This is a genomic window from Variovorax xiamenensis (genome assembly GCF_050916385.1).
GTDB lineage: Bacteria > Pseudomonadota > Gammaproteobacteria > Burkholderiales > Burkholderiaceae_C > Variovorax.
The window spans coordinates 734,167-847,520 of sequence record NZ_CP139038.1; the positions used below are offsets into that span (position 1 = coordinate 734,167).

General features: G+C 69.7%; 97 protein-coding genes (2 of these 97 only partly in view). 64 read left to right on the plus strand and 33 right to left on the minus strand.

Annotated features, from left to right (window positions below):
• Positions 1-1,575, minus strand: partial view of a malate synthase G gene (locus tag SFB74_RS03200; protein WP_432729216.1) — the 5' portion only. It extends 600 nt beyond the left edge of the window; 1,575 of the gene's 2,175 nt are visible here — the first part of the coding sequence; it begins with the start codon at positions 1,573-1,575; the stop codon falls past the left edge of the window.
• 218 nt (positions 1,576-1,793) lie between these two features.
• On the opposite strand from SFB74_RS03200, the gene hisC reads away from it, so the two are divergent.
• Complete coding sequence (hisC, locus tag SFB74_RS03205) at positions 1,794-2,771, plus strand: histidinol-phosphate transaminase (protein ID WP_432729217.1); 978 nt, start codon at positions 1,794-1,796, stop codon at positions 2,769-2,771.
• A gap of 70 nt (positions 2,772-2,841) precedes the next feature.
• Complete coding sequence (locus tag SFB74_RS03210; RefSeq protein WP_432729218.1) at positions 2,842-3,813, plus strand: Bug family tripartite tricarboxylate transporter substrate binding protein; 972 nt, start codon at positions 2,842-2,844, stop codon at positions 3,811-3,813.
• Between the two features lie 9 nt (positions 3,814-3,822).
• On the opposite strand, the gene SFB74_RS03215 is transcribed toward SFB74_RS03210, so the two are convergent.
• Positions 3,823-4,563 carry an IclR family transcriptional regulator gene (locus SFB74_RS03215; RefSeq protein WP_432729219.1) on the minus strand — a complete coding sequence of 247 codons (741 nt, stop codon included), beginning with the start codon at positions 4,561-4,563 and terminating at the stop codon, positions 3,823-3,825.
• A 126-nt stretch (positions 4,564-4,689) separates the two neighbouring features.
• Here SFB74_RS03215 and SFB74_RS03220 point away from each other — a divergent pair, with 126 nt between their 5' ends.
• The 6 genes from SFB74_RS03220 (at position 4,690) to SFB74_RS03245 (ending at position 11,325) form a co-directional block, all read left to right on the plus strand.
• Positions 4,690-5,625 (plus strand): hydroxymethylglutaryl-CoA lyase, encoded by a 936-nt coding sequence (locus tag SFB74_RS03220; RefSeq protein WP_432729220.1) that lies wholly within the window; start codon positions 4,690-4,692, stop codon positions 5,623-5,625.
• Positions 5,618-6,820 carry a CaiB/BaiF CoA transferase family protein gene (locus SFB74_RS03225; RefSeq protein ID WP_432729221.1) on the plus strand — a complete coding sequence of 401 codons (1,203 nt, stop codon included), beginning with the start codon at positions 5,618-5,620 and terminating at the stop codon, positions 6,818-6,820. The genes SFB74_RS03220 and SFB74_RS03225 overlap by 8 nt, the downstream gene beginning before the upstream one ends.
• A gap of 4 nt (positions 6,821-6,824) precedes the next feature.
• Positions 6,825-7,805 (plus strand): Bug family tripartite tricarboxylate transporter substrate binding protein, encoded by a 981-nt coding sequence (locus SFB74_RS03230; RefSeq protein WP_432729222.1) that lies wholly within the window; start codon positions 6,825-6,827, stop codon positions 7,803-7,805.
• Positions 7,806-7,846: 41 nt separating this feature from the next.
• Positions 7,847-8,773 (plus strand): LysR family transcriptional regulator, encoded by a 927-nt coding sequence (locus SFB74_RS03235; protein ID WP_432729223.1) that lies wholly within the window; start codon positions 7,847-7,849, stop codon positions 8,771-8,773.
• Positions 8,774-8,834: 61 nt separating this feature from the next.
• Positions 8,835-9,287, plus strand: a complete 453-nt coding sequence (locus SFB74_RS03240) for a DUF2214 family protein (protein WP_432729224.1) — start codon at positions 8,835-8,837, stop codon at positions 9,285-9,287.
• A 7-nt stretch (positions 9,288-9,294) separates the two neighbouring features.
• Positions 9,295-11,325 (plus strand): spermidine synthase, encoded by a 2,031-nt coding sequence (locus tag SFB74_RS03245; RefSeq protein ID WP_432729225.1) that lies wholly within the window; start codon positions 9,295-9,297, stop codon positions 11,323-11,325.
• Between the two features lie 88 nt (positions 11,326-11,413).
• Here SFB74_RS03245 and SFB74_RS03250 read toward each other — a convergent pair whose 3' ends face one another.
• Positions 11,414-11,761, minus strand: coding sequence for a hypothetical protein (locus tag SFB74_RS03250; RefSeq protein ID WP_432729226.1), 348 nt, complete (start codon positions 11,759-11,761; stop codon positions 11,414-11,416).
• Positions 11,762-11,892: 131 nt separating this feature from the next.
• Here SFB74_RS03250 and argS point away from each other — a divergent pair, with 131 nt between their 5' ends.
• The 7 genes from argS to SFB74_RS03285 all read left to right on the plus strand — a co-directional run bounded on the left by argS (position 11,893) and on the right by SFB74_RS03285 (position 20,069).
• Positions 11,893-13,578: an arginine--tRNA ligase gene (gene argS, locus SFB74_RS03255; RefSeq protein ID WP_432729227.1), complete on the plus strand. Its 1,686-nt coding sequence runs from the start codon at positions 11,893-11,895 to the stop codon at positions 13,576-13,578.
• Positions 13,579-13,589: 11 nt separating this feature from the next.
• Entirely contained in the window at positions 13,590-14,363 is a 774-nt protein-coding gene (locus SFB74_RS03260) for an SPOR domain-containing protein (RefSeq protein WP_432729228.1), read from the plus strand.
• 153 nt (positions 14,364-14,516) lie between these two features.
• On the plus strand, positions 14,517-15,164 hold the full coding sequence (locus SFB74_RS03265) for a thiol:disulfide interchange protein DsbA/DsbL (protein WP_432729229.1): 648 nt from the start codon (positions 14,517-14,519) through the stop codon (positions 15,162-15,164).
• Positions 15,165-15,317: 153 nt separating this feature from the next.
• Positions 15,318-16,034: a lipopolysaccharide transport periplasmic protein LptA gene (gene lptA / locus SFB74_RS03270; protein ID WP_432729230.1), complete on the plus strand. Its 717-nt coding sequence runs from the start codon at positions 15,318-15,320 to the stop codon at positions 16,032-16,034.
• The gene (lptB, locus tag SFB74_RS03275) at positions 16,031-16,825 is read left to right on the plus strand and encodes an LPS export ABC transporter ATP-binding protein (protein WP_432729231.1); all 795 of its coding nucleotides are present in this window, start codon (positions 16,031-16,033) and stop codon (positions 16,823-16,825) included. The genes lptA and lptB overlap by 4 nt, the downstream gene beginning before the upstream one ends.
• A gap of 21 nt (positions 16,826-16,846) precedes the next feature.
• Complete coding sequence (rpoN, locus tag SFB74_RS03280) at positions 16,847-18,454, plus strand: RNA polymerase factor sigma-54 (protein ID WP_432729232.1); 1,608 nt, start codon at positions 16,847-16,849, stop codon at positions 18,452-18,454.
• A gap of 13 nt (positions 18,455-18,467) precedes the next feature.
• Positions 18,468-20,069, plus strand: a complete 1,602-nt coding sequence (locus SFB74_RS03285) for a phospholipase D family protein (protein WP_432729233.1) — start codon at positions 18,468-18,470, stop codon at positions 20,067-20,069.
• Between the two features lie 262 nt (positions 20,070-20,331).
• On the opposite strand, the gene SFB74_RS03290 is transcribed toward SFB74_RS03285, so the two are convergent.
• The 5 genes from SFB74_RS03290 to SFB74_RS03310 all read right to left on the minus strand — a co-directional run bounded on the left by SFB74_RS03290 (position 20,332) and on the right by SFB74_RS03310 (position 24,821).
• On the minus strand, positions 20,332-20,979 hold the full coding sequence (locus SFB74_RS03290; protein WP_432729234.1) for a LysE family translocator: 648 nt from the start codon (positions 20,977-20,979) through the stop codon (positions 20,332-20,334).
• 33 nt (positions 20,980-21,012) lie between these two features.
• On the minus strand, positions 21,013-21,657 hold the full coding sequence (locus SFB74_RS03295; protein ID WP_432729235.1) for a YceI family protein: 645 nt from the start codon (positions 21,655-21,657) through the stop codon (positions 21,013-21,015).
• 76 nt (positions 21,658-21,733) lie between these two features.
• The gene (locus SFB74_RS03300; RefSeq protein WP_432729236.1) at positions 21,734-22,327 is read right to left on the minus strand and encodes a YceI family protein; all 594 of its coding nucleotides are present in this window, start codon (positions 22,325-22,327) and stop codon (positions 21,734-21,736) included.
• Between the two features lie 14 nt (positions 22,328-22,341).
• Positions 22,342-22,920, minus strand: a complete 579-nt coding sequence (locus SFB74_RS03305; RefSeq protein ID WP_432729237.1) for a cytochrome b — start codon at positions 22,918-22,920, stop codon at positions 22,342-22,344.
• 83 nt (positions 22,921-23,003) lie between these two features.
• The gene (locus SFB74_RS03310; RefSeq protein ID WP_432729238.1) at positions 23,004-24,821 is read right to left on the minus strand and encodes an ATP-binding protein; all 1,818 of its coding nucleotides are present in this window, start codon (positions 24,819-24,821) and stop codon (positions 23,004-23,006) included.
• A gap of 83 nt (positions 24,822-24,904) precedes the next feature.
• On the opposite strand from SFB74_RS03310, the gene SFB74_RS03315 reads away from it, so the two are divergent.
• Positions 24,905-26,137: a THUMP domain-containing class I SAM-dependent RNA methyltransferase gene (locus SFB74_RS03315; protein ID WP_432729239.1), complete on the plus strand. Its 1,233-nt coding sequence runs from the start codon at positions 24,905-24,907 to the stop codon at positions 26,135-26,137.
• Here the strand turns inward: SFB74_RS03315 and SFB74_RS03320 are convergent.
• Positions 26,123-26,626, minus strand: a complete 504-nt coding sequence (locus SFB74_RS03320) for a surface-adhesin E family protein (RefSeq protein WP_432729240.1) — start codon at positions 26,624-26,626, stop codon at positions 26,123-26,125. The two genes, SFB74_RS03315 and SFB74_RS03320, sit on opposite strands and share 15 nt — an antisense overlap.
• Before the next feature lie 116 nt (positions 26,627-26,742).
• On the opposite strand from SFB74_RS03320, the gene SFB74_RS03325 reads away from it, so the two are divergent.
• The 3 genes from SFB74_RS03325 (at position 26,743) to SFB74_RS03335 (ending at position 27,815) form a co-directional block, all read left to right on the plus strand.
• Positions 26,743-27,177, plus strand: coding sequence for a putative toxin-antitoxin system toxin component, PIN family (locus SFB74_RS03325; protein WP_432729241.1), 435 nt, complete (start codon positions 26,743-26,745; stop codon positions 27,175-27,177).
• Positions 27,178-27,294: 117 nt separating this feature from the next.
• Positions 27,295-27,555, plus strand: coding sequence for a hypothetical protein (locus SFB74_RS03330; protein ID WP_432729242.1), 261 nt, complete (start codon positions 27,295-27,297; stop codon positions 27,553-27,555).
• Positions 27,552-27,815, plus strand: coding sequence for a hypothetical protein (locus tag SFB74_RS03335; protein ID WP_432729243.1), 264 nt, complete (start codon positions 27,552-27,554; stop codon positions 27,813-27,815). The genes SFB74_RS03330 and SFB74_RS03335 overlap by 4 nt, the downstream gene beginning before the upstream one ends.
• On the opposite strand, the gene SFB74_RS03340 is transcribed toward SFB74_RS03335, so the two are convergent.
• Positions 27,812-28,732 (minus strand): hypothetical protein, encoded by a 921-nt coding sequence (locus SFB74_RS03340; protein WP_432729244.1) that lies wholly within the window; start codon positions 28,730-28,732, stop codon positions 27,812-27,814. The genes SFB74_RS03335 and SFB74_RS03340 overlap by 4 nt on opposite strands.
• Entirely contained in the window at positions 28,729-30,426 is a 1,698-nt protein-coding gene (locus tag SFB74_RS03345) for an FMN-binding glutamate synthase family protein (RefSeq protein WP_432729246.1), read from the minus strand. The genes SFB74_RS03340 and SFB74_RS03345 overlap by 4 nt, the downstream gene beginning before the upstream one ends.
• A gap of 55 nt (positions 30,427-30,481) precedes the next feature.
• On the opposite strand from SFB74_RS03345, the gene SFB74_RS03350 reads away from it, so the two are divergent.
• Both SFB74_RS03350 and SFB74_RS03355 read left to right on the plus strand, forming a co-directional pair.
• On the plus strand, positions 30,482-31,273 hold the full coding sequence (locus SFB74_RS03350) for a UPF0149 family protein (RefSeq protein ID WP_432729247.1): 792 nt from the start codon (positions 30,482-30,484) through the stop codon (positions 31,271-31,273).
• A 166-nt stretch (positions 31,274-31,439) separates the two neighbouring features.
• A complete protein-coding gene (locus SFB74_RS03355) occupies positions 31,440-32,627 on the plus strand; it encodes an MFS transporter (protein WP_432731867.1) in 1,188 nt (395 codons plus the stop codon).
• Here the strand turns inward: SFB74_RS03355 and SFB74_RS03360 are convergent.
• Genes SFB74_RS03360 through SFB74_RS03370 form a run of 3 tightly spaced genes read right to left on the minus strand, consistent with a single transcriptional unit; the run spans position 32,617 to position 34,365 of the window.
• Positions 32,617-32,943 carry a GNAT family N-acetyltransferase gene (locus tag SFB74_RS03360; RefSeq protein WP_432729248.1) on the minus strand — a complete coding sequence of 109 codons (327 nt, stop codon included), beginning with the start codon at positions 32,941-32,943 and terminating at the stop codon, positions 32,617-32,619. The two genes, SFB74_RS03355 and SFB74_RS03360, sit on opposite strands and share 11 nt — an antisense overlap.
• Positions 32,940-33,434: a nuclear transport factor 2 family protein gene (locus tag SFB74_RS03365; RefSeq protein ID WP_432729249.1), complete on the minus strand. Its 495-nt coding sequence runs from the start codon at positions 33,432-33,434 to the stop codon at positions 32,940-32,942. The genes SFB74_RS03360 and SFB74_RS03365 overlap by 4 nt, the downstream gene beginning before the upstream one ends.
• Positions 33,435-33,468: 34 nt before the next feature.
• Positions 33,469-34,365, minus strand: a complete 897-nt coding sequence (locus tag SFB74_RS03370) for a LysR family transcriptional regulator (protein ID WP_432729250.1) — start codon at positions 34,363-34,365, stop codon at positions 33,469-33,471.
• 78 nt (positions 34,366-34,443) lie between these two features.
• Here SFB74_RS03370 and SFB74_RS03375 point away from each other — a divergent pair, with 78 nt between their 5' ends.
• On the plus strand, positions 34,444-35,628 hold the full coding sequence (locus SFB74_RS03375) for an Acg family FMN-binding oxidoreductase (RefSeq protein ID WP_432729251.1): 1,185 nt from the start codon (positions 34,444-34,446) through the stop codon (positions 35,626-35,628).
• 21 nt (positions 35,629-35,649) lie between these two features.
• Here the strand turns inward: SFB74_RS03375 and SFB74_RS03380 are convergent, their stop codons facing one another.
• Positions 35,650-36,162 carry a CinA family protein gene (locus SFB74_RS03380; RefSeq protein ID WP_432729252.1) on the minus strand — a complete coding sequence of 171 codons (513 nt, stop codon included), beginning with the start codon at positions 36,160-36,162 and terminating at the stop codon, positions 35,650-35,652.
• Positions 36,163-36,199: 37 nt separating this feature from the next.
• A complete protein-coding gene (locus SFB74_RS03385; protein WP_432731868.1) occupies positions 36,200-36,727 on the minus strand; it encodes a phosphatidylglycerophosphatase A family protein in 528 nt (175 codons plus the stop codon).
• A gap of 212 nt (positions 36,728-36,939) precedes the next feature.
• Here SFB74_RS03385 and SFB74_RS03390 point away from each other — a divergent pair, with 212 nt between their 5' ends.
• Positions 36,940-38,403, plus strand: coding sequence for an MFS transporter (locus SFB74_RS03390; protein ID WP_432729253.1), 1,464 nt, complete (start codon positions 36,940-36,942; stop codon positions 38,401-38,403).
• Between the two features lie 6 nt (positions 38,404-38,409).
• On the opposite strand, the gene SFB74_RS03395 is transcribed toward SFB74_RS03390, so the two are convergent.
• The gene (locus tag SFB74_RS03395) at positions 38,410-40,125 is read right to left on the minus strand and encodes an FAD-dependent oxidoreductase (RefSeq protein WP_432729254.1); all 1,716 of its coding nucleotides are present in this window, start codon (positions 40,123-40,125) and stop codon (positions 38,410-38,412) included.
• Positions 40,126-40,145: 20 nt separating this feature from the next.
• Positions 40,146-41,177 carry a Bug family tripartite tricarboxylate transporter substrate binding protein gene (locus tag SFB74_RS03400; RefSeq protein ID WP_432729255.1) on the minus strand — a complete coding sequence of 344 codons (1,032 nt, stop codon included), beginning with the start codon at positions 41,175-41,177 and terminating at the stop codon, positions 40,146-40,148.
• Positions 41,178-41,274: 97 nt separating this feature from the next.
• Here SFB74_RS03400 and SFB74_RS03405 point away from each other — a divergent pair, with 97 nt between their 5' ends.
• Together SFB74_RS03405 and SFB74_RS03410 are read left to right on the plus strand one after the other, a co-directional pair.
• Positions 41,275-42,171, plus strand: coding sequence for a LysR family transcriptional regulator (locus SFB74_RS03405; RefSeq protein ID WP_093204009.1), 897 nt, complete (start codon positions 41,275-41,277; stop codon positions 42,169-42,171).
• A gap of 33 nt (positions 42,172-42,204) precedes the next feature.
• Positions 42,205-42,915, plus strand: coding sequence for a DUF3053 domain-containing protein (locus SFB74_RS03410; RefSeq protein WP_432729256.1), 711 nt, complete (start codon positions 42,205-42,207; stop codon positions 42,913-42,915).
• Between the two features lie 121 nt (positions 42,916-43,036).
• Here the strand turns inward: SFB74_RS03410 and thiL are convergent, their stop codons facing one another.
• Genes thiL through phnF form a run of 4 tightly spaced genes read right to left on the minus strand, consistent with a single transcriptional unit; the run spans position 43,037 to position 46,040 of the window.
• Entirely contained in the window at positions 43,037-43,993 is a 957-nt protein-coding gene (thiL, locus tag SFB74_RS03415) for a thiamine-phosphate kinase (protein WP_432729257.1), read from the minus strand.
• Between the two features lie 19 nt (positions 43,994-44,012).
• Positions 44,013-44,585 (minus strand): phosphonate metabolism protein/1,5-bisphosphokinase (PRPP-forming) PhnN, encoded by a 573-nt coding sequence (gene phnN, locus SFB74_RS03420; RefSeq protein ID WP_432729258.1) that lies wholly within the window; start codon positions 44,583-44,585, stop codon positions 44,013-44,015.
• The gene (locus tag SFB74_RS03425; RefSeq protein WP_432729259.1) at positions 44,582-45,292 is read right to left on the minus strand and encodes a DUF1045 domain-containing protein; all 711 of its coding nucleotides are present in this window, start codon (positions 45,290-45,292) and stop codon (positions 44,582-44,584) included. The genes phnN and SFB74_RS03425 overlap by 4 nt, the downstream gene beginning before the upstream one ends.
• The gene (gene phnF, locus SFB74_RS03430) at positions 45,285-46,040 is read right to left on the minus strand and encodes a phosphonate metabolism transcriptional regulator PhnF (protein WP_093204022.1); all 756 of its coding nucleotides are present in this window, start codon (positions 46,038-46,040) and stop codon (positions 45,285-45,287) included. The genes SFB74_RS03425 and phnF overlap by 8 nt, the downstream gene beginning before the upstream one ends.
• Positions 46,041-46,115: 75 nt before the next feature.
• Here phnF and phnG point away from each other — a divergent pair, with 75 nt between their 5' ends.
• The 11 genes from phnG (at position 46,116) to SFB74_RS03485 (ending at position 55,334) form a co-directional block, all read left to right on the plus strand.
• Complete coding sequence (phnG, locus tag SFB74_RS03435; protein WP_432729260.1) at positions 46,116-46,619, plus strand: phosphonate C-P lyase system protein PhnG; 504 nt, start codon at positions 46,116-46,118, stop codon at positions 46,617-46,619.
• Positions 46,616-47,242, plus strand: a complete 627-nt coding sequence (gene phnH, locus SFB74_RS03440; RefSeq protein ID WP_432729261.1) for a phosphonate C-P lyase system protein PhnH — start codon at positions 46,616-46,618, stop codon at positions 47,240-47,242. Before phnG ends, phnH begins: the two co-directional genes overlap by 4 nt.
• Position 47,243: 1 nt before the next feature.
• Entirely contained in the window at positions 47,244-48,335 is a 1,092-nt protein-coding gene (locus SFB74_RS03445) for a carbon-phosphorus lyase complex subunit PhnI (RefSeq protein ID WP_432729262.1), read from the plus strand.
• Positions 48,332-49,231 carry an alpha-D-ribose 1-methylphosphonate 5-phosphate C-P-lyase PhnJ gene (locus tag SFB74_RS03450; protein WP_432729263.1) on the plus strand — a complete coding sequence of 300 codons (900 nt, stop codon included), beginning with the start codon at positions 48,332-48,334 and terminating at the stop codon, positions 49,229-49,231. The genes SFB74_RS03445 and SFB74_RS03450 overlap by 4 nt, the downstream gene beginning before the upstream one ends.
• Positions 49,228-50,016 carry a phosphonate C-P lyase system protein PhnK gene (phnK, locus tag SFB74_RS03455; RefSeq protein ID WP_432729264.1) on the plus strand — a complete coding sequence of 263 codons (789 nt, stop codon included), beginning with the start codon at positions 49,228-49,230 and terminating at the stop codon, positions 50,014-50,016. Before SFB74_RS03450 ends, phnK begins: the two co-directional genes overlap by 4 nt.
• Positions 50,016-50,732, plus strand: coding sequence for a phosphonate C-P lyase system protein PhnL (gene phnL, locus SFB74_RS03460; RefSeq protein ID WP_432731869.1), 717 nt, complete (start codon positions 50,016-50,018; stop codon positions 50,730-50,732). The genes phnK and phnL overlap by 1 nt, the downstream gene beginning before the upstream one ends.
• Positions 50,729-51,883: an alpha-D-ribose 1-methylphosphonate 5-triphosphate diphosphatase gene (locus tag SFB74_RS03465; protein ID WP_432729265.1), complete on the plus strand. Its 1,155-nt coding sequence runs from the start codon at positions 50,729-50,731 to the stop codon at positions 51,881-51,883. The genes phnL and SFB74_RS03465 overlap by 4 nt, the downstream gene beginning before the upstream one ends.
• A 92-nt stretch (positions 51,884-51,975) precedes the next feature.
• Positions 51,976-52,821, plus strand: a complete 846-nt coding sequence (phnC, locus tag SFB74_RS03470; protein ID WP_432729266.1) for a phosphonate ABC transporter ATP-binding protein — start codon at positions 51,976-51,978, stop codon at positions 52,819-52,821.
• A gap of 95 nt (positions 52,822-52,916) precedes the next feature.
• Positions 52,917-53,864 (plus strand): phosphonate ABC transporter substrate-binding protein, encoded by a 948-nt coding sequence (phnD, locus tag SFB74_RS03475; RefSeq protein ID WP_432729267.1) that lies wholly within the window; start codon positions 52,917-52,919, stop codon positions 53,862-53,864.
• 43 nt (positions 53,865-53,907) lie between these two features.
• Positions 53,908-54,711 (plus strand): phosphonate ABC transporter, permease protein PhnE, encoded by an 804-nt coding sequence (gene phnE / locus SFB74_RS03480; RefSeq protein WP_432729268.1) that lies wholly within the window; start codon positions 53,908-53,910, stop codon positions 54,709-54,711.
• A 29-nt stretch (positions 54,712-54,740) separates the two neighbouring features.
• A complete protein-coding gene (locus SFB74_RS03485; protein ID WP_432729269.1) occupies positions 54,741-55,334 on the plus strand; it encodes an HD domain-containing protein in 594 nt (197 codons plus the stop codon).
• Between the two features lie 6 nt (positions 55,335-55,340).
• Here SFB74_RS03485 and SFB74_RS03490 read toward each other — a convergent pair whose 3' ends face one another.
• From SFB74_RS03490 to apaG, 4 genes are all read right to left on the minus strand, one after another.
• The gene (locus SFB74_RS03490) at positions 55,341-56,462 is read right to left on the minus strand and encodes a YbdK family carboxylate-amine ligase (RefSeq protein ID WP_432731871.1); all 1,122 of its coding nucleotides are present in this window, start codon (positions 56,460-56,462) and stop codon (positions 55,341-55,343) included.
• 83 nt (positions 56,463-56,545) lie between these two features.
• Positions 56,546-57,817 carry a cation:proton antiporter gene (locus SFB74_RS03495; RefSeq protein WP_432729270.1) on the minus strand — a complete coding sequence of 424 codons (1,272 nt, stop codon included), beginning with the start codon at positions 57,815-57,817 and terminating at the stop codon, positions 56,546-56,548.
• Complete coding sequence (locus SFB74_RS03500; protein ID WP_432729271.1) at positions 57,814-59,799, minus strand: site-specific recombinase; 1,986 nt, start codon at positions 59,797-59,799, stop codon at positions 57,814-57,816. Before SFB74_RS03500 ends, SFB74_RS03495 begins: the two co-directional genes overlap by 4 nt.
• A gap of 60 nt (positions 59,800-59,859) precedes the next feature.
• Positions 59,860-60,255, minus strand: coding sequence for a Co2+/Mg2+ efflux protein ApaG (gene apaG, locus SFB74_RS03505; RefSeq protein WP_432729272.1), 396 nt, complete (start codon positions 60,253-60,255; stop codon positions 59,860-59,862).
• Positions 60,256-60,314: 59 nt separating this feature from the next.
• Between apaG and rpe the strand changes: the two genes are divergently transcribed.
• Positions 60,315-61,010, plus strand: coding sequence for a ribulose-phosphate 3-epimerase (gene rpe, locus SFB74_RS03510; RefSeq protein WP_432729273.1), 696 nt, complete (start codon positions 60,315-60,317; stop codon positions 61,008-61,010).
• Here rpe and SFB74_RS03515 read toward each other — a convergent pair.
• A complete protein-coding gene (locus tag SFB74_RS03515; RefSeq protein WP_432729274.1) occupies positions 61,000-61,272 on the minus strand; it encodes a hypothetical protein in 273 nt (90 codons plus the stop codon). The genes rpe and SFB74_RS03515 overlap by 11 nt on opposite strands.
• Before the next feature lie 160 nt (positions 61,273-61,432).
• On the opposite strand from SFB74_RS03515, the gene SFB74_RS03520 reads away from it, so the two are divergent.
• The 3 genes from SFB74_RS03520 to ligD all read left to right on the plus strand — a co-directional run bounded on the left by SFB74_RS03520 (position 61,433) and on the right by ligD (position 66,108).
• A complete protein-coding gene (locus SFB74_RS03520; RefSeq protein WP_432729275.1) occupies positions 61,433-62,452 on the plus strand; it encodes a succinylglutamate desuccinylase/aspartoacylase family protein in 1,020 nt (339 codons plus the stop codon).
• Positions 62,453-62,526: 74 nt separating this feature from the next.
• On the plus strand, positions 62,527-63,510 hold the full coding sequence (locus SFB74_RS03525) for a Ku protein (protein ID WP_432729276.1): 984 nt from the start codon (positions 62,527-62,529) through the stop codon (positions 63,508-63,510).
• A 21-nt stretch (positions 63,511-63,531) separates the two neighbouring features.
• Positions 63,532-66,108: a DNA ligase D gene (ligD, locus tag SFB74_RS03530; RefSeq protein WP_432729277.1), complete on the plus strand. Its 2,577-nt coding sequence runs from the start codon at positions 63,532-63,534 to the stop codon at positions 66,106-66,108.
• A 133-nt stretch (positions 66,109-66,241) separates the two neighbouring features.
• Here ligD and SFB74_RS03535 read toward each other — a convergent pair whose 3' ends face one another.
• Both SFB74_RS03535 and SFB74_RS03540 read right to left on the minus strand, forming a co-directional pair.
• On the minus strand, positions 66,242-67,252 hold the full coding sequence (locus tag SFB74_RS03535) for an intradiol ring-cleavage dioxygenase (RefSeq protein WP_432729278.1): 1,011 nt from the start codon (positions 67,250-67,252) through the stop codon (positions 66,242-66,244).
• 112 nt (positions 67,253-67,364) lie between these two features.
• Positions 67,365-68,183, minus strand: a complete 819-nt coding sequence (locus SFB74_RS03540; RefSeq protein WP_432729279.1) for a transglutaminase-like domain-containing protein — start codon at positions 68,181-68,183, stop codon at positions 67,365-67,367.
• A 224-nt stretch (positions 68,184-68,407) separates the two neighbouring features.
• On the opposite strand from SFB74_RS03540, the gene SFB74_RS03545 reads away from it, so the two are divergent.
• The 5 genes from SFB74_RS03545 (at position 68,408) to SFB74_RS03565 (ending at position 80,256) form a co-directional block, all read left to right on the plus strand.
• Positions 68,408-68,557, plus strand: coding sequence for a hypothetical protein (locus tag SFB74_RS03545; RefSeq protein WP_432729280.1), 150 nt, complete (start codon positions 68,408-68,410; stop codon positions 68,555-68,557).
• Between the two features lie 56 nt (positions 68,558-68,613).
• Positions 68,614-70,815: a catalase HPII gene (gene katE, locus SFB74_RS03550; protein WP_432729281.1), complete on the plus strand. Its 2,202-nt coding sequence runs from the start codon at positions 68,614-68,616 to the stop codon at positions 70,813-70,815.
• A 255-nt stretch (positions 70,816-71,070) separates the two neighbouring features.
• Complete coding sequence (locus tag SFB74_RS03555; RefSeq protein WP_432729282.1) at positions 71,071-73,122, plus strand: CHAT domain-containing protein; 2,052 nt, start codon at positions 71,071-71,073, stop codon at positions 73,120-73,122.
• Between the two features lies 1 nt (position 73,123).
• Entirely contained in the window at positions 73,124-74,854 is a 1,731-nt protein-coding gene (locus SFB74_RS03560; RefSeq protein WP_432729283.1) for a ShlB/FhaC/HecB family hemolysin secretion/activation protein, read from the plus strand.
• Between the two features lie 2 nt (positions 74,855-74,856).
• The gene (locus SFB74_RS03565) at positions 74,857-80,256 is read left to right on the plus strand and encodes a filamentous hemagglutinin N-terminal domain-containing protein (protein ID WP_432729284.1); all 5,400 of its coding nucleotides are present in this window, start codon (positions 74,857-74,859) and stop codon (positions 80,254-80,256) included.
• A 12-nt stretch (positions 80,257-80,268) separates the two neighbouring features.
• Here the strand turns inward: SFB74_RS03565 and SFB74_RS03570 are convergent, their stop codons facing one another.
• Positions 80,269-80,907, minus strand: a complete 639-nt coding sequence (locus SFB74_RS03570; protein ID WP_432729286.1) for a cysteine hydrolase family protein — start codon at positions 80,905-80,907, stop codon at positions 80,269-80,271.
• A gap of 100 nt (positions 80,908-81,007) precedes the next feature.
• Between SFB74_RS03570 and SFB74_RS03575 the strand changes: the two genes are divergently transcribed.
• Positions 81,008-81,982, plus strand: a complete 975-nt coding sequence (locus SFB74_RS03575) for a GlxA family transcriptional regulator (protein WP_432729288.1) — start codon at positions 81,008-81,010, stop codon at positions 81,980-81,982.
• An 18-nt stretch (positions 81,983-82,000) separates the two neighbouring features.
• Here SFB74_RS03575 and SFB74_RS03580 read toward each other — a convergent pair whose 3' ends face one another.
• The 3 genes from SFB74_RS03580 to SFB74_RS03590 all read right to left on the minus strand — a co-directional run bounded on the left by SFB74_RS03580 (position 82,001) and on the right by SFB74_RS03590 (position 87,131).
• Positions 82,001-83,998, minus strand: coding sequence for a hybrid sensor histidine kinase/response regulator (locus tag SFB74_RS03580; RefSeq protein WP_432729290.1), 1,998 nt, complete (start codon positions 83,996-83,998; stop codon positions 82,001-82,003).
• Complete coding sequence (locus SFB74_RS03585) at positions 83,995-85,059, minus strand: ABC transporter substrate binding protein (protein WP_432729292.1); 1,065 nt, start codon at positions 85,057-85,059, stop codon at positions 83,995-83,997. The genes SFB74_RS03580 and SFB74_RS03585 overlap by 4 nt, the downstream gene beginning before the upstream one ends.
• Positions 85,060-85,244: 185 nt before the next feature.
• Positions 85,245-87,131, minus strand: coding sequence for an ATP-binding protein (locus SFB74_RS03590; protein ID WP_432729294.1), 1,887 nt, complete (start codon positions 87,129-87,131; stop codon positions 85,245-85,247).
• Positions 87,132-87,293: 162 nt separating this feature from the next.
• Between SFB74_RS03590 and phnD (SFB74_RS03595) the strand changes: the two genes are divergently transcribed.
• The 18 genes from phnD (SFB74_RS03595) to SFB74_RS03680 form a co-directional block, all read left to right on the plus strand.
• Positions 87,294-88,331, plus strand: a complete 1,038-nt coding sequence (phnD, locus tag SFB74_RS03595; RefSeq protein WP_432729296.1) for a phosphate/phosphite/phosphonate ABC transporter substrate-binding protein — start codon at positions 87,294-87,296, stop codon at positions 88,329-88,331.
• Positions 88,328-89,392 (plus strand): phosphate/phosphite/phosphonate ABC transporter substrate-binding protein, encoded by a 1,065-nt coding sequence (locus SFB74_RS03600; protein WP_432729297.1) that lies wholly within the window; start codon positions 88,328-88,330, stop codon positions 89,390-89,392. The genes phnD (SFB74_RS03595) and SFB74_RS03600 overlap by 4 nt, the downstream gene beginning before the upstream one ends.
• A gap of 167 nt (positions 89,393-89,559) precedes the next feature.
• Positions 89,560-90,891, plus strand: coding sequence for a type VI secretion system baseplate subunit TssK (gene tssK / locus SFB74_RS03605; protein ID WP_432729299.1), 1,332 nt, complete (start codon positions 89,560-89,562; stop codon positions 90,889-90,891).
• A gap of 121 nt (positions 90,892-91,012) precedes the next feature.
• Complete coding sequence (locus SFB74_RS03610) at positions 91,013-92,386, plus strand: DotU family type VI secretion system protein (RefSeq protein WP_432729300.1); 1,374 nt, start codon at positions 91,013-91,015, stop codon at positions 92,384-92,386.
• Complete coding sequence (gene tssM, locus SFB74_RS03615; protein WP_432729302.1) at positions 92,383-95,985, plus strand: type VI secretion system membrane subunit TssM; 3,603 nt, start codon at positions 92,383-92,385, stop codon at positions 95,983-95,985. Before SFB74_RS03610 ends, tssM begins: the two co-directional genes overlap by 4 nt.
• Positions 95,982-96,632: a type VI secretion system-associated protein TagF gene (gene tagF / locus SFB74_RS03620; RefSeq protein ID WP_432729304.1), complete on the plus strand. Its 651-nt coding sequence runs from the start codon at positions 95,982-95,984 to the stop codon at positions 96,630-96,632. The genes tssM and tagF overlap by 4 nt, the downstream gene beginning before the upstream one ends.
• Positions 96,633-97,316: 684 nt before the next feature.
• Positions 97,317-99,251 (plus strand): protein kinase domain-containing protein, encoded by a 1,935-nt coding sequence (locus tag SFB74_RS03625; RefSeq protein WP_432729305.1) that lies wholly within the window; start codon positions 97,317-97,319, stop codon positions 99,249-99,251.
• Between the two features lie 57 nt (positions 99,252-99,308).
• Positions 99,309-100,940: a murein transglycosylase A gene (gene mltA, locus SFB74_RS03630; protein ID WP_432729306.1), complete on the plus strand. Its 1,632-nt coding sequence runs from the start codon at positions 99,309-99,311 to the stop codon at positions 100,938-100,940.
• 166 nt (positions 100,941-101,106) lie between these two features.
• The gene (locus SFB74_RS03635; protein WP_432729307.1) at positions 101,107-101,856 is read left to right on the plus strand and encodes a hypothetical protein; all 750 of its coding nucleotides are present in this window, start codon (positions 101,107-101,109) and stop codon (positions 101,854-101,856) included.
• A gap of 27 nt (positions 101,857-101,883) precedes the next feature.
• Complete coding sequence (locus tag SFB74_RS03640) at positions 101,884-103,056, plus strand: hypothetical protein (RefSeq protein ID WP_432729308.1); 1,173 nt, start codon at positions 101,884-101,886, stop codon at positions 103,054-103,056.
• Entirely contained in the window at positions 103,053-105,137 is a 2,085-nt protein-coding gene (locus SFB74_RS03645; protein WP_432729310.1) for a caspase family protein, read from the plus strand. The genes SFB74_RS03640 and SFB74_RS03645 overlap by 4 nt, the downstream gene beginning before the upstream one ends.
• A gap of 54 nt (positions 105,138-105,191) precedes the next feature.
• Complete coding sequence (locus tag SFB74_RS03650) at positions 105,192-105,749, plus strand: type VI secretion system tube protein Hcp (RefSeq protein WP_432729311.1); 558 nt, start codon at positions 105,192-105,194, stop codon at positions 105,747-105,749.
• 37 nt (positions 105,750-105,786) lie between these two features.
• Positions 105,787-106,626, plus strand: a complete 840-nt coding sequence (locus tag SFB74_RS03655) for a type VI secretion system accessory protein TagJ (protein WP_432729312.1) — start codon at positions 105,787-105,789, stop codon at positions 106,624-106,626.
• Complete coding sequence (tssE, locus tag SFB74_RS03660; protein WP_126025725.1) at positions 106,619-107,134, plus strand: type VI secretion system baseplate subunit TssE; 516 nt, start codon at positions 106,619-106,621, stop codon at positions 107,132-107,134. Before SFB74_RS03655 ends, tssE begins: the two co-directional genes overlap by 8 nt.
• Before the next feature lie 7 nt (positions 107,135-107,141).
• Positions 107,142-109,034, plus strand: coding sequence for a type VI secretion system baseplate subunit TssF (gene tssF / locus SFB74_RS03665; RefSeq protein WP_432729315.1), 1,893 nt, complete (start codon positions 107,142-107,144; stop codon positions 109,032-109,034).
• Positions 109,010-110,137, plus strand: a complete 1,128-nt coding sequence (tssG, locus tag SFB74_RS03670) for a type VI secretion system baseplate subunit TssG (RefSeq protein ID WP_432729316.1) — start codon at positions 109,010-109,012, stop codon at positions 110,135-110,137. Before tssF ends, tssG begins: the two co-directional genes overlap by 25 nt.
• The gene (gene tssH / locus SFB74_RS03675; RefSeq protein WP_432729317.1) at positions 110,134-112,854 is read left to right on the plus strand and encodes a type VI secretion system ATPase TssH; all 2,721 of its coding nucleotides are present in this window, start codon (positions 110,134-110,136) and stop codon (positions 112,852-112,854) included. The genes tssG and tssH overlap by 4 nt, the downstream gene beginning before the upstream one ends.
• Positions 112,855-112,879: 25 nt before the next feature.
• On the plus strand, positions 112,880-113,354 hold the beginning of the coding sequence (locus SFB74_RS03680) for a type VI secretion system Vgr family protein (RefSeq protein ID WP_432729318.1). Its footprint extends 2,561 nt past the window's final position; 475 of the gene's 3,036 nt are visible here — the first part of the coding sequence; it begins with the start codon at positions 112,880-112,882; the stop codon falls past the right edge of the window.

Here is a 113,354-nt window from a genome sequence, read left to right on the forward strand (position 1 = left end):
GCCGATCTTCTGCTCGAGCATCGCGGCCATCAGGTCGGGCATGGCCCACATGCCCTTGCCGATCTGCGCCTTGCCGCGCAGGCCACTCGACAGGCCGACCAGCACGTTGTTCTTCTCGTAGGCGCCGATCCACGCGCTGGACTTCATGTCGCCCTTGCGGATCATCGGACCGCCCTGCATGGCGGTGTGCATCTCGTCGCCGGTGCGGTCGAGGAAGCCGGTGTTGATGAAGGCCACGCGCGCGGCGGCCTCGGCGATGCAGGCCTTCAGGTTCACGCTGGTGCGGCGCTCCTCGTCCATGATGCCCAGCTTCACGGTGTTGGCCGGCAGGCCCAGCAGCTGCTCGACGCGGCCGAACAGCTCGCTGGCGAAGGCCACTTCGGCCGGGCCGTGCATCTTCGGCTTGACGATGTAGATGCTGCCGGTGCGCGAGTTGCCCTTGCGCTTGAGGTCGATGGTGGCGATGGTGGTGGTCACCACGGCATCGAGGATGCCTTCGGGAATCTCCTTGCCGCCGGCATACAGGATGGCCGGGTTGGTCATCAGGTGGCCCACGTTGCGCAGGAACATGAGCGAGCGGCCGTGCAGCTTCACGGGCTTGCCGTCGGCGCCGGTGTATTCGCGGTCGGCGTTCAGGCCGCGCGTGAAGGTCTTGCCGCCCTTGGCGACTTCTTCCGTCAGCGTGCCTTGCACGATGCCCAGCCAGTTCGAGTACGCGACCACCTTGTCGGCCGCGTCGACAACGGCCACCGAGTCTTCCAGGTCGAGAATCGTCGAGAGCGCGGCTTCGAGCACCAGGTCGCTCACGCCGGCGGCGTCGCTCTTGCCGATGGGCGTGGAGCGGTCGATGCGGATGTCGAGATGGATGCCGTTGTGCTTGAGCAGCACCGACGACGGCGCGGCGGCGTCGCCCTGGTAGCCGATGAACTGCGAGGCGTCGGCCAGGCCGGTGCTGCTGCTTTGCAGCGCGACGACCAGCTTGCCGTCCTTCACGCTGTAGCCGGTGGCGTTCTTGTGCGAGCCGTTCTGCAGCGGCGCGGCCTGGTCGAGCACGTTGCGCGCGAACTCGATGACCTTGGCGCCGCGCACCGGGTTGTAGCCCTTGCCCTTCTCGGCGCCGCCGGTCTCGGGAATCGCGTCGGTGCCGTACAGCGCGTCGTACAGCGAACCCCAGCGCGCGTTGGCAGCGTTCAGCGCGTAGCGCGCGTTCAGGATCGGCACCACCAGCTGCGGGCCGGCCTGCAGCGCGAGTTCGGAGTCGACGTTCGCGGTCGTGGCCTTCACACCCTTGGGCTGGGGCAGCAGGTAGCCGATCTTCTCGAGGAAGGCGCGGTACGCCGGCATGTCGGCGATGGGGCCGGGGTTCTTCTTGTGCCAGGCGTCGAGTTCGCTCTGCAGGCGGTCGCGCTCGGCGAGCAGGGCGATGTTCTTCGGCGCGAGGTCGCTGACGATGGCGTCGAAGCCCTTCCAGAAGACGTCGCTGGCCACGCCGCTGGCGGGGAGGACCTTGTCCTCGATGAAGCGGTGGAGCTCGGTCGCGACCTGGAGTCCGTGGGCGGTGGTGCGGGCGGTCATGTGGGGTTTCTCCTTGAGAAAAATGCAATCCTGGGACGAACTTTATTCGATACTTTGCTGGCGAGTAAGGGCCGGAAGCGGGATTTATCCGTGACAAAAATGAAGGTAATCGATGGCAAGAGGCCCGTAGTGCAGAGGGTAGGCACTGATAAGAAGGCTGCAAGCGCCGGATATATTTAACTTCTTAAATAAATCGGCTCTTCCAGCACGCCCGTTCCATGATCCTCCTGGCCTCCAACGAAAACCCCCTCGGCATGCCCGAATCGGCCCGCCGCGCGGCCGCCGAAGCGCTCGCGGGCGCCGGTAACTACCCCGACAGCAACGGCACGGCGCTGAAGAACGCGCTGGCCGCCCGGCTCGACGTGCCGGCCGACTGGCTCACGCTGGGCAGCGGATCGAGCGAGATCCTCGAACTGGCGGCGCAGGTGAGCCTGAAGCCGGGCGAGGGTGTCGTCTATTCGCAGTACGGTTTTATCGTCTACGCGCAGGCCACGGCGCATGCCCATGCGCACGCAACCGTCGTGCCATCGCGCGACTTCGGCCACGACCTCGACGCGATGCGCGCCGCCATCGGCGACGACACGAAGCTGGTGTTCGTCGCCAACCCGAACAACCCGACCGGCACTTTCATCGACGCAGCGCCGCTGCTGGCCTTCCTGCAGTCGGTGCCCGCGCACGTGACGGTGCTGCTGGACGAGGCCTATACCGAATACCTGTCGCCAGCGCAGCGCTACGACAGCATCGAATGGGTGCGGCGCCTGCCCAACCTGATCGTCGCGCGCACTTTCTCCAAGGCCTTCGGGCTGGCGGGGCTGCGCATCGGCTACGGCGTGTCGCAACCGGCGCTCACTGCGCGCATGAACGCGCAGCGTCCGCGCTTCAACGTGACGACGCCGGCGCAGGCAGCGGCGGTGGCCGCGCTGGGCGACGCGGAATTTCTCGCGCGCACCTACGAGCTCAACACCGCGGGCCGCGACCAGCTCGCCGCCGGCTTCAAGGAGCTGGGCCTCGAATACGTTCCTTCTTCCGGCAACTTCCTGATGGTGCGGGTCGGCGATGCGCAGGCGGTGCATGCGCGCCTGCTGGCTGCCGGCATCGAGGTTTCGCTGCTCGGCCCCTATGGCCTGCCGGAGTGGCTGCGCGTCAGCATCGGCCTGCCCGAGCAGAACCGCGCGGTCCTGGCCGCCTTGCGCTGAGCCGAGCGAACAAGGCCGGGATGAACCCGGCGGGTCCGACATTTCCACAACGCCACGAGGAGACAAGACCATGAAACGCCGTCAGTTCGCAGCGCAGGCCGCTGCCGCCCTTGCCGTCACGGCCGCCGCGCCGCTGGCCTTCGCGCAGCAGGACCGCACGGTACGGATACTGGTCGGCTTTCCCCCGGGCGGTTCGGTGGACGTGGTGGCGCGCCTGCTGGCCGACAAGATGCGCGTGTCGCTCGGGCAGAACGTCATCATCGACAACAAGCCCGGCGCGGCGGGCCGGCTCGCGATGGGCGAACTCAAGCGTTCGGCGCCCGACGGCCACACGCTGGCCTTCTCGCCCAGCGGCGCGATGGTGATCCACCCGTGGCTGTACCCGAACCTCGGCTACGACCCGGCGAAGGACTTCACGCCGATCGCGCTCGGCAGCACCTTCGACTTCGCAGTCACCGCCGGCCCGGGCGCGCCGCCCGGCGACCTGAAGGCGGTGCTCGCGTGGATGAAGGCCACCCCCGCCAAGGCGAACTACGCCACCTCGGGGGCGGGCACGGTGCCGCATTTCGCGGGACAGCTGATCGCGCAGGCCTCCGGCGTGCCGATGACGCACGTGGCCTATCGCGGCGGCGCGCCGGCGGCGCAGGACCTGATCGGCGGGCAGGTGCCGCTGATGGTCGACACCGCCTCGGAGACCATCGAGCACCATCGCGCCGGCAAGGTCCGCATCCTCGCGGTGACGGGCGAGCAGCGCAGCCGCGCGCTGCCCGAGGTGCCCACGCTGAAGGAGGCGGGCATCAACGTGACGGCCGATGCCTTCTTCGGGCTGTACGGGCCGCCGGGGATGTCGCCGGAACTCGTCGCGCGCATCGACAAGGCCGTGGCCGAGGCGCTGCGCATGCCCGACGTGCAGGAAAAGATCTACGCGCTGGGGCTTTTGCCCGCGCATGCCGGGCCGGCCGAACTGGCGGCCATTCAAGCCGCGCACCTGAAGCGCTGGGAAATGCCGATCAAGAACTCGGGCTTCAAGGCCGAGTCCTGACCCGCTGCCTCAGACCTGCCCGCTGAGTTCCTTCGCCGCGGCGCGCACGGGCTCGATGTAGCGCTCGTCGTAGCGGTGCGTGGGCATCGTCAGCGTGACGGCCGCCGCCAGGCTGCCGTCGGCATGGAACACCGGCGCCGAGATGCCGGCCAGCTCGGCCGTACGGTCGCCCACCAGCGCGCACCAGCCCTGCGTGCGGATGGTGTCGTAGAGCTTGCGTTCCTTCGCGCCGCGCGGCAGTTCGGCTTCAGGGCCGAAGGCGATCAGCACGCGCGCGCCCGCGCCGCGATCGTTGGGCAGCAGGTCGCCGGCGCGGACGTGGTCGCGCACCACGTGCGACGAGTCGACGCGGAACTGGCACAGCCGCACCCAGCTGTCGCCCTGCGCCTGCCGCACGTGGTACGCCGCGCTCTCGCCGGTGGTCGCGACCAGCGCGCGCAGCACCGGCAGCACGATGCGGTCGAGCGACTGCGATGCCGTGTAGAGCCCGTGCAGCCGCGCGATCTCCATGCCCAGCGCGTAGCGGCCGTCGTCCTGGCGGCGGATCAGTCGCGCGTGCTCCAGCGACGCCAGCAGCCGCAGCACGGTGCTCTTGTAGAGCTGCGTGCGTTCGGCGAATTGCGCGAGCGACAGCGCCTCGTCGCCCGGCTGGAAGGCCGAGAGCAGGCTCAGCGCGCGGTCGACCGCGGCCGCGCCGCCGGGGGCGGCATTGAGGTCGGAGACGGATTCGGTCTGGGCTTTGCGGGGCATGAAGGGAAGGAGTTGGGAATGGCTCGGCTTGACAGTCGGGGCGGATCGACGGTCTAATTCTGTTTAACGGAATATAGTTCTGTAAGACAGAACAGTCAAGCAATTCCAGAACAGGAGACGGATTCGATGACACCCCCCGACGTCCTTATCAGCGAGGTCGGTCCGCGCGACGGCCTGCAGTCGGTCAAGGCCACCATGCCCACCGCCGACAAGCTGCGCTGGATCGACGCGCTCTACGCCGCCGGCGTGCGCGAGATCGAGGTCGCTTCCTTCGTGCCCGCGAAGCTGCTGCCGCAGATGGCCGATGCCGCCGAGGTGGTGCGCCATGCCGTCACGCTGCCCGGCCTGGTGGTGATGGCGCTGGTGCCCAACCGCAAGGGCGCGCAGGCCGCGCTCGAGGCCGGTGCGCACAAGCTCACGATGCCGGTGTCGGCCAGCGTGGCGCATTCGCTGGCCAACGTGCGCAAGACGCCCACCGAAATGGTCGAGGAGGTGCGCGCCATTTCCGAGCTGCGCCGCGAGATCGCGCCGCAGGTGAGGCTCGAGGCCGGCATCTCCACCGCCTTCGGCTGCACGCTGCAGGGCCTGGTGCCCGAGGACGACGTGATCCGCCTGGCCGCGCAATGCATCGGTGCCGGTGCCGACGAATCGGGCCTGTCCGACACCGTGGGCTACGCCAACCCCGCGCAGGTGCGCCGCCTCTTCAAGCGGCTGCGCGCCGAGATCGGCAGGCACGCCGGCGCGGCCCACATGCACAACACGCGCGGCCTCGGCATAGCCAACTGCCTCGCGGCCTGGGACGAGGGCGTGCGCACCTTCGACGCATCGCTCGGCGGACTCGGCGGCTGCCCGTATGCGCCGGGTGCCTCGGGCAACGCAGTCACCGAAGATCTGGTCTTCATGTTCGAAGCCATGGGCGTGCGCACCGGCATCGACATCCAGAAACTCATCGCGGCGCGCGCGCCGCTCATGGCCGGCCTGCCCGGCGAACCGGTCTACGGCATGACGCCCGAGGCCGGCCTGCCGAAAGGCTTTGTCCAGGAACACATCGCTCATGTCTGAAGCCAATCCATCGTCGAACCCGCTGCCGTACGCCGGCGTCCGTGTCGTCGAGTTCACGCACATGGTCATGGGCCCGACCTGCGGCCTGCTGCTGGCCGACCTCGGCGCCGAGGTCATCAAGGTCGAGCCCATCGAGGGCGACAACACCCGCCGCCTGCTGGGCTCGGGCTCGGGCTTCTTCCCGACCTTCAACCGCAACAAGAAGAGCATTGCGCTCGACCTGAAGAAGCCCGAGGGCGTGGAGGCCGCGCTGCGCCTCATTGCCACCGCCGACATCGTCAGCGAGAACTTCAAGCCCGGCACGATGAAGAAGCTGGGGCTCGACTACGACACGCTCAGCAAGCTCAACCCGCACCTCATCTACGTGAGCCACAAGGGCTTCCTGCCCGGCCCCTACGACCACCGCACGGCGCTCGACGAAGTGGTGCAGATGATGGGCGGCCTCGCCTACATGACCGGCCGCTCGGGCGACCCGCTGCGCGCGGGCACCAGCGTGAACGACATCATGGGCGGCATGTTCGGCGCCATCGGCGCGATGGCCGCGCTGCGCCAGCGCGACATCACGGGCAAGGGCTGCGAGGTGCAGTCGGCGCTGTTCGAGAACAACGTGTTCCTGGTCGCGCAGCACATGATGCAGTTCGCCGCCACGGGCAAGGCGGCCGACCCGATGCCCAGCCGCATCTCGGCCTGGGCCGTGTACGACGTGTTCACCGTGAAGGACGGCGAGCAGATCTTCCTGGCGGCGGTGAGCGACAAGCAGTGGGCCATCTTCTGCAAGGCCTTCGGCCTCGACGAGATGCTGGCCGACCCGCGCCTGAAGACCAACAACGACCGAGTGCTGGCGCGCGAATGGATGATGCCCATCCTGCGCTCGCACCTCGCGAACCACAGCGCGGCCGATCTCGCCGCGGTGTTCGAGAAGAACGAACTGCCCTTCGCGCCCATCACCAGGCCGCAGGAACTGTTCGACGATCCGCACCTCAACGCCACCGGCGGCCTCGCGCCGGTGCGCATGAACGACGGCAGCATGGCGAAGGTGCCGCTCATGCCGTTCACGCTCGACGGCGAACGCCCGGGCATCCGCCTGCAGCCGCCGCGCGTGGGCGAGCACGGCCGCGAGCTGCTGAAAGAAGTGGGCTACAGCGACGAGGAAATCGCCGCGCTCGAAACACGACACATCACCCTCGGAGACTGACCTCATGTTTTTCAATGCACGGCGTGCCTTTCTGGCGTGCGCCGCGGCCGCCGCATGGCTGAACGCCGCCCCTGCCCTTGCCGACACCGCCTGGCCCGACAAGCCGGTGCGGCTCATCGTTCCGTACACGCCCGGCGGCGCCACCGACATCGTGGCTCGGCTCGTCGCGCAGAAGCTCGCCGACGACACCAAGTGGACCTTCATCGTCGACAACCGCGCGGGCGGCAACGGCAACATCGGCATGGACGTGGTGGCCAAGGCCAAGCCCGACGGCTACACCATCGGCCTGGGCCAGACGGCCAACCTCGCGATCAACCCGACGCTGTTCCCGAAGATGCCGTACGACGCATTGAAGGATCTGGTGCCGGTGTCGGTCGTGGCCTCGCAGCCCGTGGTGCTGGTGGTGCGCGCCGACGCGCCGTACAAGTCGCTGGCCGAACTGGTCGCCGCCGCCAAGGCCAAGCCCGGCGAGATCAGGCAGGCCCTCGCGGGCACCGGCACGCTGGGCCACATGGCCGGCGAGGTGCTGGCCAAGCGCGCGGGCTTCACGGTGCTCAACGTGCCGTACAAGGGCGCGGCCCCTGCCATCACCGACCTGCTCGGCGGCCAGACCGACTACATGTTCGCCACGCCGCAGGGCGCGCTCTCGATGGTGAAGGGCGGCCGCCTGCGTGCGCTGGCCGTCACCTCGGCCAAGCGCCTGCCGGTGATGCCCGACGTGCCCACCGTCGCTGAAAGCTACAAGGGCTTCGAGGCGGTGGACTGGAAGGCGCTCGTCGCGCCGGCCGGCACCAGCCCCGACATCGTGAAGAAGCTCGGCGCCGCCGTCGACAAGGCGCTGGCCAAGCCCGCGACCATCTCGCAGCTGCTGGCCGAAGGCAGCACGCCCGTGGGCGGCACGCCGGAGCAGGCGGCGCAGTACATCAAGGCCGAGCATGCGCGCTGGGGCGCGGCGGTGCGCGAGGCGGGCGTCCGGCCCGAATAGGGAGGCGCCCTCCAGGCGGCGGGCGATATAGTTCCCGCCCCATGGACCGCCTGAAGCAACTCGAATCCTTCGTCTCGGTCGCGACCCGCGGCAGCCTCACCGCCGCGGCCAAGGCCGAGGGCGTGGCACCCGCGATCATGGGGCGCCGGCTCGATGCGCTGGAAGAGCGCCTGGGCGTCAAGCTGCTGGTGCGCACCACGCGCCGCATCACGCTCACGAACGAAGGCAGCTCCTTCCTCGAGGACTGCCAGCGCCTGCTGGCCGAGTTCGCCAATGCCGAGGCTAGCGTGAGCGCCGGCGGCCTCAAGGCCAGCGGCCACCTGCGCGTGACGGCGCCCGCCGGCTTCGGCCGCCGCCACGTCGCGCCGCTGGTGCCGCGCTTCCATGCGTTGCACCCCGAAGTGACCATTTCGCTGAACCTCAGCGACCGCGTGGTCGACGTCACCGGCGAGAGCTTCGACTGCGCGGTGCGCGTGGGCGACCTGCCCGATTCTTCGCTGGTGAGCGTGCGCTTGGCCGACAACCGCCGCCGCTGCGTCGCCACGCCGGAGTTCGTGCGCCGCCACGGCAAGCCGAAGCATCCGGGCGAGCTCTCGCGCTTCGCCTGCCTCACGCTGTCGAGCGACGCCTCGCAGACGCGCGGCTGGGCCTTTCGCGTCGTCAACGAGGAAGGCAACCAGGAACTGATCCACCTGCGACCGAGCGGCCCGCTCGACTGCTCCGACGGCCAGGTGCTGCACGACTGGTGCCTCGCCGGCCACGGCATCGCCTGGCGCAGCACCTGGGAGGTCGAGGCCGAGATCGACGCCGGCCTGCTCGTGCCGCTGCTCGACGAGTTCGCCGCGCCGCCCAACGGCATCTACGCGGTGTTCGCGGGCGCCAAGCACATGCCGCTGCGGGTGCGACTGTGGCTTGATTTCCTCAAGGAGCAGTACGGGAATCCGGAATTCTGGGGAGGAAGGGCCTGAGTCGCATCAGCGGCGTCACAATCTGTTTGCATTTGCAACCCCACAGAGAAGAAAGCCATCGATGACGCTCGAAGCCATCCTCGCGTACCTGCACTTGCTCGCCATCCTGACGATGGTTGTGTTCATTTCCAGCGAAGCGGCGCTGTGCCGCGTGCAGTGGCTCAACGCGGCGGTGGTCGAGCGGCTGGCCAGGGTCGACATGGTCTACGGCATCGCCGCCATCGCGGTGCTCGCCACCGGCATCGCGCGCACCTGGTGGGGCGTGAAGGGCACGGCCTGGTACTGGACCAACCCGCTGCTGCACGTGAAGCTGGGGCTCTTCATCATCGTGGGCGTGGTGTCGATCTTTCCGACGCTCACGTATTTCCGCTGGCGCAAGACGCTGCGCGCCACCGGCAAGCTGCCGCCCGAGGCCGAGATCGTCAAGACGCGCAAGCTGGTGATGATCCAGGCGCACCTGATCGCGCTGATCCCGCTGGTGGCGGTGTTCCTGGCACGGGGCTTCGGCAAGTAGGCGCGGCATGGGGCGCGCCGGCATCCAGCTCCTGTTTGCCGGAACGATCTTCAGCAGCGCGTTCCTGCTGTTCCTGGTCCAGCCGCTGATCGCGAAGCAGATCCTTCCGTGGTTCGGCGGCTCGGCCGCCGTGTGGTCGATCTGCATGGTGTTCTTCCAGGTCGTGCTGCTCGCGGGCTACGCGTATTCCGACTGGGTCGCGCGCCACCTGCGCATGCGTGCGCAGGCCGTGCTGCACGTGGGGCTGCTGCTCGCGAGCCTGGCCTTCCTGCCGATCGTGGTCGGTGCGCAGTGGAAGCCGACCGGCGCCGAAGACCCGGCCTGGCGGATCCTGGGCCTGCTGTTCGCCACCATCGGCCTGCCGTATTTCCTGCTTTCCACCACCGGGCCGCTGGTGCAGTCGTGGGTGGCGCGCACGCCGTGGGGCGCGCAGGTGTACCGGTATTTCTCGCTGTCGAACCTGGCCTCGCTGCTGTCGCTGCTGAGCTATCCGGTGCTGATCGAGCCCTTCAGCACGCTGAGGCAGCAGGCGCACGGATGGTCGTGGGGCTACGGCGCCTTCGTGCTGCTGTGCGCGGGCACCACGCTGTACATGGCGCGCCGGTGGATCGAGGAAGCGCCCCCGCAGGCGCAGCCCGCGCCCGCGGAGGGCATGCCGCCGCGCGTCATCGACTACTTCCTGTGGCTCGCATTGCCGGCGCTGGCCTCATGGCTGCTGCTGGCTGTGACGAACCACATCACCCAGAACGTCGCCGCGGTGCCCTTCCTGTGGGTGCTGCCGCTGTCGCTGTACCTGCTGACCTTCGTGCTGTGCTTCGAGAGCGACCGCTGGTACCGGCGCGGCGTGTTCCTGCCGCTGGCGGCCGTCATGCTGCTGATGTGCGCCTTCGGGCTCCAGCATCACATCGGCGCCAACGTGCGCATCGCGCTGCCGCTGTACGTATCGGGGTTGTTCGTGCTGTGCATGTTCCTGCACGGCGAGACTGCCAGGCTCAGGCCGGGGCCGCGCTATCTCACGCGCTTCTACCTGATGCTGTCGCTCGGCGGGGCGCTTGGCGGGGTGACGGTGGGGCTGGTCGCGCCGCATGTGCTGGCGGCCTACTACGAGTTGGGGCTCGGCCTGATGCTGACCGCGCTGGCGGCGGCGGCCGTGCTGCGCCAGCGGGTCTGGCTGCGGGTGGGCTGCGTGGCGCTGGCGGCCTGCTGCACTTTTTTCCTGCTGCGGCAGATCGCCAGCGACAACCTGGGCGCGCGCAGCCTGCAGCGCAGTTTCTACGGGGCGCTGCAGGTCTACGACATGAAGCGAGATCCGCCTTCGGACAGCACGCGCCAGCTGGCGCACGGATCGGTCAAACACGGCTCGCAGTTCGTCGACCCTGCGCGCCGGCGCGAACTCACCACCTACTACGGCCAGACCTCGGGCATCGGCCGCGCCATCGCCGCGGCGCCGGACGGGCCGAGGCGCGTGGGCCTGATCGGGCTGGGGGCCGGCACGCTCGCGGCCTATGGGCGCAGCGGCGACGTCTATCGCTTCTACGAGATCAACCCGCAGGTGTTCGTGCTGGCGGACAGGGAGTTCAGCTTCCTGCGCGACAGCGCCGCGCGCATCGAGCGCATTTCGGGCGATGCCCGGCTGGCGCTGGAGCGCGAGCCGGCGCAGGGCTTCGACGTGCTCGCGGTGGATGCCTTCTCGGGCGATTCGGTGCCGGTCCACCTCCTTACGCTGGAGGCGATGGACGTCTACCTGCGGCACATGCGGCCCGACGGCGTGATCGCCTTCCATGTGACCAATCGCTTCCTGGCACTGGCGCCGGTGATCGCCAGGGTGGCCGCGGCGCGGGGCTTGCACGCGGTGCTGGTGCACGACCTGGCGGAGCAGTCCGACTGGCTCAATCGCACGGACTGGGTTCTGGTTGCGCGCGATCCCCAGGCGCTGGCGCGCGAGCCGGTAAGGGCGGGCGCGGCGCCGATCGCCATCGAGCCGGGGCACAGGCCCTGGACCGACGACTTCAACAACCTGCTCGGCGCGCTGAAGTAGCTGGCGGCGGCCAAGGGGAAGGAACGGGAAAAAAAAGGCCCGCATATGCGGGCCTTTTTCACGATTGTGAATTCAGTGCAGTGCCGTTTCAGGCCTTGGCTGCGTCAGCGGTGCACTTCTTGATGAAGCTGTTCTTGGCGGCACCGGCGAGGGCCTTGCCGTTCTTGTCCACGGCCTTGGCCGCGCATGCGGGACCTGCGGCTGCCTTGGCTTCCTTCTCGCACTTCTTGATGGAGCTGGCCTTGGCGGCGCCGGCGAGGGCCTTGCCGTTCTTGTCCACGGCCTTGGCGTCGCAGCTGGCGCCGGCGGCGGGGGCTGCTGCGGCAGGGGCGGCAGCGGCGGGGGCTGCGGCCGGTGCGGCGGCCTTGTCTTGAGCCTGTGCTGCGCCGAAGGAAAGGCAGGCACCGAGTGCAAGCAGGGAAAGGAGCTTCTTCATGGTGATATGTCCTCGCTAGGTTGAGTTGTGACAGGTTCCCCGCCTCGGGGCCGACCATCGTAACGGGCCAAGTCAACGATCGGATGACCATCGTCAACTGCGCCCGGGTTTGCCCCCGGTAAAATTTCCGGATGCTATTGGTCAAACAGGAGCTGCTCGCGGCGCTCGCGAACACGCTCGAATCCCTCTCGCCCGGCGCCGGCTCCAAGGCCGCGTTCGAGTCGCCCAAGATGGCTGCGCACGGCGATTTCGCCTGCACGGCAGCGATGCAGCTCGCCAAGCCGCTGGGGCGCAAGCCCCGCGAACTGGGCGAGGAATTGAGCGCCGCGCTGCTCGCCACCCCCGCGTTCGCCCAGTGGGTCGACGCCATCGAGATCGCCGGGCCCGGCTTTCTCAACATCCGCCTGAAGACGGCCGCCAAGCAGCAGATCGTGCGCGAGGTGCTGTCGGCCGGGAATACTTTCGGCCAACAGCCGGCCACCGGCGAGAAGGTGCTGGTCGAGTTCGTCTCGGCCAACCCGACCGGTCCGCTGCACGTGGGCCACGGCCGCCAGGCCGCGCTCGGCGACGCCATCTGCAACCTGCGCGCCTCGCAGGGCGAGAGCGTCTGGCGCGAGTACTACTACAACGACGCCGGCGTGCAGATCCAGACGCTGGCCAACAGCACGCAGCTGCGCGCGCGCGGCTTCAAGCCCGGCGACGCCGAGTGGCCCAGCGGCGAGAAGGCGCCTGCATACAACGGCGACTACATCGCCGACATCGCGGCCGACTTCAAGGCGAAGAAGACCGTCAAGTCGGAAGACCGCGAAGTCACCGCCAGCGGCGACATCGAGGACATCGACGCCATCCGCGAGTTCGCCGTGGCCTACCTGCGCCGCGAGCAGGACCTGGACCTGCAGGCCTTCCGCGTGCGTTTCGACCAGTACTACCTGGAGTCCAGCCTCTACACCAGCGGCCGTGTCGAGGACGCAGTGCGCAAGCTCGTGGCCGCCGGCAAGACCTACGAGCAGGACGGCGCGCTGTGGCTGAAGTCGACCGACTACGGCGACGACAAGGACCGCGTGATGAAGAAGCAGGACGGCACGTACACGTATTTCGTGCCCGACGTCGCGTATCACATCGCCAAGTGGGAGCGCGGCTTCCACAAGGTCATCAACATCCAGGGCACCGACCACCACGGCACCATCGCCCGAGTGCGCGCCGGCCTGCAGGCGGTCGGCGAGGGCATCCCCGAGGGCTACCCCGACTACGTGCTGCACACCATGGTGCGCGTGATGAAGGGCGGCGAGGAGGTCAAGATCAGCAAGCGCGCCGGCAGCTACGTCACGCTGCGCGACCTGATCGAGTGGACCAGCACCGACGCGGTGCGCTTCTTCCTGCTGAGCCGCAAGCCCGACACCGAGTACACCTTCGACGTCGACCTCGCGGTGACGAAGAACAACGACAACCCGGTCTACTACGTGCAGTACGCGCATGCGCGCATCTGCTCGGTGCTGGCCGGCTGGGGCGGCGACGCCGCCGCGCTCAAGGACGCCGACCTGTCGCCGCTGGAGAGCCCGGCCGCCCAGGCGCTGATGCTGCTGCTGGCCAAGTACCCGGCCATGCTGACCGCCGCGTCGAAGGACTTCGCCCCGCACGACGTCACCTTCTACCTGCGTGAACTGGCAGCCAGCTACCACAGCTACTACGACGCCGAGCGCATCCTGGTCGACGACGAAAAGGTCAAGCTGGCCCGCCTGGCGCTGGTCGCCGCGACCGCGCAGGTGCTGCACAATGGCCTCGCGATTCTCGGCGTCAGTGCGCCGAGCAAGATGTGAACTCCCTCACCATGAAGAAGACAAGAAGTCAACGCGGCAACATCGTCATCGGCCTGATCATCGGGCTGGTGCTCGGCCTGGGCGTCGCGCTGGGCATCGCGGTCTACGTGACCAAGGTGCCGATCCCGTTCGTGACCAAGACGCAGCGCGGCGGCGCCGAGCAGGACGAGGCCGAGGCCCGCAAGAACCGCGACTGGGACCCGAACGCGCCGCTGGCCGGCAAGGCGGGTGCTCCCAAGCCGGCCGCGCCGGCTGCCCCGACCGGTCCGGTCAACCCCGTCACCGGCGAGCCGGCCACCGGCAACACCGCCGCGGCCCCAGCCACCGCTTCGCCCAACACTGCGCCCCCGGTGCCTGTGGTGGTGGCGCCCAAGCCGCGCACCGCGCCGGTGCCGGCCGAGGCCAACGCCCTGCCGTCGTCGAACGATCCGCTGGGCGACCTGGCCCGGGCCCGATCGGGCAGCGTCTCCGGCTCCGGCAGCACGACCACCGCGTCGGCCGCGCCGAGCAGCAGCAGCGGCAACGCAGGCAGCAGCTCCGGCCCCGATCCGTTCATGTATTTCGTGCAGGCCGGCGCCTTCCGCACCACCGAGGACGCCGAGGCGCAGCGCGCCAAGCTGTCGCTGATGGGCGTCGAGGCCAAGGTCACCGAGCGCGAGCAGGCGGGTCGCACCGTCTACCGCGTGCGCGCCGGCCCCTTCAACAAGAAGGACGACGCCGACCGCCTGAAGGAACGGCTGGACGGCGGCGGCATGGATTCGGCGCTGGTCCGCGTGCAGCGCTGATCCGGCGGGCAGCCGACACGAATAGCCCCTAAGCTTCGCCGCGCGGCGTTTGCCGCCACCATTCATCGCCTCGGGCGCGCCAGTTGAACAGGGGAGTGGAACTCCCCGCGGCGCGCCGGCTCAGTCTGCCGTACCAACTGGAGAACCCTTTCAATGAAACGTCGTGACTTTTCGCTGGCCGCCACTTCGCTCGGGCTGATGTCCCTGGGTGTCACCACGGCCCATGCCCAGGCGCGTGTGCCCAAGGCCGGTTCCGAGTACCTGGTGCTCGACAAGCGCGTTCCCGTCGACGCGCCCGCCGGCAAGGTCGAGGTGGTCGAGTTCTTCTCGTACAACTGCCCGCACTGCAACGACTTCGAGCCGACGCTGGAAGCCTGGCTCAAGACGGTGCCCAAGGAAGTCGCCTTCCGCCGCATTCCCGTTCCATTCGTGGGCAACGACGTCGAGGCCAAGCAGCGCCTGTACTACACGCTCGAAGCCATGGGCAAGGTCGACGAGTTCCAGCCCAAGGTGTTCAACGCGATCCACGCGCAGCGCCAGAACGTGAACGGCGACGCCAACATCATTGCCTGGGCCACCGCCAACGGCCTGGACGCCACCAAGTTCAAGGAAACCTTCACCTCGTTCGGCGTGGCCAGCAAGGCCAAGCGCGCCTCGCAGATGACCGATGCCTACAAGGTGGCCGGCGTGCCGGCGATGGCCGTGGCCGGGCGCTGGTACGTGGATGGCGAGACCGCCGGCAACATGACCAAAGTACTTCAGGTCGTGAACTATCTGATCGGCGAGGCGAAGAAGGGCTGAGCCCGGAAAACCCGAGCCGTGCCGCGCTGTTGCGCGGTGTTTCTGGTAGAAAGCCAGAAGGAAAGTCAAGCCCGCTTCGGCGGGCTTTTTCATCTGTGCGTGCGGGGCAGAAGCACTCAGCCGCATACAATGCTCAGCAAGTTTCGTGCCTCTATGACATTGCACTCCTACCCCACCACCCCCTTCCTGCGTCGCATCGGCCGCCTGGCCGCCGGCGCGCTGCTGCTGGCAGGCCTGGCCTCGGGAGCCGTGGCCGAGACCGCCGACCGCTCCAAGCCGATGAACATCGAGTCGGACTCGATGCGCTACGACGACCTGAAGCAGACCAGCGTGTTCACCGGCAACGTTTTGGTGACAAAGGGCACGATCATCATCCGCGGCGCGCGGCTGGATGTGCGCCAGGACGCCGAGGGCTACCAGTACGGCGTGGTCACCGCGGCACCGGGCAAGCGGGCCTACTACAAGCAGAAGCGCAATGCGCCCGACGAGTGGATCGAGGGCGAGTCGGAAGTCATCGAGTACGACAGCCGCGCCGACAACGTCAAGTTCATCCGCAACGCGACCATGCGCCGGCTGCTGGGCGCCACCCCGAACGACGAGAGCCAGGGCGCGCTGATCGTCTACGACCAGAGCAATGACACCTACACCGTCAACGGTTCCACCGTGCCGCCGAACACCGCCGTGAACGCCTCGGCCCCGGGCGGACGCGTCAGGACCATCCTCACCCCCAAGGCCGCCACCGCCCCGGCTGCCGGCGCCTCGGCCCCGGCCGGTGCGAAGGCACCGCCGCCGGCTCCCACCCCGGCGCCCGGCAAGGGCCTGCGCCAGAGCACCACGCTCGGCAGTGACCAGGGAGACACGCGCAAGTGATCGAATCCGCAGGAACGCAGGACGCCAACGGCGCACCGGGCAGCCGCCTGGTCGCGCGCGGCCTGAAGAAGAGCTACGGCAGCCGCACGGTCGTCAAGGACGTCTCGCTCGACGTGCAGAAGGGCGAAGTCGTCGGGCTGCTCGGGCCGAACGGCGCCGGCAAGACCACCTCGTTCTACATGATCGTGGGCCTGGTGCGCGCCGACGCCGGCGACATCACCATCGACGGCGAGCCGATCGCCCACATGCCGATCCACCGCCGCGCCCGCATGGGCCTGAGCTACCTGCCGCAGGAAGCCTCGATCTTCCGCAAGCTCACGGTCGAGGAAAACGTGCGCGCCGTGCTCGAGCTCCAGAGCGAGCCCGACGCGAACGGCAAGATGGTGGCCCTGTCGAAGGAGCACATCGAGGAGCGCCTGACCGACCTGCTGGCCGACCTGCGCGTCGACCACCTGCGCGATTCGCCTGCGCTGGCGCTGTCGGGCGGCGAGCGCCGCCGCGTCGAGATCGCGCGCGCGCTGGCCACGCAGCCGCGCTTCATCCTGCTGGACGAGCCCTTCGCCGGCATCGACCCCATCGCGGTGATCGAGATCCAGCGGATCATCAGCTTCCTGAAGGAGCGCGGCATCGGCGTGCTCATCACCGACCACAACGTGCGCGAGACGCTGGGCATCTGCGACCACGCCTTCATCATCAGCGACGGGCACGTGCTGGCACAAGGCACGCCTTCGGAGATCGTCGACAACGCCGAGGTACGCAGGGTGTACCTGGGCGAGCACTTCCGCATGTAAGGGGCGGGGGCGGTTTCCACCATGAAGCAAGGGCTGTCCCTTCGCGTTTCGCAGCATCTGGCACTCACGCCGCAGCTGCAGCAGTCGATCAGGCTGCTCCAACTCTCCACGCTCGAGCTGAGCCAGGAGGTGGAGCAGATGCTCGACGAGAACCCCTTTCTCGAGCGCACCGCCGAGGAAGCCGTGCGCGAGGAATTCGGGCTCGAGACGGCGGACGCTCCGATCCCGCGCGACGACGGCGGTGACGGTGGCGAGGGCGGCGAAAGCGACTTCGCGCCCACGGCGCCCGGCCCGGCCGCCACGACCTCTTCCGAAACCAGCTCCACCGCGGCCGCCGACTCCGACGGCCCCGCCGCCGAAATCGCCGAGCGCGAGCCCGACTGGGAAGGCGATGGCACCGTCGACATGGCGCCCGACGACAGCGAATGGGGCGGCGACGCCCCGGCGCGCCAGAACAACGCCGGCGACGACGATCGCGCCGATGCCACCGAGCTCGCGCGCAGCCAGGAGTCGCTGCAGTCCTTCCTGCACCGCCAGGCGCTGAGCCTGCGGCTGAGCGAGAACGACAGCGCCGCGCTGCGCTTTCTCATCGAATCGCTCAACGACGACGGCTACCTCGAAGACTCGCTGCCCGCGCTCGCCTCGGGCCTGGCCGGCGACGACAACGACCAGTTCGACGACCTCGTGCACCACTTCCAGGTGGCGCTCGGCCTGCTGCAGAGCCTGGAGCCCGCCGGTGTCGGCGCGCGCGACCTGGGCGAATGCCTGAGCATCCAGCTGCGCGCCATGGCCAGCGACGACGAGACCGAGGAAGAAGAGCAGGTCCGCAAGACCGCCATCGCCATCTGCAAGCAGCCGATGGAGCTGCTCGCGCGCCGCGACTTCAAGCGCCTTGCCACGCTCACCCGCAGCAACGAGGAGCTGGTGCGCTCGGCGCTGCAGGTCATCGCGCGGCTGGAGCCCAAGCCGGGCCGCAGCTTCGTCGACGTCGAGCGCAACATCATCATTCCCGACGTGATCGTCACCAAGACGGGGCGCGGCACGAACGTGAAGTTCCGCGTCATGCTCAACCCCGAGGTCATGCCGCGCCTGCGCGTGCACGACATCTACGCCGGCGCGCTCAAGTCGCACAAGGGCGAGGGCAGCCAGGCGCTGTCGCAGCGGCTGCAGGAGGCGCGCTGGTTCATCAAGAACATCCAGCAGCGCTTCGACACCATCCTGCGCGTGAGCAACGCCATCGTCGAGCGGCAGAAGAGCTACTTCGTGCACGGCGAGCTGGCCATGCGTCCGCTGGTGCTGCGCGAGATCGCCGACGAGCTGGGCCTGCACGAATCGACCATCTCGCGCGTGACCACCGCCAAGTACATGGCCACGCCCTTCGGCACGGTCGAGCTCAAGTACTTCTTCGGCTCGGCGCTGGGCACCGAGACCGGCGGCAACGCATCGAGCACCGCGGTGCGCGCGCTCATCAAGCAGTTCGTCGGCTCCGAGAGCGTGAAGAAGCCGCTGTCGGACAGCCAGATCTCCGAGATGCTGAAGGAGCAGGGCATCGAGTGCGCGCGCCGCACCGTCGCCAAGTACCGCGAGGCGCTGCGCATCGCGCCCGCCAATCTTCGCAAGGCCCTGTAGAAAGACACCGCCGATGAACCGAGGCCTGATGTCGCGCTGTGGGCATTGGGTCTTCGCCATGGTGGCGGTGCTGCTGCTCGCAGGCTGCGCCACGCTGCCCGACGAGGCACCGCGCACACCCACCAAGGCCATGGCCGTCTCGGCCGACACCGCGCTCGGCAAGATCGCGCTGGCTTCCCAGCCCGACCCCGACCTCAGCGGTTTCCGCCTGATGCCCGGCGGCGACTTCGCCTTCGACACCCGCATCCAGCTGGCCCGCCGCGCGCAGCGCACGCTCGACGTGCAGTACTACCAGATCGAGAACGACGAGACCGGCCGCTACCTGCTGCGCACCCTGCGCGACGCCGCCCAGCGCGGCGTGCGCGTGCGGCTGCTGATGGACGACCTCTACACCTCCGGCGAAGACGAGCTGCTGCTCGGCCTCGCCGCCACGCCCAACGTGGAGCTGCGGCTGTTCAACCCCTTTCCGGCCGGGCGCGGCAGCCTGCTGAAGCGCTTCACCGCCTCGCTCTTCGACTTCAGCCGCGTCAATCGCCGCATGCACAACAAGCTCTTCATCGCCGACGGCGCGATGGCGGTGGCTGGCGGGCGCAACATCGGCAACCAGTACTTCAGGCGCACCGCGGGCGAGAACTTCATCGACCTCGACACCTTCGTCACCGGCGCGCTCATCCCGCGCCTGGGCAGCCTCTTCGACCAGTACTGGAACAGCGTCTACGTGCGGCCGATCCAGTCGGTGGCCGGCAGCAGTCTCTCGCGCGAGGAGCTGCAGAAGCGCTTCGAGCTCGCCACCGGCCCCGACACCACGCCGCCGCCGCCGAAGCCCGCGCCCAACGACCTGCTCGGCTACAGCCCGATGGCGGAAGACCTCGACGCCGGCAAGCTCGGCCTGATCTGGACCACCGCCGAGGCGTATGCCGATTCGCCCGAGCGCGTGATCGGCAAGACAGCTTCCTACGGCGGCGTGCCGCTGCTCGACGTGGACAGCGTGCGCTACAACGTGGTCGAGCAGATGCGCCGCGCCCGCTCCGAGGTGACCATCGTCTCGCCCTACCTGATCCCCGGCGCCTCGGGGCTGGAGGTGATGCGCGAGATCCGCGGGCGCAACGTGAAGATCAGCGTGGTCACCAACTCGCTGGCCGCCACCGACGAGCCGCTGGTGCACACCGCCTACCGCCGCTACCGCCCCGACATGCTGAAGCTGGGCGCCGACCTCTACGAGCTGAGCACCACGCGCACGCGCAGCAGCGTGCGGCTGGGCCTCTTCGGCACCTCGGTGGGCCGGCTGCATGCCAAGTCGGCGGTGATCGACCAGCGCATTCTTTTCGTCGGCTCGATGAATTTCGACCCGCGCTCCGAAACGCACAACACCGAGATCGGCCTCTTCATCCGCAGCCCCGAGATGGCGCAGCAGGCGCTGAAGCTCATCGACGTGCTCAAGCAGCAGGGCGCCTACAGGCTGCGCTTTGCCGAAGGCAGCAACGAGTCGCGCATCGAGTGGGTGAGCGACGACGCCGGCAAGCTCACCGTGCTGAGCGAGGAGCCCGACTCCCGCTTCTGGGACCGGACCATGCTCGAGATACTGGCGCCGCTGACGCCCGAGAGCCTGCTCTAGGGCGAATCGACATTCAAACGTGGCCGCGAAGGACGAATGCCGGGCGCAGTGCAAGGCGCGGGGAGCGCCGCGTAGCTCGGCTACGCAAGCGAGCCGCAACGCCGCAATGCGCCCGGCATTCGTCCTTCCCTTCGGGTTGGCCCGCCTTGCACCCGCCTGCTTTGTCGGCCGGCTTGACCAGAGATGACTCTGGCCTGCGCCGCCCTGCGCACATCCGGGTGCAAGGCGAGCCAACGCGGCCACGTTTGAATGTCGATTCGCCCTAGGTGCCGCGCACGGCCGACCACACGAGCCGCAGCCCGAGCAGCCCCATCACGCCGCCCGCAGCGCGGTCGATCCAGACCTTGTAGCGCAGGTAGGCCGAGCGCGGCGCCGCCGACGACAGCGCCAGCGCGACGATCGAATACCAGCCCGTCTCGATGCAGAAGATGACCGCCGGCACGGCCAGCGCCAGCACCAGCGGCACCTCGCGCGGCAGGAAGGCCGCGAAGATGCTGGCGTAGACCACCGCCGTCTTCGGGTTGCTCACCTGCGTGGCCAGGCCCAGCAGGAAGGTGCGTTTGCTCCGACCCTGCGGACGCTGCGAAGGGTCAGTGGCCTCCTGCGCCACTGCCAGCGGCTGTCGCGCGCCGCGCCAGATGCGAAAGCCGAGGTAGACGAGGTAAGCGCCGCCCAGCCCCTTGATCGCCAGGTAAAGCGCCGGCACCGCAAGAAACGCCGCCTGCAGCCCCGCCAGCGCGGCGATCGAGAAGGCCAGCCCGCCCGCGCCCATGCCCAGCGCCGCCGCGAGGCCGTCGGCGCGCGAAGTCACGGCGGTGCGCGCCACCATGACGAAGCTGGGGCCTGGGCTCATCGCGCCTACGGTCATGGCGCCGGCGATGCCGAGAAGGGCGAGGGTGGTGTCCATCATGGCCTTGTCTCCATTCGGTGCGAGTTCATTGCGTCATTGCACGTTGACCGCTTCGACCTGCACCAGCAGCTTCACCTTGTTCTCGAAGCCGAAGTTCAGGCCCCAGGTGATGCCCCAGTCGCTGCGCTCCACGGTGGTCTCGAAGTCGCCGCCGCACACCTGGCGGTTGATCAGCGGGCTCAGGTAGCAGTTGAAGCGCACGGCCTTCAGCGTCACCGGCTTCGTCTGGCCCATCAGCGTGAGCTTGCCGGGCACGTCGACCACCTTGTCGCCGGAGAACTCGATGCGGTCGGCCACGAAGCGGCCGGTCGGAAACTCGGCCACGTTGAAGAAATCCTTGCTCTGCACGTGGCGGTTGAGCAGGTCGACGCCGGTGTTGATGGAGCTGATGTCCATCGTGATGTCGACCTTGCCGCTGCTGCCGGTGCCGTCGATCTGCACCGAGCCGTCCTTGGTGCTGAAGCGGCCCCGGTTGGTGGTGGTGCCGTAGTGGCCCATCTCGTACATCACGAAGGTATGCGTGGGGTCGATCACGTAGTTGGCGTTCTTCGCCGGGCCGCCCGCGGGCTTGGCGGCCACCGGCGGCGCGGTGTATTCGGGCTGCTGGGGCAGTTGCTGCGCCGTGGCGGTAGCGAACACGACGGCCGACACGGCCGTGGCGAGGAGGAGCTTCTTCATGGCATTGCCTGCTTGGGTCATGAAAGAGAGAGAAGAAAACCGGGTGAGGGAAGGGCGGGAGCGGCCGGGCGGCGGTTCACAGCGGCCCGAGGCCCGCGAGCGTGAACTTGAAGCGCACCTGCACCTCGTTGCCGACCACCGAGGTGTCGGTCCATTCGCCTTCGCCGATCTTGTAGTCGAGCCGCTGGATCGTAAGGCTTCCGCTGGCCACCGAGTAGTTGCCGCCGGGCGCCGGCGCGATGCTGACGGGCACCGTCACCGGCCGCGCGACGCCCTTGATGGTGAGCTTGCCCGCCATCTCGAACCTGCCCTCGCCCAGCGCCTTGATGGCGCTCGACTGGAAGCTCGCCTGCGGGAAGTGGGCCGAGTCGAACCACGGCTGCTTGGGCAGCTCGGCGTCGCTCATCGGAATGCCGAAGCCCGCGCTGGTGGTGTCGATGTGCAGCACCACGCTGCCGCCCTCGGGCTTCTTCGGATCGAAGGCGACCTGCGCGTCGAACTTCTTGAAGGAGCCTTCCACGGGCACGCCCATCTGCTTCGTGACGAAGACGATCTGGCTCTTGTCGGCGACGAGCTTCGCGCCGGACGCGGTCGCGGGCTCGGCGCCGGCGGGCAGCGCCGTTGCAACCAGCAGCAGCGGCAGGGAAAGACGAGAAAGAAGGGAACTCATGATCGAACAGATTCCTAGCGTGGCCCGGGCCACATGCGTTTGAGCAGACCGTCGCGGTCGATCCAGTGATGCTTGAGCGCCGCCGCCACGTGCAGCAGCATGACGCCCGCCAGCGCGAAGGCGCAGTTGCGGTGCAGCGGCTGCAGCACCGCCTCGGCGAAGTCGTGGTCGGCGGGCACGAAGTCGGGCAGCGCCAGCATGCCGAACCACGACACCGGCATGCCCATGGCCGAGCTGTACGCCCAGCCCGACAACGGCACCGCGAAGAACAGCAGGTACATCAGCGTGTGGCTGACGCGGGAGCCCGCCTTCTGCAGGCCCGACATGCCCGGCGGCAGCGCCGGCGGGCGATGCCCCAGCCGCCACAGCAGCCGCAGCGCCGACAGCGCGAGGATGGTGACGCCCGCCCACTTGTGCCAGTTGTAGACCTTCAGCCGCAGCGGCGAGAACGGCAGCCCCGTCATGTAGAGCCCCACGCCGAACGAGGCGACGATCAGCACCGCGAGCAGCCAGTGCAGCGCGATCGCGAGCGGGTCGTAGCGCAGGCCGCGCGAGCCGGCGGCAAGGGAGGTGGAGGGCATGTCGGTGGACATCGGAGGCAGGGCGGCGGCCTGTGCGCGGAGCATATCCGGAAGCGATGACCGGCAGCACGGCCCGTGCCAGCTTCGGCGCAGGCTCAGCCGCGCGCCTGCTGCGCGCCCAGCAGCATCCGGCGCAGCTCCTGCGGCTGCACCGGTTTGCGCAGCGCATGCCAGCCTCGTTCCGTGGCCAGCCGCTGAGTGGCTTCGTTGATGTCGGCCGAGATCAGCGCGATCGCCAGCGACGGCTTCTGCCGCTGCAGCCTTTCGGCCAGAGCGATGCCGTCGAGCGCGCCGGGCAGGCGGATGTCGCACAGCGCCGCGTCGAGCGCGCGCAGGTCGGCCAGCGCCAGCGCCTCGGCGGCACTGGCGTAGACGCGTGGTTCGACCTCCCACTGCCGCAGCAGCGCGGCGAGGCTGTCGGCCACCACCGCGTTGTCTTCCACCACCAGCACCGCGAGGCCGGGGCGCAGCCCGCGCGTTGCATCGGCTTCGCCATCTTCCGCGCCGGCCGGGGCGGCGGGCACCGAGGCCACCGCCGCTCCCTCGGGCGCGGCGGGCAGCTCGAAGGCGAACACCGACCCCTGGCCCGGCGCCGAGCGCAGCGACACTTCGATGCCCAGCTGCGCCGCCAGCCGCCGCACGATCGCCAGGCCCAGCCCATGGCCGCGCTGCAGGTTGCGCTCCACGTTGCCGATCTGCTCGAAGTCTTCGAACACGCGCTGCTGGGCCTCGGCCGCGATGCCGATGCCGCTGTCGCGCACTTCCACCCGCCAGGCCCGGTCGGCGCCGCGCCGCCGCGCCCGCACCGCCAGCAGCACGCGCCCGCGCGGCGTGAACTTGACGGCGTTGTCGGCCAGGTTGGCGAGCACGCGACGCAGCGAGACGGTGTCGCTCCAGGCGACGGCGTCCGGCGGGCAGCGCACCAGCACCCGACCGTCGCCGGCCTGCCGCGCCAGCTCGTGCAGCAGCGGCGCCAGCGCCACGCTGGTCGGGCGTAGCGGATCGACGGCGGCCTCGATGCGGCCGATTTCCAGCAGCTGGTTGGTCAGCCCTTCCAGCGCCTGCTGGGCGCGCGCCAGCGAGCCCACCGTGTGCTGCACCGCCTCCAGGCCCGCGCCGTCGTTCAACTGCTGGCGCAGCACCTCGGCCTGCAGGCCGATGGCCATCACCGGCTGGCGCAGGTCGTGGTTGGCGGCCGAGAAGAAGCGCAGCCGCTCGGCCTGCGCCTGCTCGGAGGCGCGCAGGCCGGCCAGGGCCTGTTCGCGCAGGCTGTGCTCGTTGAGCCGCAGGCCGATGTTTTCCTCGAGCTGGCGCGATCGCTCGGCCACCAGCTTCCACATCATTGCGGTCAGGCCGATGCCGATGACGGCCACAGCCGCCATCACGGGTGCGCCCAGCCAGAGGCCGATGACGATGATCGGCGCCAGCAGCAGCGTGATCGCCAGTTGCGTGGCCGGCGTGTAGAACGACACCGAGAAGGCCGACGACAGCGTCATGCCCATGATGATCAGGCCCAGCAGCAGTTGCAGGTCGGCGCGCCCGGGGGCGAACAGCAGCACGCCGGCCAGCCCGTGGGCGAGCTCCCAGATGGCGGTGCGCAGCGTGTGCGCGCGCTGTGCCTCGCGCAGCGTGGCGGGCGTGAAGGGCTCGGGCAGCCGTTGCGGGAAGAAGCCGCGCATCACCGTCACTGCGGTGATCAGCGCGATCCACACCAGTGCGCGCGTCAGCGAGACCTGCCAGGCGAAGAGCGCCGCCACGCCGCAGTTCAGCAGGTATTGCGCCAGCAGCACCGGCCCGATGGGGCGGATCGACAGCCGCAGCACCTCGCACTGGATCGCGAAGCGGTCGCTGCCATTGCCATCGCCACTGCCGGTGGTGGCCGGCGCTGGCGGGATTGCGGGGGTGGGGGTCATCGGCAAATCGACTATATAGAGGAAGGTTCGCGTCGCGGCGACAATGGAGTCCCCTAGTCGGGCTTCCCGATGGCCAGTTTTCCGTGAACGATCTCTCCTTTTTCCTGCCTTGCGCCGCCGGCGTCGAGGAATTCCTCGCCCAGGAGGTGCACGCCCTGACCGGCCGCGCCGGCCAGGACCTGCTTTCCCTGCGCGGCGGCGTGCGCGTGCGCGCCGACTGGCGCGACGGCCTGAAGCTCAACCTGCACAGCCGCCTCGCGCAGCGCGTGCTGGTCGAGCTGGCCCATGGGCCCTACCGCAACGAGAACGACCTCTACGCCATCGCCAGCGGCGTGGCCTGGGAGATCTGGTTCACGCCGAAGCAGACCTTCAAGATCGAGACCACCGCCCAGCACAGCCCGCTGCAGAGCCTGAACTTCGCCACCCTGCGCATCAAGGACGCCATTGCCGACCGCTTCCGCGCCAGGGCCAACGGCGTGCGACCGAGCATCGAGACCCAGTGGCCCGACTGCCGCGTGTTCGCGCACCTGACCACCGACACCTGCACGCTCTACATCGACACCAGCGGCGAGCCGCTCTTCAAGCGCGGCTGGCGCCAGGACAAGGGCGACGCCCCGCTGAAGGAAACCCTGGCCGCCGCCATGCTGGCCGCCAGCGGCTGGTGGAACCCCGAGACCGGCGAGGTGTCGGACCAGCCGCTCTACGACCCCTGCTGCGGCAGCGGCACGATCGCCATCGAGGCGGCGCAGATCGCGCGCGGCATCGCGGCCGGATCGCTGCGGCGCTTCGGCTTCGAGAAGCTGCTGCCGTTCCAGGCGCACGTGTGGTCGGCCATCAGGCAGGAAGCCGGGGCGGCCGTGGCCGGCGATGGCGCCCCGGCGGTCTTCGGCTCCGACGTGTCGCACCGCATGGTCGACTTCGCGCAGCGCAATGCCGAGCGTGCCGGCGTGGCGCAGGCCGTCGAATTCCGTGGCGGCGACGCGCTGCAGCGCATGCCGCCGGCCGAAGGCGGCGTGATCATGCTCAACCCGCCGTACGGCGAGCGCATCGCCGTGGGCGGCGTGGCCGGCGCGGGGCGTCCCGGCGCGCGGGAGGCGGCCCAGTCCACAGAGGGCGACGGCGGCGACTTCTTCCCGCAGCTCGCCACCCACTGGAAGAAGAACTACGCCGGCTGGACCGCCTGGGTGCTCACGCCCGACCTGAAGCTGCCGAAGCTGATGCGCTTGAAGGAATCGCGCCGCGTGCCGATGTGGAACGGGCCGATCGAATGCCGGCTGTTCCGCTTCGACATGGTCGCGGGCTCAGCGCGCAGGTAGCGCAGGCTCGCCCTCGGGCCTGGGCTGCTGCTGTTGTTGCAGCTGCTGCTGCTGCTGCGGTTCCTTGGCCTCCTTCGGCCGCACGGCGCAGGCCGCGTTGATCGTGCGCGTGACCAGCTCGAGCGCGCCGGCCAGGGTCACGGGCCGCACGTCGCCTTCCTCGAAATGCCTCACCGCGATCGGTTCGCCGACGAAGTTCGGATGCCCGAAGTAGGTGGTGCTCAGGTAGCGCGCGCTGCGGGCCTCGCAATCGACCCGGGCCTGGGCCTGGAAGGAGCGGTACCTGACGCCATCGCGGCCCGTGCGGTCCTTCGGCAGGCTCATGCGAAGGCTCACGAGGCGCTTCGAGCCGTCCGCCTCGACGCTGGTCGGATCGACCTGCACGTAGCTGGCGCTGTCGTCGCCGGGCGTACCCGCCAGCGTCAGCCATTCGGCCCGCGCATCCAGGGATGCGATCAGGGCAAGGCAGAGCAGCGGAAGGCGTTTCATGAAAAAAGAAAGGGGTGCGGAGATGGGCGGAATGTCCGATTGTCGTCGGCCGGGCTAACGAGGGCCTGACCGCGGCATTGCATGGTGCAACATCGGCGCAATTCCCCGCACATTCCATGACATTGACAGAACCCAATACCGGCCTCGTCGTCATCGACACCAACATCGCGCTCGACCTGCTGGTCTTCGAGGACCCGGCCTGGGGCTCGCTCACCGCGCGGCTCGCCGCCGGAGAACTGAGCTGGCTTGCCACGGCGGCCATGCGCACCGAACTGGAGCGCGTACTCGGCTACCCGCTGATCGCCCGGCGCATGGCCCAGCGCGAACTGCAGGTGTCCGCGGTACTGGCCGATTTCGACGCCCGCGTGCGCATGCTCGAAGGCATCCCGCCGCGCGCCCCCTGCGTGTGCAGCGACCCCGACGACCAGGTCTTCATCGACCTGGCGGTGGCGCACAAGGCACTGCTGCTGAGCAAGGACCGGGCGGTGCTGTCGATGAAGAAGCGGCTGGCGCTGCGCGGGGTGGTGGTGCAGGCGGCTTATGGGGCGTAGCGGCCGTCGGGTGTTGGTGCCCGGCGTCAGGAAGCAATTGACAACTTTTCCTTCATCGAGAGGTTTTGAAGCGTCACTAGATTTCCGGCAAGGCCACGCCATGCCTCCAATCTCGTGATGAGCGGAAATCTCCCAGTCATTCTTCCTGTCGTTCGCGCGCTCTCCATCGCCATCGGTGCGATCGTGCTCGGCCTTGTCTTCTACAAGCTCATCGGGCCCGTGGGCCGTTGGTACGAGCTCAACTTCGCGAAGAACGACAACGACCTGGGCCGCGCGTACATGGTCGCGCTCGCCGTTCAACTTGCGTCGCTGTTTGCGGGAGGCTGGCTCGGCGATTTGGTGTTTCGCAGATGGCGCCGGAAGAGGTATGAGGCATGACTCTGTCTGACCTGATGCGACTGCTCGTCCGGCTGCTTTGCATCCTTGCAGGGGCTCTGGCGTTCAGCTTTCTCGTGACCAAGGCCGTGCTCGTTCCCATCGGGCAGTGGTACGAAATGAACAAGGCCCAGGATTTCAACGACCTGTCTCAAGCCTATGTTCTCGCGCTTGTCGCTCAGGCGATTCTTGCCGTCATCGGAGGTTGGCTCGGCGACCGGCTGTTCCGCAGATGGCGGCGCAAGCAGCTCGACCGCAGCTAGTGCTGCATCCCGTTCGCAGCCTGCAGATGCCACCGCCCCAGCAGCCGCGCCACCGCCCGCACGCGCTGCGTATCGCGCCCCCACCGCCGGCTCGCCGGCAGCTTCTGCGCCCACTTCATTCGCCTTGCAGCATTCGTGATGCGCTCGCGCACTTCCTCGCTGACGCCGGCCAGCGCCGCGTGCCAGTGCTGTCCGGCGGCCTGCGGGGCGGCGGCCTCGAGCATCATGGCGGTGGAATGCAGGTAGCTCAGCCAGTCGCGGGCCTGGCATTCGGCCAGGGTCATGACCTCGGCGGGGTCGTCCTCGAAGTCGATGTAGCCGATCACGCCGTCGGGGCACTGCACGAGGTTGCGGTCGAAGGCCTGGCTGAGGTGCTGGCCGCATACGTGCACGGCGGCGATGGCGGCAAGGCCTTCGCGCCATACCGACAGCAGCGCGGCGGGGCCGGCCGCCGCCGCCTGGTCGAGCCGCTCCTGCAGCACCACCGTTGCGCGGCCGCTCTCGCCCAGGTCGGAAATCAGCAGGCCGTCGGGCTGCTGCGCCAGCACCACCGGCACGCGCAGGCCGGCGGCCGCGAGCTGCTTCAGGCGTCGCGCCTCGGTGGCGATGGCCGCCTCGCCGCCCGGGTTGGGCACCGGCTTGATGATGTCCAGCCGCGCCATGCGGGCGACCGCCGCCATCACGCGGTAGCCCCACTTGCCGTGCCGGGGGCCGGCCTTCTTGAGCCACACGCGTTCGCTGCCGAAGCGGTGGCTGGCCACGTTCTTCTTCTGCTGCGGCAGGGTTGCGCGAAGGAATTCGGCGTAGTCGCCGGGCGCGGGCGGATTCGGCGAAATCGCGTCGAGGGGCGCGGGCGCCGAAGCTGCGCCCTTGCGCGTTTGCAGGCGCCGGCTGGCGCCTCTACTCAGTGGGTTCATGCGGCCATTGCGAAGCCCGTCACAAGCCCCTGCGGGCCCTGCGTGACGGGCTGGAAACTCTCTGCACTGGCCAGCGGCCAGTAGGTACGGAAGACATTGTGCTGCTCGTCGAGCGGGCCGAGCAGGGCGCCCGGCTGCACCTGCATCACCAGGTTGCTCAACAGGCGCACCTCGGTGTCGGAAATGCGGCGCACGATGTGGTGCGCGGTGATCTGCTGCGGATGGTCGAGGCCCGCGGCCTGCACCAGCTCCTGCAGCGCATGCAGCGTGCTGTGGTGGAAGTTGTGCACGCGCTCTGCCTTGGTCGGCACCACCAGCGCCTTCTGGCGCAGCGGGTCCTGGGTGGTCACGCCGGTGGGGCAGTGGCCGGTGTGGCAGCTCTGGGCCTGGATGCAGCCCAGCGCCATCATGAAGCCGCGCGCCGCGTTGCACCAGTCGGCGCCCAGCGCCATCATGCGCGCCACGTCGAAGGCGGTGATCACCTTGGCGGCGCAGCCGATCTTGATGCGGTGCCGCAGGTTCACGCCCACCAGCGTGTTGTGCACCAGCAGCAGGCCTTCCTGCAGCGGCGCGCCCACGTGGTCGCTGAACTCGACCGGCGCCGCGCCGGTGCCGCCCTCGGCGCCGTCGACCACGATGAAGTCGGGCGTGATGCCGGTGGCCTGCATCGCCTTGACGATGCCGAACCATTCCCACGGATGGCCCAGGCAGAACTTGAAGCCGGTGGGCTTGCCGCCCGACAGCTCGCGCAGCCTGGCGACGAAATGCATCATCTCGGTCGGCGTGGAGAAGGCGCTGTGCGAGGCGGGCGAGATGCAGTCCACGCCCACCGGCACGCCGCGCGCGGCGGCGATCTCGGGTGTGACCTTGGGCGCCGGCAGCACGCCGCCGTGGCCGGGCTTGGCGCCCTGGCTCAGCTTGATCTCGATCATTTTCACCTGCGGGTCGCGCGCGTTGGCGGTGAAGCGTTCCTCGCTGAAGCTGCCGTCCTCGTTGCGGCAGCCGAAGTAGCCCGAGCCGATCTCCCAGATCAGGTCGCCGCCGTGCACGCGGTGGTGCTGCGAGATCGAGCCTTCGCCGGTGTCGTGCGCGAAGCCGCCCATCTTGGCGCCCTTGTTGAGCGCGAGGATGGCGTTGGCCGACAGCGCGCCGAAGCTCATGGCGGAGATGTTGAACACGCTGGCGCTGTAAGGCTGCGTGCAGACCTGCGCGGGGTTCGCACCTGCCGGCTGGGGCGTGCCGCCGATCACGATGCGGAAATCATGATCGGCCAGCTTGGTCGGCCGCATCGAGTGGTTGATCCACTCGTAGCCCGCGATGGTCACGTTCATCTGCGTGCCGAAGGGGCGGTTGTCGGGGTCGCCCTTGGCGCGCTGGTACACCAGGGAGCGCTGGGCTCGCGAGAACGGGGCCGCCTCGGAGTCGCTTTCGATGAAGTACTGCCGCATTTCGGGGCGGATGAACTCCAGCAGGAAGCGCAGGTGGCCGATCACCGGGTAGTTGCGCAGGATGGCATGGCGGGCCTGCCGCAGGTCGTGTACGCCGGTACCTGAAAGTACCGCGAACACGACGACGCCGATCCAGGCCAGCCAGAGGTGGGGCGAAACCAGCACGAACGCCAGGCATGCCACCAGACCGACCACGCACAGGGCGAAGGCGCTGTAGCGCGTCGGAAACGGAATAATCGTGGGCATAGAAATAGTCTCGACCGTGGCCTGCTGCATCATAGAGGGCTGCCTCGAACTTGCCATGACGACCATTCCCGACCCCATTTCGCCCCCTGAAAGCGCCCCCGCAGCCCGCACTCCCCTCGGTCCCGACGATTTCGACGCCCTCGACCAGGCCCTCGACGCCATGCGCGAGCATGACGAGGAAATCCCCCAGTGGGAGTTCTGCGAAGGCTTCATGGCCGCCCTGATCTGCACCCGCCGGCCCATCCTGCCGTCCGAATACTGGCCCGTCCTGCTGGGCGAGAACTTCTCGTCCGCCCAGCACATGGAGTTCGTCTGGAACTGGAAGCGCCGCTGGATCGAGATCGAGGAAGGCCTCGACGCCCCCGTCGAGACCCTCGACGACGAGCGCAGCTGGCAGCCCGAAGTGCTCGACACCCGCGGCGCCATCGCCTCCCTGCCCGAGGAAGAGCGCGCCGAAGTGGCCGGAGAGGCCATTCCCTCCTTCGCCCAGGTCTGGGCGCTGGGCTTCATGTACGCCGTGGAGAACTGGCCCGAAGACTGGGCCGAGCCGCGCGACAAGGACGCCGCGCGCATGCTGAACGACGCGCTCGACAACATCGTCGCCCTCACCGAGGACGACACCGGCAAGCCCACGCTGTCGATGTACAGCGACGACGCCCCGCCCAGCGTGAGCCAGCAGCGGCTGGACGACTTCGGCGCCGCCATCTGGGCCGTGTACGACCTGCGTCAGCTCTGGAAGAGCCTGGGGCCCAAGGCCGAGACCATCCGCAAGGAAGCCACGCCCGGACGTAACGACCCTTGCCCCTGCGGCAGCGGCAAGAAGTACAAGAAGTGCCACGGTGAATAACTGGGCTCACCCCCAGGCTTCGCGCACTTCGTGTCGCTTCGCCAACCCCCTTGCAGGGGGCAATACCTGCGGCCCGGCAAAGCCGGTTCCGCGGTATTCCTGAATGAATTCCGATCCGGCGCAGCGGCCCGTAGCCCAGTCGCTCACGCCGCGCGCGGCATGGGCGATGGTCCTGGCGCTGTGCGCCGGGGTCGCGCTGAGCCAGGCCTTCCGCACGGTCGGCGCCATCATGGCCAGCCCGCTGCAGGCCGATTTCCATCTCTCCGCACAGGCCCTCGGGATCTTCTCGGGGGCCTTTCACTTTGCGTTCGGCGCGATGCAGCTCTTCATGGGCATCGGCATCGACCTGCACGGCGTGCGCCGCACGGTGCTGGTGGCCTTTCCGGTCGCCATCGCGGGGGCGCTGCTGTCGGCTGTGTCGTCCAGCTACCTGGTGCTGGTGGCCGGGCAGGCGCTGATCGGCGTGGGCTGCGCGCCGGCCTTCCTGGTTTGCACGGTGTTCATCGCGCGGCACTTCCCGCCAGCGAGCTTCGCCACCGTGTCGGGCATCGTGCTGGCCGTCGGCGGCCTGGGCATGCTGGCCACCGGCACGCCGCTGGCCTGGCTGGTGCAGGCGTATTCGTGGCGCGCGGGCTTCCTGGTGCTGGCCGTGGCCGCCGCGCTGGCCTGGCTCGCGATCTGGCATTGGGTGCACGAGCCGGCCTCGGCCGTGCCGGGCAAGCGGGAGTCCATTCCCGAGGCGATCCGCCAGTTCGGCGCGCTGTTCGCCATGCCGCACACGCTGGGCATCATGGTGCTGGGTGCGGTCACGTATGCCGCCTTCATCTCGCTGCGCGGCCTGTGGCTGGGCCCGCTGATGATGGAGCGCCACGGCTACTCGCTGGTGCAGAGCGGCAACGTGGCGCTGGCGGTGTCGGTGATCTCGCTGTTCGGCGCGCCGCTCTTCGGCCGGCTCGACCGCGACGGTGCCTCGCGCCGCCGCTGGATCGTGATCTGCTGCCTCGGCTATGCAGGGCTCTTCGGGCTCATCGCGGTGCTGCACTCGGCCTGGCTCGACATCGCCGGCATGGTGCTGATCGGCGTGCTCTCGGGCTTCATCGTCTGGCAGTACGCCGACGTGCGCGGCGCCTACCCGGCCACGCTCACCGGCCGCGCGATGGCCGTGTTCACGATGGCGATGTTCCTTGGGGTGGCCCTCATGCAGTGGGGCACGGGCGTGGCTGCCTCGGTGGCAGCGGCGCATGGTGCCGATCCGCTGACGGCCGTGCTGGGCACGATCGCTGTGCTGCTGGCGATCGGCATCGCGGCCTTCGCGTGGCTGCCCGCTCCGAAGACCGAATCGCCTAGATCTTGAACGCTCGTTGAATGTCCGGCCGCACCAGGTCGACGTATTCGCGGTGCTTGCGGATATAGCCCGCGATGAACTGGCACACCGGAATCACATGCAGCCCCTTGCCGCGCGCCTCGCCGAGCACATGCTTCGCGATGCCCGAGCCTACGCCCTTGCCCTCGAATTCGGGCAGCACCTCGGTGTGGGTGAACATGATCGCGTCGGTCAGCAGGTTGTATTCGGCATAGCCGGCCAGCTTGCCGTCAAGCGTGGCCTCGTAGCGGTGCTGCGCTTCGTTGTTGGAGAAGGCGAGGGCGGTGGTGTCGTTGGTGTTGCTCATGGCTGTCGTGCGAGAAAGGTTGCGAGGTTGGCTGCTGCGGTGGCGCGCACCTTCTTGCGCAGCATGGGCGACCAGCCGAGCAGCAGGCCCGGCGTGCCGAGCGCCTGGCGCGACCAGGTCCAGAAGGGGAAGCTGTCGCGGTGCGTGGCGATCAGCCCGTCGGGCGTGAAGGTGAAGCGCGCGTCGATGCTGTTGTCGACGATGCGGCCGGTGGCGGTGAAGCGGTAGTGCGCGTCCCAGTGGGCGCTGCCGGTGCTGTCGTCGGCCTTCACGTCGCGCCAGGTCAGCTTCCACACGTCGGCGCCCTTGGCCTTGGTGCCGCCGGCCAGCATGCGCCACATGCCGCCCACCTCGCGGCGCCCGCGCAGCGAGAAGGCCTCGTCGTCGAACACCGCGTCGGGCGCGTAGCAGGCCTCCATGGTCGGGGCGTCTAGCTTCGCGAAGGCGCTGTAGAAGCGCTCGATGGTCTGGGCATTGGTGGCTGCGGTCATGAGGCCTCTTGGAGTTGATCGGTGCGGCGCCGCGTCAGATCGACGCCGGGATGTTGCGCGCCAGGAAATCATAGACGGCGCGGATGCGGCGGTCGGTGCGGATCTCGCGGTGCACCGCGAGCCAAACCGGCAGCGACTTGATCTTCAGCTGCGGCAGCACGCGCACCACGGCGCTGTCGGTGCGCGCCAGCGATTCGCTGATGAAGCCGATGCCCATGCCCTGTCGCAAGGCTTCCCAGTAGGCGCCCATGTCGTCGGTGCGGAAGCAGAAGTGCTCGCGCTGCAGCGGCGTGCCCAGTTGCGCGGACATGCGGATGATGGTGTCGAGGCTGTCGTAGCCCAGCACGTCGTGCCGGTACAGGTCGGAGGTCTGCCGCGGCGTGCCCCGCCGGCGCAGGTAGTCGACATGGGCGAAGGCGCCAAGCGCGAAGGTGCCGATGCGGCGTGCCACCAGCGTGGCCGTCGTGGGCTGCGTCATGCGGATGGCGATGTCGGCTTCGCGCTGCAGCAGGTTGCTGACCTCGCTGGTCGACACCAGGTCGACCTGGATCTCCGGCAGCTCCTGCCGCATGCGCACCAGCAGGCTGGGCAGCATCTGGCGCGCGGTGGCCTGGCTGGCCGAGATGCGCACCGAGCCCGCCGTCCGCGTGCTGGCGCCCGAGACGCTGCGCGACAGCGCCACCGCGCCGCTTTCCATGGCACGGGCCGAGTCCGCGAGGCGCGCGGCCATGGCCGTCGGCAGCAGGCCCCGGCCGGTGCGCTCGAACAGCACCACGCCGAGTTGCGACTCCAGTTCGGCGATGTGGCGGCCCAGCGTCGGCTGGCTGGTGCCCGTCGCGCGCGCGGCCTTCAGCAGGCTGCCATGGTCGAGCGCGGCCAGGAATGCGCGCACCAGCCGCCAGTCGAAGCCAAGCTCGTTGTCGGGTTTCATCCGGTATTCAGTTCTGAATAGCAGTTATGGAAGCTTAAGCCATTGTTAACTGCCGGCGCGCTTTCGATAATCCGCGCAATGGATGAGCGTAGAAACTTTGTCCGGCTGCTGGGAGGCGGCGTTGTCGTGGCGGCAGGGGCTGCCGCGCTGGCGACCTGGTGGCTGAATTCGGAAGTGCCCGCGGCCGCGCTGGAGATATGGAACGGCCCCGGCGACGAGCCCGACGTGCGCAAGCGCGCCGTGGCCTACGCCGTCACCGCCCCCACCGCCTACAACTGCCAGCCCTGGCTGGTCGACCTGCGCGAGCCCGACGCCATCGTGCTGTATTGCGACCGCGAGCGCGTGCAGCTCGAGAGCGATCCCTTCGGCCGACAGGTGCTCATCGGCCACGGCGCCTTCATCGAGCTGCTGGTGATGGCGCTCGCGCAGCAGGGCGTGCAGGCCAGCGTGCAGCTGTGGCCGCAGGGCGAACTCGCCGGCGAGCCGCTGCGCTGGCCGCACATTCCGGTGGCGCGGCTGCGGCTGGCGGGCGGCGGCGCGCCCGATCCGCTCTTCGCGCAGGTGCTGCGGCGGCGCACGCCCAAGCAGCGCTTCGACCTCATGCGGCCGGTGTCCGCCGACATCCTGCAGGGCCTGACCTCGATGGTGCCCGCGAGCGGCATGGTGAGCTCGGCCGGCACGGTGGACATGGCGCGCGTGCTGCCGCTGCGCAGGCTCTGCGCCGCGGCCGCGCGGGTGGAGCTCACCACGCCCGGCACCGCGATGGAAAACCTGCGGCTGCTGCGCGTCGGCCCGCAGGAGATCCTCGCGCATCGCGACGGCTTCTCGCTGAACGACCCGGCGCTGCGCATCGCCGTCGCGCTGGGCCAGTTCGACCGCCGCGTGCCGGCCTCCGAGGAAAGCCTTTCGTTCCGCCAGACCCTGCAGCTCTTCGAGGACCAGGCCAACACCGCGATGGGCTTCATCTGGCTCAGCACCCGCGGCAACAGCCGCACCGAGCAGATCGCCGCGGGCCGCGCCTACGTGCGCCAGCAGCTGCGCGCCACCGACCTGGGCCTGGGCATGCACCCGATGAGCCAGCCGCTGGAGGAGTTCGCCGAAATGGCGCCGCACCACGCCGCCGCGCACGACATGCTGCTGGGCACCGCGCCGCCGCGCGACCGGCGCAGCCCCACGCTGCAGATGATGTGCCGCCTCGGCTACCCGATGGCGCCGGTGCCGGCCGCGCCGCGCCGACCGCTCGCCGACTTCATGACTGTCTGAGCGCGGCAGCCTGCCGGCTGCTCAGTGCGCGAGCAGCAGCTCGACCAGCGTCTGCAGCGAGTGGTGCACCGTCGCCGCGCGCACCGTGGCGCGGTCGCCGTCGAAGCGGCGGCGCTCGGTGCGCACCTCGCCGTCGACCGACCAGCCGAACCACACCGTGCCCACCGGCTTTTCCGGCGTGCCGCCCGTGGGGCCGGCCACGCCGGTCACGGCCAGCGCAACGCGCGAGGGCGGCGAATGCACGATCGCGCCCGTGGCCATGGCGCGCGCCACCGGCTCGCTGACGGCGCCGTGCGCGGCGATCACGCCTGCGTCAACGCCCAGCAGTTCGGTCTTGGCTTCGTTGGAATAGGTGATGAAGCCGCGCTCGAACCACACGCTCGAGCCCGTCAGGTCGGTGCAGGCCGCGCCGATCAGCCCGCCGGTGCAGCTTTCGGCGGTGGCCAGCATCCAGCCCTTTTTCTGCAGCAGCTCGGCCAGCACCACGACCAGTTCGGGGGTGTCGTGGTCCGCGAGGGCTTTCTTCAGTTGCATGGGAGAGGAAGAAGGGAAGAAGAGGAATTCATGGTGCTCACCACGCGCGCCACAGCGCGATGACCAGCAGCGTGCAGAAGGCCGCCACAAGGTCGTCCAGGATGATGCCGAAGCCAGCGCGCCACCAGCCCACCTGCACCGCGTTGCGCTGCTTGAAGAGCGCATCGGCCCAGGCGACCGGGCCGGGCTTGGCGGCATCGAAGTAGCGGAACAGCAGGAAAGCGATGGTCTGCGCGAGCAGGCCGGCGGGTGTCACCAGCCACAGCACGATCCAGAAGGCGACCACCTCGTCCCACACCACGGGGCTGGGGTCGGCCACGTTCATGTCGCGCGCGGTCACGGTGCAGGCCCACCAGCCGATGGGCAGCGAGGCCGCGATGATCCAGCCGATGGTGGCCGGCGTGAACCACAGCTGCATCACCGAGAACGCCACCCAGGCCCACAGCGTGCCCACCGTGCCGGGCGCAAGGCGCGAGAGCCCCGAGCCGAAGCCCACCGCGATGAAGTGCGCGGGGTGGGACAGCAGAAAGCGCAGCGTGGCGCGCCGCATCGGTGGTTGGGGCATGGCGCCGGAGGTCGTGGTGGACGAGGAAGGGGAAGAAGACGAAGTATTGGAGGAAGCGGCTTGCATCGGGGAAGGAGTGTCGCGCATCTGCGGCCCGGCCGGCTCGGCTGCGTTTTATTTATCAAAGCAATAGCTTGTTTAATTGGTGCGTGGCGCCTAGTATTCGGGCTCGCTCCGTTCCTCCGGATTCAGATCTTCTTTCCGCCCGCGCAATGTCTTCCGCGTCTTCTTCTTCCTCTTCCGCAGCCTTGAATTCCCCGTCTCCCACCGCCGCCTGGAGCGAGCTCTTCAGTGGCCGCAACGGCTGGCGCGCGCTGGCGCTGACGGGCGGCGTCGCGCTGCACGCGATCAACGTGCACATCGTGACGACGGTGCTGCCGTCGGTGGTGCGCGAGATCGGCGGGCTCGACTGGTACGCCTGGAGCACCACGCTCTTCGTGGTCGGCTCGATCCTCGGCGCCACGCTGTCGGTGCGGCTGCTGGCGGTGCTCGGCCCGCGCGGCGCATGCCTTGCGGCGCTGGCGGTGTTCAGCGCGGGCTCGGTGGGCTGCGCGCTGGCCCCGGCCATGCCATGGATGCTGGCGGGGCGCACGGTCCAGGGGCTGGGCGGCGGGCTGCTCGCGGCGCTGAGCTACGGGCTGATCCAGCTGGTGTTCGAGCAGCGGCTGTGGCCGCGCGCGGTGGCGCTGGTGTCGGGCATGTGGGGCGTGGCCACGCTGTGCGGGCCGGCCGTGGGTGGGCTCTTCGCGCAGGCCGGGCACTGGCGCTGGGCCTTCTGGTTCCTGCTGCCGGTGGCGGCGGCGCAGGCGCTGCTGGTGCTCGTGCAGCTGCGGCCCTCCGCCGGCGTGAAGCATGAACGTCCCGCCGCCGCGCCGCGCGTGCCGGCGCTGCAGATCGGCCTGCTCGCGGCCTCGGTGCTGGCCATTGCCGCCAGCGGCCTCGTGCCCGACCTGCGCTGGCAGGCCGTCGGCGTGGCGGCGGGGCTGGCCATCGGCTTCGTGGCCACGCGCATCGACAGCCGCGCCGCCGTGCGCGTGCTGCCGCGCGGCGCCTATGCCGTGAGCATGCCGCTGGGCGCCATCTACGCCAGCGTGGCGCTGCTGCTGATCGGCAGCACCACCGAAATCTTCGTGCCGTACTTCCTGCAGCTGCTGCACGGCCACTCGCCGCTGGCAGCGGGCTATCTCACCGCCGCGATGGCGGGAGGCTGGAGCGCGGGCTCGCTGCTGTCGTCGGGGCGAAGCGGCGCGGGAGCCGACCGCATGCTGCGCGCCGGGCCGGTTGCCTGCACGCTGGGGCTGCTGGCGCTCGCGTGGCTGCTGCCTTCGCCCGGCGCGATCGACGCGGGCTTCGAGACCGTGCTGATCGCCCTCGCGCTGGCAGCCGTGGGGCTCGGCGTGGGCATCGGCTGGCCGCATCTCATCACGCGCGTGATGTCGCTCGCGCCGAAGGGTGAGCAGGGCCTGGCCTCGGCCTCGATCACCACCGTGCAGCTCTACGGCATGGCCGTGGGCGCGGCGGTGGCGGGGCTGGTGGCGAACGCGGCGGGGCTCAGCGTGCCGGGGGGCGTGGAGGGCGCGAAGTCGGCGGCCGTGTGGCTGTTCGCGGGCTTTGCGTTCGCGCCGGCGGCCGCCGCGTGGCTCGCGTATCGCGTCGTCGCACGGCGCAGTTGGTGAGGCGGCTCAGGCCACCACGCCTTCCCACGCCAGTGCCTTGCGGCGAGCCCGTATGCGCTGGCCTTCGCCGCGCAGCATGCCCACCAGGTCGTAGACCTCGGCGGGCAGGTGCGCGCCGCGCCAGGCCACGTGCTGGTCGGCGCGGCACAGCACGAGGCGGTGCGTGTAGGCCTTGGGCACGTCTTCCGTCTCTATGTCGAGCACCGTGAGCGGCATGCTGTAGGCGGCCGCGGCGCGCTCGAGCGGGCGCACGTCCACGCTGCGGTCGAAGCGCAGCATGGTGTAGCCGGGGCCGAAGGCGTCGTAGAGCGAGCGGCCGTCGGCCAGCCAGAAATGCGGCGCGCGGCAGCCGGGCACGGTGGAGGGCGTGAACTCGCCCATGGAGTAGGGCGGCGCCATGTGCTCGCCGTCCGCGATGATGATCGGCGAGCCGCTGTAGAAGTAGCCGAAGTTCAGGCCGCCGCAGCAGAACTGCTGCACGTTCAGCTCGTAGGCCTCGTGGCCGATCTCGGCGCGCAGCGCGTCGCCGGCGGGGCCGGGCTCCTCGATGTTGTGCGGTACGGCGCGGCGCGCGCGGATCATCTTCTGCGCGTGGTTCATCGCGAAGTTCGACACCTGCTCGGTGATCGGCAGCCGCTCGGCCTCGTAGGCGTCGAGCATGGCCTCGTCGCCCCAGCCCTGCACCACCGCGCCCAGCAGCCACGAGAGATTGAGCGCGTCGGCGATGCCCGCGTTCATGCCGTAGCCCGCGTAGGGCACCCACAGGTGCGCCGCGTCGCCCGCGAGGAACACGCGGCCCTCGCGGAAGCGGTTGGCCACGAGGCGGCGGCCGATCCAGTCTTCCTTGCTGATGACTTCGTACTCGAAGTCGGGGCCCACGCCGAGGATCTCGCGCAGCGAGCGGTCGCGGTCCACCGAATCGAACTCGGGCTCCTCGGCGTTCAGGTGGTTGTGCACCAGCCAGGTCTCGCGCCCGTCGATGGCGAACATCGTGCCGCAGCGCCGCGGATTCATGGCGTAGTACGACCACGCCGGCTTGCCCGGAATGAGCGCGCGCAGGCCAGGCGCGCGGATGAAGGTCGACTGCACCCGCTGTATGACCGCCGTGCCCTCGAGCTTCGCGCCGATCTGCTTGCGCACCGCCGATGAGCCGCCGTCGCAGCCCACCATGTAGCGGCAGCGGATGCTGCGGGTGACGCCGCTGTCCATGTCGGTGGCGATGGCGGTCACGCCGGTGTCGTCCTGCGTGAAGCCCGCGAACTGCGTGCGGTTGAGCAACTGCACGCCCGGCAGCGCGGCCGTGTGCTTCAGCAATATGGGCTCCAGGTAGATCTGGTTGATGCGATGCGGCGGCTCCGGCGTGGGCCACCATGCGTCGGGGCCCTCGGTCTCGGTGTAGCGGTCGCGCCGGCACGGGATCGGAATGCGCGTGAGCTCCGTGCCGGTGACGCTGGTGCGGAACACCACGTCGTTCGGGTAGTCGGCCGGCAGCCCCGCGTCGCGCAGCTTCTGCGCCACGCCCAGTCGGCGGAACTGCTCCATGGTGCGCGAGGCCACGTGGTTGCACTTCACGTTCGGCGGCTCGGCGAAGCGGCGCGTCTCGCAGATGAGGACCGAGATGCCGCGCGAGGCGAGGTCCATGGCCAGGGTGAGGCCCACCGGGCCGGCGCCGACGATCATCACGTCGGCCTGCAGTGCGGAGGTGTGGTTCGGGTCGGTCATGTTCTGGCGGATGCCTGTCGTCAGTCGAGCCTGATGCGGGCGGTCTGGATCACCTTCGCCCACTTCTTCGTTTCGGATTGGATATATGCCTCGAAGGCCTCGGGCGTGGTCGGCGCGGGTTCGGCGCCCAGGTTGCGCATCGTGGCCCTGATCTGCTCGTCGCCGAGCGCCGCGTTGATCTCGGCATTGAGCCGCGAGACGATGGCCGCGGGCGTGCCGGCGGGCGCCACCACGCCGAACCAGCCCGTGGAGTCGTAGCCCGCGAGCCCGCCCTCGGCCACCGTGGGCACGTCGGGCAGCATCGGCACGCGCTGCGCGCTCGTCACCGAGAAGGCGACCAGCTTGCCCGCCTTGATCTGCTGCAGCGAGGCGGGCAGGTCGACCAGCGCGAGCGGAATCTGCCCCGCGATGGCGTCGAGCGCCGCCGGGCCCGAGCCGCGATACGGTACCTCGACGAACTTCACGTCGGCCATCTGCGCGAAGAGGGCGGCCGACAGGTGCATGGCCGTGCCGTTGCCGCCATGGCCGATCGACAGCGTGCCCGGGCTGGCCTTCGCCAGCGCGATCAGCTCGCGCTGCGTACGTGCGGCGATGGAAGGGTGTCCCACGATCACGAAGGGCGTGGCCGCGACCATGCCCACGGGCTTGAAGTCCTTCACCGGGTCGAAGGGCATCTGCGGATAGAGGCTGACGTTGGCCGTCAGCGCGCCCGCCGCGCCCAGCCCCAGCGTGTAGCCGTCGGCGGGCGTCTTGGCCACCAGCGAGAGGCCTACGTTGCCGCCCGCGCCGGGCTTGTTGTCGATGACAACCGGCTGGCCCAGCTTCTCGTTGAGGCGCGGCACCAGCAGGCGCATCACCGCGTCGGCGCTGCCGCCGGGCGGGAAGGTCACGACCAGGCGGATGGGCTTGTTCGGGAAGTCGCCGGTGGGCTGGGGCGGCGACGAAAGCGTTTGCGCGAAGCTCCTGCCGCCGGTCAGCGCCGCGCCGGCCGCGGTGAGCAGCAGCTGTCGGCGAAGCGCGCTCTTCCCGGGGGCAAGAGGTGCAGCGGCCATCAGGACTCCTTGAATGTGATGTGTCTTTTCGATGATTGAACGATGGCCGGATTCATTCGTAAATCAAGAAATTTCTAATGAAATATCATCTTTGCTGATGAATACGAACTTCAGTCCTACGATCCGCCAGCTGCGTGCGTTTCTCGCCGTCTACCAGCTGAAAAAGCTCAGCGCGGCGGCGCAGCGGCTGTTCGTCACGCAGTCGGCGGTGAGCATGCTGATCCGCCAGCTCGAGGAAGGGCTGGACACGCGCCTGTTCGACCGCACCACGCGTTCGCTCAAGGCCACGGCGGCGGCCGAGCAGATGATGATGACGGTCGAGCGCATCCTGCGCGACGTGGATTCGCTGTCGAACGACTTTCGTGAACTGGCCACGCTCGAGCGCGGCCGCGTCACCCTCGCCATCACGCCCACGCTCGCGGCCTTCCTGCTGCCCGATGCGATGCGTGCGTTCAACGAGCAGCATCCCGGCGTGCGCGTGCTGGTGAACGACTGCGCGCCCGACCAGTTCGTCTCGCGCATCATCGGCGAGCACGTGGACTTCGGTATCGGCACGCCCGAGCGGCCGGGCCCCGAGGTCGAGGTGCAGCGCCTCATGCGCGACCACCTCGCCGTGGTCTGCCGCGACGACCATCCGTTGGCCAAGGCCCGCGTGGTGCGCTGGAGCGACCTGGGCGGCCACCCCGTCATCACCGTGCGCCCGGGCTATGGCGTGCGCCCGCTCATCGACGGCACTGCGGCCGAGGCGGGCGTGGCGCTCGACGTGGTGAACGAGGTGTCGTTCCTCTCCACCGCCATCTGGATGACGGCCGCCGGCATGGGCGCGTCGATCATGCCCTCGGCCTTCGCGCGCGCGGAGGCCGACCCGTCGCTGGTCATCAAGGTGCTGAGCTCGCCGCGCGTGGCGCGCGACATCTCCATCGTCACCAAGCGCGGCCACTCGCTCTCGGCCGCGGCGCGCGCCTTCATCGATGCGCTGAAGCGCTCCCTATAATTTTTCCGGCACAACAACAGGAGGGCCCGGCCCATGAGAACTTTCATTCAACGTCTCGGGGCCATGACGCTCCTCGTCGCCTTCAGCCTTGCGCTGGTGGCCTGCGGCAACAAGGAGGCCGAGCAGCGCAAGGCCTTCATCTCCTTCCTGCAGACCCGCGTGCTCGACAAGCCCGGCCTGCGCGTGCCGGTGCCCAGCGCGGAAGAAAAGGCCTCCTTCGGCGACTACGCGCAGCACTACGCGGTGATCACCGACTTCAACGAAGGCATGAACAAGTCCGTGAGCCAGCCCATGACGCAGATCATGGCCAAGGGCGCGCTGCGTTCCATCGCCGACCTGCCCGCGCGCCGCGACGACCTCAAGGCCGCGAAGGACGGCCTCACGGGCCTGCGCACCGCGCTCGACCAGCAGTCCGCCAAGGCCGATGCCGCGCACGCGCAGCTCAAGCAGCCCGACGACCTGAAGCAGGTCTACGACAAGGCCTTCGAGAAGACCGTGACCACGCCCTCCGCCACCTTCAAGGAAGTGTTCCCCGCGCTCGACAAGGTGTTCGACAGCGCGCTGGCCATCGGCGACTTCCTGGAGAAGAACAAGTCGAAGATCCAGATCAGCGGCAGCAGCGTCGCCGTGACCGACCCTGCCGTGCAGGCCGAGCTCAACAAGATGCTGCAGCAGCTCAACGGCCAGTCGGCGGCCATCAACGCCGCTCAGCAGAAGATGCAGGCGGTGGTGCGCGGAGGATAGGCTCTCCCCCAGGCTGCGCGCACTTCGTGTCGCGCGCGCCTTCCCCCTTCCGGGGGCAACACCTGAGGCCCGGCAAAGCCGGTTCCTCGGTGTTTCCCGAAAGAGAGGGATTGCAGGAAAACTAGACGAAGTGGTCGAACGAGCCGAAGCGCTGCGACACCGGCGCACCGGCCGCGTCGACGATGCGCAGGCCGGCATCGGCCTCGATGCGGCCGATGCGCGTGACGCGCGTGGAGCTGTCCATGCCTGCCTGCCCGACCGCGTTGCGCGCCGAGGCGGGCGCGGTGAAGACCAGCTCGTAGTCGTCGCCGCCTGAGAGCGCGCAGGTGCGGCGAAGCTCCTCGCCCAGGTTGCCGGTGTCGACCGAGATCAGCGCAGTGGCCGCGTCGACGTCCAGTGTGGCGCCCACGCCGCTCGATGCGAGGATGTGGCCCAGGTCGCCGATCAGCCCGTCGCTCACGTCCACGGCCGAAGAGGCGATGCCGCGCAGGGCCTGCCCGAGCGCCACGCGCGGCGTGGGCTGCTCCATGCGCCTGCGCGCCGTGTCGAAGGCGTCCGCCGGCAGCGTGATCGTGCCGCGGAACACCTCGAGGGCGAGACGCGCCTCGCCCGGCGTGCCGCTCACCCAGATGTCGTCGCCCGCGCGCGCGCCCGAGCGCAGCAGCGCTGCGCCGGCCGGCACTTCGCCGAAGACCGTGATGCAGATGTTGAGCGGGCCGCGCGTGGTGTCGCCTCCCACCAGCTCGCAGCCGTGCGCGTCGGCCAGCGCGAGCAGGCCGCGAGAGAAGCCTTCGAGCCAGGGCTCGTCCACGCCGGGCAGCGCCAGCGCGAGCGTGAAGGCCAGCGGCTTCGCGCCGCAGGCGGCCAGGTCGCTGAGGTTCACCGCCAGCGCCTTGTGGCCCAGCCGCGCCGGATCGACGGTGGAAAGAAAGTGCCGTCCTTCGACCAGCATGTCGGAGGAAACGGCGAGCTGCATGCCGGGAGCCGGCGCGAGCAGTGCGCAGTCGTCGCCCACGCCGAGCGGGGAGCGCGTGGCGGGGCGCTTGAAGTAGCGTGCGATCAGGTCGAATTCACCCATGGGGGTGAGAGCATAAGCGCTACGCCGCCGGATGGAATTCCCTGCGCGGCAGGCTCAGCGCCTGCAGCAATCGGGTGCCGGCATCCGCAAGAACGTCCTCGTTGTGGATCTCGATGGCGGCCAGCCCCGGCGGAATGCGGAAATCGAGCGCGCGCTGCACGCGGGCTTCCACCATCTCGGCGGACTCGCGCGCCCGTGCCGTCAGGCGGCGGCGCAGCGTCTCCACGCTGGCCGTGACGTGCACGACCGTCATCCGCGGAAAGCGCCGTGCGGCTTCGGGCAGGTAGGCGCGCGATCCGTTGACGATGACGGTGCCGCTGTCGCGCGGCGGCGTCAGCTCGGCATGGCGCACGCCGTAGCACAGCCCGTTGGCTTCCCAGTCGAGCCCGAAGGCGCCGGCTTCGCGCAGCCGCAGGAAGCCGGGCAGGTCGACGCTGTCGTGCTGCTCGCCGCCGGCGGTCGCGGCGCGCGTGATGGTTCGGCGGGCGAAGGCGACAGGGGCGTCGTGCGGAAGGTGATCCTTCAGCCAGCCGAGCAGGCTGTCCTTGCCGGCGCCGGAAGGGCCGGCGACGTAGACGAGGCGGCCGGTCATCGGCCCAGCTCCATCTGCGCGAGGCACATGAAGTCGGCCCCGGGCGAGGGCTCGGCGAAGAGGCTGATGGCCTCGAAGCGCAGCGGAGGCCGCGATGACAGCAGCGGCGCGAAGTGCTGCCGTGCCGCCGCCTGCAAGGCCGCCACGACATCCGGCTCGACGCCGTGCAGCGATCCGGTCAGCGACATGTGGAAGCGGAAGCGGTCCATCACGAAGGGATAGCCCCAGCGCAGCAGCAGCGCGTCTTCCTCGGGCGTGAGGCCTGCCGCGCGGCGCCGCTGAAGCTCCGAAGGCGGCAGCGGCTCGGCGAAGGCGTGCAGCTGCATCACGCAGGCATCGGCCGCCGCGCGCAGCGATGCGTCGGGGCGAGCAGGCACGAGCGCGAGAAAGTCGTCGAGCAGCGCGACTTCGAGCGCGGGCATGTCGAAAGGCTCCAGCGTGCGGCAGAGCGCCTGCATGCCGGCGCGAAGCTCCGCCTCGGTGAACCGGGGCTTCAGCACGAAGGGCGCCGCGAGCGTGGCGTGCCAGCCGTAGCGCCGTGGCGCGGCGGTGAGCTTCTGCTGGAGCTGGGCGGGCACTCCCGCGATGTCGGGTAGCGGCCATGTGCGCCCGCTCGCCGCGCAGCGGCCGAGCCAGCGGCTGCCGGCTTCCCACCATGCGCTTTCGACCGGCGGCGCGAAGTAGGCGGCGTAGCGGTGCTCACTCATCGTGGGTCACCGTCAGCGAGATGCGGTCGCCCGCGAACCAGGTGCGGGCGTATTCGATGGGCACGGCGGCGGTGTCGATGTTGACGCTCTCGACGAAGAGCACCGGCCGGGTCACCGGCTGGCGCAGGTGGGACGCCACCGTGGGCTCGGGCATCTGCGCGGTGATGCGGCTGTCGCGCCGCGTGTAGTCGTCCACGCCGTGGGCCGCGAAGCCCGCGGTGATGGAGCCGGTCTCGCGCACCACATCCTCGAGCGTCGCGAAGCGCGGCAGCGGGAAGAAACGCTCGCTGAAGTGCAGCGGCTGTCCTTCGGCATCGCCGATCACATTGAGGCACAGCAGCGTGCTGCGCGTCGCCACGTCCAGGGCGCGGGCCTGTGCTGCGGTTGCGCGCACCGTGCTGGCCGCAACCACGCTCAGTGCGCCGCGCAGGCCGGCCAGCGCCATGCGCTGGTGGTGCCGCGGCCGCTTGACCAGCGCGAGGTCCATCGCGAACTCCTCGACGTAGGTGCCGCTGCCCTGCGTCACGCGCAGCAGGCCCTGGCTCGTGAGGTCGGCCAGCGAGCGGCGGATGGTGTGGCGGTTGACGCCGTATTGCTCGGCCAGCGCGTGCTCGGGAGGAAGCCGCTGTCCCGGTGGATAGACGCCGCGCGCGATGGCGTCGGCGATGTCGGCTGCGATGCGGGTCCAGAAACTGTCGCGCGGTGGGCGTGCTGGAAGCGATGCGGAAGAACTTGTCGTGCTTGTCATGAAGTCGTCTTGAGCGCTCTCTAAGCTCGCGCCGGTTGTCGAATTTGTCTATACAACTTTGAGAGTATCACTTACATGTTTCATGCTTTTGACACGGAACCGCCCGGTCGCCCGCTGGACCGCGCCCAGTGGATGGCCACGCTGGCGCGGGCTCCGCTGGAGCTGCTCGAGCCGGCGCTCGGTGCCCACGCGCAGGGTACGCCACAGTGGCTGCGCGCGCCGGAAACCGGCCTTGTGATGGTGCAGGGCCGCGCGGGCGGCTCGGGCGAGCGCTTCAACCTCGGCGAAGTCACGGTCACGCGTTGCGCGCTGCGCCTGGGTGAGGCCGGCTCCGCGGTGGGCGTCGCCTACGTCATGGGCCGTTCGCACCGTCATGCGCAACTGGCCGCCGTGGCCGACGCGCTGCTGCAGGACCCGGCACGCCAGCCCGCGCTGGACGCCCAGCTGCTCGCTCCCGTGCGCAGCCATCTCCAGCAGCTGCGCGCGCGCCGCCAGGCCAGCGCGCAGAGCAGCAAGGTCGAGTTCTTTACGGTCGCGCGCGAAGCCGGCGACGCCGAAGGCGAGGACGATTCCGAATGAGTGCGCTCGATCTCTCCACCCTGGGCGCCGGCTTTTCCGACGCGGCACTGGGCAGCCAGTCGGTGTTCCGCACGGCGTTGCATGCGCTGTCGCATCCCGGCCGCGTGGTCGCCCTCGCGCACGACGCGCAGACACCGTCGCGCGGCCACCCGGCTTCCGCCGCGCTGCTGCTCGCGCTGCTCGATCCCGACTGCACGCTCTGGCTCTCGCCTTCTCTCGCCGGCAGCGACGCCGCTGCCTGGCTGCGCTTCCACACCGGCTGCGTGCTGGTCGACAAGCCCGAGGCCGCGCAGTTCGCATGGGTGGCACAGGGCGACGAATGCCCGCGCCTGGACAGCTTCGCGCAGGGCAGCGACGCCTATCCCGACCAGTCGACGACCTGCGTGGTCGACGTGGTCGGCCTCGCCGAAGGCGGTGCCGCCGCATGGACGCTGCGCGGCCCCGGCATCCGCGACAGCGAATCGGTCGCTGTCGACGGCCTGCCGCGCACCGGCGCGACGCCCTTCGCCGCGCAGTGGTCCGCCAACCAGGCCGCCTTTCCGCGCGGCGTCGACATGTTCCTGGCCGCGCCGGGGCAGATCGTCGGCCTGCCGCGCACCACGCGCATCGAACAGGAGGCTTGAGATGTACGTTGCAGTCAAGGGCGGCGAGACCGCCATCCTCAACAGCTACAGGCTGCTGGCCGAACAGCGCCGCGGCAATGCAGACACGCCCGAGCTGTCGGTGCAGCAGATCCGCGAGCAGCTCAGGCTCGCCGTCGACCGCGTGATGACCGAGGGCTCGGTGTACGACCCCGAGCTCGCCGCGCTCGCCATCAAGCAGGCGGCAGGCGATGTGGTCGAGGCCATCTTCCTGCTGCGCGCCTACCGTGCCACGCTGCCGCGCCTGGGCGCCAGCGTCGCGCTCGACACGGCGCGCATGCAGCTCGACCGCCGCATCTCCGCCACCTTCAAGGACCTGCCCGGTGGCCAGGTGCTGGGCCCGACCTACGACTACACGCAGCGCCTGCTCGACTTCACGCTGCTTGCGAACGGCCAGCAGACCGCTGCTGTACCCGCTGCGACACCGACGGCCGAGGCGCCGGCCTTCACGCCACGCGTGGTCGACCTGCTGAACCACGAAGGCCTCATCGAAACGCACGAGGTCCCGCCCGGCGACCCGGCTCCCGTGGACCTCACGCGCACGCCGCTGCGCTTTCCCGCCGACCGCGCGACGCGCCTGCAGAACCTCGCGCGCGGCGACGAGGGCTTCCTGCTGGCCATGGCCTATTCGACGCAGCGCGGCTACTCGCACAGCCACCCTTTCGTCGGCGAGATCCGCGTGGGCACGGCCGAACTGGAGATCGTGCCGGAGGAGCTGGGCTTCGCCATCTCCATCGGCGACATGGCGCTCACCGAGTGCGAGATGGTCAACCAGTTCGCCGGCAGCAAGACCGAGCCGCCGCAGTTCACCCGCGGCTACGGCCTGGCCTTCGGCCACAGCGAGCGCAAGGCGATGGCCATGAGCCTGGTCGACCGCGCGCTGCGCGCCGAGGAACTGGGCGAGCCCGTCGAGGCGCCCGCGCAGATGCAGGAGTTCGTGCTCTCGCACAGCGACAGCCTCGAGGCCTCGGGCTTCGTGCAGCACCTGAAGCTGCCGCACTACGTCGACTTCCAGTCCGAACTCGAGCTCGTGCGAAAGATGCGCGCCAACGGCGCAGGAGAAGACCCGCAATGACCGCCGACACAGCAACCACCACCAGCTACAACTTCGCCTACCTCGACGAGCGCACCAAGCGCATGATCCGCCGCGCCATCCTCAAGGCCGTGGCCATCCCCGGCTACCAGGTGCCCTTCGGCTCGCGCGAGATGCCGCTGCCCTACGGCTGGGGCACGGGCGGCATCCAGGTCACGGCGGCGGTCATCGGGCCGAAGGACGTGCTCAAGGTCATCGACCAGGGCTCGGACGACACCGTCAACGCGGTGAACATCCGCCGTTTCTTCCAGCGCACCACCGGCGTGGAAACCACCACGCGCACCGTCGATGCCACGCTCATCCAGACCCGCCACCGCATTCCCGAGGCGCCGCTGGCCGAAGGGCAGGTGATGGTCTACCAGGTGCCCGTGCCCGAGCCGATGCAGCGCCTGGAGCCGCGCGAGGCCGCCACCCGCACGCTGCACGCGCTGGCCGAGTACGGCCTGATGCACGTCAAGCTCTACGAGGACATCGCGCGCTACGGCCACATCGCCACCACCTATGACTACCCGGTGCTGGTCAACTGCCGCTACGTCATGTCGCCTTCGCCGATCCCGAAGTTCGACAACCCCAAGCTGCACATGAACCCCGCGCTGCAGCTCTTCGGCGCGGGCCGCGAGAAGCGCATCTACGCCGTGCCGCCCTACACGCCGGTCGAGAGCCTGTGCTTCGACGACCACCCCTTCGAGGTGCAGCGCTGGGACGTGCCCTGCGCGCTGTGCGGCGCGACCGACAGCTTCCTCGACGAAATCATCACGGACGACCGCGGCACCCGCATGCACGTTTGCTCGGACTCCGACCACTGCCATTCGCGCCAGCAGGAGCAGCAGCCCCAGGCTCCCGCGCCCCGCAGCGAACCCGAACAGGCTCTTGCATGAACACTCCCGACACCAACTCCCCCTTGCTGCGCGTGCGCGGCATCGCCAAGCGCTACGGCGAGCGCGTGGCGCTGCACGACGCTTCCTTCGACCTCTGGCCCGGCGAGGTGCTCGCCGTGGTCGGCGAATCCGGCTCCGGCAAGTCGACGCTGCTCAACGCCATTGCCGCACGCGACAAGCCCGACGCAGGCAGCGTCGAATTCCAGGTGCGCGGCGGCGGCCTGCAGGAAGTGTTCTCGATGACCGAGGCCCAGCGGCGCATGCTCGCGCGCACCGACTGGGGCTTCGTGCACCAGAACCCGGCCGACGGTTTGCGCATGGACGTGTCGGCCGGCGCGAACGTCGGCGAGCGGCTCATGGGCCTGGGCGAGCGCCACTACGGCCGCCTGCGCGCCACTGCCGCCGAATGGCTGGGCCGCGTCGAGATCGACCCGGCGCGCATCGACGACGCGCCGCGCACCTTCTCCGGCGGCATGCGCCAGCGCCTGCAGATCGCGCGCAACCTCGTGACGCAGCCGCGCCTGGTGTTCATGGACGAGCCCACGTCGGGCCTCGACGTCTCGGTGCAGGCGCGCCTGCTCGACCTGCTGCGCCAGCTCACGCGGCAGATGCAGCTCGCGGCCATCGTCGTCACGCACGACCTGGCGGTCGCGCGCCTGCTCGCGCACCGCATGCTGGTGATGCAGCAGGGCCGCGTGGTCGAGGCCGGCCTCACAGACCAGGTGCTGGACGACCCGCAGCACGCCTACACCCAACTGCTCGTTTCCTCGGTACTGCAACCATGATGGCTCCTCCGATGCTTCAACTCCAGGGCGTGGCCAAGCGCTTCACGCTGCACCGCCAGAACAGCCTTGAGCTGCCCGTGTTCGACGACGTGGACCTGAGCGTGTCCGCCGGCGAATGCGTGGTGCTCGACGGCGCCTCGGGTCTCGGCAAGAGCACGCTGCTCAAGCTGGTCTATGCCAACTACCGCGCGAGCGCGGGCCGCATCACCGTGCAGTCGCCCGCCGGCCCGGTCGACGTGACGCAGGCGACGCCGCGCGAGATGGTGAGCCTGCGGCGCGACACCATCGGCTACGTGAGCCAGTTCCTGCGCGTGATCCCGCGCGTGCCGGCGCTCGACGTGGTGGCCGAACCACTGGCCGAGGACGCGGGCGACGACCCCGCCGCGATCGAGGCCGCGCGCGAGGAAGCACGCCGCTGGCTCGCACGCCTGCGCATTCCGGAGCGGCTGTGGCACCTGCCGCCCGCGACCTTCTCGGGCGGCGAGCAGCAGCGCATCAACATCGCCCGCAACATGATCAAGCCCAAGCCGCTGCTGCTGCTGGACGAGCCCACCGCCTCGCTCGACGCGGCCAACACCGACACCGTGATCTCGCTGATCCGCGAGGCCACGGCGCGCGGCGCGGCCACGGTGGGGATCTTTCACGATGCCGAAGTCGGCGCCGCGGTCTCGACGCGCCGTGTCGACGTGGGCGCCTTCAGGAGCAGCCGGCCATGAGCACGACGACGGTATTCGCCAACGCACGCATGGTGCTGCCGGGCGAGGTGGTTTCGGGCGCGCTGACCGTCTACGGCGGGCGCATCGCCAGCATCGACAGCGGCCCCACCGCCGAAGGCACCATCGACCTCGATGGCGACTTCCTGCTGCCCGGTCTCGTGGAGGTGCACACCGACAACTTCGAGCGCCACCTGATGCCGCGCCCCAAGGTGCACTGGGGCCCGCTGCCCGCGCTGCTGGCGCACGACGCCGAGATGGCGGCCGCCGGTATCACGACAGTGTTCGACGCGCTCGGCGTGGGCGAGGCCGACCCCGACAGCGTGCGCGGCAGCACATGGGAGGCGACGCTGACCACGCTCGACGCCTGCGCCGCGCAGGACCTGCTGCGCGCGGACCACCACCTGCACGTGCGCTGCGAGCTGCCGGCGCCCAACACGGTCGAGCTGTTCGAGCCCTTCCACGGCCATCCGCGGCTGTCGCTGATCTCGCTGATGGACCACACGCCGGGCCAGCGCCAGTGGGAGAACATCGAGATCGCCCGCGTCTACTACACCGGAAAGAAGGGCTGGAGCGACAGCAAGTTCGACGAGCGTGTTGCGCAGGCCGGCGCGCTGCAGGCCGAGTACGCGCTGCCGCACCGGCGCTACTTCGTCGAATATTGCCGCACGCACGGCATCGCGCTCGCGAGCCACGACGACACCACGGTGGCGCATGTGGAGCAGGCGCACGCCGAGGGCGCGAGCATGTCGGAGTTCCCGACCACGCTGGCCGCGGCACGCGCAGCACACGGGCTGGGCCTCTCGAACGTGATGGGCGGGCCGAACGTGATGCGCGGCGGATCGCACTCCGGCAACGTCGCGGCGGCCGAACTGGCGCGCCACGGGCTGCTCGACATCCTCTCGTCCGACTACGTGCCCAGCAGCCTGCTGGGCGCCGCGATGCGGCTGGTGCACGACGGGATCGTCACGCTGCCGCAGGCCGTCGGCATGGTGACGCGAACGCCGGCGCGCGCGGCGCGCCTTCACGACCGCGGCGCGCTCGAGGTCGGCCTGCGCGCCGACCTGGTGCAGGTGCGCATGTGCACGCTGCCCGACGGCGTGCGGCATCCGGTGGTGCGCGGCGTGTGGCGCGAAGGCCGAAGGGTGCTCTGACAGGCCCTGACATTTGGTCGTCGCCGAAGTGTCTCCGGCTCGTCACACGGGCTGGTGAAACTGCACTTGTCTAGACGACTTTGAGACAAGCAATGAACACCCTCCTGCGCATCCGGCATCTCGACAAGCATTTCGCCAACGGCCGCCACGCCCTGCGCGACATCAACATCGACGTGGCGCGCGGCGACATGGTCGCGCTCATCGGCGCCTCGGGCTCCGGCAAGTCGACCCTGCTGCGCCACATCGCCGGGCTGGTGACGGCCGACGGCGGTTCGCAGTCGCTGGTGGAGATCGACGGCTGCTGCGTACAGAAGGGCGGGCGCATTCATCGCGACATCCGCAAGGTGCGCTCGCAGGTGGGCTTCGTGTTCCAGCAGTTCAACCTCGTCGCGCGGCTGCCGGTGCTGGTCAACGTGCTCGTGGGTTCGCTGCACCGCATGCCGTGGTGGCGCAGCCTGGCACGTGTGTTCACCGCGCAGGAGCGCGCGCAGGCGCTCGATGCGCTGGCGCGCGTGGGCATCGCCGACTGCCACGCCCAACGCGCTTCCACGCTCTCGGGCGGGCAGCAGCAGCGCGCCGCCATCGCGCGCACGCTGGTGCAGGGCGCCAAGGTGGTGCTGGCCGACGAACCCATCGCCTCGCTCGATCCGGAGTCCTCGCGCAAGGTCATGGAAATCCTGGCGCGCATCAACCGAGAAGACGGCTGCACCGTCATCGTCTCGCTGCACCAGGTCGATGTCGCAATGAAGTACTGCCCGCGCGTCGTGGCGCTGAACCAGGGCCGCGTGGTGTTCGACGGGCCTTCGTCCGCGCTCACGCCCGAGCTGCTGCACGAGCTGTATGGCGTGCAGGCCGAAGAGCTGCTGCGGCCCGTCGCGCCCGAACCCGCTCCACCGGTTGCCGTGCCGTGGACGGCCCAGCCGGCAAGCGCAGTCTGATTTTTCTTGGGGGGGCGTCTCCGGGCGCCTCCCGCGTCTTTCTCTCCGTCCTCTCTTTCATTCCCTCGTTCCTCTTTCACTTCCTGGAGTCATCCATGATCAAGAAACTCATCGCCGCCGCGGCGTTCGGCCTCGGCATGGCCGGCGCGTTCGCGCAGGACACCCTCAACATGGGCCTCATCTCGACCGAGTCGTCGCAGAACCTCAAGGCCGACTGGCAGCCGCTGATCGACGACCTGAGCAAGCAGACCGGCCTGAAGGTCAACGCCTTCTTCGCGCCCGACTACGCCGGCATCATCGAAGGCATGCGCTTCAACAAGGTGCAGCTCGGCTGGTTCGGCAACAAGTCGGCCATGGAAGCCGTGGACCGCGCCAACGGCGAAGTGTTCGCGCAGAAGGTCAACGCCGACGGCACGCTCGGCTACTACTCCTACCTCATCGTCAACCGCGACAGCCCGCTGCAGACGCTCGACGACGTGCTGAAGAACGCCAAGAGCCTGAGCTTCGGCAACGGCGAGCCGAACTCCACCTCGGGCTACCTGGTGCCGGGCTTCTACGTCTTCGCGCAGAACAAGATCGACGCCAAGACCGCGTTCCGCATCACCCGCAGCGCCAACCACGAGACGAACGCGCTGGCCGTGGCCAACAAGCAGGTGGACGTCGCGACCAACAACAGCGAGAACCTCGAGAAGATCAAGGAGCGCTTCCCCGAGAAGTACAAGGACATCCGCGTCATCTGGACCTCGCCGCTGATCCCGCTCGACCCGCTCGTGATGCGCAAGGACCTGCCCGAGGCCACGAAGACGAAGATCCGCAACTTCTTCATCAACTACGCCAAGTCCGACCCGCGCGAGAAGGAGATCGTCATGAAGATCTCGAAGCTCGCGGGTTTCAAGGAGTCGAGCGACAAGCAGCTGCTGCCGATCCGCCAGATCGAACTCTTCGGCCAGCGCAACAAGATCGAGGCCGATGCCGCGCTGGGCGATGCCGAAAGGAAGGCGAAGCTGGCCGACATCGACAAGAAGCTGGCCGCGCTGAACTGAGCGCAGCGCCGCTTTCTTCCCGACGACCGTTCGTTCGCCTCTCATGTCTTCCTCGATCCCGATGAACCGCCCGCCGCTCGCCACGGCGCCCCCCAAGCGCAACCTGGCGTGGCAGCTCTCCTGGGCCGCGCTGCTCCTGCTGCTCGTGGCCTCCTGGAAGGGCGCCGACATGCGCCCGCTCGACCTCATCCGGGACGGCGGCAACATGGCGACCTACGCCGCCGAGTTCTTTCCGCCCGACTTCACGCAGTGGCGCGTCTACCTGCAGGAGATGGTGATCACGCTGCAGATCGCGCTGTGGGGCACCGTGCTGGCGGTGGCCACGGCGGTGCCGCTGGCGCTGCTGGCCTCGGCCAACATCGTGCCGTGGTGGATCTACCAGCCGACGCGCCGCCTCATGGACAGCTGCCGCGCCATCAACGAGATGGTGTTCGCGATGCTCTTCGTGGTGGCCGTGGGCCTCGGCCCCTTCGCCGGCGTGCTGGCGCTGTGGGTGCACACCACCGGCGTGCTGGCAAAGCTCTTCTCCGAGGCGGTGGAGGCCATCGACCCGCAGCCGGTGGAGGGCATCCGCTCGACCGGCGCGAGCGCGCTGCATGAGATCGTGTACGGCGTGCTGCCGCAGGTGATGCCGCTGTGGATCTCCTTCGCGCTCTACCGCTTCGAGTCGAACGTGCGCTCGGCGTCGGTGGTGGGCATGGTGGGGGCCGGCGGCATCGGCGTGGTGCTGTGGGAAATCATCCGCGGCTTCCAGTACGCGCAGACCTGCGCCGTGATGATCATCATCGTGATCAGCGTCAGCGTGATCGACCTGGTGTCGGCGCGCATCCGCAAGGTGCTGATCTGATCTGAGTTGAGCAGGAAAGGACTGCCGCAATGGCATTGACCCTCGACGACATCGCCCAACTGCTGGCCGGCCCCGGCCAGCGGCAATATGGCCACGAAGCCGTGAGCCAGCTGGACCACGCGCTGCAATGCGCGGCGCTCGCGGAAGAAGCGGGCGAGACCGCCGAGACCGTGGTGGCGGCGCTGCTGCACGACCTAGGCCACCTGCTCGCGCCCGGAAGCGTGCAGCAGGAGGAAGAAAAATCTGAAGAGGGCGAAGCGATGCCGGCGCGCGACGACCTGCACCAGTACATCGCGCTGCCCTTCCTGCACGGGGTGTTTCCGCCGGGCGTGCTGGCGCCGATCCGCCTGCACGTCGAAGCGAAGCGCTACCTCTGCACGCAGGGCGGCTACTGGGACACGCTGTCCCCCGCGTCGAAGCACAGCCTGGTGCTGCAGGGCGGCCCTCATACGCAGGACGAGGCAGACGCCTTCATGCGCGAGCCGTTCGCCGAGGAATCTCTGCGCGTGCGCCGCTACGACGACCTGGCGAAGGTGCGGGACAAGGCGACGCCGCCGCTCGCGCACTACCTGCGGAAGATGGCGCTGGTCGCGCTGCCGCAACAGCAGCGGCCCGCGCCCTGAGCGGGCTCAGGCCTGCCCGCGGAACCTCAACGCCGCCTGCCGCACGACCTCGGCCAAGAGCCTTTCCTTGCCCTGCTTCTCGCGCAGCCAGCGCGCGTCGTTGCGGTTCGCTTCCACGCTGGTGCGCAGCTCGCCCAGCGCCTTCGTGGCGTTGAGCGCCTCGCTGTGCCACTCGAGCTGCGTCATCGTCATCAGGATGTGGTCGCGCAGCGGCATGTGCTGGCCGGTGGCGGGGTCGACGTACACCGCGTCCAGGCCGAAGCGGCAGGCCTGGAAGCGGTTGTAGGTGTAGACGAGGTAGTCGTCTTCGGTCGGCTCGAAGGGCTGCTCCTGCAGGAACCATGCGGCCAGCGACTGCACGTAGCCCGCGAGCGCGGCGGCGCGCTCCACCGTGAGCGGCGTGTCGAACACGCGGATCTCGATGGTGCCGAACTCGGGCTTGGGGCGGATGTCCCAGTAGAAGTCCTTCATGCTGCGCACGACGCCGGTGCGGGTCATGCGCTCGAAATACGCCTCGAATTCCTTCCAGCTCAGCGTGAAGGGCGCGCGGCCCGACAGCGGGAACGCGAACACCGAGTTCAGCCGCGCCGAGTCGAACTGCGTGTCCTGCCCCTGCACGAAGGGCGAGGACGCCGACAGCGCGATGAAGTGCGGGATGTAGCGCGACATGCGGTGCAGCATCAAGAGCGCCGCGTCGGCATCGGGGCAGCCGATGTGCACGTGCTGGCCGAAGATGGTGAACTGCTTGCTCAGGTAGCCGTACAGCTCCGACAGCTCGCGAAAGCGCGGCTTGTCGTAGATGCGCCGCTCGTGCCACTGCTGGAAGGCGTGCGTGCCGCCGCCCACCACCGCGATGTTGAGCTTGTCGGCATTGCGGATCAGCGCCTCGCGGATGGGCGAGAGCTGCGTGATCACGTCTTGTGCCGAGTGGCAGATGTCGGTCGAGATCTCGATCATGCTCGAGGTCATCTCGGGCACCACGCTGCCGGGCAGCGGGGTCTGGGCCATCAGGCGCAGCATGTCCTCGGCGTAGGGAGCCAGGTCGTAGTCGTGCGTGTTCACGAGCTGAAGCTCGAGTTCCACGCCGAGCGACAGCGCCTCCGACTTGTTGAAGGGCTCCAGCTTCACCGCGCGGCTCGCCGGATCGGCAGGCAGCGGCGCCGAGCGCACGTCGTCGCTGTCCGGATCGATGGGGGTGACTGCGTTGGTGCTCATCGCTGCGTGTCCTCCGTGATGCTGAAGGCCCGTGGCGCCCAGGGCACCGAGCTCTCGCCCACCGCGTGGATGGCCAGGGTGGCGAGCACCGCGCCCACCACTTCCATCAGCAGGATCGAGGGCAGGGCCACCTGGGTGATCATGGTGCCCAGCAGCGGCGAGGCGGTGGCGAAATTGGAGGCGATGAGCAGTGCGATCGACGACAGCGGTGACATCGCGCAGCCGACCCAGAAGGCCTGCTTCCAGCTCGCGCCGCTGCCGGGGTTGGCGACCGCCACGCCGGCGATCTTGGTCAGCAGGCGCACGCCGATCACGGCCAGCACCACGCTGGCCACCGGCAAGGTCCAGTCGGCCTGTGCCGCCACGATGGACACCAGCACGAACATCAGCATGGTCAGCAGCGATGAGGCCGTGCCCAGCTGCCGTTGCCAGGCCCAGGGCTTGGGGTTCAGCGTCTTGAGCAGCACGCCGCCGATCAGCGCCGCCAGCGGCGCGGAGCCGCCGATGTGCGCGGTGAGCGCGGCGCCCGCCGCGATGATCGCCAGCAGCAGGATCGATGTGTTCTCGCTCGACGGGCTCATCACCCGCAGCGCCGAGCGCAGCGCGAGCGCCATGATCGCGCCCACCACGAACGACAGGCCCAGCACCACCGCGATCGGGTAGAGCTTCTGCAGCATGGTCTGCGGCGCGCGCTCGATCAGCCCCGCCTGCGCGTAGCCCAGCGCCAGTGCGTAGAAGGTGTTGAGCGTGGCCAGCGTCATCGCGCGTTCGGTCACGGGGCCGGCGGCGCGGGTGTCGATGATCACGCGGCTCAACACCGCCGGCGAGGCGACGATGGCCATCAGCGCGATCGGGTTGGCCACCGGCTCGGGCAGGCCCAGCAGCGAGAGCATCCAGTACACGCCGAAGTAGGTCAGCGTGGCTTCGAGCAGGCTCTGCACCAGCACCATCGGGTTGTGGCGGAACCAGCGCAGCGGCAGCCGCCCGCCCGCCTCGAACAGCACCACGGCCGCGCCGAGCTCGAGCAGGAAGAGGCTGATGCCGCGCAGCGGCCAGATCGCGCCTTCGAAGCCGGCGAAACCCACCACCGCGCCGACCAGCGAATAGCCGATCACCTTGGGAAGCCCGAGGTAGCGTTGCACGAGGTGGCCGGAAGCCGCCGCCGCCGCCAGCAGCAGCGACCACAGCACGGTGGGCAGGCCGGCCGAGGGGCGCACCCACTCGGACCAGAAACCCAGCAGATCGTTGAGGAAGCTCGTCAAATTCATCCAGGAAGGAAAAAGCTCACCGGGCGGCTGCGCCAGCGGGCCCAGATCGCGCTGCGGATGCGCGCGCGGTCACCGAGGCTCACGCTGTGCGCTCGCAGCGCCAGGCGGAAAGCGAAGTAGAAACTCACGCTCACATTGAGCGCGCCAATGACCGGGATCGCCGCCACCGCCCACCACAGCGCAGGCTGCTGCAACACCGCGAGGCCGGTGGACGTCGCCGCGGCGGCGATCTGTCCGGCCGACAGTGTCACGTGCCGCACGTCCAGCCCGAGCCCGAAGAAACCCGCGAACGCGGGCAGCAGCCCGAGCATGAGTCCCAGCGAGATGTTGGAGGCGAAGCCTGAAATGTTGGTGCGCATGAAATCGGCCCAGCGGCGAGCCCGTGCGGCGCCGAGAAAAGCGCCGATGCGGGGGTTGTAACGCATTGCAGAGTCCATCCGATGCAGGACAAAGGCGTTTTCTGTCCATCCGGCGATGATGCTGGCCGAAAACAGCAGGATGCCGGTGATTGCCGCGAAAAGCGGGGTCGGCCCGGCCAGTGAAAGCGATTTCAGCGTGGCCGCGGCATGGGCCGCGTCCAGCAGCGGCCGCCCCAGCGCGAACTGCACCAGCAGGCAGACGGCCGCCATCGCCGGCACTACCACCAGCACATTGCCCAGCACCGCCGCCACCTGCGAGCGCACCAGGTTGGCGACCTCGTCGACGAAATCGTCCACCGCCGCGTCCGACTTGATGTCGCGCAGCCGCGCGGCCATGGCCGGCGCCGTCATCGCGGGCTGCTTGGTGGCCAGCGTCAGGTGCAGCAGCTGGATCGCCACGAAGCTGGCCGCGTACATCAGCCCCGCGCTCAGCCCGCTCCAGAAGGCCGACAGGCCCAGCGCGTAGATGGCGAACTTCAGCAGCACCGTGATGGAGGTGAGCGCGCCGCCGCCCGCGGCCTTTTTCACCATCTGCAGGTAGCTGGCGCGGTCGCGGGTGATGTAGTGCTCGCCGGTCTCGGCGCTGCGCTCGGTCACCTTGGCGGCCAGCATCGAGGAGTTGGAGGCGATCAGCGCCCGGATGCTGTTGCGCTCGCCTCCGGCCAGCACCAGCCGGCCGACCAGCCGCGCCACGCTGGGCCCCGGGTTGGGCGCCATCAGGCAGTCGAGCAGCTCGCGGATGCGCAGTACCCGCTCGCGCAGCTGGCGCAGCCGGAACACCAGGCCGACCGAGATGCCGTTGTCTTCCAGGTGCGTGTAGACCGAGGCGGCGCCGGCGCGGCAGGCGTCCAGCCGGTCGCGGAAGACCACGAAGGCGGCCTGCAGCGCCTCTTCGTCGCGCGGCTCGCCCGGGCGGTCGAACATCTGCTCGCGCAGCTCGTCGAGGTCGGCCATCAGCGCGTGGAAGGGGCGCGTCTCGCCCACGGCGTCGGCGCTCATGCGCAGGCGCAGCTCCGGCGAGAAGCCGGCGGCCACCACCTGGCTGCTGCAGTAGGTGACGGCGTCCATGACGGTGTGGCGCCAGCGCGGCGCGCCGTCTTCGTCGAGCGCCGCGTCGGCCAGCAGCGCGCCGATGCGCCCGAGCTGCGTCTCGTCGAGCAGGGCGATCCAGCCCGCGTCGAACACGCCGGGCAGCACCATGCGGAACAGGTCCGAGGCATCGGTGGTCTCGGGCGTGCCGGGCAGGATCTTGCGGCGCAGCCGCTCGCTCAACTCGCTGGCGAAGGCGGTGCGCGGGGCGAAGCCGTAGTCGGCCAGCAGCGCGGTCAGGTCGACCGTCTGCGTGAAGGCGCGCCACCAGGCGCGCAGCCGTTCGCGCAGCTCGGGGCGCGCCTCGATGGCGTCCAGCAGCAGCTGCACGCGGCCGATGGCCGCCTGCGGCGAGGCGCGGTCGCCGCGCACCCAGTCGAAGATGTTGATGAGCCAGATGTGGCGCTGCGCCACATCGGCCGTGGGATCGAGGCCGGCAAGCAGCCCCTGCAAGTCGCGCGATGCGGCAGCCATGTCGGGGGGCGGGGGGAGAAAAAGGGAGAAGGGGCGCGCTGTGCTCAGTGCATCAGGGCATCAGTGCAGGACACGGGAGACGGGCGCTCCGCCGATGTCGGCTTCGAGCACGAACATCGGGATCGGCACGTCGAAGCGCTCGCCTTCCTCCGTCACCACGAAGTAGCTGCCGTGCATCGTGCCGCTCGCGGCCTGCAGGCGGCAGCCGCTGGTGTAGCGGAAGGTCTCGCCGGGCGCCAGCAGCGGCTGCTGGCCGATCACGCCCAGGCCCTTGACCTCCTGCGAATGCCCCGAGGCATCGTTGATCAGCCAGTGGCGGGCGATCAGCTGGGCGGACACCGGACCCGTGTTCGTGATGGTGACCGTGTACGAGAAGGTGTAGATGTTGTCCTTGGCCGAGGACTGGTCGGCCAGGTAGCGCGGTTCGACCTGTACGCTGAAGGGGCTGTGTGACATGGGGCGCATGGTAACGGAGGCCTTTGGTCGGGCTTGCGCCGGCTGCGAGAATCGGGGTCATGAGCACCCCGTTCCGCATCGCGCCCTCCATCCTGTCCGCCGACTTCGCGCACCTCGGCAAAGAACTGACCGACGTGATCGCGGCCGGCGCCGACTGGATCCATTTCGACGTGATGGACAACCATTACGTGCCGAACCTGACATTCGGCCCGATGATCTGCCAGGCGCTCAAGCCCTACGCCAAGACCGCCGACGGCACCCCGGTGCCCATCGACGTGCACCTCATGATCCAGCCGGTCGACGCACTGGCGGCCTCTTTTGCGCAAGCGGGCGCCGACTACATCAGCTTCCACCCCGACGCCTCGCCCCACACGCACCGCAGCATCCAGGCCATCAAGGCGGCCGGCTGCAAGGCCGGGCTGGTATTCAACCCCGGGCTGGGCCTGGAGGCGCTGGACTGGGCCATCGACGACATCGACCTCATCCTCATCATGAGCGTCAACCCCGGCTTCGGCGGCCAGAGCTTCATCGACTCGGCCCTGCGCAAGATCGAGCAGGCGCGCAAGCGCATCGAGCAGAGCGGGCGCGACATCCGCCTGGAGGTGGACGGCGGCATCAAGGCCGACAACATCGCGCGCGTGGCCTCGGCCGGCGCCGACACCTTCGTGGCCGGCAGCGCGATCTTCAACGCCAAGGACTACGGCGCCGTCATCGCCGACATGCGCAAGCAACTGGCCGGCGTCGTCAGCGCCTGACCTTTCCGCCGCCCTCGACGTTGTCGGCTTCCAGCGCCCGGTCGGTGTCGACCAGGCCGCGCTCCACGTCCTCATGGGCCTGGCGGCCCACCCTGGGCGGATGGCCGTCCCGGGTCTGCTGGCTGTCGGACGACTGATCGTGCTCGTGCGGCAGGCGCGGCGCCGGGTCGCCGTCCTGCTCCACCCTGGTCTTGCCGCCGCCGGTGTCCTTCTTCGCGGGATCGGCCGGCGGTGCCTTCCCGTGGCTGCTCTTGCTGTTCATGCATGCGCTCCTTTGACAAAGGCGGAGCCTGCGCCGCCGCCCCGGCCGGCCCGGTAGGACAGCCGAGGCAGCCCCTGTAGGCGCCTGTTCGATGCCCCGTGCTGCTATCAAACGCATAGCGCTTTTGCCTGCCGGGAAAAGGCTCCGCAATAATCCCCGGATGTCTTCCGATCCTTTCGCCGGCGTGGCCACCGACAGCCTGCGCATCCATGCCTTCGCCTCGCTGAACCCCGGTCCCCGGCTGCTCGTGATGGGCGGCGTGCACGGCGACGAAATCTCCGGCACCCTGGGCATCGAGCGCGTGCTCGCCGAATTCGGGGCCGGATCGCTGCAGCTGCTGCGCGGCGAACTGACCATGGTGCCGGTGGCCAACCCGCTCGCGCGCAGGCGCCTGCAGCGCGAGGGCGAGCGCAACCTCAACCGCCTGTTCCGCCCCTCCGAGGCGCCGGCCGACTACGAAGCCCGCGTGACCAACGTGCTGGCCCCGCTCATCGAGCGCCACGAGGTGCTGCTCGACCTGCATTCCTTCCAGAGCGAGGGCGAGGCCTTCGCCATGATCGGCCCGCGCGACAACACCGGCACGCTGGAGCCCTTCGCCCGCTCGTACGAGGAAGGCCAGCTCGCGCTGCACATCGGCACGCCGATCGTGGTGGAAGGCTGGCTCGACATCTACGCCGCCGGCCTCGCGCAGCGCGCGGGCGGAGCGCCGGCCAGCGAGGCCGAGCTCGACTTCGGCCGCGGCACCAACGAATACATCCGCAGCCGGGGCGGCTACGGCGTCACGCTCGAATGCGGCCAGCATCTCGATCCGCAGGCGCCCGAGGTGGCGTGGCGCGCCATCCGCCGCACCCTGGCGCTGCTGGGCATGGCCGAGCTGCCCGAGGGGCTTTCCGGCGGCCCCGCGCAGCCGCCGAAGCTGCTGCGCCTGGCCAGCGTGACCGACCGCCTGCACGAGGAAGACAGCTTCGTGCGCGACTGGGCCACCTTCGACGAAGTGCAGCGCGGCGAACCCATCGGCATGCGCCACGACGGCACGCTGCTGAGCGCGCCCGACGACGGCTTCATCGTCTTCCCCAACGCGATGGCGCTGCCGGGCGCGGAGTGGTTCTACTTCGCGCGCCCCAGCGAACGCCGGCTCGGGCCGGTGACCGGGGCCACGGGCGCAACCGGCGCGGCCTGACGGCCCCTGGGGCCGCGTTCCTACATCGGGCGCGCCGCCGCGGCGCACATTCTCGGGGGAAGGAGTGTGCTGCCATGCCCGTCTCGAAGAAAGCTCCCGCGCCGCGCGTCCTGTGGAAGGGCGCCATCAGCTTCGGTCTCGTCCACATACCGGTGGCCCTGTATTCGGCCACCGTCGACCACGGCATCGATTTCGACTGGCTCGACAAGCGAACCATGGACCCGGTCGGCTACAAGCGCGTCAACAAGAAGACCGGCAAGGAGATCGCGCGCGAGCAGATCGTGAAGGGCATCGAGTACGAGAGCGGCGAGTACGTCGTCCTCAGCGACAAGGAGATCGCCGCCGCCTACCCGAAGACCACGCAGACCATCGAGATCGAGAGCTTCGTGCCGGCCGACGGCATTCCCTTCGTGTACCTGGAGCGCCCCTACTACGTGGCGCCCATCAACCGCGGCGCCAAGGTGTACGCGCTGCTGCGCGAGACCCTGCAGCGCAGCCGCCGGGTGGGCGTGGCCCGCGTCGTGATCCAGACCAAGCAGCATCTTGCGGCGCTGGTGCCCGTGGGCCCCGGCCTCGTGCTGAACCTGTTGCGCTGGGGCGCCGACATCCGCCCCTGGACCGACCTGCCGCTGCCCTCCGAAGACGCGAAGAAGGCGGGCCTGCGCCAGCGCGAGCTCGAGATGGCGAAGGAACTGGTCGAGGACATGAGCGCCGACTGGGACCCGGACGAATTCCGCGACGAGTTCAAGGACGAGATCCTGCGGCTGGTCGACAGGAAGGTGAAGGCCGGCCAGACCGAGACCGTAACCCAGCCCGAACCGGAAGAAGGACAGGAGCAGGCCGGCGAAGGCCGCGGCGCCAAGGTCATCGACCTCACCGAGCTGCTCAAGCGCAGCCTGCGCAAGGGCGGCGGCAAGGCCAGGGAAGCCGATGCCGAAGAAGAGGAGGAGGAAGAACCGGCACCCAGGCGCCCCGCGGCGAAGAAACGCAAGACCGCCGCGAGAAGCACCGCCAGCACCACGCGCAGGGCGCCGGCCCGCCACAGGCGGGCCGCCTGAGTTCGCCGGGGAGCGCACGCCATGGCACGCACCGCATCATCCTCGTCATCCACCGCTCGCAAGGCGCTCGCGCGCTATCACGGCAAGCGCGACTTCTCCCGCACGCCTGAACCCAAGACAGGAGGCCGGCGCGGCAGGGGCACGCTGGGCTTCGTCATCCAGAAGCACCACGCGAGCCACCTGCACTACGACTTCCGGCTGGAGCTCGACGGCACGCTCAAGAGCTGGGCCGTGCCCAAGGGGCCATGTCTCGATCCCGGCGTGAAGCGCATGGCGGTGCACGTCGAGGACCACCCGATCTCGTACGCCGACTTCGAGGGAACCATCCCGCCGAAGCAGTACGGCGCGGGCACCGTCATCGTCTGGGACCGTGGCGACTGGCTGCCCGATGGCGACGCGCGCAAGGCACTCGCGGCCGGCAAGCTCAAGTTCGAGCTGCGCGGCGAAAAGCTTCACGGCCACTGGACGCTGGTGCGCATGCACGGCAAGGGCGACGAATCGCACGAGCCGTGGCTGCTCATCAAGGAGCGCGACGGCGAGGCCCGCGCGCTCGACGACTACGACGTGGTGGACGAAGAGCCGGCGAGCGTGATCACCGGCCTGGGCGTGGACGAGGTGGGGCAGGCGCCGAGGAAGAAGCAAGCGAAGGCCGCGCCGGCGAAGAAGACCACCGTGAAGAAAGAGAAGAAGGCCGCGCTGCCCGCCACCTTCGAGCCCGAGCTCGCCACCCTCGCGTCCTCTCCGCCTTCATCTCCCGGCGACTGGCTCTACGAGCTCAAGTTCGACGGCTACCGCCTGCTGGCGCGCATCGACGGCAAGGGCAAGGTCCGCTGCTTCACCCGCAACGGGCACGACTGGAGCGCGAAGCTGCCCGCGCTCGTCGAGGCGCTTTCGGGGCTGCCCGCCGGGCCGGCCTGGCTCGACGGCGAGATCACCGTGGACGGCCCCAACGGCGCACCCGACTTCCAGGCGCTGCAGAACGCCTTCGACCGCGGTGCCACCGCGTCCATCGTCTACTGGCTCTTCGACGCGCCATTTCTCGACGGCGAAGACCTGCGCGACCTGCCGGTCGAGGAGCGCCGCGCAAGGCTCGCCGCGCTGCTCGCCGGCAGGCCGCCTTCGCCGCAGCTGCGCCTGAGCGACGCCTTCGACGCCTCGCCGCGCGAACTGCTGGCGGCGTCCGCGCGCATCGGCTTCGAGGGCATCGTCGCCAAGCGCAAGGGCTCGCCGTACGTGTCGCGCCGCTCGCCCGACTGGATCAAGCTCAAGAACCAGCAGCGCCAGGAATTCGTGATCGGCGGCTACACCGCGCCCAAGGGCACGCGCGCCGGCTTCGGCGCGCTGCTGCTGGGCGTGTACGACGAGGCCGGCGGCCGGCTGCGCTACTGCGGCAACGTGGGCACCGGCTTCGACGCGAACCGGCTCGCCGACATCAAGGCGAAGCTCGACAAGCTGACTGTGGACGACTGCCCCTTCGAGCCCGCGCCGCGCGGCGTCAGGGCGCAGTGGGTCAAGCCTTCGCTGGTGGCCGAGATCGCCTTCGGCGAATGGACGCGCGAACACCGCGTGCGCCAGGCCGTGTTCCAGGGCCTGCGCGGCGACAAGCCCGCGCGCGAGATCCGGCGCGAACGGCCGCAGCGGGCCCGCGAGATCGAGGCGATGGCGACGAAGTCGCCGCCCGCCAGGAGCGGCACGAAGGAAAGAAGCAGATCCATGTCCCTGAAGATCTCCCACGCCGAGCGCGTGATCGACAAGCACAGCGGCATCACCAAGGGCGAACTCGCCGCCTACTACGACAGCGTGGCCAAGCTCATGCTGCCGCACCTGCGCGGCCGGCCGGTGTCGCTTGTGCGCGCCCCCGACGGCGTGGGCGGCGAGCTGTTCTTCCAGAAGCACCTGCAGGCCCGCGAGATCCCGGGCGTGAATCAACTCGACCCCGCGCTCGACCCCGGCCACGAGCCGCTGCTGCAGATCGACTCGAAGGAAGGCCTGCTGGGCGCGGCGCAGATGAACGTCATCGAGCTGCACACCTGGAACGCCACCTCCGACGACATCGGCAGGCCCGACCGCATGACCTTCGACCTCGACCCCGGCGAAGGCGTCGATTGGCCGCAGGTGCAGGAGGCCGCGATGCTGGTGCGCACGCTGCTCGACGAGCTGGACCTGCCGGCATTCCTGAAGACCAGCGGCGGCAAGGGGCTGCACGTGGTGGTGCCGGTGCGCCGCCAGTACGACTGGGACACCGTCAAGGGCTTCTCGCAGGCCGTGGTGGCGCATCTCGCGCAGACCATTCCGGCGCGCTTCGTCGCCAAGAGCGGTCCTCGCAACCGCGTGGGCAAGGTCTTCGTCGACTACCTGCGCAACGGCTTCGGCGCGACGACGGTGAGCGCGTGGTCCGCGCGTTCGCGACCGGGGCTGGGCGTGTCGGTGCCGCTCGCGTGGGACGAACTGCCGGCGCTCGCAGGCCCCGCGCAATGGACCGTCGCCAACGCGGCCGGGCGCTTCGAGACCGGCAACAAGCCATGGGCCGGCATGGAGCGCCGCCGCAAGAGCCTGGCCGCCGCGATGAAGCTGCTCGGCTACGAGCCGCGGAAGTGATGTGACCTGTCGGCAGGGCTGCAGCCGGCGGCGCGCCAAGGAAGGCTGCCGCCAGCTTCGGCGCCCGCCTGCTCCGTGGTGTCGACTATTGGCACCAGCAGGTGCTTCGCACCGAGGTCCTGCAGTTGCTTGATCAGCGCGCGATGCCGATGGTCGCCGTCGCGGTGTAGCCCGCGCTGACGCTGCCGCTCATGGCCGGCGTCATCGCGGCGATCTGCGCCGCCGTGTTGTCGCCGAACACGTTGTCGGTCGAAAGCGAGATGGCCGCGAAGTTCGCCACGCTCTTGGTGTAGCCGGTGGCGTAGGGGTAGACCGCGCTGCACACCGCGCTCGGCATCGCGAGCTGCGAGGTGAGGATGGCGTTCTTGCCCGTGGTGGCGGTGGACAGGCTCTGGAACACCTCGAAGTGGATGTGCGGCCAGCGCCCCGAGTAGCAGCCGGGGAAGATGGTCGTGAAAGTCACCTGGCCGTTGCTGTCGGTCACCTGCACGCCGCGCAGGTAGCTTTCGGTGGGCGCCGAGTACAGCGAGTAGTTGCCGTCGCGGTCGCAGTGCCAGAGGTAGATGGCATAGCCCGAAAGCGGCGCGCAGCTGGAGGAGGTGTTCGCCAGCGTGAGCGTCAGCGCCACCTGCACGCCGGCGGCCTGCGTGGTGGTGCCGATGAAACTGCTGCGGATGTCGCTGCGCACGATGCCGCTGGCGGTGAGGATGTCGGAGGTCGAGCCCGAGGACGTGTTGGTGCCGTCGGCCGGATAGGGCCCCGCCGTCTCGCCGGGGAGGGCGGTACAGCTGCTGCTCGTGGTGGAGCTGCTGCTGCTCGAACTCGAACTGCCGGTGCTGATCGTGCTGCTGCCGGTGGTCGCGGTGCCCGACGTGGCCGTCGAGGTGGTGCCCGATGCGGCCACCAGCCCCGCGAGGCTGGCACTGCCGCTGTCGGAACTCCCTCCGCCGCCGCAGCCGGCCAGCAGCATCGCCGGGCCGGCCGCTGCCGCCGACCCCAGCCATGCCAGCGCCTTGCGCCGCTGCAGGCCGAGCTGCGCCGCCATCAGCGGAAGGTCGTCGGCCAGGTGGTGGCCGTGCATGGGCTCGGCCGGTGCGTGCTGGTGCTTGCGTTTGTGCTTCGGCTCACAGTCGGAAATCGACACTTTTGCTCCTCGATCGTGGATGGAGCCGCGAGCGTCGTGGGGCGGTGTTGCCCGCAGATTTCACCGTGTTGCGGCGTATTGCGATGCGGTGCACCGCAACCGGAAGGCAGGCTTAGAGGAGCGCTTCTTCCGTCGTGACCTCGAAGCGCTTGAGCGTGTTCGCGCCGAACACCATCGTGATCGGCACGTCCGCCGCGTCGCGCCCGCGCGCGATCACCACTCGGCCGATGCGCGGCGTGTTGTGGCGTGCGTCGAAGGTGTGCCAGCGGTCGCCGAGATAGGCCTCGAACCACGCGCTGAAGTCCATCGGGGCACGCGCGGGCGGCACGCCGATGTCGCCGAGGTAGCCGGTCGCGTAGCGCGCCGGGATGTTCATGCAGCGGCACAGCGTGATCGCCAGGTGCGCGAAGTCGCGGCACACGCCCGTGCCTTCGCGAAAGCCCTCCAGCGCGGTGCGCGTGGGCCGGGCGTTCGCGTAGTCGAAGCGCAGGTGCCCGTGCACGAAGTCGCAGATCGCCTGCACGCGCGGCCAGCCCGGCGCCGTGTGCGCGAAGCTGCTCCAGGCGAACGCCAGCAGGTCGCTGTCGACCTCGCAGTAGCGGCTGGGCAGCACGAAGCTCAGCGTGTCCACCGGCAGGTCGGCCGCGGCATGTTCGCGGGCCTCGAAGTCCGCCGGATCGGGCTGGCCCGTGTCGTAGACGAGAGCGCGATTGCGCAGGCGAACGCTCTCCACGCCCGCGGGAACGTGCACGCGCGCGCAGCGATTGCCGAAGCCGTCGAGGTAGTGGTCGGTGGGAAGCGGCGGGCTGAGCACGATGTTCTCGCCGCCCTGCAGGTCGCCGGCCCGCGAGGGGTGCACCTGCAGCATGTGGATCAGCGCCGTGGGAGCGGTCACGCCCAGTTCGATGTCGAAGCCGATTCTGATCAACATGGTCGCTCCATGCTATGCAGCCGCGCCGGCCGCTCCCACGGGTGGAGCCCGCGAAGCTTCGTAGGCGGGTGCGATGCGCTGTCGGCCGGCTCCTACCGCGCCCTCGGGTCTTCTCCCACAGCGGTGGAGGGGGCGCCACTACGGGCCGCGCACCGCTTGAAACATAACCTTCGGATTCTTGCAAGTTCATTCGCCGCAGAGGGGCGAAAAACGGAGGGGAAATCATGGAGTTTTCAACACTTTTCGACTCGTTCGCCAACGGCTGGGGCGACGAGATCCTCGTGTGGGGCGTGGCCGCGGTGGCAGGTTGCATCTGCCTGATCGCCGTGGTCAATGTGCTCGACATGTTCCTGGACAACGGCGAGGCCGGCTGACGAGCCCGCCTTCCTTTCACGAACCTTCAGCGATGAAAGATCCCAACAAGTCCCCGATGTCACCCCAGAACAAGGCCGCGGCGGGCCGTCGCGCCAGTGCCGTGAAGGCAGGCGCCGGCGATGCCGCGAACCCCAAGCAGCAGCAGCTCGAAGGCTTCACCGTCGAGCACCCCACGACCCTCACCACCAACCAGGGCCTGCAGCTGCCGGACAACCACAACTCGCTGAAGGCGGGCGCGCGCGGGCCCACGCTGCTCGAAGACTTCATCCTGCGCGAGAAGATCACGCACTTCGACCACGAGCGCATTCCCGAGCGCGTGGTGCACGCGCGCGGCTCGGCGGCGCACGGCTTCTTCCATGTCTACAAGTCGATGTCGCAGTTCACCTGCGCCGACTTCCTGCAGGACCCGGACGTGAAGACGCCCGTGTTCGTGCGCTTCTCCACCGTGGCCGGCTCGCGCGGCTCGGCCGACACCGTGCGCGACGTGCGCGGCTTCGCCGTCAAGTTCTACACGCGCGAGGGCAACTACGACCTGGTGGGCAACAACATCCCGGTGTTCTTCATCCAGGACGCGATGAAGTTCCCCGACCTCATCCACGCCGTCAAGCCCGAGCCGCACCACGAGATGCCGCAGGCCGCGAGCGCGCACGACACCTTCTGGGACTTCGCCTCCTTGATGCCCGAGAGCACCCACATGCTGATGTGGGCCATGAGCGACCGCGCCATTCCGCGCAGCCTTCGCATGATGGAAGGCTTCGGCATCCACACCTTCCGCTTCATCAACAGCCGCGGCGAGAGCCACTTCGTGAAGTTCCACTGGAAGCCCAAGCTCGGCATCCACGGCCTGGCGTGGGACGAGGCGCAGAAGATCGCCGGCAAGGACCCCGACTTCCATCGCCGCGACCTGTGGGAATCCATCGAGAACGGCGACTTCCCCGAGTGGGAGCTCGGCGTGCAGCTCATTCCGCAGGACAAGGAACACTCGCTGGGCTTCGACCTGCTCGACCCCACCAAGCTCATTCCCGAAGAGATGGTGCCCGTGCAGAAGATCGGCCGGCTGGTGCTCAACCGAAACCCCGACAACTTCTTCGCCGAGACCGAGCAGGTGGCCTTCCACCCCGGCCATCTCGTGCCCGGCATCGACTTCACGAACGACCCGCTGCTGCAGGGGCGCCTGTTCTCGTACACAGACACGCAGATCTCGCGGCTGGGCGGCGCCAACTTCCACGAGCTGCCCATCAACAAGGGCGTGTGTCCCTTCCACAACTTCCAGCGCGACGGCATGCACCGCCAGACCATCGCGCGCGGCCAGGTGGCCTACGAGCCCAACACGCTGGGCAGCGGCACCGAGTTCCGCGTGGACGGCGGCAGCCATGGCTTCCAGTCGTTTCCCGAGGAGATCGATCCGCCCAAGGTGCGGCGGCGCAGCGCCTCCTTCGACGACCACTTCACGCAGGCGCGGCTGTTCTTCGAGAGCCAGAGCGCGGCCGAGAAGGAGCACATCATCGCGGCCTTCCGCTTCGAGTTGTCGAAGCTGGAGGTGCCGGCCATCCGCCAGCGCATGGTCGACAACCTCGCGCACGTGGACGAGAAGCTCGCGCGCCGCGTGGCCGAGCCGCTGGGCATCGGCGAGCCCGATGCCAAGGCGGCGGCGGGGCGGGCGGGCTTTCGCGACCATCGCATGTCGCTGCCCATCGACGAGTCGCCCGCGCTGAGCATGGCCGACACCGGCGACGGCTCCATCCGCACGCGCAAGATCGCGATCCTCGTGGCCGACGGTGTCGACTCGGCCTCGCTCAAGCCCATACGCGACGCGCTCGAACAGGCCGGCGCGCAGTGCAAGGTGGTGGGCCCGCGGCTGGGCACCGTCGCCAGCGCCTCGAAGCGCCAGATCGAGGTGGACGCCACCTTCGTCAACACGCCCTCGGTGATGTTCGACGCGGTGCTGGTGCCCGCGGGCGCCGACAGCGCAGCGGCACTGGCGGGCATGGGCGACGCGGTGCACTTCGTGCTGGAGGCCTACAGGCACTGCAAGGCGATCTGCACGGTGGGCGAGGGCGCGCGGCTGCTGTCCACGCTCGGCATCGACGAGAACACGCCGCCGGACGACGCGCCCGCCGGCGTGGTGGTGGCCGAGACGCCGGTCACCAACCTGGGCGACAGCACCGCGGCCACCGGCATCGCGCAGCGCTTCGTCGCCGCCATCGCGAAGCACCGCCACTGGGACCGCGCGAACGTCGACGCGGTGCCCGCCTAGGTCCGCAAGCCCTGTTTGCCGTAGTCCTTTAGCGCTAGACCGTATTGCGAATAGGCGCGGCTGGGGGCCGCTCCTAGACTTTCCCTCCGAGGCCTGAACGGCGCGCACTCCCGCGACGTCGATGGTCCGCCACGGCGGACTCACAGGGCCAAACGCGGGGGTCCAATGGCGTGGTTTTCGAGATGGGGATGGGAGCGCCCTGCACGTCATCGTGCTGGCATCGCAGGTGCGCTCGGTCTGGCCGGCATTCTTCTGATGGGCTGGGGCCTTCCGGCTTCGGCGCAGGCGCCAAGCGCGGAAGCCGCCGCCAGCAAGGCGGAGCAGGCCCGCCTCGCGGACACCGACACATTGCTGGCGCTGACCAGCGAAGGCGCGGTGCTCTACGGGCAGGACTCGGTCAAGCTCTCCGGCTATCAATACTGCAGCCAGGCCGTCGCGCTGGCCGAGGCGGGCGAATTCCGCCAGAGCGTGCGCGCCGCGAGCAAGGCGCTGCACCTGGCCAACGCCACCAACGATCCGAACCTCATGGCCATGGCCAACCGCGACCTGGCCATCGTCTACAGCTACTCCGGCCAGCTCGACAAGGCCGAGGAGTTCGCGCGAGAGGCGCTCAAGCACCAGGCGCGCGACCCCAAGCTGGTGGTCGGCCCGGTGCAGAAGGTGATCGGCGACGTGCGCTCGCGCCGCGGCGACTATTCGGGCGCGGTGCTCAGCTATGACGAGGCGCTGGCCAACAGCTCGCAGCGCTATGCGCCGCTGGTGCAGGCCTCGCTGGTCAATGCGCTGATCGAGTCGGGCGACCCGGCCAGGGCGCGCGAGGTGCTGGGCACCATGGCCCCGCCGAAGGATGCGCCGCTCACCGCGCAGCTCGACCGCACCCGTGCCCGGCTGCTGCTGGCCGAGAACAAGCCCGCCGAGGCGCGCGATGCCTATCGCGCTCTCACCGCACGGCAGGTGGGCGCGGACACCGAGTACTACCGCCTCTGGGCCTGGGACGGTGTGGCGCGCAGCGAACTCGCGCTGGGTCAGAAGCAGGCCGCGGCCGAGGCCGTGGGCCGCGCGCTGGGCGACGTGGACAAGGTGCGCGCCAGGTTCCGCAGCGAGGAATTCAAAATGGGCCTGTTCTCGGACCTGCAGACGGTGTTCGAGCGCGGCGTGGCCATCTACAGCGATGCTGGCGATGCGCGCCAGGCCTTCGAGGTGAGCGAGCACAGCCGCTCGCGCGCGCTGCTCGACGCGGTGCGCGGCCGCGCGAAGATCAACGAGCAGGCCGCCAACACCGTCGACCTCGCCACGCTGCAGCGCACGCTGGCGGCCGACGAGCGCGTGGTGCAGTTCCACTCGCTGCCCGACCGCCTCGTAGTGTGGGTGGTGGGCCCGGACAGCATCGTCGAGAAGACGGTCGCGGTGAAGCGAGACGACCTCAACGAGCTGGTGGAGACCTTCCGCAACTCCATCGTGCGCGGCCGGCGCGCCGCCATCACCAACGCCGACAAGCTGGGCGCCGCGCTGCTCGGGCCGCTGGGCCTCGCGCCGGGGCAGCGGCTGGTCGTGGTGCCGCACGGGCCGCTGCACTACCTGCCGTTCCAGGCGCTGCGGCTCGATGGCCGCTACATCATCGAGACGCATCCGGTGGCGGTGGCGCCGTCGATGAGCATCGCGGTGCAACTCGCGCAGCGCACGCCGCGCGTGAACGCGTCGCTCACCGCCTTCGGCAATCCGCGCATTGAGGACAAGTACGACCTGCCCGGCGCCGAGACCGAGGTGAAGCAGCTCGCGCGGCTCTTCCCGCGCAACGCCGTGTACATGGGCGCGGCCGCCACCAAGACCCAGTTCCGCGACGTGGCCGCGCGCTCGCCGCTGATGCACGTGGCTGCGCATGCCGAGGCCGACGCGGTCGATCCGCTGTACTCGCGCATCCTGCTGGCCAACGAAGGCGGCAAGCAGAATTTCCTGGAAGCGCACGAGATCCTCGGCCTGCCGATGGACGGCACCGCGCTGGTCACGCTCTCGGCCTGCGAATCGGGCCTCGGGCGCATCGCGCAGGGCGACGAGGTGCTGGGCTTCACGCGCTCCTTTCTCTCGGCAGGAAGCTCCAGCCTGATCGCTTCGCTGTGGCCCGTGTCGGACGACGCCACCGCCGTGCTCATGAGCACACTCTACGGCGAGCTCTCCAAGGGCCGCGACATCCAGAAGGCCATGCAGGCCGGGCAGCTCGCGGTGCTGAAGGATCCCAAGATGTCCCATCCCTTCTTCTGGGCGCCGTTCAACCTGATCGGCAACTGGCGCTTAACGGTCGGGAGTTGAAATGAAAGTCCGTCAACGTCCCACGCCGATCGCCTTCGCGGTCACGGCCCTCGTCAGCGCTACCTTGCTGATCGCCGCCCAGCGCGCGCACGCCGCCGATGCGGACGGCAGCGGCACCGAACTGCTGCCCACCAAGGATCCCTGCGGCAGTTGCGACCGGCCCATTGCCCAGGCCCCGACCGGGACCGTCGCCCCGCAGAGCCTGCCCGCGCCGCCGCGCAACCCGGGCGGACCAGCCGGAGCGACATTCAAGCTCAACGACTTGCGCCTGAACGGCGTGAAGGCGCTGAGCAACGAGGAGCTGCAGGCCATCACCGGCCCCTACATCGGCCGCGACGTGACGCTGTCCGATCTCGAGGAGCTCGCCAAGGCCATCACGGCGCGCTACAAGGAGCGAGGCTATTTCCTCGCTCAGGCCGTGGTGCCGGTGCAGACGGTGCGCGACGGCATCGTCGAGATCAGCGTGATCGAAGGCCGCCTCGGCAAGGTCGACGTGACGGTCGCGCCCGATGCGCCCATCGCCGAATCGCGCGTGCGCGGCTTCCTCGCGCCGCTTCAGCCCGGTGCCGCCGTGAGCGCGCCGGACTACGAGCGCGCGATGCTGCTGCTGTCGGACCAGCCCGGCATCAAGGTGTCTTCGGGCCTGCAGGAAGGCACGCAGCCCGGCACCACAGACCTCGCTGTGGAGGTGACGGCCGCACCGCGCTGGGCCTTCACCGCCGAGGGCGACAACCACGGCACCAAGGAATCGGGGCGCTACCGCGTGGGCGGCACGGCGCGCTGGCTGAGCCCCTTCGGCATCGGCGACAACCTCGACATGCGCCTGATGGTCTCCAACAGCAACGCGCTGCAGTTCGGCCGCATCGCCTACGAGGCACCCATCGGCACCAGCGGGCTGCGCGCGGGCGTCGGCCTCTCGCGCGTGAGCTACGAGCTGGGCGGCCAGTTCGCCGACCTCGACGCGCGCGGCCGTGCCAACGTGCTCGATTTCTCGCTGAGTTATCCGGTGATCCGCCAGCGGCAGCAGAACCTCTTCCTGCGCCTGGGCGTCGACGTGAAGGACCTCACCGACGAACTGCGCGCGGCCGACTACAACTCGAAGAAGCGCGTCAACGGCCTGAGCCTGGGCTGGACCTGGGAGCGCCGCGACGAGCTGCTGGGCGGCGGCTACTGGGCCAGCTCCGGCACGCTGTACCACGGCAACCTGTCGATCCGCGATCCGGAAAGCCGCGACTTCGACCGCGGCGTCACGGGCCACCGCACCGAGGGCGGCTTCACCAAGCTGAGCTTCCAGTTCTCGCGCCTGCAGTCGATCGTGCCGCGCCATTCGCTGTACCTGTCGGTCGGCGGCCAGTGGGCCAGCAAGAACCTCGACGCGTCGGAGAAGCTCGCGCTCGGCGGCGCACGCGCGGTGCGTGCCTACCCTTCGGGCGAACTGCTGGTGGACCAGGGCGTGATCGGCACCGTCGAATGGCGCTGGTCGCTCAACGAGGAACTCACGCCCTTCCTCTTCTACGACGCCGCGCACGGAAAGATCGTGCGCAACCCGACGCCCTATGACGGCGTCAACAGTCACAGCCTGCGCGGCTACGGCGTGGGCCTGAGCTGGTCGCGCCCGGGCAATTTCTCGATCAACGCGACGCTGGCCTGGCGCGCCGGCACGCCGCCCGCGCAGACCGACGGCGGAGGCCGCAACCCCCGCCTCTTCGTGCAGCTCATCAAGGCGTTCTGACCATGAAGCAACGCAACCGATTCACGCAGCGGCGGCTCCGGCTTCGCCCGCTTGCCCTGTCGCTGATCTGCGCAGGAGCCGCGCCCGCCATGGCGCAGGTGCTTCCCACCGGCTTCAACTCCATTGCCGGCGGCGTCACGATGACGCAGAGCGGCAGCGTGATGAGCATCACCCAGCCGTCGCTGCGCGGCATCGCGAGCTGGCAGACCTTCTCCATCGGCGCGGGCGGCACGGTCAACATCGCGCAGCCGAGCACGCGCGCGGTGCTGCTCAACCGCGTGGTGGGCGACGGCATGACCATCCAGGCCTCGCGCATCGACGGCACGCTGAGGACATCGCTGATCGGCAACCCGAACCTGCCGGGCGGCAGCGTGTTCCTCATCAACCCGAGCGGCATCGTGTTCGGCAAGGGCGCGTCGGTCAACGTGGGCGGGCTGGTGGCCTCCACGCTGGACATCGCCAACGACAACTTCATGCCCGCCGGCTCGGAGAACAAGGCCTTCGACAAGAGCGAGCAGCTCGTCTTCGTCGGCCCGGCCAACAGCATGGCTCAGGTGCGGCTGGAGCAGGGCGCGTCGATCACCGCGGCGCCCGGCGGCACGGTGGCGCTGGTGGGCGGATCGGTGCGCAACGACGGCGAGATCAACGTCGCGCGCGGCTCGGTGGGCCTGGTGTCGGCCAGCAAGCTCACGATGAACCTGGACTTCGACGGCGACGGCCTCACCACCTTCAAGGTGCCGCTGGACGGGCAGACCACCTTCAAGCTCGCCGACCTGCAGGCCACCGACAAGACCACCACCGAGCAGCTGATGAACACCGGCAACGTCACGGCCGACGGCGGCCGCGTGGTGCTGATGGCCGCCGCCGCCGACGTGGATGCGCGCCAGCTCGTGGTGAGCCAGACCGGCGTGATCCGCGCCCGCTCGCTGACTTCGCGCAACGGCGAGATCGTGCTCGACGGCGGCCAGTCGGCCGCGCGCAGCAACGAGATGCTGCTGGGCGGTACCCTGGACGCGAGCGGCACCGAGGCCGGCGTGGCCGGCGGCTCGATCACCGCGAGCGCCGACTACGTGCGCCTGTCGGGCCTGACGGGCGACGCCAGCGGCGGCAGCAAGGGCGGCAGCATCCAGGTGGCGGGCAGCTCGGCCATCAGCATGTCGCCCGACTCCGTGCTGCGCAGCAACGCCACCGGCGCCAACGGCCAGGGCGGCACGGTGGACCTGAGCGCCGACTACACGCACGTCTCCGGCCAGATCCAGGCGCGCGGCGCAGGCAGCGGCGCGGGCGGCACCATCACCACCACCGCGCGGCAGGTGGAGGTGACCGAACTCGCGCAGATCGACGCGGCCGGCGGCGCGGGCGGCGCGAATGGCAAATGGATCGTCGAGTCCAAGGGCAACCTCAACGTCGACAACACCGTGCCGGCCTACGACCCCACGGACTACGGCCTGAACACCGCCGACACGCGCGTGAGCTCGGCCGCCATCGGCAACGCGCTGGGCCGCTCGACCGACGTGACGCTGCGCACCGGCTCCAACGACGGCGAATCGCACGACGTGGTGTTCCAGGAGGGCGCGAGCGTCGTCAAGACGCAGGGGCGCGACGCGCGGCTCACGGTCGATTCGCTGCGCGACATCCAGATGTTCAACGGCTCCTCGATCCGCTCGGAAAGCGGGGCGCTGCATGTGGATTTCGACGCCAACTCGGCCGGCGGCAACCAGGGCGGCGTGATCGAGCTCGACAACGCGAGCATCGCCACCAACGGCGGCAACATCCGCTTCTACGGCCAGGGCGATGCGGCCAACGGCTACGCGGTCGGCGGCATCGCGCCCACCGACGGCGGCCCGAATGTCGGGCGCGCCGGCGTCTCGCTGTTCGACAGCTCGCTGAACACCTGCGCGATGGCCTCCGGCGCCTGCGGCGGCAACGGCTCCATCACGCTGCGCGGGCAGGGCACCAGCACCTCGGCCGGCGACCCGAGCTACTACGTGAGCTCCGACGGCGTGCAGGTCTCGGGCACCAGCCTGACCACCGGCGGCGGCAACATCGCCATCACCGGCGTGGGCGGCATCGGCGCGGGCGGCGTGCTGCTCGACAACACCGAGGGCAACAGCACGGTGCTGCGCACCGGCACGGGCGATGTGAGCATCACCGGCACGTCGCGCAGCTGGACCGCCACCGATCCGGTCGCCGTGTACGGCGGCACGGTGGACTTCGTCGACAGCTCCTTCCCCGACGTGACGACGAGCAACGTCGGCGGCATCTCGATGCGCGGCGTGACCATCGACTCCGGCGGGCGCGTGGCCATCGACGGCACCGGCGGCGACATGCAGGGCCTCACGGCGAACAGCGCCTTCCTGACCTCGGCATCGGCCGCCAACGGCGGCGCCGGCGTGGCCTACGCCGCGGGCAACGGCGTGACCATCTTCGGCGGCAGCATCACGGCCGGCAAGGGGCGCGACATATCGATCTCGGGCACGGCGGGCGGCAAGAGCTTCACGGTGGACGGCGGCGCCGCGACCATCGGCGACGACGCATCGGCCGTGGCGCTCGCGATGGAGGCCGGCGGCACCGTGCGCGCCGAGGGCGGGCGCATCGCGATCGACGGGCGCGGCGGCGACGTGCGCGTGGGGCGCGTGAACGTGCGCGACGTGCCCTCGGGAACGGTCTTCCTGCCGGTGCTCGATGTGTCGAGCAGCACCGGCGTGGGCGGCACCGTCAGCCTCGCCGGGCGCAACGTGCTGGTGCTCGATTCGTTCGACAACGTGACCACCATCGACGCGGGCGGCGCGGGCCAGTCCGGCACCATCGACGTGCGCGCCACCGGCACCATCGCCATCAGCGACCAGGCCAGCCTGCGCGCCGACGCGAGGTCGGCCACCGGCAACGGCGGCACCGTGAACGTGATCGCGGGCGACACGCTGCGCGGCTACGGCAGCATCTCGGCGCGTGGCGGCGCGAGCGGCGGCAACGGCGGCAGCATCGAGACCTCGGCGCCGCACTTCGACCTGACCGGCCTGCGCGTGGATGCCTCGGCGCCCGTGGGCACGGCGGGCAAGTGGACGATCGACCCCTACAACGTCAACATCGCGCACGGCACCGCCTCGGGCAGCCTCACGGGCAACCCCTTCGATCCGCTGGCGAACTCGACCATCCAGGACGGCGACATCAACAACGCGCTGGACGGCGGCACCAGCGTCACGATCACCACGGGCACCGGCGGGGTCGCGACCGACGGCAACATCAGCTTCGCGGCCGACGCCGCCATCGTGCGCAGCAAGGGCTCCGCGCCGCTGACCTTCGAGCTCGACGCGGCGCACAACATCAACGCCTTCAGCAACAACTCGATCCAGTCGAATTCGGGTGCGCTCAACGTGGTGCTCAACGCCGGCGTGGGCGGGCAGAACGGATCGATCTTCCTGAGCGGCGCGAAGATCGCCACCAACGGCGGCAACGTCACGATGACGGCCGACACCAGCCCCACGGGCAACCAGGCGATCGGCATCACCAACACCACGATCGACACGCGGACCACCGCGCTGGGCGACGCCGGCCCCGGCGGCACCGTGCAGATCACGGGCAAGCGCGGCACACCCACCTTCTCGGGCTTCACCGCCACGGTGCAGCTGAGCGGCGCGACCATCCAGAGCAGCACCGGCGACGTGACCATCACCGGCACCTCGCCGGGCGGTACCGGCGTGCGCATCGGCGCGGGCACCGGGCCCAGCCAGATCCTCACCACCAGCGGCGACATCAACATCACCGGCATCGGCAGCGGCGTGACCGACCCGAGCACCGGGCCGCTCGCGGTGCAGGCGGTCGATCTGAGCAACGTCACGGTGCGCAGCATCGACGGCAACATCGGCATCCGCGGTCTCGTGACGCCGGGCGTGCTCAGCGACAAGTCGGGCGGCGTGCTGATCGCCAACAACGCGCTGGTCACCACGCTGGGCACCGGCGACATCGACGTGGCGGGCGAGTCGCAGGCCAACGGCACCGGCATCACGCTGGGCACCGGCGGGCGCATCGACGGCAACCGCAACGTGGTGCTGCGCGCGAGCAACGACGGCAGCACCGACGCGGTGGTGCTGACCGGCACCGTGCGCGCGGGCAGCGTGCTCAACCTGCGCCCCGGCGGCGTGGACGCGGCCGGCAACGCGGTGGACCGCACGGCCAACCCGATCACGCTGGGCGGCACGGCGGCCAACGGCTTCGCAGTGTCGGCCGCCGAGTTCTCGCGGCTCGACGCGCCCACCATCGTGGCCGGCAGCAACGCCCACGCGGGCAACATCAGCGTGGTGGGGCCGCTCACCGTGCCCGGCGCGCTGACGCTGCAGAACACCGGCGGTGGCGGCGGCATCCAGCTCGGCGGCGCGCTCACTGCCTCGACCGTGGGGCTGATCTCTGGCGGCAACATCACGCAGACGGCGGCCGCGCCGATCACCGCCGGCACGCTGCTGGCGCGTTCCACCGGCGGCAGCGTGCTGCTGGACCAGGCGGCGAACAACGTCAGCGCAGACACCTTGGGCGGCGGCGCGGCCGGCGCCTTCCGCTACGTGGACGTGGACACGGTCAAGCTCGGCTCGGTGAGCGTCACCGGCTACGACGCGGCGGGCAATGCGCCGCAGCTGGTGTCGGCCACCTCGATGGCGGCCGACACCGTGTTCGTGCGCACCCTGAGCGGCGACCTGCTGCTGGGCACCAACGTGAGCAGCGCCAACGGAACCGACCTGGTGGCCGCCTCGCGCTTCCAGAACACCGGCGGCTACACCATCGCCGGCGCGCCGTGGCGCGTGTGGGCCGACACCTGGGTGGGCGAGACGCGCGGCGGGCTCACGGGGTCGGGGCTCTATCCCAACCTCTATCACTGCTCCTACTCGGGACTGTGCGCGGTGAGCATTCCGGCCGGCGCCAATCACTTCATCTACGCGCAGCAGCCGGTGGCCACGGTGCTCATCGGCAACGCGACCCGGCCCTTCGGCTATCCGAACCCGCTCTTCAGCTACCTCGTGACCGGGCTGATCCTGGGCGACACGGGCGCGGGCTTCTCCGGCTTCATGTTCTCGCCCGCGCTGCAGGCGAGCCCGCCGGGCGTGTACCCGATCAACGGCGCCTTCACCTCCGCCGAGGGCTACAGGGTCAATGTGGTGCCGGGCAACCTCTTCGTCGGCGGGGTGCCGAACCTGCCGCGCCCCGATGCGCTGCGCGACCTGCCCGCCACCTGGGTGTACGACCGCAACATCGGCCCGCCGCCGATCTGCTTCGCCACAGGGCCGCTCGATGGCGACCGCGCGGAGCAGGGCGGCGACGTGCTGGCGCGCGAATGGTCGCGCGTGCGCTCGCGGCCCAACCTGTCGAGCTGCGTCGACACCGAGAAGCGCAACGGCTGCGCCGATTTCTAGCCGGCGACCGGGTTACGCCAGGCCGCGTGCACGGCGGTTGGACAGCACCACGTTGTCCTTCGGGATGACCTGGCCTTCGCGCATCGCCGAGATCCACGCTTCCGTCGTGGTCACGGCAGCGAAGTTGCTGTGGAACACCACGCTGAAGACGCGGTGGATCTCCTCCGCCGTGACCTTGCCCGCCGCGTTTTCATAAGGCAGCGCGCCGCTGGCGTCCGACAGGAACTCCACGCTCAGCCCCCGGTGCATCGCTTCGAACACGGTGGAGGCGTCGCAGTTCTGCGTCATGTAGCCGGCCACGCTCAGCGTGTCGATCTCGTTGCGCGCGAGCCATTCGGCGAAGTCGGTGCCGGTGAACACGCTCGGAAAGCTCTTGGTGACCAGGTGGTCGTGCGGCCGCTTCGCGATCTCGGGGTGAAGCTGGCCGTTGTGCGCGTCGGCCTGGAACACCGGCGCGCCCTTGGGGGCATGGTGGCGCACCACCACCACCGGCGTGCCGGCGGCGCGGGCGGCGTCCATGGCCTTCGTCACGTTCGGCAGCGTATCGAGGATGGGCGGGTACTCGATCGGCAGGCCGCCGCCTTCGAAGTACTCGTTCTGCACGTCGATCACGACGAGGGCGCGGCGCGGCGTGGTTGTGTTGCTGCTCATGATGGGCTCCTTCTCTTGTGTGGTTCGGATGGCTAGATTCTTCCCGGCGGCGACATGCTTCGAAAGTGGCCCGAAAGCCATTCATCGATAAGATCGGGCCATGACGCAGCAAACCGCCGAAACCGTAGCCGTCGTCGCCTTCGACGGCATCAGCCCCTTCCACCTGTCCGTGCCCTGCATGGTCTTCGGCGAGGACCGCACCGAGACCGGCGAGCCGCGCTTCCGTGTGAAGGTGTGCGCGCCCGAGACCGGCGAGCTGCGCACCAACGCCGGCTTCGCGCTCGTCGTCTCGCACGGGCTCGAGGCCATCCGCCGCGCGCAGATCGTGGTCGTGCCTTCATGGCGCGACGACTGCTCGGCGGCGCCGCCGGAGCTGATCCGCGCGCTGCAGGCCGCCCACCGGCGCGGCGCCATCGTGATGGGGCTTTGCCTCGGCGCATTCGTGCTGGCCGAGGCGGGCCTGCTCGACGGCCGGCCCGCCACCACGCACTGGAAGCTGGCGCCGATCTTCGCGAAGCAGTACCCGAAGGTGAAGCTGCAGCCCGAGGTGCTCTACGTGGACGACGGCAGCGTGCTCACCTCCGCCGGCACGGCCGCGGGCATCGACTGCTGCCTGCACCTGCTGCGCGTGCGCCATGGCGCCGAGACGGCCAACCGCGCCGCGCGGCGCATGGTGGTGGCGCCGCACCGGCAGGGCGGGCAGGCGCAGTACATCGAGCAGCCCGTGCCCGCCACCGCCGAGCGCGACCGGCTCGCGCCGCTGCTCGAATGGCTGGGCCGGCACCTCGACAGGCCGCACGAGCTCGACGACCTCGCGCGCCGCGCGCTCATGAGCCGGCGCAACTTCACGCGGCGCTTTCGCGAATCCACCGGCACCACCGTCGGCCAGTGGATGCAGAACCAGCGCCTAGCGCTCGCGCAGCGGCTGCTCGAGACCACCGACCACCCGGTGGAGCGCGTGGCCACCGGCGCCGGCTTCGGCTCGGCGGTGTCGCTGCGCAAGCACTTCCTGTCGGCCTTCAAGGTGTCGCCGACGGCGTATCGCCAGCAGTTCTCGCGCGCCGGGGTCGGCTGACCTCCAGGCTCTGGCGGCTCAGTGCGCCGGCACCTGTCGCCGCGTGGTGAGCAGCGCCCGCAGCTTGGCCGGCGCGACCGGCTTGGTCAGCAGCATCACGCCGCCATGGCGCAGCCGCTGCAGCACCTCGGGCCCGGTGGCGCCCGACACCAGCACCGCGAGCGCTTCGGGCTGAAGCCGCTTGGCGGCGTCGATCACGTCCACGCCGTCGCCTTCGCCCGCGAGCTGCAGGTCGCACAGCACCGCGTCGTAGTGGATGTCGCCGGTGCCCAGCCGCGCGATGGCCTCGGCGCCGGTGCTCACGCACTCCACCTGGCAGCCCCACTGCTCCAGCAGCGCCCGGCTGCCGTCGAGGATGGCGGGGTCGTCGTCCACCACCAGGCAGCGCAGGCCGGCCAGCGGCGCGGGCGCCACGGGCGCCGGCTGGGGTGGCGTCACGTCGGCAAGGCGCGCGGCCGGCAGCGTGAAGGCGAAGGTGCTGCCGGCCTGCAGTGCCGAACGCACGGTGATGCGCGTGCCCAGCAGCGTCGCGATGCGCGCGCAGATCGCCAGCCCCAGCCCGAAGCCGCGGCGGCGGTCGCGCTCGGTGTTGGCCACCTGGTAGAACTCCTCGAAGATCCGGCCCTGGTGGATGGGCGCGATGCCCACGCCGTTGTCGCGCACCTCGATGCGCACACCGCCCGCGGCGCGCCTTGCCGCCACCAGCACCGTGCCGCCCTCGGGCGCGTGGCGCAGCGCATTGGTCACCAGGTTGCCGACGATGCGCCGCAGCATCGCCGCGTCGGTGCGCACCGCCAGACCCCGGTCGCTCCAGCGCAGCCGCACGCGGGCCTCGACGGCGGCTGCGGCGTGCTGCGCGTCGAGCTGGTCGAAGAGCTCGGCGAGCGGCACCTTGGCGATGGCCGGCGTGAGCACCTGCGCATCGAGCCGCGAGATCTCCAGAAGATCGTCGAGCAGCACGCCCATGAACTCGGTGCTTTCCTGCAGCCGCAGCACGGCCGGCCGCTGCGCAGGCGTGGCGCCGGGCAGCAGGCCGTCGATGAAGAGCCCCATGGCATGCAGCGGCTGGCGCAGGTCGTGGCTCGCGGCCGCGAGGAAGCGCGCACGCGAGAGCGCCGCCTGCTCGGCCTCGGCCATGCGCTGCAGCGCGACGGCGGTGGCCTCGCGCACGCGCTCCTCGCTGATCTGGCGGTTGCGCTGCAGCCGCTCGGCCAGCCGGTCGATGTCGTGCGCCAGCACCGCGAGCTCGTGCGTGCCGCGCGTGCCGCCTTCCACCACGTCGCAGCGCACCTCGAAATGCCCCGCCTCCAGCGCCGCGACCGTGCGCGACACGCGCCGCAGCGGCCGCGCCACCGTGCGCGCCATGTGGCGCACCGAGGCCCACGCCGCCATCAGCGCGACGAGTGCGATGCCCACGCCCGCGAAGAGCGAGCGGCTGCGCTCGCGCGTGTAGGCGGTGGTGTCGCGGAAGGTCTGCACCAGGCCGATGGGCGTGTCGCCCGCGGCGGTGGAGCCGGCGGGCGCGAAGGCGCTGGCGCGCGAGGCCTCGCGCAGCGTGACCGGCGAGGTGAACATGCGCAGCTGCGCGAGCGACGGCGTCTTGGGCCCGGCCGTCACGTAGATGCCGGCGCTGTTGCTGATCTCCACGCGCGTCACCTGGCCGCCGCGCAGCGCGGCGTTGGCCACGTTCTGCAAGGCCGGCACGTCGCCCGCGTAGAGGCTCAGGTCCGACATGGCAGCCACCTGCTTCGCCACGGCCTGGCCCTCGGCGTCGAAGGCGGCTTCGAGCGTCTGCAGCCGGTTGTGCGTGAACCAGCCGGTGAGCGCCAGCGCCACCGCCGCGCAAGGCACCACGCCGAGGCGGAACAGGTCGCGCTGCAGGTTGCCGCGCACGACCAGCGTGTGGGCCGACTGGAAGGATGCGGGCGGCGGCGATGGCGAGGACGGCGCTGGCGCGGCGGCGCCCTCCGTCCCCGAGGGCTGCGCCGGGTCCTGGGAGGGTGGGGCGCTGCTCATCGTGGGGCCGCGAGCCGGTCGGTCAGTTCCCGTTCTTCCGGCAGGCGCAGGCCGAGTCCGCGTGCCACGGTCGCGTTGACGCGCACGGTGGCGGGCGTCGCCGCTTCCACCAGCGGTACGGTGCTGTTGTTGCTGTTGCCCCCGGCCGTGCCGGCGCTCGCGACCTTCTGCCCGAGCTGCCGCGCCTGCTGGGCGAGCTGCGAGGGCGTGGAGACCGCCGCCGCCAGGCCGCCCGAGCGCACCAGGCCTTCGCTGGCGCCGAACACCGGCAGGCCCGCGCTCGCCGCGGCGCGCAGCACCGAGAGCGTGGCCGCCTGGTTGTCGCCGATGAGGTCGGGCAGCACCATCAGCGCGTCGCTCTGCGGCACCACGAGGCGCAGCGCGGAAGCGAGGGAGCGCGCGTCGGGCGCGTATTCCACGCGCAGGTCCCACGCCGGGTTCGCGCCTTGCGCGGCACGTTGCAGCTCGCGCACCAGCGGCTCCGACTCGGGCGTGGCGACCACGCCCAGCCGGTGCTTTTGCGGCAGCACCGCGTTGACCAGCGCGAGCTGGTCGGCCATGGCCGGGTCGCGCAGCAGCACGCCCACGCGGCGGTCGCCGCGCCGCAGCGACGGGCTGGAGGCCTTGAGGGTTTCGTATTCGAGCCTGCTCAACATCGCCAGCACCAGCGGCTCCTGCCCCGGGCGCTCGATGGCGGCGCGCGCGGCGGCGGCACCCACGGCCATGGTGAGGGGGGTGTCGGCGGCGGTGCGAAGGCTGCGCGTGCGCACGCCCGCGTTGGCGGCGCGCTCGGTGTCGGGGGCCGCGGCAGCTTCCGGCTGCGCGGCGGTGGTGGTCCCGCCGGGCGCGACGCGCACCAGGTCGAACCTGGCGCCGGGCTCCTGGTCGGCGCGCAGCTGCTGCACGAATTCGGAAGACGCCGCCATGTCGTCGCCCATCAGCACCGTGAGGGCAGCCGCCGTCGCGAGCGTGCTGCCCGCGGCCCATGCGAGCCCCGCCGCCAGCGCGGTGCGGGCGGCGCGCCACAGCCTTCTCGAAGAGGGCGGGAGGACGGGATTCACGGCAACAAACATGGACTGCTTCCGCAGCGAGGGGCGATGATCCAATGTAAGGACGACCCCTTCTTCGCGCGATAAGGCGGAGGGCTTATGTCAGTGTCGGCGGTGGCCTGCCCGCGTGACGGATTCCACAGGGAAATGGCCGCTCGGCCTATGTCCGATGGCGTACCCAGGCGCTTACCGCGCGCTCAGGCCTGCGCAGCCGCTGCCGCCGCGCGCTGCGCCTGTATCGCCTGGCGCAGCACGCGCGGCGACACCGGCTTGTAGAGCACCGTGATGCCGGCGCTCGCCACCTCGCGCAGGCGGTCGGGCTTGGTCTCGCCGGTCACCAGCAGGCGCGCGGTGCCGGCGCCGATGCCGCGCGGATGGCGCTCCAGCGCGGCGATCACGTCCAGGCCGTTGTCGCCGCCTTGCAGCAGCAGGTCGCTGATGACCACGTCGGGCGGCTGCTCCCAGGTGTCGGCCATGGCCAGCGCCTCGGCGCGGGTCTGCGCGGGCATCACCTCGGCGCCCCAGTTGGAGAGCACCACCGTCAGGCCCTCGAGGATGGTGCGCTCGTCGTCGATCACGAGGATGCGCACGCCGGCCAGGCTCTCCTCTTCCTCGATGGCGGCGATGGCGGGCGATGCCGCGGGCGTCGGCAGGGCGGCCGGCGCCGAGCGCACCAGCACCCGCACGCAGGTGCCCTTGTGCAGCTTCGAGCTGAGCTCCACGCGCGTGTTGAGCAGCTCGGCCAGCCGCTGCACCGTGGCCAGGCCCAGCCCCATGCCGCGCGCACCGCGAGACGCCTGCCGGGCGGCGGGTTCCACCTGGTAGAACTCCTCGAACACCCGCGCCTGGTGCTGCGCGGCGATGCCCACGCCGGTGTCGACCACGTCGATGCGCACGCCCCGGCCGCGCCGGCGCGCGCCGATCAGCACGCCGCCCTCGATGGTGTGGCGCAGCGAGTTCGACACCAGGTTGTTCAGGATGCGCGAGAGCATCACGTAGTCGCAGCGCACCCACACGTCGGTCTTGCGCACCACCAGCCTCAGGCCCTGCTGCTCGGCCACCGGGCGGAAGTTGCGGCTGATCTCCTCGAACAGCCGGTCGAGCGGGAAGTCGACCCACTGCGGCTGCAGCACGCCGGCGTCGAGCTGCGACAAGTTCAGCAACTCGGAGAAGAGCCGGTCCAGCGAATCCACGCACTCGCGGATGTGGCCGATGCGCTGCAGCTTCACCGGATCGCTCTCGCCGTTGGCCAGCCCGTCGGAGAACAGCGTGAGCGCGTGCAGCGGCTGGCGCAGGTCGTGGCTGGCGGCGGCCAGCAGGCGGGTCTTGGCCTGGCTGGCCACCTCCAGCTGCTGGTTCTTGCGCGCCAGCTCGGCGGTGGCCTCGTTGATGCGGCTCTGCAGCAGCCGGTGGCTCTCGGCCAGCGCGCGCGCGGCCTCGTTGAAGCCCTGCTGCAGGTGGCGCACCTCCGCCGTGCCCTCGATGGACACGCTCGCGTCCTCGCCCGCGCCGAGCCGGTCGACCGCCTTGCCCAGCGCGCGGATCGGCTCGCTGATGCGGCGGGCCGCCCACCAGCCGGCCAGGCCCACGCCCACCAGGCTGATCGCCAGCACCAGCCCCACGTTGAACCACACCGAGCGCCGCGCGCTCTGCACGGCCGCCAGGCTCATCTCGACCATCACCTTGCCGTTGTGGCGGCCGTCGTCGCCCACGATGGGCACCACCACCTGCAGGCCCTCGGCGCGGGCGCGGTCGATGGTCTCGGAGTTGGCGACGATCTCGCCGTCCTCCGTCCAGATCTGCACCTGCTGCACGTTGGGCTGGTAGGTGCCCGACTGGGCGGTGCGCGCCAGCGCCCGGCGGTCCATGCGCGCCAGCGGCGCCTGCGCCACCGTGGCCACCTGCAGCGCCACCGTCTGCGCGTTGGCCCGCATCAGCTCGGTGAGGTTGCCCAGGTGCTGCCGCGTCAGCACGGCGATGGCCGCCAGCGTGGCCAGGGCCGCCGGCACCATCGCCAGGAGGATCAGCTGCTGGGCGAAGGTCAGGCGGCCCAGGCCGCGGATGACGCGGAAATTCCAGTTCATGGGGGCATCGGACGCATGGGCGCCGAGCTTATGAGGGCTATCCGCAGCGGGAAAGCTAGGAAAAACATCACAAAAATTGCTTGCAATTGATATTTAATGGCGTCCGCGCTGCCCATGTTAGACCCGCCGATGCGCGCCGGCCCTATGTCTTTCGCTCCAGAAATGCAGGCTTCCATGCGCCGATTCGCCGAGTTTCCAGTCGCCCTGCTGCGCGCGGCGGCCCTGGCATTGCTCGCGGCGCTGCCGCTGGCGGCGCCGGCCCAGGTCAATCCGCTGGACGGCCCGGTGCGCTTCGGCATCCTGCCGCTCGGGGGCGCCTTCGAGTCGCGCAGCGACTGGGACCCGCTGCTGGCCGAGCTCAGCCGCGCCATCAACCGCCCGGTGAGCGTGCTGTCGGTCAACTCGTACGAGGCACTGGAGCAGGCCATCCAGCGCGACGAGGTCGACATGGCCTTCCTCTCCGGGAAGATGGCGCTCGACGCCGTCACCCAGCGCCGCATGAAGGTGGTGGCGCAGGTGGTGCGACACGACGGCCTGCCCGGCTACCGCGCGCTGCTGCTGTCGCGCAAGGCGCCGCCCTTCAATTCGCTGAAGAACCTGCTCGACCAGCCCGAGCGCTGGAGGCTGGCGCGCGGCGAGAAGCAGTCGGTGTCGGGCTTCATCGTGCCGCAGCTGCAGCTCTTTTTGCCGAACCACATCGCGATGGAAACGCGCTTCCAGAGCGAGATCGTGGGCACCCACCAGGCCAACGCGCTGGCCGTGGCCAACAACGAGGCCGACGTGGCCACCAACAACACGGCCGACTTCGAGCGCTTCAAGACGCGCTTCCCGGCCGAGACCGAGCGGCTGCAGGTGATCTGGGAGTCCGACCTGATCCCGCACGCGCAGATCGTGGTCCGGCGTGAATACACGCCCGAACTGCGCAAGCGCGTGCAGGCCTTCCTGGTCGCCTACGGCCGGGCCAAGGGGCCGCGCGGCGACGCCGAGCGCGTGGTGCTGAAGTCGCTGCACGACCTGGCCGGCTTCGTGGCCGCCGACAACAGCTCGCTGCAGCCGGCGGCCAGGCTGGCCTACCAGCTCGCGAAGCAGAACGCCATGACCGCGCAATGGGTGAACGACGCCGCGCGCGAAGCCCGCCTGCAGCGCATAGAGAGCGGCTACGCCGACCAGGTCAGCGTGCTCAGGGACGTTTCGCCGTGACCGTGCGGGGCAAGCTCTGGCGCACGGCCGCCTTGCTGCTGGCCCTCGTCGCCCTGCCTGTCGTGGCGCAACAGCAGCAGCAGCAGGCGACGGCGGCGGCGGTGTCGCCCGCCGAGAAGGGCGCGCCGCCTGCGGCCATCAGGATGCTGCGCTTCGGCGTGCTGCCGCTGGGCGGCACCGTCGAGTCGCGCGCGCTGTGGACGCCGCTCATGAACGACCTGGGCCGCGCCCTGGGCATGCCGGTCAGCATGTATTCGGTGCCGACCTACGAGGAGCTCGACCGCGCCATCGGCCGCGACGAGATCGACATGGCTTTCCTCTCGGGGAAGATGGCGCTCGACGCCGTGATGCAGCGGCGCATGAAGGTGGTGGCGCAGATCGCGCGGCACCCGGGCCTGCCCGAGCACCGCGCCGTGCTGCTGGTGCGCAAGGCCGGCCCGCTCAACACGCTCGAGGGCCTGCTGGCGCAACCCGAGAAGTGGCGGCTCGCGCGCGGCGACAGCCGCTCCGTCACCGGCTTCATCGTGCCGCAGAGCCAGCTCTTCCTGCCGCACAACATCGAGATGGAGACGCGCTTTCGCAGCGAGTTCGTCGGCACCCACCAGGCCACCGCGCTGGCCGTGGCCAACGGCGACGCCGACGTGGCCACCAACAACACGACCGACCTCGAGCGCTTCCGCCAGCAGTTCCCGGTGGAGGCCGAACGGCTGCAGGTGGTTTGGGAGTCGGAGCCGCCGCCCGGTGCGCCGATGGTGGTGCGGCGCGACTTCCCGCCCGAGTTCCAGGCGCGGCTGCAGAACTTCCTGACCGGCTACGGCAAGGCCAGGGGCGCGCGCGGCGACGCCGAGCGCGAGGTGCTCAAAAGCCTGCGCGCGGCCTACGGCTATGTCGCGGCCGACGACAGCGCGCTGCTGCCGCAGGCGCGGCTGGAGCACCAGCTCGGCAGGCAGCGTGCCATGGCCGCGTCGTGGGTCAACGAGGCCGCGCGCGAACAGCGGCTGCAGCGCATCGAGAAGACCTACACCGAGCAGGTCGAGACGCTGCGCGCCGCGGCGCGCTGAGCACGCCCGCCCGCCGCGCGCCGGGCGAATCTCCACTACTCCCTTCGCCGTAGCTCCAGGCCTTCGCCTAGGCCATTAGCTAGGCCTTAAGGCGGATTTGCCACCAGCCCCCCGAGCCGGAAACTTCGTGTTTCTTTCAGGCAACCCTTGCCGTTGACGGAGTGCGGATGAGTTGGCGAACAAAAGTGGTCTGGAGCGAGGGGATGCTGTTGCAGCCTCAGCACCTGCAGCAGAGCGAGCGTCATGCCGATCACGCGCGGCACGTGCTGTTGCGTTCGACCACGCCCTACGCATGGGGCTTCGCCGAACTGGAGATCGACCCCGCCGCGCTCACGCTGGGCAAGCTTGCGCTGGTGCGCGCGGTCGGCGTCTTCGGCGACGGCACCGTCTTCGACATGCCGGCGGTCGACCCGCTGCCCGAGCCCATCGACATTCCGTCGTCCATGCGCGACGAGGCCGTGGTGCTCGCGCTGCCGCTGCGCCGCGCCGGCGCGCGCGAGGCCGACGCGGAAGAATATGAAGAGCTGGTGCGCCACCGCGTGCTCGAGTCGGAAGTGCCCGACTCCAACACCGCCGGCGAGCGCACCGCGATGCTGCAGCTGGGCCAGCTCCACACGCGGCTGATGCGCGCCAGCGAGGCCACCGACGCCTGGACCACCATCGGCGTGGCCCGCGTGGTCGAGCGCCGCGTCGACAACCAGGTGCAGCTCGACCGCGCCATGCTGCCGCCGCTGCTCGACGTGGCCGGCCATGCCGTCATCCGCGCCTGGCTCGACGAGCTGCTGGGGCTGCTGCGCCAGCGCGGCGAGGCGCTGGCCGGCCGGCTCACGCAGGGCGGCACCGGCGGCGTGGCCGAGATCGCCGACTTCATGCTGCTGCAGGCCGTGAACCGCAACGAGGCCATCTTCGCGCACCTCGCCAGGAGCGCGATGCTGCACCCGCAGCATTTCTTCGAGCACGCGCTGGGCCTGGCCGGCGACCTCGCGAGCTTTCGCGACTCGCGCCGCGTGTCGCGCTTCGGCCCCTACATCCACGACGACCTCGCCATGAGCTTCAGGCCGCTCATGGACGACCTGCGCCGCAGCCTTTCGATGGTGTTCGAGCAGTCGGCGATCCGCATCGACCTGCACGACCGCAAGCACGGCGTGCGCGTGGCGGTGGTCACCGACGTGGAGCTGCAGCGCAAGGCGACCTTCGTGCTCGCGGTGAGCGCGAGCATGCCCAGCGAGGCGCTGCGCGCGCGCTTTCCCACGCAGGTCAAGATCGGTCCGGTCGAGCGCATCCGCGATCTCGTGAACCTCGCGCTGCCGGGCGTCACGCTCACGCCGATGCCGGTGGCACCGAGGCAGATTCCCTTCCACACGGGCGCCAGCTACTTCGAACTCGAGACGCGCAACAGCGACCTGTGGCGCCAGCTCGAGCAGTCGGGCGGCATCGCGATGCACATCGCGGGCGACTTTCCGGGCCTCGACCTCCAGTTCTGGGCGATCCGAGCATGACCCCCAGTCTTCGCGCACTTCGTGTCGCTACGCCAACCCCCTTCCAGGGGGCAACGCCAGCGGCCCGGCAAAGCCGGTTCCGCGGCGTTCCACGAATTGGCGCCATCAGCGTGGAGCCATCATGAGTACACCTCCCGATCCCTTTGCCGCCTTCGAGTCGGAGCGCACGGTCATCAAGCCCAAGCCGCGCACGCCGGGCGGCACGCCGAGCGCGCCGGCACCGGCGCCGTTCTTCGGCGGCGCCGATCCCACGCCGGCCGCAGACGTCGGCGAACTGGGCCTGCTCAATCCGCTGGTGTCGGCCGCCGGCAAGCTGCTGGTGCTGATCGGCAAGCTGCGCAACCTCGCGCAGCCGCCGAACGTGCCGGCGCTGCGCGCATCGACCGCCGACGCCGTGAACCAGTTCGACGCCAGCGCGCGCCGCGCCGGCGTAGGCAACGAGTCAGTGCTTGCCGCACGCTACGTGCTGTGCACCGCACTCGACGAAGCCGTGGCCAACACACCCTGGGGCGTGCAGGCCGGATGGAACAAGCAGAGCCTGCTGGTGCAGTTCCACAACGAGACCTGGGGCGGCGAAAAAGTCTTCCAGCTGCTGGCCAAGCTCGCGCAGGACGTGCCCACGCACCGCCAGCTGCTGGAGTTGATCTACAGCGTGCTGGCGCTCGGCTTCGAGGGCCGCTACCGCGTGATCGACAACGGCCGCGCGCAGCTCGACTCGGTGCGCCAGCGCCTGGCCGACCTCATCGCCAAGGACCGTCCGCCGGTGGAGGCCGAGCTCTCGCCGCACTGGCGCGGGCAGGGCGCCGGCACGGTGCGGCTGCGCGAGTCGCTGCCGCTGTGGGTGTTCGCGGCCGGCTTCGCGCTGCTGCTGGCGCTCGCGTGGTTCGGGCTTCGGCTCACGCTCAACTACCGCTCCGACACCACGTACGCGGCGGTGTCCAGCCTGCGCGCGCCCAACATCCAGATCGCGCCGCCCGCGCTGCCGGCGAAGACGCCGCGCCTCGCGCGCTTCCTGGAGCCCGAGGTGAAGCAGGGCCTCGTCACCGTGACCGACGAGGCCGACCGCAGCGTGGTGCGCCTGCGCGGCGATTCCTTCTTCAGCTCCGGCAGCGCCGAGCCGATGGCGCAGTCGCTGCCGGTGCTGCGCCGCATCGGCCAGGCGCTGGCCGAGGTGAAGGGCGACGTGCTGATCACCGGCCACTCCGACAACCAGCCGATCCGCTCGCTGCGCTATCCGTCGAACTGGCACCTGTCGGCCGCGCGCGCCGACGCGGTGAAGGGCGCGCTCTCCACGCTGGTCGATCCGGCGCGCATGCGCTCCGACGGCAAGGCCGACGCCGAGCCTGTGGCGCCCAACGACACGCCGGCCAACCGCGCGAAGAACCGGCGCGTCGAGGTCGTGCTGCTGACCGGGCCCGACGGCGCCGCAGGCAGCCCGGCGCCGGCTGCCGCCGCGGTTCCTGCTCCTGCTCCGGCCACGGGAGCGACGAAATGATCAAGAAAATCTTCGGCTTCCTCTTCAGCCCGCTGCTGCTCACGCTGCTGGCGCTGATCGTCGTCGCGCTGCTGATCTGGTGGATCGGCCCGCTGGTGAAGATCGGCTCGCTCGCGCCGCTCGAAAGCGAGACCACGCGCGCCGTCGTCATCGGCGTCATCGTGCTCATCGTGGTGCTGCGCGCGCTGTACCGCCGCTGGCGCGCCCGCCGCGCGAGCCAGCACCTGACCGACGGCCTCATGAAGGCGCCGGCCGCCAAGGCCGATGCGCCGGTCAACGGCGAGCAGAAGATCCTCGACACCCGCTTCAGCGAAGCCGTCGCGACGCTCAAGCAGATGCGCATGCACGCCGCCGGCAAGAAGCCGGGCTGGCGCGACTGGCTCTCCATCTCGGGCGGCAGCTATCTCTACGACCTGCCCTGGTACGTGTTCATCGGCGCGCCGGGTGCGGGCAAGACCACCGCGCTGGTCAACTCGGGCCTGAGCTTCCCGCTGGCCGAGAAGTTCGGCCCCGGCGCCATCCGCGGCGTGGGCGGCACGCGCAACTGCGACTGGTGGTTCACCGACGAGGCGGTGCTCATCGACACCGCCGGGCGCTACACCACGCAGGACAGCCACCAGTCGGAAGACAAGAGCGCGTGGGAAGGCTTTCTCGGCCTGCTGAAGAAGGTGCGCCCGCGCCGACCGCTGAACGGCGTGTTCCTCACCGTCAGCGTGGCCGACCTGCTGAGCCAGGGGGCGGAGGCGCGCACGCAGCTCGCGGCTTCGATCCGCGCGCGCCTGCTGGAGCTCGACGGCAAGCTCACCACGCGGCTGCCGGTGTATGTGCTCGTCACCAAGAGCGACCTGCTCTACGGCTTCACCGACTACTTCGACGACCTCGGCAAGGAACAGCGCGCGCAGGTCTTCGGCTTCACGCTGCCGGCCGACGAGAACCTGCAGGTCGAGGAGAAGGGGCTCTCCACCGCCTTCAACCGCGAGTTCGCGCTGCTGCACAACCGGGTGAACGACGGCCTCATCGCGCGCATGCAGCGCGAGACCGACGGCAATCGCCGCGCGGCCATCTTCGGCTTTCCGGCGCAGTTCGGCTCCATCGGTCCGCTGCTGTCCGACCTGCTGGAGCAGGTGTTCACCGGCTCGCGCTTCGCGCAGCCGCCGTGGGTGCGCGGCGTGTACTTCACCAGCGGCACGCAGGAAGGCAGCCCCATCGACCGCGTGATGGGCAGCCTCGCGCGCAGCTTCGGCATCGAGCGCGCGATGCTCGCGCCGCAGAAGTCCAGCGGGCGCAGCTACTTCCTTACTTCGCTGCTGCGCGAGGTGGTGTTTCCCGAGCAGCGCCTGGCCGGCGCCGACGTGAAGCTGGAGCGCCGCCGCCACACGCTGCGCGTGATCGGCGTGACGGCGATGACGCTGCTCACCGTCGGCCTGCTCGCGGCCTGGGGCTACAGCACGCTGCAGAACATGAACTACCTGAAGTCGGTCGAGGCCCGCGTCGAGCCCGCCCGGCAGAACCTCGCGGCGCTGCCGGCGCGCGTGCAGAACCTCGTGGAAGTCGCGCCCGTGCTGCAGAGCCTGCGCGACATCTGGAAGACGCCCGACAACCGCCAGGGCGACGAGCCGCTGTCGATGACGCTGGGCCTCTACCAGGGCGACAAGCTCGACGCCGCCGCCATGCTCACGCACCAGCGCGCGCTCAACGACGCCTTCCTGCCGCAGATCGCCAAGCGCATCGAGGACCAGCTGCGCACCGCGCAGAAGGACAACCTCGAATTCACCTACGAGGCGCTCAAGAGTTATTTGATGCTCTACCAGCCCGAGCACTTCGACGCCGAGGCGCTGAAGGCCTGGATCACCCTCGACTGGTCGCGCAACCTCGACCGCGGCATTCCCGAGGACCAGCGCAAGCAGCTCGAGGACCAGCTCGACGTGCTCATCGCCCAGGGCCCGCCGCGCTCGCCGCTGAAGATGGACGAGAACCTCGTGCGCAGCGTGCGCGCCGTGCTCGCGAGCTATCCGCTGGAGCAGCGCGTGTTCAGCCGCCTGAAGCGCCAGCGCGCCAGCAAGGACATCCCGGCCTTCAGCGTGGCCACCGCCACCGGCCCCTCGGGTCCGCTGGTGTTCGAACGCATCAGCGGCAAGCCGCTGTCCGATGGCGTGCCGGGCATGTTCACCTACGACGGCTATCACAAGCGCTTCCAGAACGAGGTGACCGTGCTCACCGGCCTGCTCGCGAATGAAGACCCGTGGGTGCTGGGCCAGGACCGCAACGCCGCCGACCGCCTGCGCGACGTGGCCGCGCTCGGCGCGCTGACCGACCGCGTGCGCCGCCTCTACCTGGAGGAATATGTGAAGCAGTGGGAGGCGCTGCTCGCCGACGTGCGCCTGATCCGCGTGAACGGCCTGGAGAAGAACATCGAGACCGCGCGAATCCTCTCGGGCGTCGATTCGCCGCTCGCCAACTTCCTGCGCGCCGTGGTCAAGCAGACCACGCTGATCCCCGCCGCCGATGCCAACAAGGACGTGGTCAGCAAGGCCACCGAGACCGTGCGCAACACCCGCAAGGGCCTGGAAGACCTGTTCGGCAGCGACCCCGGCCGCCAGGTGGCGCCGGGCAAGCGCATCGAGAGCATCGTGGACGACCGCTTCGAGTCGCTGCGCCGGCTCGTCACCGCCGGCGGCCCCAACCAGCCCGCGCCCATCGACGACGCTCTGAAGCTCTTCAACGAGGTCTACGTGTACCTCAACGCCGTCGACACGGCAGTGAAGGGCCGCACCTCGCCGCCACCGGGCGACGTGGCCGGCAAGCTCAAGTCCGACGCCGGCCGCCTGCCCGAGCCGGTGCGCTCGATGATCGAGAACCTGAGCCAGGCCGGCGCCGCGCAGGCGCAGGTGGCCGAGCGCGGCAACCTGAGCCAGGACCTGCGCCCCGTGACCGAGTTCTGTGCGCGCGCCATCGCCGGCCGATACCCCTTCGTGCAGAGCAGCAAGCGCGACGTGCTGCCCGAGGACTTCGGCCAGATGTTCGGTCCCGGCGGTCTGATGGACGACTTCTTCCAGAAGCGCCTGGCCTCCATCGTCGACACCAGCACGCGCCCGTGGCGCTACAAGCCCGTGGCCGAGCGCGGCGCCATCACCACGCAGGCGATCGCGCAGTTCGAGCGTGCGGCGCGCATCAAGGAAATCTTCTTCCGCGGCGGCGGTCGGGGCCCCTCTATGCGGCTGGACTTCAAGCCGGTGGAAATGGACGCGGGCATCACCCAGTTCATCCTCGACGTCGACGGCCAGCTCGTGAAATACGCGCACGGCCCCGTCGTGCCCATGGCCGTGCAGTGGCCCGGACCGAAGGGCAGCAACCAGGTGCGCATCCAGGTCAGCCCGCCCTCGACCACCGGCAGCTCCGGCTCGGCGATGGATGGCCCGTGGGCCCTGTTCCGCACGCTCGACGACGGCCAGCTCGAGGCGGGCGACGCGCCCGAGAAGTTCTTCATCACCTTCCAGATCGGCGCGCGCAAGACCCGCTTCGAGGTGACGACCAACAGCGTGCAGCACCCCATCCGCCTGCGCGAGTTGCGCGAGTTCTCCTGTCCGGAGGGGCTGTGAGCATCGAGCCTTCCTCGCTTCTTGCTTCCACCACCGCGCTGCCCGGGTGGTTCGGGAAGCTGCCGGGCATGGGCGACTTCGCGCACCGGCGCCTGCCAGAGCCCTTCCGCGCCGTGTGGGACCAGTGGCTGCAGCGGGGCATGTCGCGGCTGCGGGATCAGCCGGACTGGACCGAGCGCTATCTGGAGGCGCCCATCTGGTGCTTTGCGCTGGGGCGGCAGGTGGCTGGCGATCAGGCGTGGATCGGCGTGCTCATGCCTTCCGTGGATGGGGTGGGGCGGTACTTTCCGTTTGCCATTGCGGTGGAACTGGACGCGGACTCGCCCGGGACCTTGCGGGGGGAGGCGCTGGCTGCCGCGCTGGGGTGGTGGGCTCATGCGACGCAGGCTGCGTTGGAGGGGCTTGATGGGGATCTGGATGCGGTGCGGTTCGATGCTGTGCTGCAGCGGTTGTTTGTTGGGGATGTCGTTGCTTCTTCTTCGGGTGGTCGGGAAGGGGTTGTGGAATCTCTGGAGCTGCCGGTGGCGGGGGCTTCGTTGTGGTTGAGTGATCCTTCTGTTGGAAGTGGGATACGGATGCTCAGTACCGGGTTGCCTCGGGATGAGCAGTTTGAAGCTTTGTTTCTGGGCTTTGCAGAGGAGGGGTGAGATGTACGCCTCTTCTTGTTTTGCTTTCCGGAGCCGGGTCTCGCCCCGGCGGGCGACCTACTTTTCTTTGCTTCGCCAAAGAAAAGTAGGCAAAAGAAAGGCGACCCTACTGTCTGTGTCCCTTCGCTTCGCTACGGGCAACCTGCGGTGCTCGGCGCAGGAGGGGGTCCGCAGAACTCGCTTCGCTCAAACAGCTGCGGCCCTGATCCCTCCTGCGCCTGCGCTCCTCGGCACAGCCAGAAGGGAGTGGGACGCGCCATCGCTGCGCTCGGCTACCGAACAGCCTGGACTGGCCTTCGCTTCGCTCGGCCGTGCATTCAACCCCAGCGAACCAAGCAAGACCAATGACCCATTCCAAGCACTGCAGGCGCAAAGCGCCTGCAGTGCCTTGGTGGCCGAGCAACGCGACGGCCCGTGCGTCTCCCCACCCCTCTGGCTGCGCCGAGGAGCGCAGCGTTTCGCGGATACGGGCTCGCAGCTGTTTGAGCGAAGCGAGTTCTGCGAGACCCCGCGAAACGCGAGCACCGCAGGTTGCCCGCAGCGAAGCGGAGGGTCGCAGACAGTGGGGTCGCCTTTCTTTTGCCTACTTTTCTTTGGCGAAGCAAAGAAAAGTAGGTCGGCCGCCGGGCCGAGACCCGGCCCCGGAAAACAACCCATCAGCAAACTCAAAAAAGGAGCCAGTCAATGACCGACTCCAACGAAGACGACCGCACCCGCGTAGTCCCCAAATCACCCCAGCAGCCAACGACAACCGGCGACACCGCCGCAACGGTAATCACAGCCGGCGCGCAGCCCACGAGCATGTCCGGCTCGAACCCCGTGACCAGTCCTGCCACAGGCGCAACGGAAGCAGGCCTCCTCCCCGTAGGCAGCCGCCTGGCAGAGTTCGAAATAACAAGAGTCATAGGCCAGGGCGGCTTCGGCGTCGTCTACGAAGCCTGGGACCACACGCTCGAACGCGTAGTAGCCATCAAGGAATACCTCCCGACCTCGCTATCGGCAAGACAGCAGGACGGCACAGTCGTCCCCCTGTCGGAGAAACACAGGGAAACCTTCGACCTCGGCATGCGCAGCTTCATCAACGAAGCCCGCCTGCTGGCCCAGTTCGACCACCCGTCCCTGCTGAAGGTCTACCGCTTCTGGCAGGAAAAGGGCACCACCTACATGGTCATGCCCTTCTACCGCGGCGAAACGCTCAGGGAGGCGCTGGTCTCCATCCCCGCCGGCGTGGACGAGGCCTGGCTCATCCGCATCATGGACGGCGTGACGCAGGCACTCGCGGTGATGCACAACGCCAACTGCTACCACCGCGACATCGCACCGGACAACATCATCCTGCTCGAAGGCTCGGGCCGCCCGGTGGTGCTCGACTTCGGCGCGGCGCGCCGCGTGATCACCGACAAGACTCAGGCGATCACGGTCATCCTCAAGCCGGGCTACGCGCCCATCGAGCAGTACGCCGAGATGCCCGACATGTCGCAGGGCGCATGGACCGACGTGTACGCACTTGCGGCGGTGATGCACGTCGCGGTGTGCGGGCGCGCGCCGCCGCCTTCGGTGGCGCGTCTGCTGTCCGACAGCTACGTGCCGCTCGCGGGCAACGAGATCCTGCGCAAGCGCTACAGCCCGCGCCTGCTGGAGGCGATCGACGCGGGGCTGGGCGTGCGGCCCGAGCAGCGGCCGCAGTCGATGGCGGAGCTGCGCGCGGCGCTCGACCTGGAGGTAGGGCACAGCATCGCGCCGGTTCCGCGCACGCAGCCGCCTTCGTCGGCGGGCGGACGGGCGTCGTCCGGCACGAATGCCGATGCGGCCACGGTCATCGCGGGGAAGGCCGGCGCGAAGGCGCCTGCGCCCGCACCCTCGCCGACGGGAAACAAGGGCAACAACAACAGCAGCAGCGGCGGTGGCGGCAGCAAGACCGTCGTCGCCCTCGCATCGATCGCCGTGCTCGCGGCGGCGGCCGGCGGCGGCTGGTGGTGGTTCCAGGGGCGCGGCGGCGCGAACGACAAGCCGGTCGTCGCCAGCACGCCGGCTCCGCCGTCCGACACGAAGGTCGCGGAGGCACCACCGCCCCCGCCGCCTCCACCACCGTCGCCACCTCCGGCCCCGCGCACGCCGGCCGAGTCGCTTCAGTCGCTCGCGACCGGTGCCGCGCCCGGCTTCGACGTGACGGCCACGCCGAAGAAGGCCGAGGTCGCGATCGGCAAGGACCGGCTCGCCTTCGAGGTCCGCAGCAAGCGGGAGGGCTACGTCTACGTGTTCCTGCTGTCCAGCGGCGGCGAGATGTTCCTGCTGTTCCCGAACCTGCTCGACAAGTACAACAAGATCACCGCGGGCGGCACGCTCTCGCTGCCGCGCGCCTCGTGGCCGATGGACGCGGGCGGGCCGGCCGGCACCGACCAGTTCGCGGTGCTGGTGAGCGAGCACGAGCGCGACTTCAGCGCCGCCGGCGTGCAGAACGATGGCGTGTTCCCGGTGTTTCCGCTGCCCGTGCTGGCCGCGCTCGAGGCCACGCGCGGCACCGGTCCGTCGCCGCTCCTGGGCAAGCCGGTGTGCGCGCCCAACACCCCGTGCAACGACGTCTACGGCGTCGGCAATTTCAAAATCGTCGAGAAGTAATCGTCTGCAGAGCGTCGGCCTTCGGGCCGTGACTACTTTCCGGACAAGGAGGCTTTCATGATGACCACATCGCAACCGCGGCAGCACCAGGCACCCGACAGGCAGGGGCCGCGATATCTCGGCTGCGCGCTCAGGTGGAGCGCTGCCGCCGCCATCGCGGCCCTGGCGGGCTGCACCACGCCGCCGCCCGCCGCCACAGGCACCGCCGCGGCCACGACCGACACCACGGCCGGCACCACCGCCTCGCGCCCGCCGCCCACCGGCGCCAGCGTGGCCGGCCAGGCCCGCACTTTCTCGACCCAGCTCGCCACCTACACCTCGGTGAGCTTCGACTCGGTGCCCGGCTGGTCGCGCGACGACTTCTCCGAGAGCTGGCCCGCCTTCCTCGGCAGCTGCAAGGTGCTGAACGGACGCGGCGCCGAGTGGAAGGAGGTGTGCGACCGAGCGCAGAAGGTCGACGGCAAGAACAACAACGCCATCCGCGGCTTCTTCGAGGGCGAGTTCTCGGCCTACCAGATCCGCGACGACGACCGCCGGCCCGACGGCGTGGTCACCGGCTACTTCGAGCCCGAGATCGCGGGCGCGCGCCAGTACGGCGCGCCCTTCATCTACCCGGTGTACGGCCAGCCGGAAGACATGCTCTTCGCCGACGCGCGCAAGCTGCCGCCTGGCACCGGCACGGTTGCGGCCCGCGTGGACGGGCGCAACGTGGTGGTGCAGACCGGCCTGAGCACGCGCGACATGGGCGCGCCGGGCCTCTACGCGCTCGACCTCTCGGGCATCTCGCGCGACACGCTCGACCGCAAGGTGCGCCTGCGCATCGAGGGCAAGCAGCTGCTGCCGTACTACACGCGGGAAGAGATCGAGACCAAGGGCGCGCCCAACGCCAAGGTGCTGGCCTTCGTGAGCAGCGCCACCGCGCTCTACGAAATGCAGATCCAGGGCTCGGGCCGCATCCGCATGGCCAACGGCGACATCGTGCGCGTCGCCTATGCCGAGCAGAACGGCCAGCCCTTCCGCCCGACGCTGGCGCAGGCCGCCAACGGCAAGCCGCGCAGCCCGGTGAAGGTGCGCGGCTCTTCCATCGAGCTGCAGCTCGACGACGGCGACGACGACGACAGCGACACCGGCGCGGTGGCCAACGGCACCATCCGCACGCGCGGCTTCACGCTCGCGCGGCCGGTGGCCAGCGGTCCGGTGGTGGTGCCCGGTCGGCGCCCGGCGGCCGGCGGCGCGGTGACGGGCTCGGGCATCAAGGACCCGAGCTACGTGTTCTTCAAGGAATCGACGTCGCCCGTGGGCGGCCCCGTGGGCGCCTTCGGCGTGCCGCTGTCGGCGGGGCGCTCCATCGCGGTCGATCCGCGCAGCACGCCGCTGGGCTATCCGGTGTTCGTCTCCACGCGCACGCCCGGCAGCGGTGCGCCGATGCAGCGCCTGACGATTGCGCAGGACACGGGCGGCGCCATCCGCGGCGCGGTGCGGGCCGACTATTTCTTCGGCAACGGCCAGCAGGCCGCGACCAACGCGCGCCGCATGAAGGAGCGCGGCCAGCTGTGGATATTGCTGCCGCGCGGCCTCGCGGTGGCGCAGGCGGCCGTGTCCTCGGCGATCCGCACGCGCGGCGGGCCGGTAGGCGCGAACCTGCCGCAATGCCTGGTGCCTTCCGAGGGCAGCTGCGTCGACGATTGAAGGATCGAGGCATGCGAGACCCCGGGCCAATTGCCATTCCGTCGGCCCGCGAAGCGAGGCCCGTTCGGGGAACACCGCGGAACCGGCTTTGCCGGGCCGCAGGTGTTGCCCCCTGCAAGGGGGTTGGCGAAGCGACACGAAGTGCGCGAAGCCTGGGGGTGAGCCGATGATCGAAACGCTGTCGTCCGCGGAAAGCTCTGAGCTCGTCCGCCTCTGGCGGCGCAGGCAGACGCTGTCCCCCGACGACATGGGCGCCATGTACCGCATCGTGGGCGATGCGCTGGTGGCCTGCAATCCGCCCGAGCTGCAGGTGCTGGGAGAGGGCCGGCAGGAGCTGGTGGCGCAGTTCATCTACGTGAAGGTGCTGCGGCTCGACGCCGATCCCGACGAGGCCGAGGAGCGCGCGGGGCACAGTGCGCCGTCCACGGCCTTCGCGTTGTGTGCGTACTTTCGCCGCTACCTCATCGACTGCACGCGTGCCAGTTCCTTCCGCCGCAAGCTCTCCATCGGCGACCAGATCACCGAGGCGCAGCTGGAAGACGAGATCGGCGCCGGCGAAGACCTGGAGGGCTGCCTCGCCGAGCACGGCCTGAGCATGCAGGCCGTGCAGCAGGCCGCGCGCGACTTCATCGCCGAGCTGCCCGAGCCGGAGCGCCTGCTGCTGTGCGAGGGCTTCGGCAAGGAGGCCGAGGGCGGGCTCTCGGGCATCGCCTCGCGCCACGCCATCGCGTCCTACCACTACCGCGCGGGCCGGCTGGGCCTGGTGCACAAGCGCGAAGGGCTCACGGCGGACTACGCCCGCACGCGGCTCGGCGGCTGGATCCAGCAGACGCTGGGCATCGCCATCGAGCCCGACAACATGGCGGCGATCCTGCAGGTTTTCAAAATCCTCGGTGCTGAAGCGTCTTACGCCTGAAGACATAGCCATTCAGGAACAGACGCCATGACCCACGACCTCTGGCCCCCGCTCAGCGTGATACGCCACGCGCTGGAAACGGCCGGCGCGGCCACTGTGCCGGATGCCGGAACAGGAGAAGGCGAGCCCGGCACGGCCACCGTGGCCATGCCCGGAACACCGCCGGGAACGCCGGCCGGGTCCGCCGCCGCCGCGTCCGACCTGCTCCTGCCCCTTACCGAATTGGCCCGGCGCCGCGAGGCTGTCGCCCAGCGAGGCTTTCCGGCCCGCTGGGCGCCGGGCCGCCTCGTCAGCGTGGTCTACCGCGGGCGGCTGCTGGGCGTGCTGCTCGACCGCTGCATCCACGACGACCTCTGGCAGGGCTGGATGGCCGCCGGCGAGGCCGACTGGGCCTGTGCCTTCGACGTGCTGCTGGAGCCCGAGGACGAGCCCTTCGAGCCGATGTTCGGCGTGATCCAGACATGGAACGTGCTCACGCTCGAACCGAGCCCGCAGCTTTGCGCGCGCGTGCTGGGCGAGGTCTCGGCCACGCGGCTCGCGGCCATCCGCGCGGTGCACGACGAATGGGCCGCGCGCGCGGCGCTGGCCATCGCGCCGGAGCCGGGGCGCATCGCGCTGCGCGGCGTGGGCGGCGGCGTCTTCTCGGTGCTGTCGGGCACGCCGCTCGGGCCGGAAGACCCGCGCACCGACTACCAGGACCTGTACCGCGACGTGGGGCTCGAACTCGGAACCGCCCTGACGCGGCCTCAGGACAGCGAGAAAGCACCTGCGGCTGCCGCGCCTTCGCGCGCCAGGCCGCAGCCCGGCCCCGAGGGCGGCTGGTGGGGCAGCATCCGCCGCTGGTTCGGTGCCGAGGGCTGGGCGCGCCCGGCCTTCGCGGTGCTGGCGCTGTGCGTGGTGATCCAGAACGTCGGGTTGATCGGCGGCCGTGGCGCCGCCGAAGACGACGAGGTTCGCTTCCGCGCGGTGCCCACCGCACCCGAACCGGCGCGCGCCGACCTTTTCGTGCGCTGGAAGCCCGGCGTGCGCATGGACGAGGCCGACCGGCTGCTGCAGTCGGTCTCGGCCGACGTGGTGGGCGGGCCGGGCGGCGACGGCGCATGGCGCCTGCGGGTGCCGCAGCCCGTGGAGGCGCTGGCGACGCTCGCCGCCTCGCCGCTGGTGGAATCGGCCGGCCCGGCCCGGGAGCGGCGGCCATGAACGCGCGCGCCCTGCCTGCCGGGGGGCATGCTGTCCGCCCGCATCTTCATCACCCGCGGCCGAAGGGGCGGGGCGTCACGCAGCTGCGCTTTCTCCAGGTGCTGCTGGTGCTGTGGCTGCTGGCCTGCTGCAGCCTCGCCCTCGCCACGCAGCGCGCGCTGCTCGTCGGCGTCTCGGAGCTCGTCAACCAGCCGCAGGCGCTGTGGCTGCAGGCGCCGCGCAACGACGTGATGCTGGTGCGCGACGCGCTGCTGAAGCAGGGCTTCGCAGCGTCCGACATCGCGATGCTTGCCGACGGCGTGAGCGGCGCTGCGCTGCCCGAGTCGCAGGCCATCTACGACGCATTGGCGAAGCTGCTCGCGCAGTCGAAGAGCGGCGACTTCGTGCTGCTGTACTTCTCCGGCCACGGCACGCGCCTGCGCGACATCGTCAAGCGCTACCAGGAGCCAGACGGGCTCTCGGAGAACTTCCTCGCGCGCGACGTGCGCGGCACGCTCGGCAGCGACAACGCGCTCGCGGGCGACCTGCGCGACGTGGACTTCGATGCGTGGATCCAGTCCTTCCTTGCGAAGAACGTGTTCGTGGCCTCGGTGTTCGACACCTGCTCCGCCAACTCCATGACGCGCGGCACCGCCGACGCGCCAGCCACCGCCGAGGGCCCGCCCGACGACGAGGTGCGCTGGCGCGGATTGCGCGCAACGCAACTGACGGGCGGTGCGCCGCCCGCGCGGCAGCCGGCGCCACCCGCGCCGGCCGAGTCCGTTCCGCGTGCCCGATACGTCGCCTTCTTCGCATCGGAAAGCCACCAGATCACGCCCGAGCTGCGCCTGCCGCGCAAGGCGCGCAACGCGAGGCCCCAGGGCCTGCTGACCTGGGCGATGGTCGAAGCTCTTTCGCGCAAGCCCGCCACATGGCGGGAATTGTTCGATGGCGTGCTCGCTCTGTACCCGCCGGTCATCGACGAGCTCGCGCAGCGCTTCCCCACGCGCGAGCTTCCATCGCCGGTGGCCGAAGGCAACCTCGACGCACCGCTGTTCGCCAACAGCGGCGCGCCCGCGTCCACGCGCCCCGTGTGGCGCGCGCAGCGCAGCGGCGACAGCCTGGCCATCAAGGCGGGCCTGCTCGACGGCCTCGCGCAGCAGCAGGAGCTGCGCGTGCTCGCGACGCTGGACGACGGCACCGTCCGCGGCGCGCCGGCCGCCGTGTCGCAGATCAAGCTCGGCAACGCATGGCTCGCGGTGCCTTCGGCGTTGAAGGACGTGCCGGGAAGCGCCTTCTGGAGCGTCACGCCCATGGCCGAGCCGGCCGCCACCGCGCTGCGCGTGCGCGCCGACAAGCCGCTGCCCGCCGGCCTCAGCCTCGACTACCCGGCCGCGATCCGTCCGGCCGACGACGCGGCCACCGCCGACGTGCGCTGGACCGATCTCGGCCCCTCGGGCCAGCGCCTCGAACTGCTCGCGCCGCTCTTCGGCGCCACCGTTTCCACCGTGGTGCTGCCCGACACCGCCGCGCTGCGCCGCCGCCTGCAGGCACTGGCGCAGCTCAAGTGGCTCTCGCAGCTGCAGGGCTACGGCAAGGACGGCCAGCTCGACGGCTTCGACGCGGCGCTCGAAGTGTGGAACGGCGACCGCATGCTGCGCAGCGTGCCGGTTGCGCAAGCGGCCAACGCGCTGCCCGCGGCGCGTGCCGGCGAGCGGGTGCGCCTGAGCGTGCGCAACACCAGCGGCCGTTCGCTCGACCTCGTCATCGCCGGCATCGACGCGCGCGGCAACCTGCAGCCGGTCTATCCCGACGAGTCCGGCGAAACCAACCGCTTCAAGCGCGGCACGCCCGAGCAGCCTTCGGTGAAGCGCTTCGACCTGCCATGGCTAGATGCCGCGGGCGACGCGCGCCTGCTGGTCATGGCCGTGCCCGCCACGCCCTACAGCGCGCCGCGCCTTTTCGGCGTGGGCTATGCGCAGGCCGATGTGTCGGAAGTGCGCGTGCGCGGCGGGCAGCCGCCGGCCGAGAGCGGCGAGCGCCAGGTGTTCGCGGCCCTGCTGCGCAGGAGCGGCACGGCGGACGCGGGAGCCAGGCCATGACGGTTCCAGTTCTTCTTCTTTCCTGTTCTTCTTCTCTCGATATCCGGAGGTGATATGGCATTCCTAGACGACGGCTCCTGGAGCCCTGAAGACGCCCGCCAGTTCTACGAGCTGATCGGCACCGGCTCGGCAGAGACCGACCTGGTCATGCTGATCGAGAACAAGGGCGCGCCGGTCGAGGGCGAACTGGAGCGCAGCTTCGACGACGGCAAGGCGCGCCTGAACATCGGCGGCTACTACTGGTCGGTGCAGGTGCCGGAGTCTTCCAGCCAGAACCAGGTGGTGCCCAACAACCTGATCGTGGCGCGCCGCAGCGACGCTGCCACCGCCACCATCGCCAGCCTGCTGCGCGCGCAGGAGAAAGACCTGAAGGTGATGATCAGCGCCTTCAAGTCCGGCGGCGACGATCGCTCGCCCGATGCGCAGTCGACCTTCGAGCTGGTGCTGGAGAACGCGCGCATCTGCCGGCTGGTGCTGAGCTCCGGCGGTCATTGGGGCGTGCCCTCGGAGCTGATCTCCATCAGCTACCGCACGGTGAAGGTCCGCTCGGCCCCGCAGAAGACCACCGGCCTGCGCGGCGCGGTGCGCGAATGCCAGTTCACCCGCGCCTGAGCGGCACACCCAGCCCAGCCACAAGGAGCCGCACGTCATGACGACCGCAGCCGAATTCCTCAAGGCCGCCGACCCGGCAGCCGCCCTCAAGGCCCTGAGCGACGATGTGCGCGCCAAGCCCTCCGACAGCAAGCACCGCGTGTTCATGGCGCAACTGCTGTGCGTGCTGGGGCAGTGGGAGCGCGCGCTCAACCAGCTCACCGTCGCGGCCGAGCTCGACGCGCTGGCCGTGCCCATGAAGCAGGTCTACGGCGAGGCCGTGCGCTGCGAGGGCCTGCGCGCCGAAGTGTTCGCCGGCACGCGCACGCCGATGATCTTCGGCCAGCCCGACGAGTGGCTGGCGCTGCTCATCGAGTCGCTGCTGCGCCAGGGGCGCGGCGAAAGCGAACTGGCCGAGGACCTGCGCCAGCGCGCCTTCGACGGCGCGCCCGCCATCGGCGGCACCATCGACGGCAAGCCCTTCGAATGGCTCTCTGACGCCGACATGCGCCTCGGTCCGGTGCTCGAAGCCTTCGTCAACGGCAAGTACTACTGGATTCCGTACGCGCGCCTCGCGCACATCAAGATCGAGCCGCCCGAGGACCTGCGCGACTGCGTGTGGATGCCCGCGCACCTGCAGTTCGAGAACGGCGGCGAGACCCTCGCGCTCATCCCCACGCGCTACGAGGGCACCGAGAAGGTGGAAGACGGCGAGCTGCGCCTTGCACGCAAGACCGAATGGCGCGAGCTGCGCCCCGAGGTCTGGGCCGGCTACGGCCAGCGCGTGCTCGGCAGCAGCGACGGAAACGAGTACGCGCTGATGGACGTGCGCGAGATCCTGTTCACGCCGGCCGAAGCGGAGGCCGAAGCGCCGGCCGAGGGCGCCGTCGATGGCTGAGCTCACCGCGCAGGAGCGGCTGCAGCCTTCGCTGCTCGATCGCCTCGTCGACAACGCGCCCGACGAGAAGCGCGAGAGCGACGACAAGCGCACGCTGACCAAGCAGGCGCTGCGCCAGGCCGTGCTGCGCGACCTGGGCTGGCTCTTCAACGCCACCGGCTACGGCCTCTCGATGGACGACAGGCAGTACCCGAACGCGGCGCGCTCGGTCATCAACTACGGATTGCCTATGCTGTCTGGCCAGTTCACCTCGTCGGTGCAGCGTGTCAGCATGGAACAGGCTTTGAAGAACGCAATCCTGCAGTTCGAGCCGCGCATCCTGTCCCGAACACTCGAAGTCGAACTCATCATGGAAGGCCCGGCACTGGACTCCCACAACAGCATCGGCCTGCAGATCCGCGGCATGCTGTGGGCGCAGCCCGTGCCGCTCGAGTTCCTCATGCGAAGCCGCGTTGACCTGGAAGAGGGCCGCATAGAGATCGTGGACATGGCGCAAAACCCGAGATGAGTCCGCCATGGACCCCAGGCTGCTGAGTCTGTACGAACAGGAACTGCGCTATTTCCGCGAAAGCTCTTCCGAGTTCGCACGCGCATTTCCAAAGATTGCGCATCGACTTGGCATCGAAGGCCAGGAGGTCGCCGATCCGTACGTGGAGCGGCTCATCGAGGCCACTGCATTCCTTTCTGCGCGCGTGGGCCTGAAGCTCGACGCCGAATACCCGCGCTTCACCGGCCACCTGCTCGACATCGTCTATCCGCACTTCCTCGCGCCGACGCCGGCGATGGTGGTGGTCTCGTTCGCGCCCGACCCCGACGACGCCAACCTCGCCACCGGCCCGAGCCTGCCGCGCGGCAGCGGCCTGCGCGCGCGGCAGGCGGTGGGACAGAACACGCACTGCGAGTTCCGCACGGCCAGCGCCTTGCGCATCTGGCCCGTCGAGGTGCAGCGCGCGCAGTACTTCACCTACGCGCCCGACCTGCCGCTCAACACGCATCCGCAGTCGCGCGCGATCCGCGGCGGCCTTCGCATCACGCTGCGCGCCACGGCCGGCCTGGACTTCAGCCAGATCGCACTCGACGACCTCGTGCTGCATTTCGGCGGCGCGGAAGACGTGGCCTGGCAACTGCATGAGTGCGCGCTGGGCCAGCCCATCGGCGTGCTGGTGCGACCGCTGGGCACGGGCGGCGCGTTGCAGGGCACCGCGCGCAGCCTGCCTCCGGGTGCCATCGGTGCTGTCGGCTTCGAGGACGACGAGGCGCTGCTGCCCGTTACCGCCACCGGCTTCTCGGGCTTCAGGCTGCTGCAGGAGTACTTCGCGTTTCCCCAGCGCTTCCAGTTCGTGCGCATCGGCGGGCTCAGGGCATTGCTGGCGGAGATGCCGGTGGCCGAGGTCGAGATCGTGCTGCTGTTCTCTCGCGGCGACGCGGCCCTCGAAAAGCTCGTGAGCGCCGACAACGTGATGCTGCACTGCGTGCCCGCGGTGAACCTCTTCAGCAAGCGGCTCGACCGCGTGCCGCTGACCGAGGGCGTGAGCCAGTTCCACCTGGTGCCCGACCGCACGCGGCCGCAGGACTTCGAGGTGCACACCGTCACCGAGGTCATCGGCCATGGCACGCCGGGCGCCGACGCGGCCGCGGCCGAGCAGCCGTTCCGGCCCTTCTATTCGGCCTTCCACGGCAGCCGGCTGAGCCATCCGGCCTACTTCACGACCACGCGCGAGCCGCGCATGCTGTCGGTGCGCCAGCGCACCGAAGGCAACCGCAGCAGCCACATCGGCTCCGAGGTCTACATGCAGATCGTCGATCCGCAGCAGGCGCCGTACGCGGCCACGCTGCGGCAGCTGGCGGTGACCGCGCTGTGCACCAATCGCGACCTGCCGCTTCTGATGCCTCTGGGTCGCGAGAACGACTTCGACTGTGTCGACTCGTTCCCCGTGCAGCGCGTGCGCATGGTGCGCGGGCCGTCGCGGCCGGTGTCGCCGGTGGTGAGCCAGGGGCTGGGGTGGCGCGTGGTCGATCACCTGGCGCTCAACTACCTGTCGCTGTCCGACAGCACGCCGGAGCAGGGCGCTGCCGCGCTGCGCGAGACACTGATGCTCTATGCGGTGCATGCGGACGAGATGCGCCAGGGCCAGGTGCGCGGCCTGCTGTCGGTGAAGTGCAAGCCCGTGGCGCGCCGCCTGCCGCTGAAGGGGCCGATCGCCTTCGGGCGCGGCCTGGAAGTGACGCTCGAGGTCGACAAGGATGCCTTCCACGGCCACAGCAGCTTCCTGTTCGGCGCGGTGCTGGCGCGCTATCTCTCGCGCCACGTGGAGGTGAATCATTTCGTCGAGACCGTGCTGCGCATCGCGGGCAAGGGCGAGACCATGCGCTGGAGGCCGCTGTGCGGGACGCGGCAGATCCTGTGACCGGCGCGGCCCGCGCGCCCGAGCAGGGCGGTGGAACCGTGCAGGCCCGCGTCGATGCCGCGCTGCGTGGCTGGTCGGCCGAGCCCTGGGCCTTCGACTACTTCGCGGTGATGCGCCGGCTCGAATCGGTCGCGCGCACCACGCCGCGCTGGGGCCGCGCATTGCTGCCCGGCGCCGAGCCGGTGCGCGTGGGGCAGGAGCCGTCGCTGTCGTTCGCGCCCGCGAGCTTCAGCCGCTTCGAGCCCGCCACAGCGCATTCGCCGCCGCGCCTGCGCCAGCAGTTCTTCGGCTACATCGGCCCCAATGGGCCGCTGCCGGTGCACCTGAGCGACTTCATCCGCGAGCGCAGCCTGAACCATGGCGATCCGACGTGGCTGGCCTTTCTCGACAGCTTCTCGCACCGCTTCTCGCTGCACTTCTATCGCGCGTGGGCGCAGTCGCGTCCCGCCGTCGCGCTGGACCGGCCGGGCGAGGACCGCTTCCGCCTGCAGATCGGCGCGCTGGTCGGCATCGGCGCGCCGGGTCGCGTGGACCGCGACGAGATCCATGACGACGCGCGCCTGCACTTCTCGGGCTGGCTCGCGCGCCGCGTGCACAACGTGGAAAGCGTGGAGTCGGTGCTGTGCAGCTACTTCGGCGTGCCGGTGAAGCTGGAACGCTGGGTCGGCCACTGGATGAGCCTGCCGGCCGGCGAGCTCACGCGGCTGGGGCAGGGCGAGAGCTCGCGTGCCATGGGCATGGGCGCCATGCTCGGCACCCGCGCGTGGGACCGCCAGCACCGCGTGCGCCTGCACCTCGGGCCGCTCACGCTGGAGCAATACCGCATGTTCCTGCCCATAGGCAATGCGCGCCCCGTGCTCCAGCGCTGGATGCAGCAGCTGCTCGGCGACGAGCTCGAGTGGGATGCCGAGCTCGTGCTCGAGAAGGCGCAGGTGCCGGCCACGCGCCTGGGCGACGCGAAGGGCAGCGCACCGCGCCTCGGCTGGGTGTCGTGGCTCGGCGAGCGCCCGCGCTCGCGCGACGCGGCCGACGTGCGTATCGGCAACCAGTCTTTCAACAAGCCCATCTTCATTCGTTCAGAAGAGATACGGAGTCCCTCATGAGTGAAATCAGCCGCACTGCCCTTTTCGGCAAGCTCAACTCGCTGGCCTACAAGGCCATCGAAGGCGCCACCGTGTTCTGCAAGATGCGGGGCAATCCGTACGTGGAGCTGGAGCACTGGTTCGCGCAATTGCTGCAGGCGCAGGACTCCGACCTGCACCGCGTGATCCAGCACTACGGCCTCGACGTGTCGGTCATCGCCAAGGACATGACCACCGCGCTCGACCGCCTGCCGCGCGGCGCCACCGCCATCAGCGACTTCTCCCCGCACATCGAGAACGCCATCGAGCGCGCATGGACCTACGCCACGCTGCAGTTCGGCGAGGCGCAGGTGCGCACCGGCTACCTGCTGGTGGGCATGCTGAAGACGCAGAGCCTGCGCAATCCGCTGTTCGGCCTGTCGAAGCAGTTCGAGAAAGTGAAGGTCGAGGACCTGGCCGACAACTTCGCCAAGGTCTGCGACGCCTCGCCCGAGGCGCAGATGCGCGCGCAGGACGGCACCGGCATGGGCAGCGGCGCGCCCGGCGAGGACTCCGGAGCGATGGCACCGGCCGCCATGGGCAAGGGCGACGCACTGAAGAAGTTCGCGGTCGACCTCACCGAGAAGGCGAAGAAGGGCGAGATGGACCCGGTGACGGGCCGCGACGAGGAGATCCGCCAGATCGTCGACATCCTCATGCGCCGCCGCCAGAACAACCCGCTGCTCACCGGCGAGGCCGGCGTCGGCAAGACCGCGGTGGTCGAAGGCTTCGCGCAGCGCCTGGCGCGCGGCGACGTGCCGCCGCAGCTGAAGGACGTGAAGCTGCTCACGCTCGACATCGGCCTGCTGCAGGCCGGCGCCAGCATGAAGGGCGAGTTCGAGCAGCGCCTGCGCCAGGTGATCGACGAGGTGCAGAGCTCGCCCACGCCGATCATCCTTTTCATCGACGAGATCCACACGCTGGTGGGCGCGGGCGGCGCGGCCGGCACCGGCGACGCAGCCAACCTGCTCAAGCCCGCGCTGGCGCGCGGCAACCTGCGCACCATCGGCGCCACCACCTGGGCCGAGTACAAGAAGTACATCGAGAAAGACCCGGCCCTTACCCGCCGCTTCCAGGTGGTGCAGGTGCCGGAGCCCGACGAAACCAAGGCGATCCTGATGCTGCGCGGCGTGGCCAGCGTGCTCGAGAAGCACCACCGCGTGCAGCTGCTCGACGAAGCCATCGAGGCGGCCGTGAAGCTGAGCCACCGCTACATTCCCGCGCGCCAGCTGCCCGACAAGGCCGTGAGCCTGCTCGATACGGCCTGCGCTCGCGTGGCCGTGTCGCAGCACGCGACGCCGCCCGAGGTGGAAGACTGCATGCGCCGCATCGAGGGACTGACGGTCGAGCAGGAGATCATCGGCCGCGAGGAAGCCATCGGCATCGACGTGACCAAGCGCGCCGCGCAGGTCGCCGCGCTGCTGGCCGAGTCGAAGGTGCAGCTCGATGCGCTGAATGCACGCTGGCAGGAAGAGAAGGGGCTGGTCGACCGGCTGCTGGAGCTGCGCAGCAAGCTGCGCGCGGGCAACAAGCCGGTGGACACGCCCGCTGCAGCCACGGCCACCGATGCCGCCGCCCCCGCATCCGCAACTGCCGAACCCGCGCCCGACCGCGCCGCGCTGCTGGCCGAACTGCACGAGCTGCAGGCGAAGATCCACGCGGTGCAGGGCGAGTCGCCGCTCATCCTGCCTTCGGTCGACGAACAGGCCGTGGCCTCGGTGGTCGCCGACTGGACCGGCATTCCCGTCGGCCGCATGGTGAAGAACGAGGTGGAGGCCGTGCTCAAGCTCGCCGACACGCTCAACCAGCGCGTGATCGGACAGAAGCACGGGCTGGAGATGATCGCGCGGCGCATCCAGACCTCGCGCGCGCGGCTGGACAACCCGCAGAAGCCCATCGGCGTGTTCATGCTCTGCGGCACCTCCGGCGTGGGCAAGACCGAGACCGCGCTCGCGCTGGCCGAGGCGCTTTACGGCGGCGAGCAAAACATCATCACCATCAACATGAGCGAGTTTCAGGAGGCGCACACCGTCTCCACGCTCAAGGGTGCGCCCCCGGGCTACGTGGGGTATGGCGAAGGCGGCATCCTGACCGAGGCGGTGCGTCGCCGTCCCTACAGCGTGGTGCTGCTCGACGAAGTGGAGAAGGCCCACCCCGACGTGCACGAGATCTTCTTCCAGGTCTTCGACAAGGGCTGGATGGAGGACGGCGAGGGCCGGATGATCGACTTCAAGAACACCATCATCCTGCTGACCACCAACGCCGGCAGCGAGCTGGTGATGAGCATGTGCCGCGACCCCGAGCTGCTGCCCGACCCCAACGCGCTGGCCGACGCGCTGAAGGCGCCGCTGATGAAGGTGTTTCCGCCCGCGCTGCTGGGCCGCATCGTCACCATTCCCTATTACCCGCTGTCGCCCGAGATGATGAAGAAGATCGTGCGGCTGCAGCTGGGCCGCATCAAGAAGCGCGTGGAGACCAACCACGGCGTGCCCTTCGAGTACAGCGACGCGGTGGTCGACCAGGTGGTCGCGCGCTGCCAGGACCCGGAGTCGGGCGGGCGCGTGATCGACGCGATCCTCACCAACACCGTGCTGCCGACGATCTCGGTCGAGTACCTGCAGCGCCTGGCCTCGGGCGGCGAGATCCGCCGCGTGGCGCTCGATGTGAAGGACGCCGACTTCACCTACGCCTTCGACTGACAAGCCTCCACCCCAAGAGAAAAAGATGGCCGACAACGAGTTCCGCATCGAGAGCGATTCCCCCGCCAAGGACGACCTGATGTTCTGGCGCATCGTGGGACACGAGGCGCTGGCGCGCCCGTCGGCCTACGAGCTCACGGTGATCTCGACGAACAAGGCCATCGATGCGAAGGACATCCTCGGGCATGCCTTCGACGTGGTCATCGGGTTCAAGGACGCCGATGGAGGCACGCACGAGCGCCACTGCCAGGGCCACGCGGTGCGTTTCGTGCGTGCGGGCCACATGGGGCGGCACTACGAATACCGCATCACGCTGCGCTCGTGGTTCTGGCTGCTCACCAAGCGCGCCAACTCCCGCATTCTGCAGGAGAAGAAGGTGCTGGAAGTGCTCGACGCGGTGTTCGAGGACAGCCCCATCAAGCGCTTCAAGAAGACCAAGGCCGACAACGTGGTCGGCACGCACAACCCGCGGCGCTACTGCGTGCAGCACCAGGAGAGCG

Excerpts from the sequence above, each read along its gene's own strand:
- phnN (WP_432729258.1), bottom strand. The coding sequence starts at position 44,585 with ATGACCGGCCGCCTCGTCTACGTCGCCGGCCCTTCCGGCGCCGGCAAG.
- SFB74_RS03520 (WP_432729275.1), top strand. The coding sequence starts at position 61,433 with ATGTCTTCCGATCCTTTCGCCGGCGTGGCCACCGACAGCCTGCGCATC.
- SFB74_RS03310 (WP_432729238.1), bottom strand. The coding sequence starts at position 24,821 with ATGACCCCCACCCCCGCAATCCCGCCAGCGCCGGCCACCACCGGCAGT.
- phnH (WP_432729261.1), top strand. The coding sequence starts at position 46,616 with ATGAGTGCGCTCGATCTCTCCACCCTGGGCGCCGGCTTTTCCGACGCG.
- tssK (WP_432729299.1), top strand. The coding sequence starts at position 89,560 with ATGAGTTGGCGAACAAAAGTGGTCTGGAGCGAGGGGATGCTGTTGCAG.
- katE (WP_432729281.1), top strand. The coding sequence starts at position 68,614 with ATGTCACCCCAGAACAAGGCCGCGGCGGGCCGTCGCGCCAGTGCCGTG.
- SFB74_RS03380 (WP_432729252.1), bottom strand. The coding sequence starts at position 36,162 with ATGCAACTGAAGAAAGCCCTCGCGGACCACGACACCCCCGAACTGGTC.
- SFB74_RS03385 (WP_432731868.1), bottom strand. The coding sequence starts at position 36,727 with ATGCCCCAACCACCGATGCGGCGCGCCACGCTGCGCTTTCTGCTGTCC.
- SFB74_RS03290 (WP_432729234.1), bottom strand. The coding sequence starts at position 20,979 with ATGATGGACACCACCCTCGCCCTTCTCGGCATCGCCGGCGCCATGACC.
- phnK (WP_432729264.1), top strand. The coding sequence starts at position 49,228 with ATGAACACTCCCGACACCAACTCCCCCTTGCTGCGCGTGCGCGGCATC.
- SFB74_RS03560 (WP_432729283.1), top strand. The coding sequence starts at position 73,124 with ATGAAAGTCCGTCAACGTCCCACGCCGATCGCCTTCGCGGTCACGGCC.
- phnD (WP_432729267.1), top strand. The coding sequence starts at position 52,917 with ATGATCAAGAAACTCATCGCCGCCGCGGCGTTCGGCCTCGGCATGGCC.
- tssH (WP_432729317.1), top strand. The coding sequence starts at position 110,134 with ATGAGTGAAATCAGCCGCACTGCCCTTTTCGGCAAGCTCAACTCGCTG.
- phnC (WP_432729266.1), top strand. The coding sequence starts at position 51,976 with ATGAACACCCTCCTGCGCATCCGGCATCTCGACAAGCATTTCGCCAAC.
- SFB74_RS03445 (WP_432729262.1), top strand. The coding sequence starts at position 47,244 with ATGTACGTTGCAGTCAAGGGCGGCGAGACCGCCATCCTCAACAGCTAC.
- SFB74_RS03425 (WP_432729259.1), bottom strand. The coding sequence starts at position 45,292 with ATGAGTGAGCACCGCTACGCCGCCTACTTCGCGCCGCCGGTCGAAAGC.
- SFB74_RS03285 (WP_432729233.1), top strand. The coding sequence starts at position 18,468 with ATGAACCGAGGCCTGATGTCGCGCTGTGGGCATTGGGTCTTCGCCATG.
- SFB74_RS03640 (WP_432729308.1), top strand. The coding sequence starts at position 101,884 with ATGACCCACGACCTCTGGCCCCCGCTCAGCGTGATACGCCACGCGCTG.
- SFB74_RS03565 (WP_432729284.1), top strand. The coding sequence starts at position 74,857 with ATGAAGCAACGCAACCGATTCACGCAGCGGCGGCTCCGGCTTCGCCCG.
- SFB74_RS03610 (WP_432729300.1), top strand. The coding sequence starts at position 91,013 with ATGAGTACACCTCCCGATCCCTTTGCCGCCTTCGAGTCGGAGCGCACG.
- SFB74_RS03540 (WP_432729279.1), bottom strand. The coding sequence starts at position 68,183 with ATGTTGATCAGAATCGGCTTCGACATCGAACTGGGCGTGACCGCTCCC.
- SFB74_RS03250 (WP_432729226.1), bottom strand. The coding sequence starts at position 11,761 with ATGAAGAAGCTCCTTTCCCTGCTTGCACTCGGTGCCTGCCTTTCCTTC.
- SFB74_RS03525 (WP_432729276.1), top strand. The coding sequence starts at position 62,527 with ATGCCCGTCTCGAAGAAAGCTCCCGCGCCGCGCGTCCTGTGGAAGGGC.
- phnF (WP_093204022.1), bottom strand. The coding sequence starts at position 46,040 with ATGACAAGCACGACAAGTTCTTCCGCATCGCTTCCAGCACGCCCACCG.
- SFB74_RS03330 (WP_432729242.1), top strand. The coding sequence starts at position 27,295 with ATGAGCGGAAATCTCCCAGTCATTCTTCCTGTCGTTCGCGCGCTCTCC.
- SFB74_RS03395 (WP_432729254.1), bottom strand. The coding sequence starts at position 40,125 with ATGACCGACCCGAACCACACCTCCGCACTGCAGGCCGACGTGATGATC.
- SFB74_RS03570 (WP_432729286.1), bottom strand. The coding sequence starts at position 80,907 with ATGAGCAGCAACACAACCACGCCGCGCCGCGCCCTCGTCGTGATCGAC.
- SFB74_RS03485 (WP_432729269.1), top strand. The coding sequence starts at position 54,741 with ATGGCATTGACCCTCGACGACATCGCCCAACTGCTGGCCGGCCCCGGC.
- SFB74_RS03300 (WP_432729236.1), bottom strand. The coding sequence starts at position 22,327 with ATGAGTTCCCTTCTTTCTCGTCTTTCCCTGCCGCTGCTGCTGGTTGCA.
- SFB74_RS03410 (WP_432729256.1), top strand. The coding sequence starts at position 42,205 with ATGAGAACTTTCATTCAACGTCTCGGGGCCATGACGCTCCTCGTCGCC.
- SFB74_RS03555 (WP_432729282.1), top strand. The coding sequence starts at position 71,071 with ATGGGCTGGGGCCTTCCGGCTTCGGCGCAGGCGCCAAGCGCGGAAGCC.
- tssF (WP_432729315.1), top strand. The coding sequence starts at position 107,142 with ATGGACCCCAGGCTGCTGAGTCTGTACGAACAGGAACTGCGCTATTTC.
- SFB74_RS03345 (WP_432729246.1), bottom strand. The coding sequence starts at position 30,426 with ATGCCCACGATTATTCCGTTTCCGACGCGCTACAGCGCCTTCGCCCTG.
- phnE (WP_432729268.1), top strand. The coding sequence starts at position 53,908 with ATGTCTTCCTCGATCCCGATGAACCGCCCGCCGCTCGCCACGGCGCCC.
- SFB74_RS03580 (WP_432729290.1), bottom strand. The coding sequence starts at position 83,998 with ATGAGCAGCGCCCCACCCTCCCAGGACCCGGCGCAGCCCTCGGGGACG.
- SFB74_RS03350 (WP_432729247.1), top strand. The coding sequence starts at position 30,482 with ATGACGACCATTCCCGACCCCATTTCGCCCCCTGAAAGCGCCCCCGCA.
- SFB74_RS03265 (WP_432729229.1), top strand. The coding sequence starts at position 14,517 with ATGAAACGTCGTGACTTTTCGCTGGCCGCCACTTCGCTCGGGCTGATG.
- SFB74_RS03635 (WP_432729307.1), top strand. The coding sequence starts at position 101,107 with ATGATCGAAACGCTGTCGTCCGCGGAAAGCTCTGAGCTCGTCCGCCTC.
- SFB74_RS03295 (WP_432729235.1), bottom strand. The coding sequence starts at position 21,657 with ATGAAGAAGCTCCTCCTCGCCACGGCCGTGTCGGCCGTCGTGTTCGCT.
- phnD (WP_432729296.1), top strand. The coding sequence starts at position 87,294 with ATGCAGGCTTCCATGCGCCGATTCGCCGAGTTTCCAGTCGCCCTGCTG.
- SFB74_RS03515 (WP_432729274.1), bottom strand. The coding sequence starts at position 61,272 with ATGAACAGCAAGAGCAGCCACGGGAAGGCACCGCCGGCCGATCCCGCG.
- SFB74_RS03365 (WP_432729249.1), bottom strand. The coding sequence starts at position 33,434 with ATGACCGCAGCCACCAATGCCCAGACCATCGAGCGCTTCTACAGCGCC.
- SFB74_RS03405 (WP_093204009.1), top strand. The coding sequence starts at position 41,275 with ATGAATACGAACTTCAGTCCTACGATCCGCCAGCTGCGTGCGTTTCTC.
- SFB74_RS03245 (WP_432729225.1), top strand. The coding sequence starts at position 9,295 with ATGGGGCGCGCCGGCATCCAGCTCCTGTTTGCCGGAACGATCTTCAGC.
- hisC (WP_432729217.1), top strand. The coding sequence starts at position 1,794 with ATGATCCTCCTGGCCTCCAACGAAAACCCCCTCGGCATGCCCGAATCG.
- phnG (WP_432729260.1), top strand. The coding sequence starts at position 46,116 with ATGTTTCATGCTTTTGACACGGAACCGCCCGGTCGCCCGCTGGACCGC.
- SFB74_RS03320 (WP_432729240.1), bottom strand. The coding sequence starts at position 26,626 with ATGAAACGCCTTCCGCTGCTCTGCCTTGCCCTGATCGCATCCCTGGAT.
- SFB74_RS03590 (WP_432729294.1), bottom strand. The coding sequence starts at position 87,131 with ATGAACTGGAATTTCCGCGTCATCCGCGGCCTGGGCCGCCTGACCTTC.
- SFB74_RS03305 (WP_432729237.1), bottom strand. The coding sequence starts at position 22,920 with ATGTCCACCGACATGCCCTCCACCTCCCTTGCCGCCGGCTCGCGCGGC.
- SFB74_RS03370 (WP_432729250.1), bottom strand. The coding sequence starts at position 34,365 with ATGAAACCCGACAACGAGCTTGGCTTCGACTGGCGGCTGGTGCGCGCA.
- SFB74_RS03210 (WP_432729218.1), top strand. The coding sequence starts at position 2,842 with ATGAAACGCCGTCAGTTCGCAGCGCAGGCCGCTGCCGCCCTTGCCGTC.
- SFB74_RS03400 (WP_432729255.1), bottom strand. The coding sequence starts at position 41,177 with ATGGCCGCTGCACCTCTTGCCCCCGGGAAGAGCGCGCTTCGCCGACAG.
- SFB74_RS03645 (WP_432729310.1), top strand. The coding sequence starts at position 103,053 with ATGAACGCGCGCGCCCTGCCTGCCGGGGGGCATGCTGTCCGCCCGCAT.
- tssE (WP_126025725.1), top strand. The coding sequence starts at position 106,619 with ATGGCTGAGCTCACCGCGCAGGAGCGGCTGCAGCCTTCGCTGCTCGAT.
- SFB74_RS03625 (WP_432729305.1), top strand. The coding sequence starts at position 97,317 with ATGACCGACTCCAACGAAGACGACCGCACCCGCGTAGTCCCCAAATCA.
- argS (WP_432729227.1), top strand. The coding sequence starts at position 11,893 with ATGCTATTGGTCAAACAGGAGCTGCTCGCGGCGCTCGCGAACACGCTC.
- apaG (WP_432729272.1), bottom strand. The coding sequence starts at position 60,255 with ATGTCACACAGCCCCTTCAGCGTACAGGTCGAACCGCGCTACCTGGCC.
- tssM (WP_432729302.1), top strand. The coding sequence starts at position 92,383 with ATGATCAAGAAAATCTTCGGCTTCCTCTTCAGCCCGCTGCTGCTCACG.
- SFB74_RS03340 (WP_432729244.1), bottom strand. The coding sequence starts at position 28,732 with ATGAACCCACTGAGTAGAGGCGCCAGCCGGCGCCTGCAAACGCGCAAG.
- SFB74_RS03260 (WP_432729228.1), top strand. The coding sequence starts at position 13,590 with ATGAAGAAGACAAGAAGTCAACGCGGCAACATCGTCATCGGCCTGATC.
- SFB74_RS03450 (WP_432729263.1), top strand. The coding sequence starts at position 48,332 with ATGACCGCCGACACAGCAACCACCACCAGCTACAACTTCGCCTACCTC.
- SFB74_RS03500 (WP_432729271.1), bottom strand. The coding sequence starts at position 59,799 with ATGGCTGCCGCATCGCGCGACTTGCAGGGGCTGCTTGCCGGCCTCGAT.
- SFB74_RS03650 (WP_432729311.1), top strand. The coding sequence starts at position 105,192 with ATGGCATTCCTAGACGACGGCTCCTGGAGCCCTGAAGACGCCCGCCAG.
- SFB74_RS03235 (WP_432729223.1), top strand. The coding sequence starts at position 7,847 with ATGGACCGCCTGAAGCAACTCGAATCCTTCGTCTCGGTCGCGACCCGC.
- rpe (WP_432729273.1), top strand. The coding sequence starts at position 60,315 with ATGAGCACCCCGTTCCGCATCGCGCCCTCCATCCTGTCCGCCGACTTC.
- SFB74_RS03230 (WP_432729222.1), top strand. The coding sequence starts at position 6,825 with ATGTTTTTCAATGCACGGCGTGCCTTTCTGGCGTGCGCCGCGGCCGCC.
- SFB74_RS03220 (WP_432729220.1), top strand. The coding sequence starts at position 4,690 with ATGACACCCCCCGACGTCCTTATCAGCGAGGTCGGTCCGCGCGACGGC.
- SFB74_RS03575 (WP_432729288.1), top strand. The coding sequence starts at position 81,008 with ATGACGCAGCAAACCGCCGAAACCGTAGCCGTCGTCGCCTTCGACGGC.
- SFB74_RS03545 (WP_432729280.1), top strand. The coding sequence starts at position 68,408 with ATGGAGTTTTCAACACTTTTCGACTCGTTCGCCAACGGCTGGGGCGAC.
- ligD (WP_432729277.1), top strand. The coding sequence starts at position 63,532 with ATGGCACGCACCGCATCATCCTCGTCATCCACCGCTCGCAAGGCGCTC.
- SFB74_RS03655 (WP_432729312.1), top strand. The coding sequence starts at position 105,787 with ATGACGACCGCAGCCGAATTCCTCAAGGCCGCCGACCCGGCAGCCGCC.
- SFB74_RS03335 (WP_432729243.1), top strand. The coding sequence starts at position 27,552 with ATGACTCTGTCTGACCTGATGCGACTGCTCGTCCGGCTGCTTTGCATC.
- SFB74_RS03215 (WP_432729219.1), bottom strand. The coding sequence starts at position 4,563 with ATGCCCCGCAAAGCCCAGACCGAATCCGTCTCCGACCTCAATGCCGCC.
- mltA (WP_432729306.1), top strand. The coding sequence starts at position 99,309 with ATGATGACCACATCGCAACCGCGGCAGCACCAGGCACCCGACAGGCAG.
- SFB74_RS03355 (WP_432731867.1), top strand. The coding sequence starts at position 31,440 with ATGGTCCTGGCGCTGTGCGCCGGGGTCGCGCTGAGCCAGGCCTTCCGC.
- SFB74_RS03465 (WP_432729265.1), top strand. The coding sequence starts at position 50,729 with ATGAGCACGACGACGGTATTCGCCAACGCACGCATGGTGCTGCCGGGC.
- lptA (WP_432729230.1), top strand. The coding sequence starts at position 15,318 with ATGACATTGCACTCCTACCCCACCACCCCCTTCCTGCGTCGCATCGGC.
- rpoN (WP_432729232.1), top strand. The coding sequence starts at position 16,847 with ATGAAGCAAGGGCTGTCCCTTCGCGTTTCGCAGCATCTGGCACTCACG.
- thiL (WP_432729257.1), bottom strand. The coding sequence starts at position 43,993 with ATGGGTGAATTCGACCTGATCGCACGCTACTTCAAGCGCCCCGCCACG.
- SFB74_RS03375 (WP_432729251.1), top strand. The coding sequence starts at position 34,444 with ATGGATGAGCGTAGAAACTTTGTCCGGCTGCTGGGAGGCGGCGTTGTC.
- SFB74_RS03390 (WP_432729253.1), top strand. The coding sequence starts at position 36,940 with ATGTCTTCCGCGTCTTCTTCTTCCTCTTCCGCAGCCTTGAATTCCCCG.
- phnL (WP_432731869.1), top strand. The coding sequence starts at position 50,016 with ATGGCTCCTCCGATGCTTCAACTCCAGGGCGTGGCCAAGCGCTTCACG.
- SFB74_RS03325 (WP_432729241.1), top strand. The coding sequence starts at position 26,743 with ATGACATTGACAGAACCCAATACCGGCCTCGTCGTCATCGACACCAAC.
- SFB74_RS03240 (WP_432729224.1), top strand. The coding sequence starts at position 8,835 with ATGACGCTCGAAGCCATCCTCGCGTACCTGCACTTGCTCGCCATCCTG.
- SFB74_RS03225 (WP_432729221.1), top strand. The coding sequence starts at position 5,618 with ATGTCTGAAGCCAATCCATCGTCGAACCCGCTGCCGTACGCCGGCGTC.
- SFB74_RS03495 (WP_432729270.1), bottom strand. The coding sequence starts at position 57,817 with ATGAATTTGACGAGCTTCCTCAACGATCTGCTGGGTTTCTGGTCCGAG.
- SFB74_RS03360 (WP_432729248.1), bottom strand. The coding sequence starts at position 32,943 with ATGAGCAACACCAACGACACCACCGCCCTCGCCTTCTCCAACAACGAA.